The sequence below is a fragment of the Kribbella sp. NPDC058245 genome (assembly GCF_042882005.1).
In the GTDB taxonomy this organism is placed as follows: Bacteria; Actinomycetota; Actinomycetes; order Propionibacteriales; family Kribbellaceae; genus Kribbella.
The window spans coordinates 268,042-360,142 of record NZ_JBHVWY010000005.1 but is presented as its reverse complement, the minus strand read 5'-3'; the positions used below and the strand labels follow the sequence as shown (position 1 = coordinate 360,142).

At 67.5% G+C, this 92,101-nt stretch carries 79 protein-coding genes; 35 read left to right on the top strand and 44 right to left on the bottom strand.

Features of this window, described 5'->3' with window-relative positions:
* Positions 1-167: 167 nt before the first annotated feature.
* The gene (locus ACFVWG_RS13915) at positions 168-1,172 is read left to right on the top strand and encodes a D-alanyl-D-alanine carboxypeptidase family protein (RefSeq protein ID WP_391543604.1); all 1,005 of its coding nucleotides are present in this window, start codon (positions 168-170) and stop codon (positions 1,170-1,172) included.
* 237 nt (positions 1,173-1,409) lie between these two features.
* Here the strand turns inward: ACFVWG_RS13915 and ACFVWG_RS13910 are convergent, their stop codons facing one another.
* From ACFVWG_RS13910 to ACFVWG_RS13865, 10 genes are all read right to left on the bottom strand, one after another.
* Complete coding sequence (locus tag ACFVWG_RS13910) at positions 1,410-2,480, bottom strand: YihY/virulence factor BrkB family protein (protein WP_391543603.1); 1,071 nt, start codon at positions 2,478-2,480, stop codon at positions 1,410-1,412.
* A gap of 44 nt (positions 2,481-2,524) precedes the next feature.
* Positions 2,525-3,037 carry a 2'-5' RNA ligase family protein gene (locus ACFVWG_RS13905; protein ID WP_391543602.1) on the bottom strand — a complete coding sequence of 171 codons (513 nt, stop codon included), beginning with the start codon at positions 3,035-3,037 and terminating at the stop codon, positions 2,525-2,527.
* Positions 3,037-4,086 (bottom strand): tryptophan--tRNA ligase, encoded by a 1,050-nt coding sequence (trpS, locus tag ACFVWG_RS13900; RefSeq protein WP_391543601.1) that lies wholly within the window; start codon positions 4,084-4,086, stop codon positions 3,037-3,039. Before trpS ends, ACFVWG_RS13905 begins: the two co-directional genes overlap by 1 nt.
* Before the next feature lie 79 nt (positions 4,087-4,165).
* On the bottom strand, positions 4,166-5,197 hold the full coding sequence (locus ACFVWG_RS13895; protein ID WP_391543600.1) for an iron-siderophore ABC transporter substrate-binding protein: 1,032 nt from the start codon (positions 5,195-5,197) through the stop codon (positions 4,166-4,168).
* Between the two features lie 48 nt (positions 5,198-5,245).
* Positions 5,246-6,577, bottom strand: a complete 1,332-nt coding sequence (ngcE, locus tag ACFVWG_RS13890; RefSeq protein WP_391543599.1) for an N-acetylglucosamine/diacetylchitobiose ABC transporter substrate-binding protein — start codon at positions 6,575-6,577, stop codon at positions 5,246-5,248.
* A gap of 9 nt (positions 6,578-6,586) precedes the next feature.
* Complete coding sequence (locus ACFVWG_RS13885; RefSeq protein WP_391543598.1) at positions 6,587-7,840, bottom strand: peptidoglycan-binding protein; 1,254 nt, start codon at positions 7,838-7,840, stop codon at positions 6,587-6,589.
* A gap of 71 nt (positions 7,841-7,911) precedes the next feature.
* On the bottom strand, positions 7,912-8,799 hold the full coding sequence (locus ACFVWG_RS13880; protein WP_391543597.1) for a carbohydrate ABC transporter permease: 888 nt from the start codon (positions 8,797-8,799) through the stop codon (positions 7,912-7,914).
* Positions 8,796-9,794 carry a carbohydrate ABC transporter permease gene (locus tag ACFVWG_RS13875; RefSeq protein WP_391543596.1) on the bottom strand — a complete coding sequence of 333 codons (999 nt, stop codon included), beginning with the start codon at positions 9,792-9,794 and terminating at the stop codon, positions 8,796-8,798. The genes ACFVWG_RS13880 and ACFVWG_RS13875 overlap by 4 nt, the downstream gene beginning before the upstream one ends.
* A gap of 2 nt (positions 9,795-9,796) precedes the next feature.
* Positions 9,797-11,215: an N-acetylglucosamine/diacetylchitobiose ABC transporter substrate-binding protein gene (ngcE, locus tag ACFVWG_RS13870; protein WP_391543595.1), complete on the bottom strand. Its 1,419-nt coding sequence runs from the start codon at positions 11,213-11,215 to the stop codon at positions 9,797-9,799.
* A gap of 23 nt (positions 11,216-11,238) precedes the next feature.
* Entirely contained in the window at positions 11,239-12,027 is a 789-nt protein-coding gene (locus ACFVWG_RS13865) for a sugar isomerase domain-containing protein (RefSeq protein WP_391543594.1), read from the bottom strand.
* Positions 12,028-12,294: 267 nt separating this feature from the next.
* Between ACFVWG_RS13865 and ACFVWG_RS13860 the strand changes: the two genes are divergently transcribed.
* The 4 genes from ACFVWG_RS13860 (at position 12,295) to ACFVWG_RS13845 (ending at position 15,771) form a co-directional block, all read left to right on the top strand.
* Entirely contained in the window at positions 12,295-13,284 is a 990-nt protein-coding gene (locus ACFVWG_RS13860) for an N-acetylglucosamine kinase (protein WP_391543593.1), read from the top strand.
* Positions 13,285-13,363: 79 nt separating this feature from the next.
* The gene (locus ACFVWG_RS13855; protein ID WP_391543592.1) at positions 13,364-13,894 is read left to right on the top strand and encodes an alpha/beta fold hydrolase; all 531 of its coding nucleotides are present in this window, start codon (positions 13,364-13,366) and stop codon (positions 13,892-13,894) included.
* 51 nt (positions 13,895-13,945) lie between these two features.
* A complete protein-coding gene (locus ACFVWG_RS13850) occupies positions 13,946-14,518 on the top strand; it encodes an ArsR/SmtB family transcription factor (protein ID WP_391543591.1) in 573 nt (190 codons plus the stop codon).
* A complete protein-coding gene (locus ACFVWG_RS13845; RefSeq protein WP_391543590.1) occupies positions 14,515-15,771 on the top strand; it encodes an MFS transporter in 1,257 nt (418 codons plus the stop codon). Before ACFVWG_RS13850 ends, ACFVWG_RS13845 begins: the two co-directional genes overlap by 4 nt.
* Here the strand turns inward: ACFVWG_RS13845 and ACFVWG_RS13840 are convergent.
* Positions 15,719-17,041: a hemolysin family protein gene (locus ACFVWG_RS13840; protein WP_391543588.1), complete on the bottom strand. Its 1,323-nt coding sequence runs from the start codon at positions 17,039-17,041 to the stop codon at positions 15,719-15,721. The two genes, ACFVWG_RS13845 and ACFVWG_RS13840, sit on opposite strands and share 53 nt — an antisense overlap.
* 167 nt (positions 17,042-17,208) lie before the next feature.
* Between ACFVWG_RS13840 and galT the strand changes: the two genes are divergently transcribed.
* From galT to ACFVWG_RS13815, 5 genes are all read left to right on the top strand, one after another.
* Positions 17,209-18,258, top strand: a complete 1,050-nt coding sequence (galT, locus tag ACFVWG_RS13835) for a galactose-1-phosphate uridylyltransferase (RefSeq protein ID WP_391543586.1) — start codon at positions 17,209-17,211, stop codon at positions 18,256-18,258.
* Positions 18,255-19,382 carry a galactokinase gene (gene galK / locus ACFVWG_RS13830; protein ID WP_391543585.1) on the top strand — a complete coding sequence of 376 codons (1,128 nt, stop codon included), beginning with the start codon at positions 18,255-18,257 and terminating at the stop codon, positions 19,380-19,382. Before galT ends, galK begins: the two co-directional genes overlap by 4 nt.
* A 113-nt stretch (positions 19,383-19,495) precedes the next feature.
* Positions 19,496-20,296: a M23 family metallopeptidase gene (locus ACFVWG_RS13825; RefSeq protein WP_391543584.1), complete on the top strand. Its 801-nt coding sequence runs from the start codon at positions 19,496-19,498 to the stop codon at positions 20,294-20,296.
* 94 nt (positions 20,297-20,390) lie between these two features.
* Positions 20,391-21,887: an IMP dehydrogenase gene (locus ACFVWG_RS13820; protein WP_391543583.1), complete on the top strand. Its 1,497-nt coding sequence runs from the start codon at positions 20,391-20,393 to the stop codon at positions 21,885-21,887.
* Entirely contained in the window at positions 21,887-22,441 is a 555-nt protein-coding gene (locus ACFVWG_RS13815) for a hypothetical protein (RefSeq protein WP_391543582.1), read from the top strand. The genes ACFVWG_RS13820 and ACFVWG_RS13815 overlap by 1 nt, the downstream gene beginning before the upstream one ends.
* A gap of 1,203 nt (positions 22,442-23,644) precedes the next feature.
* Here ACFVWG_RS13815 and ACFVWG_RS13810 read toward each other — a convergent pair.
* The gene (locus ACFVWG_RS13810; protein WP_391543581.1) at positions 23,645-24,457 is read right to left on the bottom strand and encodes a DeoR/GlpR family DNA-binding transcription regulator; all 813 of its coding nucleotides are present in this window, start codon (positions 24,455-24,457) and stop codon (positions 23,645-23,647) included.
* 78 nt (positions 24,458-24,535) lie between these two features.
* On the opposite strand from ACFVWG_RS13810, the gene ACFVWG_RS13805 reads away from it, so the two are divergent.
* The 6 genes from ACFVWG_RS13805 to ACFVWG_RS13780 all read left to right on the top strand — a co-directional run bounded on the left by ACFVWG_RS13805 (position 24,536) and on the right by ACFVWG_RS13780 (position 30,714).
* Positions 24,536-25,651, top strand: coding sequence for a GNAT family N-acetyltransferase (locus ACFVWG_RS13805; RefSeq protein ID WP_391543580.1), 1,116 nt, complete (start codon positions 24,536-24,538; stop codon positions 25,649-25,651).
* 78 nt (positions 25,652-25,729) lie between these two features.
* Positions 25,730-26,389 carry a GNAT family N-acetyltransferase gene (locus tag ACFVWG_RS13800; protein WP_391543579.1) on the top strand — a complete coding sequence of 220 codons (660 nt, stop codon included), beginning with the start codon at positions 25,730-25,732 and terminating at the stop codon, positions 26,387-26,389.
* A gap of 71 nt (positions 26,390-26,460) precedes the next feature.
* Complete coding sequence (locus tag ACFVWG_RS13795) at positions 26,461-27,255, top strand: CAP domain-containing protein (protein ID WP_391543578.1); 795 nt, start codon at positions 26,461-26,463, stop codon at positions 27,253-27,255.
* Positions 27,256-27,458: 203 nt separating this feature from the next.
* Positions 27,459-28,424 (top strand): CAP domain-containing protein, encoded by a 966-nt coding sequence (locus ACFVWG_RS13790; protein WP_391543577.1) that lies wholly within the window; start codon positions 27,459-27,461, stop codon positions 28,422-28,424.
* A gap of 205 nt (positions 28,425-28,629) precedes the next feature.
* Positions 28,630-30,216 (top strand): hypothetical protein, encoded by a 1,587-nt coding sequence (locus ACFVWG_RS13785; protein ID WP_391543576.1) that lies wholly within the window; start codon positions 28,630-28,632, stop codon positions 30,214-30,216.
* Between the two features lie 231 nt (positions 30,217-30,447).
* Positions 30,448-30,714, top strand: coding sequence for a hypothetical protein (locus ACFVWG_RS13780; RefSeq protein ID WP_391543575.1), 267 nt, complete (start codon positions 30,448-30,450; stop codon positions 30,712-30,714).
* On the opposite strand, the gene ACFVWG_RS13775 is transcribed toward ACFVWG_RS13780, so the two are convergent.
* Positions 30,711-31,652, bottom strand: coding sequence for a GlxA family transcriptional regulator (locus ACFVWG_RS13775; RefSeq protein ID WP_391543574.1), 942 nt, complete (start codon positions 31,650-31,652; stop codon positions 30,711-30,713). The genes ACFVWG_RS13780 and ACFVWG_RS13775 overlap by 4 nt on opposite strands.
* A gap of 70 nt (positions 31,653-31,722) precedes the next feature.
* Between ACFVWG_RS13775 and ACFVWG_RS13770 the strand changes: the two genes are divergently transcribed.
* Positions 31,723-32,472, top strand: coding sequence for an MBL fold metallo-hydrolase (locus ACFVWG_RS13770; protein WP_391543573.1), 750 nt, complete (start codon positions 31,723-31,725; stop codon positions 32,470-32,472).
* Between the two features lie 85 nt (positions 32,473-32,557).
* Positions 32,558-33,016: a lamin tail domain-containing protein gene (locus tag ACFVWG_RS13765; protein WP_391543572.1), complete on the top strand. Its 459-nt coding sequence runs from the start codon at positions 32,558-32,560 to the stop codon at positions 33,014-33,016.
* On the opposite strand, the gene ACFVWG_RS13760 is transcribed toward ACFVWG_RS13765, so the two are convergent.
* The gene (locus ACFVWG_RS13760) at positions 33,013-34,254 is read right to left on the bottom strand and encodes a M1 family metallopeptidase (protein WP_391543571.1); all 1,242 of its coding nucleotides are present in this window, start codon (positions 34,252-34,254) and stop codon (positions 33,013-33,015) included. The two genes, ACFVWG_RS13765 and ACFVWG_RS13760, sit on opposite strands and share 4 nt — an antisense overlap.
* A gap of 11 nt (positions 34,255-34,265) precedes the next feature.
* Complete coding sequence (locus tag ACFVWG_RS13755; RefSeq protein WP_391543570.1) at positions 34,266-35,123, bottom strand: MOSC domain-containing protein; 858 nt, start codon at positions 35,121-35,123, stop codon at positions 34,266-34,268.
* 75 nt (positions 35,124-35,198) lie between these two features.
* On the opposite strand from ACFVWG_RS13755, the gene ACFVWG_RS13750 reads away from it, so the two are divergent.
* Positions 35,199-35,687: a helix-turn-helix transcriptional regulator gene (locus ACFVWG_RS13750; protein WP_391543569.1), complete on the top strand. Its 489-nt coding sequence runs from the start codon at positions 35,199-35,201 to the stop codon at positions 35,685-35,687.
* Here the strand turns inward: ACFVWG_RS13750 and ACFVWG_RS13745 are convergent.
* From ACFVWG_RS13745 to ACFVWG_RS13735, 3 genes are all read right to left on the bottom strand, one after another.
* A complete protein-coding gene (locus ACFVWG_RS13745) occupies positions 35,656-41,415 on the bottom strand; it encodes a hypothetical protein (RefSeq protein ID WP_391543568.1) in 5,760 nt (1,919 codons plus the stop codon). The two genes, ACFVWG_RS13750 and ACFVWG_RS13745, sit on opposite strands and share 32 nt — an antisense overlap.
* 87 nt (positions 41,416-41,502) lie before the next feature.
* Complete coding sequence (locus ACFVWG_RS13740; RefSeq protein ID WP_391543567.1) at positions 41,503-42,309, bottom strand: spermidine synthase; 807 nt, start codon at positions 42,307-42,309, stop codon at positions 41,503-41,505.
* Between the two features lie 16 nt (positions 42,310-42,325).
* Entirely contained in the window at positions 42,326-43,462 is a 1,137-nt protein-coding gene (locus tag ACFVWG_RS13735) for a glycerophosphodiester phosphodiesterase (RefSeq protein ID WP_391543566.1), read from the bottom strand.
* 182 nt (positions 43,463-43,644) lie between these two features.
* Between ACFVWG_RS13735 and ACFVWG_RS13730 the strand changes: the two genes are divergently transcribed.
* Positions 43,645-44,637 (top strand): malate dehydrogenase, encoded by a 993-nt coding sequence (locus tag ACFVWG_RS13730; protein ID WP_391543565.1) that lies wholly within the window; start codon positions 43,645-43,647, stop codon positions 44,635-44,637.
* Between the two features lie 49 nt (positions 44,638-44,686).
* On the opposite strand, the gene ACFVWG_RS13725 is transcribed toward ACFVWG_RS13730, so the two are convergent.
* A complete protein-coding gene (locus tag ACFVWG_RS13725) occupies positions 44,687-45,448 on the bottom strand; it encodes a class I SAM-dependent methyltransferase (RefSeq protein ID WP_391543564.1) in 762 nt (253 codons plus the stop codon).
* A gap of 113 nt (positions 45,449-45,561) precedes the next feature.
* Positions 45,562-46,458, bottom strand: coding sequence for a phosphotransferase (locus ACFVWG_RS13720; protein WP_391543563.1), 897 nt, complete (start codon positions 46,456-46,458; stop codon positions 45,562-45,564).
* A gap of 458 nt (positions 46,459-46,916) precedes the next feature.
* Here ACFVWG_RS13720 and ACFVWG_RS13715 point away from each other — a divergent pair, with 458 nt between their 5' ends.
* Positions 46,917-47,321, top strand: coding sequence for a hypothetical protein (locus ACFVWG_RS13715; RefSeq protein ID WP_132408929.1), 405 nt, complete (start codon positions 46,917-46,919; stop codon positions 47,319-47,321).
* A 117-nt stretch (positions 47,322-47,438) separates the two neighbouring features.
* Here ACFVWG_RS13715 and ACFVWG_RS13710 read toward each other — a convergent pair whose 3' ends face one another.
* Entirely contained in the window at positions 47,439-47,561 is a 123-nt protein-coding gene (locus ACFVWG_RS13710) for a hypothetical protein (protein WP_391543562.1), read from the bottom strand.
* Positions 47,562-48,042: 481 nt separating this feature from the next.
* On the opposite strand from ACFVWG_RS13710, the gene ACFVWG_RS13705 reads away from it, so the two are divergent.
* A complete protein-coding gene (locus ACFVWG_RS13705; RefSeq protein WP_391543561.1) occupies positions 48,043-50,334 on the top strand; it encodes a DUF222 domain-containing protein in 2,292 nt (763 codons plus the stop codon).
* A 678-nt stretch (positions 50,335-51,012) separates the two neighbouring features.
* Here the strand turns inward: ACFVWG_RS13705 and ACFVWG_RS13700 are convergent.
* From ACFVWG_RS13700 to ACFVWG_RS13685, 4 genes are all read right to left on the bottom strand, one after another.
* Positions 51,013-54,240 (bottom strand): S8 family serine peptidase, encoded by a 3,228-nt coding sequence (locus ACFVWG_RS13700; protein WP_391543560.1) that lies wholly within the window; start codon positions 54,238-54,240, stop codon positions 51,013-51,015.
* A 70-nt stretch (positions 54,241-54,310) separates the two neighbouring features.
* A complete protein-coding gene (locus ACFVWG_RS13695) occupies positions 54,311-57,586 on the bottom strand; it encodes a S8 family serine peptidase (RefSeq protein ID WP_391543559.1) in 3,276 nt (1,091 codons plus the stop codon).
* Positions 57,587-57,698: 112 nt separating this feature from the next.
* Positions 57,699-61,007 carry a S8 family serine peptidase gene (locus ACFVWG_RS13690; protein WP_391543558.1) on the bottom strand — a complete coding sequence of 1,103 codons (3,309 nt, stop codon included), beginning with the start codon at positions 61,005-61,007 and terminating at the stop codon, positions 57,699-57,701.
* A gap of 79 nt (positions 61,008-61,086) precedes the next feature.
* Positions 61,087-61,797, bottom strand: a complete 711-nt coding sequence (locus tag ACFVWG_RS13685; RefSeq protein WP_391543557.1) for a transporter substrate-binding domain-containing protein — start codon at positions 61,795-61,797, stop codon at positions 61,087-61,089.
* A gap of 165 nt (positions 61,798-61,962) precedes the next feature.
* On the opposite strand from ACFVWG_RS13685, the gene ACFVWG_RS13680 reads away from it, so the two are divergent.
* Positions 61,963-63,234 (top strand): glycoside hydrolase family 18 protein, encoded by a 1,272-nt coding sequence (locus tag ACFVWG_RS13680; RefSeq protein ID WP_391543556.1) that lies wholly within the window; start codon positions 61,963-61,965, stop codon positions 63,232-63,234.
* Positions 63,235-63,897: a phosphotransferase gene (locus tag ACFVWG_RS13675; RefSeq protein ID WP_391543555.1), complete on the top strand. Its 663-nt coding sequence runs from the start codon at positions 63,235-63,237 to the stop codon at positions 63,895-63,897.
* On the opposite strand, the gene ACFVWG_RS13670 is transcribed toward ACFVWG_RS13675, so the two are convergent.
* Complete coding sequence (locus ACFVWG_RS13670) at positions 63,894-64,478, bottom strand: hypothetical protein (protein WP_391543554.1); 585 nt, start codon at positions 64,476-64,478, stop codon at positions 63,894-63,896. The two genes, ACFVWG_RS13675 and ACFVWG_RS13670, sit on opposite strands and share 4 nt — an antisense overlap.
* A gap of 14 nt (positions 64,479-64,492) precedes the next feature.
* Positions 64,493-65,479 carry a pirin family protein gene (locus ACFVWG_RS13665; protein ID WP_391543553.1) on the bottom strand — a complete coding sequence of 329 codons (987 nt, stop codon included), beginning with the start codon at positions 65,477-65,479 and terminating at the stop codon, positions 64,493-64,495.
* Between the two features lie 103 nt (positions 65,480-65,582).
* On the opposite strand from ACFVWG_RS13665, the gene ACFVWG_RS13660 reads away from it, so the two are divergent.
* From ACFVWG_RS13660 to ACFVWG_RS13645, 4 genes are read left to right on the top strand one after another with little or no spacing between them, the layout of a single operon-like run.
* Positions 65,583-66,443 carry a bifunctional methylenetetrahydrofolate dehydrogenase/methenyltetrahydrofolate cyclohydrolase gene (locus ACFVWG_RS13660; protein WP_391543552.1) on the top strand — a complete coding sequence of 287 codons (861 nt, stop codon included), beginning with the start codon at positions 65,583-65,585 and terminating at the stop codon, positions 66,441-66,443.
* A gap of 7 nt (positions 66,444-66,450) precedes the next feature.
* On the top strand, positions 66,451-66,723 hold the full coding sequence (locus tag ACFVWG_RS13655) for a DUF3017 domain-containing protein (protein ID WP_391543551.1): 273 nt from the start codon (positions 66,451-66,453) through the stop codon (positions 66,721-66,723).
* 56 nt (positions 66,724-66,779) lie between these two features.
* Complete coding sequence (locus tag ACFVWG_RS13650; RefSeq protein ID WP_391543550.1) at positions 66,780-66,995, top strand: type II toxin-antitoxin system RelE/ParE family toxin; 216 nt, start codon at positions 66,780-66,782, stop codon at positions 66,993-66,995.
* Positions 66,992-67,309: a helix-turn-helix domain-containing protein gene (locus tag ACFVWG_RS13645; RefSeq protein ID WP_391543549.1), complete on the top strand. Its 318-nt coding sequence runs from the start codon at positions 66,992-66,994 to the stop codon at positions 67,307-67,309. The genes ACFVWG_RS13650 and ACFVWG_RS13645 overlap by 4 nt, the downstream gene beginning before the upstream one ends.
* Before the next feature lie 12 nt (positions 67,310-67,321).
* Here the strand turns inward: ACFVWG_RS13645 and ACFVWG_RS13640 are convergent, their stop codons facing one another.
* The 7 genes from ACFVWG_RS13640 to ACFVWG_RS13610 form a co-directional block, all read right to left on the bottom strand.
* Positions 67,322-67,618 (bottom strand): chorismate mutase, encoded by a 297-nt coding sequence (locus ACFVWG_RS13640; protein WP_391543548.1) that lies wholly within the window; start codon positions 67,616-67,618, stop codon positions 67,322-67,324.
* 4 nt (positions 67,619-67,622) lie between these two features.
* A complete protein-coding gene (locus tag ACFVWG_RS13635; RefSeq protein ID WP_391543547.1) occupies positions 67,623-68,015 on the bottom strand; it encodes a hypothetical protein in 393 nt (130 codons plus the stop codon).
* A 76-nt stretch (positions 68,016-68,091) separates the two neighbouring features.
* Positions 68,092-68,454, bottom strand: a complete 363-nt coding sequence (locus tag ACFVWG_RS13630; protein ID WP_391543546.1) for an RNHCP domain-containing protein — start codon at positions 68,452-68,454, stop codon at positions 68,092-68,094.
* Positions 68,455-69,192: 738 nt separating this feature from the next.
* A complete protein-coding gene (locus ACFVWG_RS13625; RefSeq protein ID WP_391543545.1) occupies positions 69,193-69,582 on the bottom strand; it encodes a hypothetical protein in 390 nt (129 codons plus the stop codon).
* 54 nt (positions 69,583-69,636) lie between these two features.
* A complete protein-coding gene (gene purH / locus ACFVWG_RS13620; protein ID WP_391543544.1) occupies positions 69,637-71,196 on the bottom strand; it encodes a bifunctional phosphoribosylaminoimidazolecarboxamide formyltransferase/IMP cyclohydrolase in 1,560 nt (519 codons plus the stop codon).
* Entirely contained in the window at positions 71,193-71,825 is a 633-nt protein-coding gene (gene purN, locus ACFVWG_RS13615; protein ID WP_391543543.1) for a phosphoribosylglycinamide formyltransferase, read from the bottom strand. The genes purH and purN overlap by 4 nt, the downstream gene beginning before the upstream one ends.
* A gap of 10 nt (positions 71,826-71,835) precedes the next feature.
* Complete coding sequence (locus ACFVWG_RS13610; protein ID WP_391543542.1) at positions 71,836-73,086, bottom strand: DUF6350 family protein; 1,251 nt, start codon at positions 73,084-73,086, stop codon at positions 71,836-71,838.
* Positions 73,087-73,261: 175 nt separating this feature from the next.
* Here ACFVWG_RS13610 and ACFVWG_RS13605 point away from each other — a divergent pair, with 175 nt between their 5' ends.
* A complete protein-coding gene (locus tag ACFVWG_RS13605; RefSeq protein ID WP_391543541.1) occupies positions 73,262-74,599 on the top strand; it encodes a hypothetical protein in 1,338 nt (445 codons plus the stop codon).
* 55 nt (positions 74,600-74,654) lie between these two features.
* On the opposite strand, the gene sucD is transcribed toward ACFVWG_RS13605, so the two are convergent.
* Entirely contained in the window at positions 74,655-75,545 is an 891-nt protein-coding gene (gene sucD, locus ACFVWG_RS13600; protein ID WP_391543540.1) for a succinate--CoA ligase subunit alpha, read from the bottom strand.
* Positions 75,546-75,557: 12 nt separating this feature from the next.
* Entirely contained in the window at positions 75,558-76,733 is a 1,176-nt protein-coding gene (gene sucC, locus ACFVWG_RS13595) for an ADP-forming succinate--CoA ligase subunit beta (RefSeq protein ID WP_391543539.1), read from the bottom strand.
* 196 nt (positions 76,734-76,929) lie between these two features.
* Between sucC and ACFVWG_RS13590 the strand changes: the two genes are divergently transcribed.
* Entirely contained in the window at positions 76,930-78,564 is a 1,635-nt protein-coding gene (locus ACFVWG_RS13590; RefSeq protein ID WP_391543538.1) for a glycoside hydrolase family 13 protein, read from the top strand.
* A gap of 42 nt (positions 78,565-78,606) precedes the next feature.
* Here the strand turns inward: ACFVWG_RS13590 and ACFVWG_RS13585 are convergent, their stop codons facing one another.
* The 5 genes from ACFVWG_RS13585 to ACFVWG_RS13565 all read right to left on the bottom strand — a co-directional run bounded on the left by ACFVWG_RS13585 (position 78,607) and on the right by ACFVWG_RS13565 (position 83,623).
* Complete coding sequence (locus tag ACFVWG_RS13585; protein WP_391543537.1) at positions 78,607-79,332, bottom strand: polysaccharide deacetylase family protein; 726 nt, start codon at positions 79,330-79,332, stop codon at positions 78,607-78,609.
* A gap of 316 nt (positions 79,333-79,648) precedes the next feature.
* Complete coding sequence (locus ACFVWG_RS13580; RefSeq protein ID WP_391543536.1) at positions 79,649-80,494, bottom strand: carbohydrate ABC transporter permease; 846 nt, start codon at positions 80,492-80,494, stop codon at positions 79,649-79,651.
* Positions 80,494-81,543 (bottom strand): carbohydrate ABC transporter permease, encoded by a 1,050-nt coding sequence (locus ACFVWG_RS13575; protein WP_391543535.1) that lies wholly within the window; start codon positions 81,541-81,543, stop codon positions 80,494-80,496. The genes ACFVWG_RS13580 and ACFVWG_RS13575 overlap by 1 nt, the downstream gene beginning before the upstream one ends.
* Positions 81,544-81,640: 97 nt before the next feature.
* Entirely contained in the window at positions 81,641-82,963 is a 1,323-nt protein-coding gene (locus ACFVWG_RS13570; RefSeq protein WP_391543534.1) for an ABC transporter substrate-binding protein, read from the bottom strand.
* 240 nt (positions 82,964-83,203) lie between these two features.
* The gene (locus ACFVWG_RS13565) at positions 83,204-83,623 is read right to left on the bottom strand and encodes a cobalamin B12-binding domain-containing protein (RefSeq protein ID WP_132409647.1); all 420 of its coding nucleotides are present in this window, start codon (positions 83,621-83,623) and stop codon (positions 83,204-83,206) included.
* A gap of 178 nt (positions 83,624-83,801) precedes the next feature.
* On the opposite strand from ACFVWG_RS13565, the gene ACFVWG_RS13560 reads away from it, so the two are divergent.
* The 3 genes from ACFVWG_RS13560 to ACFVWG_RS13550 all read left to right on the top strand — a co-directional run bounded on the left by ACFVWG_RS13560 (position 83,802) and on the right by ACFVWG_RS13550 (position 87,043).
* On the top strand, positions 83,802-84,653 hold the full coding sequence (locus ACFVWG_RS13560) for an esterase/lipase family protein (RefSeq protein WP_391543533.1): 852 nt from the start codon (positions 83,802-83,804) through the stop codon (positions 84,651-84,653).
* Between the two features lie 220 nt (positions 84,654-84,873).
* Positions 84,874-85,755: a M23 family metallopeptidase gene (locus tag ACFVWG_RS13555; protein ID WP_391543532.1), complete on the top strand. Its 882-nt coding sequence runs from the start codon at positions 84,874-84,876 to the stop codon at positions 85,753-85,755.
* A gap of 16 nt (positions 85,756-85,771) precedes the next feature.
* The gene (locus ACFVWG_RS13550; protein ID WP_391543531.1) at positions 85,772-87,043 is read left to right on the top strand and encodes a lanthionine synthetase LanC family protein; all 1,272 of its coding nucleotides are present in this window, start codon (positions 85,772-85,774) and stop codon (positions 87,041-87,043) included.
* A gap of 4 nt (positions 87,044-87,047) precedes the next feature.
* On the opposite strand, the gene ACFVWG_RS13545 is transcribed toward ACFVWG_RS13550, so the two are convergent.
* The 3 genes from ACFVWG_RS13545 to ACFVWG_RS13535 all read right to left on the bottom strand — a co-directional run bounded on the left by ACFVWG_RS13545 (position 87,048) and on the right by ACFVWG_RS13535 (position 90,631).
* Complete coding sequence (locus ACFVWG_RS13545; protein WP_391543530.1) at positions 87,048-87,611, bottom strand: hypothetical protein; 564 nt, start codon at positions 87,609-87,611, stop codon at positions 87,048-87,050.
* Positions 87,612-87,864: 253 nt separating this feature from the next.
* A complete protein-coding gene (gene pcrA / locus ACFVWG_RS13540; protein ID WP_391543529.1) occupies positions 87,865-90,192 on the bottom strand; it encodes a DNA helicase PcrA in 2,328 nt (775 codons plus the stop codon).
* Between the two features lie 61 nt (positions 90,193-90,253).
* Positions 90,254-90,631, bottom strand: coding sequence for a hypothetical protein (locus tag ACFVWG_RS13535; protein ID WP_391543528.1), 378 nt, complete (start codon positions 90,629-90,631; stop codon positions 90,254-90,256).
* Positions 90,632-90,729: 98 nt separating this feature from the next.
* Between ACFVWG_RS13535 and ACFVWG_RS13530 the strand changes: the two genes are divergently transcribed.
* Entirely contained in the window at positions 90,730-91,326 is a 597-nt protein-coding gene (locus tag ACFVWG_RS13530) for a ClpP family protease (protein ID WP_391543527.1), read from the top strand.
* On the top strand, positions 91,323-91,931 hold the full coding sequence (locus ACFVWG_RS13525) for a ClpP family protease (protein WP_391543526.1): 609 nt from the start codon (positions 91,323-91,325) through the stop codon (positions 91,929-91,931). Before ACFVWG_RS13530 ends, ACFVWG_RS13525 begins: the two co-directional genes overlap by 4 nt.
* The last annotated feature ends 170 nt before the right edge of the window (positions 91,932-92,101 follow it).

The window sequence follows — 92,101 nt, the reverse complement described above, 5'->3', positions numbered from 1 at the left end:
GAAGTGGGCCGGGGAGGAACGGCCCGGGAGGTATTTTTTTTTTTTTGGGTGTTTGTGGTTTCCCACTGGTTTTTTTTTCTCCGCCCTCTGTCACCCCCCCGGCGTTGTTGTCCCCGCAGCCGCTGACAGCGACCGCCGCCGAGCAAGGACCGGTCGGGGGCGCGCTGATGACGGCAAAGCCGACGGTAGTCGCCACGGGGGCGACGCCGCCGGCCGTCCAGGCGTCCTCGTACGTCGTCGCCGACCTCGAGACCGGCGAGGTACTCGCCGCGAAGGCGCCGCACGCGAAGCTGCGGCCGGCCAGCACGCTCAAGACGCTGACCGCGCTCGTGCTGCTCCCCCGGCTGAAGAAGACCGACCAGGTGATCGGGACCGACGGCGACGCCCAGATCATCGGCAGCAAGGTCGGTGTGTCCCCCGGGCTCAAGTACACGGTCAACCTGCTGTTCGAAGGCATGTTCCTGGCGTCCGGGAACGACGCCGTCCACGCGCTCTGCATGCATGACGAAGGCGGCGTCGACGCGACCATCCAGCGGATGAACGCGAAGGCCAAGGAGATCGGCGCGCTCGACACGCACGTCACCGACCCGACCGGCCTCGACGCGGACGGGCAGTTCTCCAGCGCCTACGACCTGGCGCTCTTCGCCCAGTCCGGGCTCGCGCGAGCAGACTTCGCGAAGTACGCGTCGACGAAGTTCACGAACTTTCCGATGACCACCAAGGGCACCTATCAGGTGGCGAACCAGAACAAACTGCTCTTCAAGTACGACGGCGCGCTGGGCGTGAAGACCGGGTACACCACGCTCGCCCGGAACACGTTCATCGGAGCGGCGAAGCGGAACGGCCACACCCTGGTCGTGACGATGATGAACGCCCCGCACGGCATCACCGAGGACGCCAGCAATCTGCTCACCTGGTCGTTCCAGAACTACGACAAGCTCAGCCCGGTCGGCACCCTGGTCAAGCCGGCGGACCCGCCGAAGGAAGCCAGCGGTACGTCGGACGGCAAGCCGCAGGCGGCCGGTGCGATTCCACCCGCCCGCCGTACGGCGGCACCTGAGCTCCACACGGTCAACTCGCTCTTCGTGAGCACGCCGGTCTGGTTCTGGGCCGCGCCCCCGGTCCTCCTCCTCGGCCTGTTCCTCCGCCGCCCCCGCCGACGCCGCCACTAACGTCCGAAAACACGCCAACCACATACTGCGGACCTTCGGACGTTAATCCGTCTCCTCGCTAACGTCCGAAAACACGCCGACCACGCACTGCGGACCTTCGGACGCTAACCCCACCACCTCGCTAACGTCCGAAAGACCGGAGAGCCCGTCTCCGGACCTTCGGACGTTAACCCCGCCACCTCGCTAACGTCCGAAAGACCGGAGAGCCCGTCTCCGGGTTTTCGGACGTTAGCGGGGTTAGCGGCGGGTGGAGCGGAGGGCTTTGGTGAGTTGTACGGCGATTGTCGTGGCGGCGACTCCTAGTACGGCGCCGGCGGTGACGGCTACTGTGTCGGCCTTCTTCTGCGGGATGGGGACGACCTTGTAGCGCTTGCCGGGTGGACCGAGCAGGAGCGGCTCCTCGACCGACATGCCAGCCGGGAGCGGGGCCTCGGCGATGCGGAGACGGGCGGTGTCGTCGGCCTCGCGAGCCATCGCGTCCAGGGTGGCTTCCTTGGTCCAGGCGGCGATCAGCATGATGACCCGGGTCATCAGGTAGATCCAGACCAGCAACGCGAGCGGAAGGGCCAGAGCGCCGTACGCCGCATTGGAACCGAGCACGTGGGTCACGTACACGTTGCCGAGCTTCTGGGCCAGGTAGAACACGATGCCACCGGCAACGGCCGCGATCAGCATCACCTTGCGGGGCAGGATGATCCGCGGCAGCGCGGTCTGCAGGTAGAGGAAGAGCAGCGCACCGGCCGAGATTCCGAGGACGAGACTGATCAGGTCGAGACCCCAGTTCGCCAGCCAGGTGCCGTCCAGGTCGGCCGCGGCGACGATCCGCTTCGACAGGCCGGTGAGGATCGAGGACGCACCGGTGCCGACGGCACCGATCACGCCGAGGCCGATCAGCGCGCCGAGGTCGGCGAGCTTGAGCTGGATCGCGTTCCCCGGCTGGTCGTCGAGCTCGTGCATGGACCGGATCGAGGCGCGCAGGGAGTCGATCCAGCCGAGACCGGTGAACAGCAGCGAGATCCCGGAGATCAGCCCGATCGTGCCCGCGTTGGCGATCAGCGCATCGATGTCGATCTTGTCGCCGACACCCGGGAGGTTCTTCTTCAAGCCGTCCTTGAGCGCCTGCACCGCCGAATGACCGAGCAGCGGGCCGGTGACGGCGGCGGCCAGCACGATCAGCGGGAACAACGACAGGAAGCCGAAGAAACTCGTTGCCCCGGCCAACCGGTTACCCCGGCGATCGCCGTACCGCTGCCAGGCGCGCCAGAGCTGCGTCCGCGCGAACCGCGCCCAGATCGCCTTGATGTTCATGAAGCTCCCGTACCCAAAAGTATTCAGCCCCAGGGGAAGGAGTCTCAGCCTGCCAGGGGGAACGAGCGCTGCGGCCGCCACACGCCGTCCGCGCCGTGCTCGTAACGGTCGAACGCTGTCACGTCGAACGCGCAGTCGTACTCCGACAACGTGTCGTACGCGCGGTCGAGCGCGTCCTTGTCGAGGTCGTGAGCGACCGTGACGTGCGGGTGGTACGGGAAGCGCAGATCCACCGCTAGCGGCCCTGACCGGACCTGCGACTGCAGCACCTCACACGACGAGATGCCCTCGGCCAGCGGCACGAACACCACCGGCGAGATCGGCCGGAAGGTCGCCGTACCGCGGAGCCGGATCCGGAAGCTCGGGAACCGCGCGGCCACCGCGAGCAGGTGCTCGTCGATCGCCGCCAATGCGTCGTCGTCGATCTCGGTCGGCGGCAGCAGCGTCACGTGGGTCGGGATCGAGGCGGCCATCGGGTCGCCGAACTCGGCGCGGTGCTTCTGCAGCTCCGAGCCGAAGGGTTCCGCGATCGGGATCGCGACCCCGATGGTCGCCACTATCGAACCGCCGCAGGAACGAAGCCGAGCCTGTCGTAGACGCGGGTCAGCGTCCGCGAGGTGACCTCCCGCGCCCGCTCGGCGCCGGCGCCCAGGATCGCGTCCAGCTGCGCCTTGTCGTCGAGATAGGCCAGCGTCTTCTCACGGAACGGCGTGACGAACTCGACCACGACCTCGGCCAGGTCCTTCTTGAAGTCGCCGTACCCACGACCGGCGTACTCGTCCTCGAGCTCGCTGATCTTCTTGCCGGTCAGCGCCGAGTAGATGGTCAGCAGGTTGGCGACCCCGGCCTTGTTCTCCGGGTCGAAGATCACGTCGCGACCGGAGTCGGTGACCGCGGAGCGGATCTTCTTCGCGCTCACCTTCGGGTCGTCGAGCAGGTCGATGATGCCGGCCGGCGAGGACGACGACTTGCTCATCTTCGCGGTCGGGTCCTGCAGGTCGGAGATCTTCGCGGTCTCCTTGACGATGTACGGCTCGGGCAGCCGGAAGGTCTTGCCGAACCGGTGGTTGAAGCGCCCGGCCAGGTCGCGGGTCAGCTCCAGGTGCTGGCGCTGGTCCTCGCCGACCGGAACGCGGTCGGCCTGGTAGATCAGGATGTCCGCGGCCTGCAGGATCGGGTAGGTGAACAGGCCGACCGTCGCGCGCTCGGCGCCACCCTTGGCGGACTTGTCCTTGAACTGCGTCATCCGGCTCGCTTCACCGAACCCCGTGATGCACCCCAGCACCCAGCCCAGCTGCGCGTGCTCCGGCACGTGCGACTGGACGAACAGCGTCGACCGCTCCGGGTCGATCCCGGCCGCCAGCAGCTGCGCGACCGAACGCCGGGTCCGCTCCCGCAGCGCCTTCGGCTCGTACTCCACGGTGATCGCGTGCAGATCGACCACGCAGTAGAACGCCTCGTGGTCGTCCTGCAGCGCCACCCACTGCCGCACCGCCCCGAGGTAGTTGCCGAAGTGGAAGGAGTCCGCCGTCGGCTGGATCCCGGACAGCACCCGGGGGCGCCGCTCGGTTCCGGCTGCGGAGGGGTCAGGCGCAGCGAGGGACATACCCCCGATTCTGCCAGCGTCCCGGTCCTTGTTCACACCGGGTCACCTCCGGGGGTCATAACCCATGAATGATGTTTGATCAGGCGTTGGTGGCGGGGTTGCCGTCGACGGCGGCGGCGAGCTTGGGGACGAGCTTGTCGAGGACGATCGGCAGGCTCAGCACCGAGACGAAGCTGGTCGCGCCGTACAGGTCGTCGTCGTAGTTCTCCTCGATGAAGATGTCGCGCGCCTCGGTGCGGACCTTGAGGTTCTTCAGCAGCGGATCGGCCTTCAGCTTGGCCGTGCCGTCCTTGGGCGGGAACCAGACCACGACCTGCTGGTCGAGCAGCGAGATCTTCTCGGCACTGATGTTGGCGCCGAACTTGTCACCGATCACCTTGCCCACCTCGGGCGGCAGCACGAACCCGAGGTCGGTGAGCACCTTCTCGCGCGGGTCCTGCGGCCCGTAGACGAAGTAGCCCTCGTACGGCGAGGCCATCAGCGCGGTTTTGCCCTTGAACTCGGGGTGTGCGGCGCGCGCGGCCTCGAACTGCTTCTCGACACCGGCGACGAGCTCATCGGCGGCCTTCGGCTTGCCGACCGCCTGCCCGACCGTCTTCGTGACGGTCTGCCAGGTGACGCTGTAGTCCGCGCCGCCGTCGGCCGGCTGCGCCACGGTCGGAGCGATCGCGGTGAGCTTCTTGTAGTCGTCGGCCGTGATCCCGGAGTACAGGCCGATGATCAGGTCCGGCGCGAGCGCCGCGACCTTCTCGAACTGGATGCCGTCCTTGTCACTCAGCACCGTCGGCAACGCGCCGCTGCCGAGCTTCGCCTTCGCCCATGGGAACAGCGCCCCCGGCTTGTCGCCGAACCACTCGGTGGTTCCAACCGGTACGACGCCCAACGCGAGCAGCGCGTCCTGCTCGACCAGGCCAACCGCCACGACGCGCTTCGGCGCCTCCTTGATGACCGCGTCGCCCCACTTGTTCTTGATCGTGACGGGGAACGCACCGGCCTCCGCCGAGCCCTGGGACTGCCCAGCGGCCGGGGCGTCCTTGGTGTCGGCACCACAGGCGGACAAGGCGAGCAGGGGGACGACGAGCAGCACGAGCGGACGCAGCAGGTTGCGCATCGGGGCCTCACAGGGGTGAATGTTTTAGGTTGCCCTAACCTAACCTACTCACGCACGGTGATATTTGGTGACTGCCTTGTCCTTCTTCAGCTCATCGGCCGCCGCCTGGATCCTGCCGGTCCAGTCGCTCACCGGTACGCCGCCGGCCAGGAACTCGGCCGTCGCCTCCGCCGCGGCGGTCGCGAACGCGGGATACCAGCTGTCGAAGTACCACGTGATCGCCTGATCGCCCGCTGCACCAAGGAGATCGCGAGCGGAGCGCAACGCCGTACCGACCTCGAGGCCATCGGCCGCACCCCGCACGATCGTGAGCTGGTTGGCCTCCGTGGTGACCTGCGCGGCGACATCCGTCGACAACGCGGCCCGCAGAAATTCCAGCCCACCAGCCTTGTTCTTGCCCTTCTCAGCCACCAGGTACGGCGAGGTCGCGGCCACATGCAGCCCGCGCGGCAACGCGGCCGAGCCGTCCAGCGCCGGTACGCCGAACATGGTCAGCGCGAAGGTCTTCGGCACCAACGGCTTCATCTCGTTCTCGAGCCAGTTGCCGCACGGCAGCATCCCGGCTTTGCTTGCCAGGAAGCGTTTCTGGGCAGTGATGTGGTCGTACTTCGCGCTGCCGGGCGCGATCAGCCCGCGCTTGACCAGGTCCCCGATCGCCGAGATCGCCCGGACCAGACTGCTGTCCCGCCAGGCGCCGTCCTCGAGATTGTCGATCCGCTTCACCACGTCGTGCCCGCCGGTCTTCGCGGCCAGCGTGAGGATCAGCTCGAGCAGGTAGTACGGATGCGTGCCGGGGTGCACCAACGCACCTAACCCGGCACCCTTCATTTCGGTGCCGAGGGCAACCAACTCCGGCCACGTCCGCGGCACATCCCAACCATGCCGCTGGAACAGCGTCGCCGAATACCACAGCCCGTAAACAGTCGCGACGTAGTTGATCGTCCGCTGCGTCCCGTCGTACCGGCCGAAGTCCAGCATCCCGGGCAGGATCGAGTCCGCGACCTTCGCCTTCGGGTTGTCCCACGCCGGCCCGTCCAGCACAGCCCGCAGGTCCGCGACCTGCCCCTGTGCCACCAACCGCCCGACATCCAGCGTCTTGTCGCCGACATTCAGTACGACGTCCGGCGGCCCACCGGCCTGGAACCGCGGCAGCACCTTGTCCCGCAACTGCGGCACCACCGCCGACGAGACCATCGACCCCGGATACTTCTTCCGGTACGCCGCCGCCGCGAACCCGCCGTACTCGGCCCCGGCCACCACCTCGAGCGGCAACGCCCCCGGGCTGGCAGCAGTAGGAGCGCTCTCCGGCGTACCCGTCGAGCATCCGCTCAATACGGCGCCGGCGAGCGCTCCCTGAAGAACCGTCCGCCGTTTCAGCACCCCGGCAGACTAATGCTTCAACCGGTCGGAGAGGTCGGTCACCACCAGCTTGCCGTCGTCGTACTGCATGAACTCTTTGGCGCCGTGCTGCTTCATCACCTCCAGCGCCAGGTGGATCGGCACCGAGACCCGCAGCTCGTCCGGGTGCCACTGGTACGGATCGTTGAGGGTGACCCGCACCTTCGCTCGGGCCGGATCGCTCTTGTCGACCAACTGGATACAGAGGTAGTCGATCTCACCGAAGGTGTACTCCCAGTCGGCACCGCCACCTTTGGCGTTGTAGGTGGTGATGTAGGGCGTGCCGTCCAGCGGCGTGTAGTCGTGCACCACCGACTTGAACGACGACTGGTCGTGGAATTCCTGCATCGAGTAGGTCTTCGGTGTGCCGCTTCCCGCCAAGTAGTGCTCGAAAGTCGGCCCCGCGTGCGGATAGTTCGCCAGGACGCGGCGCGCCAGGTCCGTGATCTCCGGCGCCAGGAGGTCGGACAGCGCCGGTACCGGGGTCGCGTTCAATCCGCATCTCAGCGCCCAGGTCAGGTACGGCGGCTTGCCGGCAGCCTTGAGAGCGTCCCACTCCCCCGACTCGACCATCTCGTTGGCCAGCGCGACCGCCTGCACCGTCAGGCCGACCACATTGCCGTTGGCCAGAATCCGTAACACGTACCTTGGCAACGCCATCACGGCGGCCCCCGCCCAGGCCGGCCAGGTTCCTACGTGCTCCTCCACCCAGCGCGTCTCGACCTGGAGTATCAGGTTGGACGACGTTGTGACGCCGGGTGGATTGATCGTCGACGGGCGCGTGGCGGGCGCACCCGGATCGGTCAGCGGCGCGCCCTCGGCAGGCCGGCCATCGACGGCCGCCGGCGTCGCTGCGGGTTCGACGGCTGCTGGAGCTTGGGCGACACCCTGGTCGAGGGCGGCCCACGTGCCGGCTCCTACGCCGCCGGTGGCGGCTCCCAGTTCGGGGTGGCGCATCTGGAAGGCGATGACGGCTGCTTCGGTGGTGGCGTTGAAGTCGCCGTCGACGGGCAGCGGGACGCCCTGGCTGCTCAGCAGTTGCTGCAGGACCATCACGGCAGCACCTTTGTCGCCCAGGCCCAGGTTCGGGCGACGGCCGGGCCGGCCGGCGTCGTTCTCCAAGGTGCTGACAGCGCGGTTGCCGGCCTTGCGTTGGAGGTCGAGCATCGGGTGATCGGGGCCACCGTCGTCAGGACGGCGGGCCGCAGGTGTCGGCTGGGCGCGTAGATCGCGTTCGTAGTCCACCGGAACCCCCGTTCGGTCAGGCACACCAGTCTTGTGCCTGACCGTTTCACCGGGATCTCACCGCGGTATTACTACTTCACGCCGCCCTGGGTGACGGAGACCTGCAGCTGACGCTGGAAGATGATGTAGACCACCAGGACCGGCGCCACCGTGATGATCACGGCCGCGAACAGGGCACCGAAGTCGACCGCGTAACCGGCCTGCGACGCGAACGAGGCCATGCCCTGGGAGAGCACGTAGTTGTTCGAGTCGGTGTTCAGGGCCACCGGGAGCAGGAACTGGTTCCACAGACCCAGGAAGTTGAAGATGGCGACCGAGGCCATGCCCGGGCGCGCCATCGGCAGCATCACCGAGAAGAACGTGCGCCACTCGCCGGCGCCGTCGATCTGCGCCGCTTCGTAGATCTCGCCCGGCAGCGCCTTGAAGAAGCTGTGCAGGAAGAACACGGTGAACGGCAGCGCGAACGCGACGTAGGTGATGATCAGCCCGGGCAGGGTGTTCAGCAGCGAGAGGTTCTTCAGCACGAAGAACAGCGGCACGATCGCCAGGAAGACCGGGAAGGTCAGACCGGCCAGCATGGAGTAGTAGATCAGCCGGTTGCCGGGGAACGTGAACCTGGCCAGCACGTAGGCGCACATGGCGCCCAGGACCATGACCAGCACCAGTGCGGTACCGACGACGATCACCGTGTTGAAGAAGTAGCGGCCGATCCCGGCCGTCGTCCAGGCGTTGGAGTAGTTCTCGAAGTGCAGCTTGGACGGTAGTGCCAGCGGGTTGCCCAGCACCTCCTGCGTCGACTTGAACGAGGACAGCAGCGTCCACACCAGCGGCAGGATGACCAGCAGCGACCACAGGATCAGCGCGATGTGGGCGGTGGTCGCCACCCCGCGGCCTTCCTTGGGCCGCCGGGAGGGGACCCGGGCCACGACGTCGGCCCGTTCGGCGGTGGTTGTCGTCATGGTCGTACCTTTACTTTCCGCTGGTCACGTCCGCCGGTCAGGGCGTTCACCGTGAAGACCACGAGCGCGAACAGCATCGTCACCGCGGCCAGGACCACGCCCATCGCCGTCGAGTAACCGAACTGTCCCTTGCTGAAGGCCGTGGTGAACAGCTGCTGGGGCATGACCAGGGTCGAGTTCTGCGGCCCACCGCCGGGGTTCAGCGCCTGCATGTAGACGAAGGCGTCGAGGGCGGCGATGCCGAGGTAGACGTACGCCGTCTGCACGTTGTCGCGGATCAGCGGCACGGTCAGCGAGATCGCGGTCCGGAACCGGCCGGCCCCGTCGATCCGGGCTGCCTCGAACACCTCGGGGTCGATGCCCCGGATGGCGGCGATGAACAGCACCATGTAGAAACCGACGGCACCCCAGATCATCACGAACATCGAGGCCGGCATCGCGGTCCGGGCATCCCCGAGCCAGGCGTAGTTCTCGAACCCGTGCAGCCCGATCTTCGACAGCACCGCGTCCAGGATGCCCGAGCTGGGGGTGAACACCTGGGCCCAGATCAGACCGATCACGATCGCCGGGATCACGTACGGGAAGAACGAGATGATCCGGTAGAAGCCCGCGTTCCGCAGCCCGCGGATGGTGCCCGTCCCCGAGCCGCCGATCGTGACGAGGGTCGCCAGGGTCAGCGACAGCACGATCGTGACGATCGGTACGACGATCGCCAGCAGCACGTTGTTGCGAACGGCCTTGAGGAAGATGTCGTCGTGGAACAGCTTCACGTAGTTGTCGAAGCCGACGAAGTTCATCCCCGAGGAGAAGCCGGACCAGTCGGTCAGCGAGTACCACAGGGCCTGCACGAACGGCGAGACCACGAAGATCACGAAGACCGCCAGCGGCAGGCCGAGGAACACGACCATGAAGCTGACGCGGTCGAAGGTCAACGGCCGGCGACGCCGGGGGACGGACCTTTTCGGTCCGCCTCCCGGCACGGCCTCTTGCGTCATGGTCACTTGGTGACCGGGATCTTCTTGACGGAGCTGTCGTTACGCACCTTGTCGGTGATCTGCTGCAGGCCCTTGGTGAGGGCCGCCGCGTCCGCCTGGCCGGACAGGAACGAGTTCCAGACCACGAGCTGGTCGGTGTTCATGCCGTACAGGCCGAAGACCTGGTAGTCGAAGATGTTGGTGCCGGCGGCATCCAGCATCGCGGACTGCGACTGCAGCGCGGTCGAACCGAAACCGTCGGCGGGCACCAGGCCCTTGACGATCGTCGGCGCCAGCCGCGTCTTGGCGAAGTTGGTCGCCGCCTCCTTGGACAGCATCGCCCGCAGGAGTTCCTTGCCGCCGGCAACGTTCTTGCCCTTGGCCGGGATGATGAACGGCTCGCCGGCCGCGCTGCGCAGCGCCTCGTACGGCAGCTTCGGGCTCTCGGTGAGCGTCGGCTCCGGGATGCCCTTCATGTTGAAGCCGTCCTTGGTGGCCTTCTTCATCTCGTTCTCGATCCACGAGCCCGAGGGGTAGAGGATGGCCTGCTGGTCGTTGCTCCACTTCGCCTGCGCGGCGGTGAACTGGGTACCGGCGCCGCCCGGAACGAAGTAGCCGTTCTTGACCATCGTCTCCAGGGCCTTGAAGATGCCCTGGAACTGCGGCATCGACCAGCAGTTCTCCTTGAGGTTCTCCAGCGCCAGCCGGACCTCGTCACCACCCTCCTTGATGGCGCCGTCGACGGCCATCGTGTGGTAGTAGGTCGCGGCTTCCTTGCCCCAGACGAACAGGTACTTGCCCTTGGCCTTGGCCTTGGCGCCCAGGTCGAGCAGGGCGTCGTAGGTCTTCGGCGGCTCCCAGCCGTTCTCCTTGAACAGGCTGTCGGAGTACCACAGGCCGTAGAGGGTGAGCACGTAGTTCATCGCGACGAACTTGCCGTCGAAGGTGCCCGGGATCTTGGCACCCGGGTACAGGGTGTCGGCGATCTTCGTGCCCTCGTAGTTGTTCGCCTCGAAGACGTCGTCCAGCGGGGCCAGCTGGTCCAGGATCGTGTTGAAGCCGATCTGGTTCGCGCCGGAGTTGTCGATCAGGTCCGGCGGGTTGCCACCGACGAAGCGCGGCTGCAGCTGCTGGGCGATCTGGGTCGACGGGGCGACCTTGAACGCCGAGCCGGCCCACTTCTTCTGCGCGATGTCGGCCGCGAACTGCACGTAGTCGTAGCCGTAGCCACCGTTGAAGATGATGGCCTCGACGGTCGCCTTGTCGGCCAGGCCGAACGGGTTGTCGGCCGACTTGTCGGCGCCACTACTGGTGCCGGTCTTGTCGTCGCCACCACCGGCGGCACATGCGGCCAGCAGCGTGCTGCCGCCAGTGGCCAGCAGGGTGCCGACCGCCGCGCGCTGCAGGAACAGCCGCCGCGACAGGGGGTTGGGAGTGGTCATGGGTCCCGCCTTCCGAGAGTGTTTCAGGCAGTACGCCGGATCCGGCCGGCGTACTGTGCTTCGAGGGCGTGATTGTGCTCGTCGCCGCCCGGGATGTTTGCCGACAGGTAGACCGGAGGGGTCTGGCCTGCCTCGGTGAGCCGGCGCAAGGTTTCTGCGACCAGCATCTGCGCAATCAGCGCCGCCGTGATGGAAGACACGGCACAGACCTTGCCACCCCCGGGCAGGTCCAGCACGGAATCGCCGTACGGAGCCTGGTTGTCCAGGACGACGTCCGCGAAGTCGATGAGTTTCTTGCCGGACGGGTGCCGCGAGTCCACGCCGGCGGTGTGCTGCAGCGAGGTGATCGCGATCAGCGGGTGACCGTGCTCCTTGACCACCCTGGCGAGCTCGACGATCGAGCCGTTCACGCCGGAGTTGGAGGCGATCACGAACAGGTCGCCCGCGCGGGCGGCGGAGAGTTCGTAGAGCTTGCGGCTGTACGACGGGTCGCGCTCCAGCTCGGCGCTGCGCAGTAGCTCGGCCGGTTCGCCGCCCAGCAGGACAAGGTCCCGCAGCGCGATCCGGTTGGTCGCGATCAGCCCACCGGCGCGGCCCGCGATCTCCATCGCGAGGGCCTCGGAGTGACCGGACCCGAAGGCCTGGATGACGCCGTTCGCCCGCAGGGAGGTGGCGAACAGATCGGCCGCCTGCTGGATCGGGCCGTCGATCTGCGCGGTCACGGCGGCGAGGATCGGGGTCAGGGCGTGAACAAAGTTCTGCGCGCTGACGCCGGTGTTCTCCCCGGACCCGGCCTGGTCACTGCTGGCCATGTTCGGCCCCACCCCTCGGTTCTCTCTGTGCCGCGACACGCTGTGATGCTCTTTTCATGCCGACAACTGCGCAAGTTTGCGGTTTGCTGGACAGAACTTTTCTCAAGTGGCAGCTAAAGTCAAGGCGCATCCCGCTACGACCCCCAGATCGGGACCGTTGTGTGACCTTGTCCATAGGTGTTCATTACGATCCCTTTTGAGCAGTTTGGAGCATTGCGTATGTCGGTAGAACGCCCGCTGCCGGAACCTGCGGACTCAGTGGTCTTGATGCCAGCGTCGACCCTGGTCCTGGGTGGTGACCTCGGCGGTACCTCCACCCGGATCGTGATCGCCGACTCTGAGGGCAACGTAGTCGGCCGCGGGGCCGCTGCCGGCGGAAACCCGACCAGCCACCCGACGACCGCCGCGGCCAACTTCGGCCAGGCCCTTCACACCGCGCTGACCGGGGTCGACCCGGCCCGCGTCGAGGCCGCCGTGATCGGGGCCGCGGGCGGCTCGGCCCTCGCCATACCGGAGGTGAAGGCGCAGTTCGACGCGGCCTGGTCCGGTGCCGGACTGTCGGTCGAGGCGGAGTTCATCGGCGATCTGGAGGTCGCTTTCGCATCCGGTACGCCGGAACCGGACGGACATGTGCTGATTTCGGGCACGGGCAGCAACGCTGGGTTAGTCCAGGAGCACCGGCTGGTCCGGACCGCGGGCGGCCACGGCTGGCTGCTCGGCGACGAGGGCTCCGGGTTCTGGCTCGGTCGCGAGGCCGTGCGCAGCGTGCTGCTCGCCTTCGATCTGGAGGAGCCGCTCGGCCTGCTCGGCGAATCCGTCCTGCAGGCTTTGCTGCCGGACCACGATCCGGGCGTTTTCGCGCAGCGTGACGGCTTCGAAATCGTGCGTAACGACGTCATCCGGGTGGTGAACAACCGCCCACCGGTCCTGATGGCCGAACTGGCCCGCACGGTGGTCTCGTCGTCCGAACAAGGTGACCGGACCGCCCAGGCCCTGGTGAAACGCGCAGCCGAATTGCTCATTGAGACGGTCGGCCGGATCAGGACAACGAAGGACACGACCCCGCTGATCCTCGCGGGCAGTGTCGCCGGTGAACAATCTCCGGTCGGACGCCTGCTGCGGGAGGCCTTTCACGAGCAGTTCGCCGGGGAGATCCTGACCGCCCGCGACGGCGTCAGCGGTGCCACCTGGCTCGCCCTCGGCGCGCTCGATCCTGCCCTGGCGACCCAGGAGAACCACACCCGGTTGGTCAGTTAGGGCCGGACAGTCGATCCGAAAGGGTCGGGTCCGACGTATCTCTCACCTGGGCAGGTTCCTCCTTCTTAGTGTGAAAGACATGTTCGAGACCGACGTACGGCTGGAGAGCGGGCGCGCGCTGCATGTATATGACAGCGCGCCCTGTGACGATGCCCGGCTCGCGGTCGTGACCCTCGGTGTCCCGACGGACACCCTGTACGACGCCGGCGAGTGGCTGGGTATCCGCTGGATCTCCTGCGACCTGCCGTCGACGACCGCGGCCGATGTGACCGCGGTCGTCGACGCGGCCGGGGTCGGCACCTTCGCCGTGATGGGCCACGCCGAGGGCGGCGCGCTCGCTCTCCGTACGGCGGCCCTCCTGGGCGACCGCGTTGAAGCCGCAGTCACCTTCGGCAGCACGCTCCCCGCGGACTTCATCCTGATCGCGATCCAGACCCCGGTCCTGCTCTGCCACGGCCTCGACGACCGCGTCGCCCCGGCTGACAACAGCCGCTGGCTCGCCAGCCAGATCGAACTGGCCACCCTCGACCTGCATCCCGGCGCCGACCACACCTCGATCCTCGACCAGGCCGAGCCCGCCCTCGAGTGGATCCGCGACCACACCGGCTGACATTCCAAGCAACAGCTTGACATTGGATTCAGTGCGGCGCATATTCCAAGCATGTCTTTGGAGAAGCGGACGCGGCTGCTGGATGATCCGTTGGCGATCCGGGCAATGGCGCATCCGGTGCGGCTGGATCTGCAGAACCTGCTCGGGCGCGAAGGCCCGATGACCGCGGCCGACGCGGCGCGACACCTGGGGATCAGTCAGGCACTGGCCTCGCATCACCTGCGCCAGTTGGCGAAGTACGACTTCGTCGAGCCCGCGCCGGGAAAGGACAACCGGGAGCGGCCCTGGCGGTTGGTGTCCACGTCGACATCCTGGCGGGATGCGACCAGCACTCCCGAGGGGGCCGCAGCGGCCGACGTACTGGAGCAGTTGCTGGCCGAGCGGGCTTTGGAGTCGCTCGCGGAGTGGCAGCGGCAGCGGCCGCACGAGGAGCCGATCTGGCGTGACCACGCGGGGATCGGCCGCAGTGGGATCTATCTGACCGGCGACGAACTGGCTGAACTGATGCAACAGATCAACAGTCTGGTCGAGCGGTACGTCGAGGAGCGCCCGATCGACGATCAGTCGACCCGCCCCGAAGGCAGCCGCTACGTCTCCATCACCCAGATCGTCACCGTGCAATGAAGAACTTGTGGGGCGTCCTCGCGCGGCAGCGCGACTACCGGCTGGTGCTCAGCGCCGGCCTGATCTCTCTCACCGGCGACTGGCTACTCCGCACCGGCCTCGCCTTCCAGATCTACGTGCTGACCGGATCGACACTGGCCTCCGGCGGCCTGTTGCTGGCCTCATTCGCCCCGACTGTCCTGCTCGGCTCACTGGCCGGCGTCTTCGTTGACCGCTGGGACCAGCGCAAGACGATGATCGTGACGAACGTGCTGAATGCGGCCGTTCTCCTTCCCCTGCTAGCGGTTCGCGGTGCTAGCACCATCTGGATCGTGTACGGCGTTGTGCTGCTGCAGGCGTGTTTGCAACAGTTCTTCCAACCGGCCGAACAATCGCTGATCCCGGTCCTGGTTGAGCCGAAGCAGCTCGTCACGGCGAATGCCTTGAACAGTCAGATCCGCGATCTCGCGCGATTGATCGGTGCCGCGATCGGTGGTGTGCTCACCGCGGCCGGTGGGCTGACGCTGCTGGCGATCGCCGATGCCGTGACGTTCCTGCTCGCGGTTGCCCTGCTGTCCGCCGTACGGCATCGGACCGAGCGGATCCGCGAGGTTGTCGAGGCGGCCGGTGGCGCGATCCGGCGGCTGCGCGCCGAGTGGACCGACGGGCTGAAGCTGTGCGTCGGCAGCCCGGGGATGCGGCTGCTTTTCGTGTACTGCTTGGTGACCGGGCTCGGCGAAGGCATCATGAGCACGCTCTTCGCGCCGTTCGTCGCCACCGAACTGGGCGGTGACGGCAAGGCCTACGGCCTGATCGTTTCGTCCCAGGCGATCGGCGGGATCGTCGGCGGCCTGGTCGCCGCCGCGATCGGCTCACGGTTGCCTGCGGCAACCATGTGGGGTGTCGGCGCCTTCTTCTTCGGCGTGATCGACCTGGCGATGTTCTGCTCACCGCTCGTCTCGGACAGCCTGATCCCGGCGTTCGTCTGCATGATCCTGGTCGGCCTGCCCGGTGCCTTCTCGGTCGCCGGACTGATGACCACGCTGCAGCAACTCACCACCGACGGCACCCGCGGCCGCATCTTCGGCGCCATCATGGCCGCCGAAGGTGGCACGGTGCTGATCGGCATCGCCGCCGCCGGCCTGCTCGGCGAGACGGTCGGCATCATCCCGATCCTGGTCTTCCAGGGCCTTGGATACGTCGTCGGTGGTGTCGTGATCCTCAGTCGGCGACGGGTTCTCCGTCCGGAACCGGCTGCCCCTCTGCCTGCGTGACCTGGTGCAGGCGGACCCGGGCGACCCGGCGGCCGTCCATCTCGGTCACCGTCAGCGTGTGATGGTCGACCTGGGCCGACTCACCGACCGCGGGGACCTTGCCGAGCTGGGCTGCGAGGAACCCGCCGACCGTCTCGTACGGACCGTCGGGCAGCTCGAGACCGGTCTCATCCGCGAAGTCGTCCAGGTTCAGCAGGCCGTCGACCTCCATGTCGCCGCTGCGGAACCGCGTGGTCTCGGGTGACTCCTCGTCGTACTCGTCCCTGATGTCGCCGATCAGCTCCTCGACCAGGTCCTCGAGGGTGACGATGCCCGCCGTACCGCCGTACTCGTCGAGGACGATCGCGAGGTGGGTGCTGCGGCGGCGCATCTCGGTCAGCGTCGGTAGCAGCTTCGCGGTGTCCGGCAGCATCAGCACCTCACGCGCCAGGTCGCCGACCCGGACCGAGCGCGAGGCGACCGCCGGGTCGAACAGGTCCCGGACGTGCACGAACCCGACGATGTCGTCGGCCGAACCGTTCATCACCGGGTAGCGCGAGTGCGGGCGCTCGGCCGCGAACTTCACTGCCTTGTACGCCGGCATCTCCGCGTCCACGAAGTCGACCTCGGTCCGGGGCAGCATCAGCTCGCGCAACTGGCGGCTGCCCGCCTCGAACACGTCGTCGACGATCCGTCGCTCCTCCTCACCGAGCGACTCGTGCGCGGAGATCACGTCGCGCAGCTCCTCGTCGGACATCACCTCACGGTTCGCGTTCGGGTCGCCGCCGAGCGCCCGGACCACCAGGTCCGTGGACTTCGACAGCAGCCAGATCACCGGGCGGGCGCCGGAGGCGATCCGGTCCACCAGCGGCGCCAGGCCGAGCGCGAACGTCTCGGCCCGCTGCAGCGCGAGTCGCTTGGCCGCGAGCTCACCGAGCACGATCGACACGTAAGAGATCAGCACAGTGATGAGGATCAGGGCGACCGTGGCGGAGACGCCTTCGGGCAGACCGAGATCCTGGAGGTGCGGAGCGAGGGCGTCAGCCAGGGTCGCGCCACCGAAGGCGGCGGACAGGAAGCCCATCAGGGTCACGCCGATCTGTACGGCGGACAGGAACCGGTTCGGGTTGGCGGCCACCCGGGCCACCGTCTCGCCGCGCTTGCCGCGGTGCGAAAGGGCCTTGACCTGGGACTCGCGGAGCGAGACCAGCGCCATCTCGGCGGCGGCGAACACCCCGCCGATCAGCACGAACACCAGGATCAGGACGATATTGAGAACTGTCTCGTTCATGAGTGCGGGTTCCTAAAGCCCTCTCGGTGTATGTCGAGAGGGCGGGCGTTGGGCGTCGTCGTCCATATCATCAGGGTAGCGGTGGGCGGTCCCACGATGCATGTTCGACTTTGTTGGTTTACGATGATTCCTGGCCGTCCGTGTGCTGCGGCCGGGAAGGTCACACGATGAAGACACCGCGTGGTGTACGCCGTACGGACGCTCGACTGTCCGACGGCCGAGAGCTGATCTACTACGACCCGGCCGACGCGCCGGCCCGGGTTCCGCTCGAGGACACCCGCGGCCTGCCCGCGCCGCAGCCCCAGGTCGACCTGCGGACCGATCCGCTGACCGGTGACGTGATCACCTTCGCGACGCACCGCAACACCCGGACCTACCTGCCGCCGGCCGACCAGTGCCCGCTCTGTGCGAGCAAGCCGGGCAACCCGACCGAGATCCCCGACCACGACTACAACGTGGCCGTGTTCGAGAACCGGTTCCCGTCCTTCGCCGGTCCCGGCCGGACCGAGGTGCTCTGCTTCACCAGCGATCACAACAGCTCGTTCACCCAGCTCTCCCAGGGCCAGGCCCGGCTGGTCGTCGACGCCTGGGCCGACCGGAACGCCGACCTCAGCGCCCGCGACGACATCGAGTACGTCTTCCCGTTCGAGAACCGCGGCCGCGAGATCGGCGTCACGCTCAGCCACCCGCACGGCCAGATCTACGGCTACCCGTTCATCCCGCCGCGGATGCGCACCCTGATGACGCAGGCCCGCAAGCACCAGGAGGTTGCCGGCAGCAACCTGTTCGCCGACGTCCTGGCCGCCGAGCGCAAGGAGGGCACCCGGGTCGTCGCCGAGAACGGCAACTGGACCGCGTTCGTCCCCGAGGCCGCCCGCTGGCCGGTCGAGGTGCACCTGTACCCGCACCGCCAGGTGGCCGGCATCGACGACCTCTCGATCGGTGAGCGCGACGACTTCGCCCAGCTCTACCTCGACGTACTGAACCGCTTCGACAGCCTGTACGGCGATCCGCTCCCCTACATCGCCGCCTGGCACCAGGCCCCGGTCCGGATCGACCGCGAGCTCGGCTACCTTCACCTCGAGGTGCTGTCCATCCGCCGGGCAGCCGACAAGATCAAGTACCTGGCCGGTTCGGAGTCCGGGATGGGCGCCTTCATCAGCGACACCCGCCCGGAGGACGTGGCCGAGACCCTGCGGAAGGTGGCTCGCTCGTGAGCTTCGAAGACGTCTTCGGTACGGCGCCCGACGGCAGCTGGCGCGCTCCCGGGCGAGTGAACCTGATCGGCGAGCACACCGACTACAACGACGGTGTCGTGCTCCCGATCGCCCTGCCCGTCGAGGTCAAGGTGCATGCCTCGGCCCGCGATGACGGCCGGTTCGCGGTGTCATCCGTCGGGCACGACTCGGTCGTCGAGTTCGCCCTCGACGAACTGGCCCCGGACTCGGTCGACGGCTGGGCGGCGTACCCGGCCGGTGCGGCCTGGATCCTGCGCGAGTCCGGCTACCCGATCGGTGGCGCGAACCTGCTCTTCGATTCCGACGTCCCGACCGGGGCAGGTCTGTCGTCGTCGGCCGCGCTGCTGTGCGCCACCTTTGTTGCTGTGCTGGGTCTGTCCGACATCGAGGTCGAGCCGGCCGAGGTGGCCCGGCTCGCCCAGCGCGCCGAGAACCAGTACGTCGGCGCCCCGGTCGGCCTGATGGACCAGACCGCCTCGATGTGCTGCACGGCCGGTCACGCGCTGGCCTTCGACATCCGTTCGGGTTCGCTCGACCAGATCCCGTTCGATCCCGAGGCCGACGGTCTCAGCTTGCTGGTGGTCGATGTGAAGGCACCGCACCGGCACGCGGACGGCGAGTACGCGGCACGCCGTCGTAGCTGTGAACACGCCGCGGCCCAACTCGGCGTACCGGCTCTGCGTTCAGTTGCTTTTGAAGATCTGGACGACGCGCTGGCGCGGCTCGACGACGAGGTCGACCGGCGCCGGGCGCGGCACGTCGTCACCGAGATCAAGCGCACCGAAGACGCGATCGCGTTGATGAAGGCCGGACGGCTGCGCGAGGTCGGCCCGTTGTTCACCGCCTCGCACGCATCAATGCGCGACGACTTCGAGATCACCGTGCCGGAGCTCGACGTGGCGGTCGACACCGCGCTCGCCGCAGGTGCTCTCGGCGCGCGGATGACCGGTGGCGGTTTCGGCGGTTGCATCATCGCGCTGACCGCCTCGGATTCGGCCGACGCCGTACTGGCCGCGATCGAGAAAGCCTTTGCGGAGAAGGGTTTCACGGCACCCACCGCAATCGCGGCAACACCCTCCGCAGGCGCTTCGCGAATCAACTGATTGACCTCTTGCCCGTTCGTGCAAGAGTGCTGTACCAGCTCTGGGCACACCTCGCATCCCGGCGTACTTTCCCTTTAAGGGGAAGAACAATTGGGGGAAGTGGGGTGGGGGCAATGGTGCAGCCTTTGCCTGCCGGAAAACTCGCGGTGGGAACCGGTTGGCGCTATTCCAAGGGCGGCAAGCACGCCGCCTTCGACTACCCGGTCGGGATCGGTACGCCGGTCTTCGCGGTCCAGGACGGCGTCGTACTGGACTGTCACGACGGGGTGTCCAACAAGCCGCAGCCGGACGTCGTCGGCGCACCTTCGAACTGGGTGCTGCTCGGGATCACGCACGCCGGCCGCGAAGCATCCGTGCTCTATCAGCACCTGTCGCCGAAGCTGCTGGTGAAGAAAGGCCAGAAGGTCAAGGCCGGCGACCAGCTCGCGGAGTCCGGCTCCTCGGGTCACGCAACCGGCCCGCACCTGCACATGGCTGCGATGTGGGGCCACCGAACCGCGGCCACCCGCTACGACTATCTGGCGAACATCAGCGACCGCGAGAAGGCCCCGAACGGAACAGCAGCGAACGACATCTGCATCTTCCCGCCGGACCAGGTCTGCACAACAAAGAAGTCCGGCCTCGTGCCGCCGTTCTCGTCCGGCGAGGTGTTCCTCGACAAACTGTCCTTCGGTGTCACGAACTCCGACAGCGTGAAGCGCCTGCAATTCGCGCTGAACACCGTCAAGCTCGTCCACGGCCGCGAACTGAAGCTGAGCGGCAACTACGACATCGACACCAAGAACGAAGCCACGAAGTGGCAGATCCAGATCGACCACTGCGTACCGAACACGCGAGCCGCCGACGGAAACATCGGCCCCAAACAGGCTCAGAAACTCTTCGGCCCGAAATACACCCTGAAAGCCCACTCGTAGCCTCCGCAGGAGCGGATTGGCGGGTGGGTGTGGGCGATCGATAGGGTGCCGGTCACGACCGCACCCTGTTCGATCGACGGGTCAGGAGAAACAAGTGGCACAGATCGTCGCCGAGGTATCCAGGACGTTCAACGAATTCCTGCTGCTGCCGAACCGGACCCGCACCGACTGCTCGCCGGCCACGGTTGATCTGCGCACGCCGCTGGTGCGGCACCGCGCGGGAGACGCCTCGGCGATCGAGCTGCAGTCCCCGTTCACGTCCGCGATCATGCAGGCTGTCAGCACGCCCGAGCTCGCGATCGCGTTGGCGCGCAACGGCGGCCTGAGCTTCCTGCACCACAACCAGTCGATCGAGGACCAGACCGCCGCGATCCGCCAGGTGAAGAACTTCAAGGCCGGCTTCGTCACCAGCGACACGAACGTCCGCCCTGACGACACCCTGGGCCTCCTCGCAGACCTCATGCGCCGTACCGGCCACAGCACCGCCGCGGTCACCGAAGACGGTACGGCGACCGGCCGCCTGCTCGGACTGGTCACCTCCCGCGACTTCCACCCGGAACGTCACGGGCTCGACGGACCGGTCAGCGGCCGGATGACCGCCATCGCCGACCTGCCCCATGGCCGGCCCGACATCACGCTCTCCGAGGCCAACGCCCGTCTGTGGGACGAGCGGCTCGACTGCCTCCCGGTGCTGAGCGCTGACGGTCACCTGCAGCATCTGGTGTTCCGATCCGACTACACCGACAACAAGCGCTTCCCGAACCAGGTCGTGGACACCGCCAAGCGCCTCCGCGTGGGCGCAGGCATCAACACCCACGACTACCAAGAGCGTGTCCCGGCCTTGCTGGAAGCTGGCGCCGACGTGCTGTGCTTCGACTCCTCCGACGGGTACAGCGACTGGCAGGCCCAAGCACTGAGCTGGGTGAAGAAGCACTACCCGGAGATCCCGGTCGGCGGCGGAAACGTCGTCGACAGCGACGCGTTCACCTTCCTCGCCGAGGCGGGAGCCGACTTCGTCAAGGTCGGCGTGGGCGGCGGCTCCATCTGCATCACCCGCGATCAGAAGGGCATCGGCCGCGGCCAAGCCAGCGCCGTACTGGACGTCGCCGCAGCTCGGGACGCCTTCCGCGACCGCACCGGCGACTACGTACCGATCTGCTCCGATGGCGGACTCGTCCACGACTACCACGTTGCTCTGGCACTGGCGATGGGCGCCGACTTCGTCATGATGGGCCGCTACTTCGCCCGCTTCGACCAGGCGGCAGGTGCGAAGTTGCCCACCCGCGACGGCTTCGTCAAGGAGTACTGGGGCGAAGGCTCCAACCGCGCCCGCAACTGGCAACGCTACGGCCAGGGCGGCCAAGGCCTCATCTTCGAAGAAGGCGTCGACGGCTACGTCCCCTACGCCGGCGACCTCAACGAGGGACTCGCCCTCACCATCGCCAAACTCAAGACCACCATGGTCTCCTGCGGCTCCACCACTCTGTCGGAGTTCCAGTCCACCGCCCGCATCACGCTCGTCTCGGATCAAAGCTTCCAGGAAAGCCACGCCAACGTAACCCTCCGAGAAGCCCCACCAACCCTGACCTAATGCCCCGTCGAACCGTGTTCCTGTCCGGACCGGCCGGCTCGGGCAAGACGACCGTGCTCCGGCTGAGCCACGCCGAAAAGCTCGCGGTGTGGGGACGGACAGCCGCGATCGACTGCGACCAACTGTTCCTGATGGTCGACCCACACTGGGACCTCCCGTACGACGACGCCCGGACCGCGCTGGTGCTGCGCCAATGTGTGCAGTTGGCGGAGACGTTCTTCGGAGCGGACTACGAGAACGTCCTCATCGCGGGCAACGCCATCCACGACGCCGTCGACCTGAATCCGGTCCTCCCCGACCTCCTCCGACTCAGCCGGGTCTTCCACCTCTCGTTGGATCCTTCAGAGGAAGCAGTACTCCGGCGAACGGCCGCCGACCCCGATCGCTCACCGGCCCACCTGATGAACGACCTCCGCCTGCTGCGCACTAAACGCTCCCCGTGGTCTGTTCCTCTGGACAACTCAGCCCTCAGCCCACTGGAAACGCTCCAAAAGATCGCCCACCTGATCCGGTCAGGTGCGGGAGAGATCCACGGCCCGCTGCCGGACTCCTAGGCCGGCGAGAACCCTCCCTGCCTTTGTGGATGATCACTGCCGCTAGGTGGCAGTAGACATCCACTGATCTCCCCCTGGCGTGGTCAACCACTGCGGCCGACGGCGTACCCGGTGGTTGCTCGCCGCTGCGGCCGCTTTACTGAGAAGCAGGGTGGCCGGGCAGGTCTGTGGCTGAGGGGGATGGTGCGCTCGGCGACCGCGTGCCCGTTGCCTGGGCTTCCGGGCTGTGGCTGGGCATTGGTGCGGTCGGCGACCACGTGCCCGTTGCCTGGGCTTCCGGGCTGTGGCTGGGGCAGTTCGTGCAGGCGGCGACCAGAGGTGAACGTTGCCTGGGCTTCCGGGCCGCGGCTGAGGCAGGTGGTACAGGCGGCGCGCAGAGGTGAACGTTGCCGGGGGTTCGGGTCGTCGGCGCCGCACGGAAAATGAGGGGATCTCCCCTCAAATTTCGACGGGCTGAGGGAGTTCGAGCACCGCCAGGACCGCGACTCGTCACCTCGGTCGGGCTGCCCCGTCAACCGCCCACCCAACCCGGGTGCAGCAAGCCGCGTGCATGCGACGAAGGAGCGCGCGGGCGCGGAGCGGGGGAACTCGCGCGGCGCCTTTGTGGATGATCACTGCCGCTAGGTGGCAGTAGACATCCACTGATCTCCCCCTGGCGCGGTCAACCACTGCGGCCGACGGCGTACCCGATGGTTGCTCGCCGCTGCGGCCGCTTTACTGAGAAGCAGGGTGGCTGGCCAGGTCTGAGGCTGAGGGGGATGGTGCGCTCGGCGACCACGTGCCCGTTGCCTGGGCTTCCGGGCTGTGGCTGAGGCAGTTGGTGCGGATGGCGACCAGAGGTGACCGTTGCCTGGGCTTACAGGCTGCGGCTGCGGCAGTTGGTTCAGGCGGCGACCAGAGGTGAACGTTGCCTGGGCTGCGGCGGTTGGTGCAGGCGGCGACCAGAGGTGACCCGTTGCTTGGGTTCGGGTCGTGGGGCCGCGCGGAAAATGAGGGGATCTCCGCTCAAGTTGACGGTTCTCCCCTCAAAATTTGAGGGGAGAACCAGCACGTTGAGGGGAGATCCCCTCAAATTTCCGCAGCCAGCCGTCAACTAGCGTCTCCGCGGTCGACAGGTGGAGCAGGCGGGAGCGTGGGAGCAGGCGGGAGCGTGGGAGGGGGCGGCAGCGCGGGGGCGGGCGGGGGCGCGGGAGCGGGGCGGGGTCAGGGGGTGATGATTAGTTGGCAGCCGGTGTCTCGCATGGCTTTGCGGGCGGCGGTGGAGAGGCCGTTGTCGGTGACGATGACGTCCAGGTCGGCCCAGGTGGCGAAGGTGCTGAGGCCTACGGTGCCCCACTTGGTGTGGTCGGCGACTACAACTACCTCGCGGCTGGCGGCGATGAAGGAGCGGTTGGTTTCGGCTTCCATCAGGTTGGGGGTGCTGAGGCCGTGTTCGGCGTCTACGCCGTGGGCGCCCAGGAACAGCAGGTCCAGGTGGAGGGAGCCGAGGGCGGCGGTGGCGATCGGGCCGACGAGGGCGTCGGAGGGGGTGCGGATGCCGCCGATCAGTACGACGGTGCGGTCGGAGCGTGAGTTGCCGTGGAAGACGTCAGCGATGCGGGCCGAGTTCGTGACAACTGTCAAGTTCTCCACGCGCAGGAGCTGCCGCGCGAGCGCGTAGGTCGTCGTACCGGCGCCGATGCCGATCGCGCTGTCGGGCTGGACGCGGGCGGCGGCTTCGGCGGCGATGGCTTGTTTGGCGGCGGACTCTTGGGTGAGCTTGGCGTCGAAGCCTGGTTCGTGGGCGCTGCGGAGGCCGACGGAGGTCGCTCCACCGTGCACTTTGTGCAGCAGGCCGCTGGAGTCCAGGGCGTCCAGGTCACGCCGGATCGTCATGTCCGACACGCCGAATCGCTCGACCAGCTCGGCCACGGTGATCGCGCCGCGACTGTTGACCTCGGCAACGATTGTGGCCTGTCGCTGCGCGGCCAGCTGCCCACCCCGGCCGCGTGGCGGCTCTGCTCCGGCTGCATTCACGGTGTCAGCCTAAACGGAGTTCGCCGCCCTGTCAGGAAATGCCGTTGCCGAGGTGGTGACGGCTTGTCACTCTGGAGCATGCGATTCCCCGAGGATGTGCCGGAACTGACCGACGATGTGGTGACGCTGCGCGCCCACACTCCCGCCGATGTCGACGCGGTCTACGAGATGTGCCAGGACCCGGCGATGCAGCGCTGGACCACCATCCCGGTGCCGTACACCCGGGAGGATGCGGTCTCCTTCATCACCGAGATGGTGCCGGAAGGTTGGCGCACTCTGAACTACGGCGCCTGGGCGATCGAGGTGGAGGGCCGCTTCGCCGGCTCGGTCAGCCTGCACGACGGTGAGGGCGGCGTCGGCGAGATCGGGTTCTCGGTCGCTCCGTGGGCGCGTGGCCGCGGGGTCATGACGCGCGCTGCGAAACTCGCCACGAGATACGCGTTCGACGAGCTCGACTGGCACCGGATGATCTGGCGCGCGTTCGTCGGCAACTGGGGTTCACGCCGGGTCGCCTGGAAGGCCGGGTTCCGCGGCCTTGTCGTCGTACCGGGTGGTGGTCGTGCGCGTGGCGTCCGGTACGACGAATGGGTGGCGACCGTCGGTCGGGACGAGGAGCTGGAGCCACAGGGAAACTGGTGGACGGCGGCGGAGCTGGATGGAGACGGCATTCGCCTGCGTCCGTTTCGAGCCGACGACGCGCAGCGGGTGATGGAGGCCTGCAGCGACGAGCGGACGCAGTACTGGCTGCCCGGGTTGCCGTCGCCGTACGAGCTACACCACGCGGAGGACTTCATCGAGAGCCGGAAGGACCTCATGGCCGCGGGCAAAGCCGTCGCCTGGGTGATCGCCGATCCGGTCACCGACGAGCTGCTCGGAAACGTCACCATTTTTGCCATGGCCAACGGATACGGCGAGATCGGGTACTGGATGCACCCGGTCGGACGCGGCAAGAACGCGATGACGAACGCCGTGCGGCTGCTGGCCGAGCATGCCTTCACACCGGTCGACAAGGGTGGGCTTGGATGCCGCCGGCTGGTGCTGCAAGCCGCGGTGGGGAACACCGCGTCGGCGCACGTTGCCGAGGCCAACGGCTTCACCAAGGTCGGGATCGGGCGGGCCGCGGCACCCGGTCGCGAGGGGCGCTGGGACGACGACTACATCTTCGAATTGCTTGCCACCGACCCCCGTCCGTGACCACATCGAGACGGCGAGTTGGTGACAGGCGACATCCTTCCCCTCGCCGTCTCGGCATTCGACTGGTTGAATCGACTGGTGAGAGATCGTGAGGAACTCGTCCGCCGCTGGCAGGCCGGGTGGTCCGTCTCGAGGGGCTGGACGACGGTTGAGGACGACCACGACGGGATACTGACCGTCCGCGCGGGTGAGGACAACCGCGCGATGGAGTACGTCGTCCTGGACGCGGATGACAAACCGGAACGGGTCGAGCGGGCCGCCGAGCTGGCGCTGGCCGCCCCCGGAGGTCGCGGGGCGGGCTACATCACGCTGGCGACCGACGACAAGGAAGCCCGGGTCGAGCAGCTCGAGGATCTCGGCCTGGAGGTGCAGCGCGACCAGGACTGGCTGATGACGATCCAGTTGTCGGAGCAGCCCGCGCTCAAGCTGCACGAGCGCTACGCCCTGCACACCGAGCTCGAGGGCGACCTCATCATCACTCGTGCAACGTTGCACGGCGGTGTCGTGTCGAGCGGCCGGATGGCGGTCGTCGGACCGGACGCGGTGGCGGACCGGATCGAGACCGACCCGGCGCACCGGCGGCGCGGTCTGGGCAGCGCGGTGATGGCCTCGCTGGTCGAGACGGCGGCGGCTCAGGGCGCCAAGCGCGGCATCCTGATCGCGTCGATCGACGGTCTCCGGCTGTACCGCAGCCTGGGCTGGAAGGTCGTCGCCGACGTGGTGACCGCTCGCTGTTGATTGTGAGAGATCTGTAAAGGCAGGCTCCCGAAGGGAGTCAGCTCGCCACCGGGTGGGCAAGGCTGCTCACCATGACGAACCCTGAACGGTCACCGCGCTCCCGTGTGGCCGGTCCGCTGCTCGCTGCTCTCACAGCTTTGGTTCTCCTGACGGGCATCGGGTGGTTCGTTCTGCGTGACCTCGGGGATCAGAAGGTGACTGGTCAGGAGGAGCCGCTGACGGCGATCCCGACCCCGACCGACGACGCCTCGAGCGCCCCGGTCGAGGTGCGTCCGACGAGTCCGTCGGTGACACCACGCCGTACGACGCCTACTCCTACCGCGACGAAGGCCGTCACCAAGACGCCGACGCCGACCCCGACTCGATCGAGTACGGCGCCGAGTCGCGAAGGCACCCGGAAGCCGACCACCTCGCCGAGCCGCACCGCGACGCCGAGGGCCTCGAAGCCGACGAAGACGACCACCGCCGCCTCGGGCAGTCCGGAGGCTCAGGTCCTCACGCTGACCAACGCCGAGCGGAAGAAGGCCGGCTGTGGCGCACTGCGGACCAACAGCGCGCTGGCCAAGGCAGCCGAGGCGCACGCGTCGGACATGGTGAACAAGCACTACTTCGCCCACGACAGTCAGGACGGGCGTTCACCGTTCGACCGGATGAAGGCGGCCGGCTTCAAGGGCGGCGCGATGGCCGAGAACATCGCTGTCGGTTACACCAGCCCGGCAGCCGTGGTGACGGGCTGGATGAACAGCCCCGGTCACCGGGCCAACATCCTCAACTGCAGCTACACGATGCTCGGTGTCGGCTACGACTCCGGCCAGGTGAAACCCGAATGGGGCAAGGGTTCCTGGGTCCAGGACTTCGGTGGCTGAGGGCATGCGTCGTACCAGCAGAGCGCTATCTTCAGAAAGCGTGCTGCGCAATCTTCAGAAAGCGTTAAGCCGAGTCGCGAAATTGTAACGGTGACCCGTCGTGTCGGTTAAGGTCGCTTTTCGGTGACCAGGGGGGACCTGGAAGGACCGCGGGGAGACACGCAGTACTCGGAACGACGCACACGAAGAGGATTCGCCCACTCATGACGGATGCGCCAACCCCCCGGCGGCACCGCGGTACCCGACGCGCCCAGAAGAACAAGCGTGGCCTGGTCGGCCCGATCGCGAGCGCGTTGTCGGTCCTCGTTGCCATCGGCCCGGTGATCTATCTGATGTCACGGGACAACTCGACGGTCGACGACGCGACGAAGGTGCTGAACGTCTCCGAGGACACCCGGGACAACTCCGGTGGTTCACTCGTCGACGGCGCGCACACCGGCCCGCTGAAGACCGTCACCCAGACCCTGCCGAACGGCAAGGTCACCACCGCCGTGATCGGCACCGGCGCGAACGGTACGTCGACGACCTCGACCCCCGGCACGCCCGGAGTCACCCCCAGCGGTTCGCCGGCGAGTGCGCTGACCACCCCGACCGCGCCGACCAAAGGCGTGACCACCGTGATCGTCACCCCGGGTGCGCCCCGGACGATCGAGGGCAGGCCGGGGAAGCCCGGCAAGCCGAGTCAGCCGACGCGTCCGACGCCGACCAAGACCGAGACGAGCGAGCCGCCGAGCAACACGCCCGAGCCGCCGCCGTCCGACGGTGGCGGGACCAACGCGCAGGAGCGCGAGGTCCTCGACCTCACCAACCAGGTCCGGGAGCAGAACGGCTGCGGCCCGCTGCGGCTGAACAGCGCCCTCGTCGAGGCCGCCGGCAAGCACGCCTCCGACATGGTCCGCCGCAAGTACATGGACCACACCAACCCCGACGGCCAGGACCCGGGCGACCGCATGCGCGCCGCCGGGTACAACGGGAGCAGCTGGGGCGAAAACATCGCCGCCGGCTACTCGACCGCCCAGAAGGTGGTCAACGCCTGGATGAACAGCGACGGTCACCGCGCCAACATCCTCAACTGCAAGTACAACCTGATCGGCGTCGGCTACGACTCCGGGCAAGTGAGCTCGAACGTGGGCCACGGGAGCTGGGTGCAGGACTTCGGCCGCAGCTAGGCCGTCGTACCGGGTTGTCATTGTGTCGACGACACCGACAGTGGCGCAGACGTTGTTCGAATGCCACAACGTCCGGCCGATTTCCGGCCGGTCACCGCGGGTAGATCCGTCCTTGTCGAAGTGTTCGGTCCGCTGTTCGGGGCCGGGCGAGACGGTTGATGAGGCACGTCTTGGGGGCGAGACAGTGAAGGGAACAACGACGTAAATGTCGTCCGACTCCGGTAGTGGCCGGCACAAACCACGCAGGAAGGCGACCCGCGCCCGGGGCACCCGGCCCGTCGAGGAATCCGCCCCACCGCCCCCGCCCGAGCCACCCCGCTACGCGCCCCGCGGCGGGGAGTCCCCCTTCTGGGCCAACGCCCAGCCGCGTGCCGACAGCCAGGCCTGGGCCGACACCCAAGCCCGCCTCGAGGCCCGCAACCGCGCCGACTCCACCCCGCAGTACGCACCCCGCCCGACGGTCGACAGCACCGTGCCCCTCAGCACGAGCTCGTCAGGCGGATGGGTCACGCAGACACCTGCGCCCGCTCCGACGCCTGCCCCGACCCGTCGATCCCGCCAATCGACGCCGGCCGAGGACCTCGCCGGACTCGGCGCCTGGGCCACCACTCCCCCAGAGCGCCCAGCCAAACGTCCGCCGGTCACCCCTGCGCCAGTCGAGACCGCCCGGTACCAGCCGACCGCACCCGAGACGAGCCGGTACGACGCGAAGCCTGCCGAAACCGGTCGACTCGACTCCACGCCGACCAGCCGGCTCGACGCTGCTCCGGCCGTGTCCGACCGCTTCGAGTCCACGCCGGTCGCGCCCAACCCGTCGTACACGCAACCGCCGGTGAGTGCGGTCGCGGACCCGCGGACCGCCCGAGGCACCAGCGAGCTGTCCGGCCCGCGAACCGCCGCGATCCGCGAGACCGCCGAGCGGGCGAACCGCCCCGCCCGGCAGGCAGCAGACAGTACGGCGGTCGACGCCGACGGGCGACCGATCTCCCGAGCCGCGAGGGGCGAAGGCGGCAAGCGCCGCCCGTTCGTCGCGGTCGCGGCAGTGCTGCTCGTCATCACCCCGATCTCGTGGATCCTCCTCCACCAGCCGCAAAACCAAGAGGCCGACGCCTCGCTCCCGATCAGCCGCGACGACTCCTACGTCACTCCGACCACCAAGCCGGTCGACGCGCCCACCACCCCGCCGAAGTCCCCCAAGACACCTCCGGTCACCCCCACCGCCCCGCCGACGGGTACGCCGACAAGCTCCGTCACCCCCACAACACCCCCGACCAGCGGCCCGACGGACACCCCCACCACCGTCCCCACCACCGGTACGTCGACCACCCCGTCGCCCCCCACCACCACCGACGGCCCGCAGCCGACCACCACCGCAACCAGAACTCCACCACCTCCGCCGCCCCCGCCCACGGACGACGGCAGTATGAACGGGGACGAGCTGCAGCTGTTCAACAGCATCAACCAGGCACGCAAAAACAAGGGGTGCGCGGAGCTCAAGCGCGACAGCAGCATGACCAGCAGCGCACGCGTGGACGCCCAGAACCGGGCCGACAGCAACACGGCCAACGACGGCGACACGGGCTCGAAGGCAACCGTTGGTGGTGACAGCATGTCCGCCGCCAAGGCCTACGACCAGATGCTGTCGGAGAACAAGGCCACCGTGCTCAACTGCGGATTCACCACCATGGCGGTCGGCAGAGGCACGAAGGGTTACAAAACCGGTCCCCTCTGTGGGTTGCTGGGGGTCTGCGAGAACAAGACCCGCGTCGCCTGGGTAGCCATCTTCCGCTGACCCAGCGCCCCTCCTCCCCGCCCGCACGGTGGGTTCGGTCGTGGGGGTGTACCGACGGACGGGTAGTGGTGGGCGCGCGGCTGGCGGTTGCCGCGGTGGGGGCGGGCGCGAGGGGTGGTTTGGGGGACGACTACCCGTTGGTCGGTACGGCGGGGGTGGGAGAACGCTCGGATCGCGGGTGTTGGGGGGTGGTTGGTGGGACGATGGGGGGAGGCGACGGCGGGAGGGTGCATGTTCGGGGATCGTGAACGTGGGGACCTGGATCCGGAGCGGCCGGCGCATTTCGGGATTCCACCGGATGCGCTGGCGGACGAGCGGCCCGATCGGCGGCCTGAGGAGGCCAAGCGGATGGGGTTGAGCCGGCATACCGAGGAGGGGGCTGTGCTGTCCTTCGCCTCGGGGCTGGATCGGGAGAAGACCGGGCATCGGCTGATGGCCTGGATTCTGCTGGTGACGTTCGCGGCACCGGCGATCTACGTGCTGTTCGCGCTGCTCTAGGCGAGGGCGAACTCCTGGCGGTGGCGTTGCGGCGTCGTACCCAGGACGGCATGGAAGTGGTGTCTCAACGCCGCGCTGCTGCCGAAGCCGCTGGCGGTGGCGACTCGCTCGACCGGATGGTCGGTGGTCTCCAACAACAGGCGGGCGCGGTCGAGGCGTTGCTGCAGGAGCCACGCCTGACCTGAGCTGCCCGTGCGCGCCCGGAACTGCCGTGTGAAGGTACGGCGTGACAGCGCGACCGCGGCCGCCCACTCATCCAGCGAGACCGGCTGATCGAGCCGCGCCCGCGCCCACACCATCGCCTTCTCGATCACGTCGTCCCCCGGATCCGGCGGCACCGGCACTGGGATGTACTGCGCCTGCGACCCACTCCGATGCGGTGCGATCACGATGCTGCGGGCCAACTCCTCAGCCGCCTCCACGCCGTACTGACGCCGTACCAAATGCAGGCAGCAGTCCAGCGACGCCGCCGTGCCGGCCGACGTCATCACGTCCCCCAGGTCCGACCACAAGACATCAGCCCGTACGACGACGTCCGGCTGCTGTGATTGCAGCTCCGCCGCCCAGCGCCAGTGTGTGACCACCTCACGCCCCGAAGCGATCCCACTCGCGGCAACGAGGAACGAGCCGACGCACAGGCCGAGCACAACAGCACCACGTGCGTGCGCGGTCCGGATCGCGGTCAGCAGCGTCTCGGACGGTACCCGGAACGGCTCCCAGCTCGGCAGGATCACCACGTCGGCGGTGTCCATGATCGACAGGTCATGCTCGACCGTGATCCCGAATCCGGCGTTGGTCCGGAGTGAACCCGGTTCCTCGGCGCACACGCGGACGTCGTACCGGCGCACCTCACCGCAGGGATCGCCCAGCACCAGCGACGGCACGGAGAGATGGAACGGGCTCATCCCGTCGAAGGCGAGGACGGCGACTGTGTGCATGGCCCGATCTTAAGCAACTATGGCTCCCGGGCCAATGGTCGACCGGGACGAGAACGCTCAGGATTGAGCCATGAAGATCACGCATATCGGTGGCCCGACCGCTCTGTTCACCTACGGCGGTCGCACGTTCCTGACCGATCCCGCCTTCGACCCGCCGCGCGAGTACGCGATGCCGGGCGGCCGGGTGATGACCAAGCTGATCGGCCCGGCGATCCCGGTGGCCGACCTCGGCCCGGTCGACGTCGTACTGCTGTCGCACGACGAGCACTACGACAACCTCGATGAGTCCGGCCGCGCACTGCTGCCGTCCGTCCCCACCGTCCTGTCGACGCCCGGCGCTGCGACCCGGATCGCGAATGTCCACGGCCTCGACGAGTGGGAGGCGTACGACGTCGACGGCATCACGGTGACCGCCGTACCGGCTCTGCATGGTCCGGAAGGCGCGGACGCCGTACTGGGTGTCGTCACCGGCTTCGTCCTGCAGGGCGCGGACCTGCCAACCGTCTACGTCTCCGGCGACAACGCGTCGGTCGACCTGGTCAAGCAGATCGCCGACCGGTTCGGTCCGTTCGACGTCGCCGTCCTGTTCGCCGGTGGCGCCCGGACCGTGCTGATGGACGGCGCCAACCTCACCCTGACCTCCGCCGAGGCCGTCGAGGCCGCTCACCTGCTCGCACCGGCCACGATCGTCCCCGTCCACACCGAGGGCTGGGCGCACTTCACCGAAGGCCCCGATCAGTTCGCAGCGACCTTCGCCGAAGCCGGCCTCAACGATCGACTGCAGCTTCTGGAACACGGAGTAGCCACCGAGGTTCGTTGACCCCTTGACGAACACGGAGCGTCACTCCTAGGTTGAGGGGCATCGGGCCGGGGGGAATCTGGCCCACTGTCACAAGGGGAACTCCGTGTTCGCACGACGCTTCGTCCTGCCCATTGCCGCGATCGCCGCGCTGGTGACGGCGACCACCACGCTCCCGGCCTCGGCCGCGGCACCGATCTTCCTGGTCGCCGGGATCCAGTACGACCCGGTCGGCCCGGATACCCGCACCAACGCGCATATCAACCTCGAATACATCAGCATCCGCAACAACACCACGCGTCCGCTGAGCCTGAAGGGCTACCGGATCCGGGACGCGGCCAGCCATGTCTACTACTTCCCGCCGACCTTCACCCTGAAGGCCCGCAGCACCGTCCTGGTCCACACCGGCAAGGGCCGCAACAGCGCGAACCACCTCTACTGGGGTTCCGGCAACTACATCTGGAACAACGACGGCGACACCGCGCGACTGCAGAACTCGCTGAACAAGGTCATCGATTTCTGCACCTACAAGGCCGTCGCCGGCCGGGCCGGACTCGCCTGCTAACCAATCCCGTGCCCGCGCCAGAACGACGTCAGGTCAACGGAACTGGCACCCTGCGCGGCGGCCTTGAAGCCGGCCGGGGTGGACACCCCGTGCCAATGGGCCTTCGCGTAGGACGCCAGCAGGCGCTCCATCGCCGGCGTACCGATCACGCGCTCCAACTCATGCAGCATGCACGAACCGTAGACATAGACGAACGTCCCGTACGACGTCTGGTGCGCACCCCAGTAGCCCATGTCCCGAGTGATTGCTACAGGCAACGTTCCGGGCCAGCATCCGACTCGGGCATCCTTCAGGAAGACATCGGTCGCGTACGTCGCGAACGCCTCGTCCAGCCAGGGATCGGCGTACTCGTTGTTGCCGACGATCCCGTACCACCACTGATGCGCGACCTCGTGCACCACCGGACTCTCCGGTGAGATGAGCAGCACGAACCCCGGATACTCCATGCCGCTGAAGGTGGCCCACTGGTCGTTCATGACGAGGTCGAGTTCATGATCAGGATAGGCGCCGAAGCGGCGACCGAATTCGTCGATCGAGGCAGAGGCCTCGGCCCTGGCGTCGTCCACCGCAGCCGCCGTAACAGTCGGCGTGGCCCAGGTGCGGATGATGACGCCACCAGAAGACTTGGCCTCCGAACTCCGGAAGGGCCCAGCCGCCCAGGCGAAATCCCTTACCTGCTTGGCGATCGCGACCCCATCGGACGTCACCCCAGTCGACGGTACGGCGATATTCCCGGTATGCGTCAACCGTACGGCGAAGTCCGCGGCAACCGTGTAGAAGCTCTCCCCGAACCCCTGATCGGACTCGAGATGCCACCCGGCCGCATCTCGCACAGCCAGCACCGGAAGCGCGTTCCCGAAGAAGCTGAACTCCCCCGAACGCCCGAACCGATCCTCGCGATCCGGCGCAGTGAGCTTCACGTCAAAGCTGATCGACGTCCGCTTCCCCGGTTCCAGCGGCTTCGGCAACGGAAACTTGACCACCGTGCAGTCACGCATGGCCGTGCCACCGGTGACGACCACTGAGCCGCAACCACGCGAGTTGCCCCACAACCGCACGTAGATCTCGGGCAGCGACTGCGCAGACGTGTTCGTGAAGCTGATCCGCTCCTGACCCGACCACGTCCGGCCGTCCGGCGTACCGGTCAATTGCACGTCGTACGACGGCACTCCCGGCGCCGGCGGTGTTGCCACCAGCAACGAGATAGGGGCTAGCAGCAACAACAGGAGCCGGGGCACAGCTCCGGACGTTACCCCTCAGGTTTGGCCGGATCGGTTCCGGCCGGGATCCATTCCTGTACCAAAATCTCATCACCGACAGCGATCGTCCCGCCGGTCAGCACGGCGCCCTTGATGCCGAAGCTGACGCCACCGCCGTACGCCGGTTCACGCCGATAGGACGCCAGCGTCCGGGTCGGCTCCGGCCCGGACTTCCGGCCGGTCTCCTGCTCGACGGTCGGCACCGCGCAGCGGATCCCGCGGGCCGAGTATCCGATCTCGACCGCACCGATCGACATCCGCAGTACGCGGTCCTCGGTATGCGGTTCGGACCAGCCGGAGACGACGATGTTCGGCCGGAAGCGGTTCATCGGGATCGCCTCGGCACCGCGCTCGACCATCCGCTCGTTCAGCCCGTCGAGCGACGACAGCGAGGTGATCATCAGCGCGTGCGCATCACCGAACCCGGTCTCGCCGCGATGCACACCCCACCCCGGCCGCTCGTGCTCCGGAGTGACCCGGACCAGCCCCACCGGCTGCCCTAGTCGCTCCGAGAACCACTCGTCCGCCGCCGGGTCCTGAGCCACTGCCCGCCCGAACCACGACTTGAACAGACTGACGTCGCGCCGCTTCCCGTCGTACCGGATCGGTACGGCGAGATCCGGGGCGCCCGGCGCGGAGAGCCGGATGACGTCGCCGGCGAGCTCGGCCCGGAGCGTCGCCATGGCCGGCAGCGTCCGCTGACTCTGGAAGGTCCCGTCGGTGTCGACCACCATGAAACCGCGGTCGCCGAGCAGCCCGCGCGGGCCAAGTTCGGCCTGCTCGACCGGCACTGCCGCCAGACCTTTGACCGGGTAGTAGACGAGGGCGGCGACGCGTGCGGCAGACATGCCTCCATCCTACGGCCTCATGTCACTTGAATTGTTCGTTCATGTTGACTTATGTTTGATCGCGAGGAGGTTGCCATGCAGCTCGAAGCGTTCGCCGGCGCCCTGCAGCGGGTTCGCCAGGATGCCGGTCTCACCTATCGCGAACTCGCCGATCACGCCCACTACTCGCACGCACACCTGGTCCGCGCGACCAGCGGGAAGCAGCTGCCGAGCTGGCCGGTGACTGTCGCGTTCCTGACCGGATGCGACGTACCGGCCGAGCTGCTGCCGATCTGGCGGCGGCACTGGGAGACGGCCGCTCGCGGCCCTCAGGACGTCAACGAACTACTGCGCGCGGCCGCCACCCCGCAGGACCTCGGAGCGGCGCTCACCGCGCTCACAGCGCCGCGTTCACTCCGGTCGCTGGAACGCCTCACCGGCATCCCCCGAGCCACCCTGCAGAGCTGGCTGCGGGGTGGCCGGGTGCCGCGACCGGACCGGCTCGATCAGTTCATCCTGGCGCTCGGCGCGAGCCGCACCGAGCGCCTCGCCTTCAGTGACTGCGTCGACCGGCTCGTCGGCTGACCGCGATCAGCACAGTCCCGGCCGCCACCAGGATCAACGCCATCGCGGCCACCCAGAACCCGAACGGGCTCCCGGTCTCCGGCAACTCGCCACCCGGCCTCGGCTTCGGCTTGCCTGGCTGATTCACCGTGGTCGTCACCGTGCTGCTGTTGTCCTTCGGATCCGGATCGGGCGTCACCGAGGTCGCGGTCGCCGTGTTCGTCACCGACTTGCTCGCGTACTTCGGATCCACCACGACATCGAGCACGATCACCGCCGTCTTGCCGGGATCGATCCGATCGATCGCGCACGTCAGCAGCTGCCCGGTCGCCTTGCACCGCGCCGGTGTCGACCGCAACCTCAGACCGCTCGCCAACTCATCAGTGATCGACACCTTGAGCGCCGCCGACGGGCCGTCATTGTGAATCGCGATCCGATACCGCAGTGACCCCCCGGCAACCACATCCGGACTGGACGCCGTCTTGTAGACCGCAAGATTCGCCGACCGCCCCGGACGCCCGCTGACCTTCGCCTCGTTGTTCGTGGTCACCGGGTCCGGCGTGGCCGACCCCACCCGTGCCACGTTCGCCAGCTCGCCACTGAACCCCGGTACGACGGTCGCCGTGATCGTGATGACGATCGTGGCCCCTTCCGCGAGGGACGCCGTACTGCATTGGACCGTCCCAGCCTCCGGAGCATCCGGCGCCCCTTGCGTTGCCGGTGGCAACAGAATGCACGGACCCTTCGCCGACACCTTGGTCAGACCGCGCGGCAGCTCATCGGTGACGACAACCTTGTGCGCATCGGACGGCCCGTTGTTCTTCACCGTTAGCGTGTAGGTCACCTGCTGCCCGGCGACCGGATTCGCCGGGACCATGGTCTTGGTGATGGCCAGATCCGCCAGCGCCGCGACCGGCGAGACACTCGTCCCGGTGTTGTTGTCCTTGTCCGGATCAGGTGTCGGTGAGGTCGCCGTCGCCGTGTTGGTCAGCGATGCACCGTCGTACCCGGCCGCGAGTTTGACCTTGATCGAGAGGATCACCTGCCCGATCGGTACGTCGCCCAGTGCGCAACGGACCGTGGACCCGTCGACCTGGCACGGCTTGACGGCCGACATGATGGTCAGCCCGGCCGGAATCGTGTCGGTGACGACCACTGACCGCGCGACCGACGGGCCGGTGTTCGTGACCACGATCGCGTAGTCGAACGTGCTGCCCGGTGTGACGGTCCCCGGCTCGGACTGCTTGGTCACCTGGACATCCGCGCTGGTCCCGACCGGGATCGTGACGGTCGAACTGTTGTTGGTGTCATCGGGATCCGGTACCGGCGAAGTCACCGCCGCCGTGTTCCCCAACGTCGTACCGGTGTAGGCGGAGTCGAGGGCCGCCGTGACCGCGATCGTCACCGAGTCTCCGGCAACGAGGCTGCCGAGTGCGCACTCGATCTTCGGTCCGGTGATCTTGCAGTCGGGCTCGACCTTGACGATGGTCAGCCCGGTCGGCAGCGTGTCGGTCAAGGCGACCGAGGTCGCGTCCGACGGCCCGTGGTTCACGACGGTGAGGCGATAGGTGACGCCGCCACCGGCAGTCGCCGACTTCTCGTCGCTGGTCTTGATCACCTCGAGATCGGCCGCCTGGTCGACCTTGGTGATGATCTTGCTCGTATTGTCCGAGTCGTTCGGGTCCGGCGTCGTACTGGTGACGCCGGCCGCGTTGGTGATCGGAGCGGTCTGACCTGAGTCGACCTTGACCCGGATCTGTACGACGGCATCCGCGCCCGGCCCCATCGCCCCGAGCGTGCAGCTCACCGCAGTGGTGCAGTCGCCGTTCGCACTGGTTGCCTCCAGCACCGATACGCCGGCCGGGAGGGTGTCGGTCACCGTGACGGCCTGCGCGGTCGACGGGCCGGCGTTGTGCACGGTGAGCGTGTACAGACCCTCACCGCCCGCGACCAGCGGTGACGGCGTCACCGACTTGGTGATCGACAGGTCGGCCGAGGCCGTGACCGTGGTGTCAGCCGTATCGCGGTTGTTGCCGTCGTTCGGATCCGGCGTCTGCGAACTGACCGTCGCGGCGTTGGTTAGCTTGCCCGGGGCAACAGCCGAGTCCACCTTGACGGTCACCGTGATGACCAGCGAAGCACCGGGCTTCAGGCGACCGGCCGGGCAGATGACCACTGGCTCCGCGACCGACGGGTCCTGCATGCAGTCGCCGACTGAACTGGATCCACGGACGTACGTCGTACCGGCGGGCAACGTGTCGGTGACCACAGCACCGATCGCGTCGGACGGGCCGGCGTTGCGAACCGTCAGCGTGTAGACGAGTTCGTTGCCTGCGACAACAGTCGCCGGAGCGGACTTGGTGATCGAGAGATCGGCCTGCGCCTGGACAGTCGTCGTACTGGTGGCCGTGTTGTCCGAGTCGGTCGGGTCCTCCGGCGTCTTTGCGCCGGCCGAGGCCGTGTTCGTCAACGCACCCGACGCTGTCGCGGGCGCAACCGTGCCGGTGACGGTGACCACGAAGCTGTCCCCCGCGGCCAACGTCGCCAACTCGCAGGTGACGCGCCCGTCGCTGACCTTGCAGGTCGCCCCACCGGTCGCCTCAGCACTCACATCCGTCACCGCAGCCGGTACGTCGTCGTCCAGGCTGATGCCTTGGGCATCGGACGGGCCGGCATTGGCAACGGTCAGTTTGTAGGTGATCGCCTCACCGGCCACGACCGGGTCGGGGCTGACAGTCTTGGTCAGCGTGATGTTCGCCTGCGCACCGGTGAGCAGCGTGTACGTCGCACTGTTGTTGTCGGCAACGGGATCCGGGGTCGGCGACGAGACCTTGGCCGTGTTGGCGAGTTCGTTCGGCGGGGTGCCGGAGGGGACGTTCGCCACCACGGTCACGGTGATTTTGTCGCCTGGGGCAACTGTTCCAACTGCGCAGGTGACCGTGCCGCTGGCTTCGTCGCAGGAACCCTGTGACGACGTGGCCGAGACGTACTTCAACGGAGCCGGAACCGGGTCGGTCACCGTGACCGACTGCGCGGCCGAGGGGCCGTTGTTGGTGACCGTCAGCGTGTAGGTGACGGGCCGACCGGCCTGGACCGGCGCCGGTTGGGCGGTCTTGGTGATCGCCAGGTCGGCACTCGGCTTGAGGTCGTCGGACGTGCGGCCGGTGTTGTTCGACTTCTCCGGATCCGGCGTCGACGAGGTCGCCGTGGCGCTGTTGGTCAGCGTGCCGGTTGCGGTCGTCGCCACTTGCGCGGTGACCGTGATGGTTGCCGTCGAACCATTACCAAGATCGCCGAGCGCGCAGCGAACCTGGCCGGACGGCACCGTGCAGGACCCCGCGGTCGAGTCGGCCGTTGCCTCGCTCAAGCCAGTTGGCAAGTCATCGGCAATCTGAACCGCACGGGCGTCGGACGGGCCGTCGTTGTGCACGGTGATCTGGTAGGTGACTGGCTTCCCCGGGACCACCGGCGAAGTCACCGTCTGCTTGCCAACCACCAGATCGGCCTTCGGATCACCAGGCGTGATGGTCGCCGTACCGGTGTTGTTGGAGGGATCAGGATCGGGCGTCGCACTGGAGACTGCGGCGCTGTTGGCCAGCGGACCACCCTGGTACGACGAGTCGAGGGTGGCCGTCACCTCGATCGTCAACGTGGCCTTGCCGGCCAGGGTCTCGACGAGACAGGTGATGTCTTGACCGGCCGCTGAACATCCGGCTGGGGCCGGTGCCTGGGCGTCGATGATCGTCAGACCGGCCGGGAGCGAGTCGGCGACGCGGACCTGCTGGGCCACGGATGGACCGTTGTTGGTGATCTTCAGCGTGTACTTGACCCGCTCGCCCGGAGCAGGGTTGCTCGGGGCAACCGTCTTCTCCAGTGCGAGGTCGGCGACGCGTGTCACCGGAGTGGTCACCGAGGCGGTGTTGTTGGAGGGGTTCGGGTCGGAGGTCGACGTGGTCGCGGTGGCGACGTTCGTCAATCCTGTTGCAGTGCTGGCGGCTGGGACCTTCACCACGACTGTGATCGAGACGCTTGAGCCGGAGGGGATCTCGCCGAGCGCGCACTCGAGTTTGTTGGTGCACGTACCTTGCGCGGGTTTGACCGAGACCAGCTCAACGCCGTCCGGCAGGGTGTCGGCGACCGCGACATCCTTCGCCGTACTCGGACCGTTGTTCCGGGCAACGAGTGTGTAGGTCAGCTCGGCACCGGCCGCGACCGGATCCGGCGTACCGGTCTTGGAGAGCTGCAGATCGGCCGACTCGGCGACCGGCGTACGGACCTCGTCGGCGCGGTAGGTGTACGGCTTGTTGAGGGTCTCGGCCGTGTAGTCGAGGTAGCCGGTGTTCACCACGGTGGTCCCGGCCGAGGGGCCGTCGAGGGTGACGCGGAAGCGGACCGTCGCGCTCTCGTTAGCGCCAAGACGGCCGCCGGTGGTCGCATTCGCTCCCTTGCCGACCCGGAAACGCACGGTTCGCGAGGAGCCGTCGTACTCGGCCTGGTCGTCTCCGGCCTGATCGGTCTTGGTGGTGGTTCCGACAGCGAGCGAGCCCGGCACGTACGTCGTATTCGGCGGCAACGCATCGCGGATCGTCGACTTGAGCGCGTCGTCGTCACCGGTGTTGCCGTAGCTGAGTGTGTACTCGAGGGTGTCCCCGACCTTCGCCGGGGCGTTGCCGGCTAGGTTGCGGACAGTCTTGGTGCCCTTGATCTTCGGTGCGTAGAGGTCGATCTGCGTGGTGAGCGCGGCCGGGTAGTAGAAGTCGCCGGTGCTGGCGAAGGTGAGCTCGGCACTGGTTGCGCTGTTGGCGAGGATGCCGGCGCCATCCACCACCTTCGCGTCCAGGCCGAGGTTGTTCACCGCGGACGGCGTGCGATCGTTGAGGTTCTTGCCGCCGTCGGTGACCCGGCTGCCGAAGAAGTTGGCCGACGGGTTCTGCACATCCGCGAGCCGGGTGCCGTTCACAGCGAAGTAGTCGCCGCTGATGCCGGCGTCGCCTTCATAGGTGACGCTGCCGAAGCGCGCGTTCACCGCGCCGCTCGGCGGAGCCAGGAAGCCCGAGATGCTGGTCTTGATCACGTCGCCGGTGGTCACGCGCGCGTAGCCGTTGAAGACGGTCAGGTCGCGCAGCGGCTCGCTCGAGTCCTCATAGGCGATCACCAGGCTCCAACCGGCATACCGATCGGCACCGGTGCCTGCGGCAACATCCGCACCCCAATATTCGCCGCTCCCAGCCTTCTCCACCACGTCAGTGACGTCGAGGTAGGACGAGTAGTCCTGGGTCGCGGCGCTGAGATAGTCGGTCCGCCCGGCGGTCATCGTCTGGTACGACGTGCCGCCCGGAACCTTGAGCTTGATCGTCTTGCCGTCACCACTGCTCGCCGTACCGCCGGTTCCCGCCGCGCGACTGGCTCCCCAGAACAGACCGGCGTACAGGACCTTCGCACCGTCGGGCACGCTGACTGTTGCCGCGGACGACGACTTCGTCGCGGCGTCGGAGTCCGCGTCGAGCAAGCGCATCGCCCACTCGTTGTTCGAGGCCCCTGTATTCCCGCCCGCGAGCGCGGCCTTGCAGGTCGGCGCCGAGGTGTCGCAGGTCTCCAACGCATTGCCGGTGATCCGGATCGCGCCGTTCGTCTGCGCACCGAACACCTTGCCGAAGGCGCGGATGGTCTCCGCCTGAGCTGTTGCCGTCGGCACCAGACCGAGTCCGGCCACGAGCAGCAGTGCAACCCCCAGGCGTAGCCGACCCATCCCAGATCCCCGTTCGTCGGTGGCGGGCGGACGCCGTCACCTACATATCACAGTCTGTAGTCTGTCAGCTACCTGCCGTGCAGGTGGTCAGGGACGAAATGTCCCCGGCGGCGCAGCGGGCGGGGTGAAGGCCTCGGCGTCGGTCAAGGCGGCTGCCTTCCCGGCGAGTTCGGCCAGCGGAGTCACGTCGTACGGCGGCTGTGCCTTCCGACCGGTCGCCGTCAGGTCGGGCACGGCATTCGGAGAGGCGACCAGGATGACGTTCCCGAAGCCCTTGCCGCGGAGGATCTTGCGCTCGGCCAGTACGACGCCGTCGCCCAACGCCGCTCGCACGGTGGCCGCCGTACGGCGAATGAAGGGGAGGCCGGCCGATCCGTCGATCAGGTTCGCGATCAGCAGGCCGGTCGGCCGCAGAACGCGGGCACAGTCGGCGAAGAACTCGGTGGTGACGAGGTTGGCCGGGACGGCTTCCCGCTCGAACGCGTCCAGGATCACGACGTCCATCGAATCGTCGTACAGGTCCTTGATCCCGGCCCGGCCAGTGGCGCCGCGGACCTTGATCCCGGAGCGCTTCGGCAGCGGCAGGCTCTCCCGGACGAACTCGGTCAGATCCTCGTCGGGTTCGAGCACGATCTGCCGGGACCGCGGTCGCGTCGTCGCGACGTACCGCGGCAGGCTGAGCGCGGCACCCCCGATATGGGTCACCGCGATCGGCTGCCGGCGGGACGCCATCGCGTCGAGTACGTCGGCGATCCGCCGCATGTACTCGAAGGAGAGGTGGGTGGGATCCGCCAGGTCGACCTGCGACTGCAGCGAGCCGTCGACGGCCAGGACATAGGTGCCGTCGGCCGCTGCTTCTACCGTCGCTGTCCCCGTGCCGACCTTGCGTTCCACCCACCCATCTTGTCAGTTACTTCGCCTCGGCCCGCTGAGCGACCGCGATGTCGGTGTTGTCGGTGAAGAGGCCGTCGATGCCGGTCGCCCGGTACGCCGCGATCTCGCCGAACAGGTTGCCCGAGTCCGACGGGACGGCGTCGCTGTCGAAGTTGGCCGGAAGGAAGTTGTTCTCGACCCGGAAGGTGTACGGGTGCACGACCAGACCGGCCCGGTGCGCGTCGGCGACCAGCGTGGTCGGCTTGCCGAGCTTGCCGTCGGCGGTGAACGGGATGATCTGCTCCTTGTACGGACCGACGCCGGCCGCGTACTTCGCCACGTCCTTCAGCCCGCTCGCAGAGGTGATGTCGGCGTACGTGCGCTTGTCACCGGCGACCGTGAAGTCGTACGGCCGGCCGACGGCGTCGGTGAGCTGGACCAGCGGGACCCGGAGCTGCTTGTGCAGGGCGATCAGGTTCGAGACCTCGAAGGACTGCACGAACACCTTGGCGTCCGGACGGTTCAGGCCGTTGCGGTTCAGCGTCTTGACCAGCTCGGGCTCGAGCGGGAGGCCCTGACTGCGGAAGTACGTCGGGTGCTTGGTCTCGGGGTAGATGCCGATCGGCCGGCCGAGCTCCCTGGACAGCCGCTTGGTCAGGTCGATGACCTCCTGGAAGGTCGGGATCTGGTAGCGGTCGTTGAACGCGGTGTTGTGCTGCCGGATCGCCGGGATGCGCTCCTCGGCGCGCAGCGTCTTCAGCTCCTTGAGGGTGAAGTCCTCGGTGAACCAACCGGTCAGCGAGACCCCGTCGAGCACCTTGGTCTTCTTGCGGTTCGCGAACTCGGGGTGCTTCGCGACATCCGTCGTACCGCCGATCTCCGGCTCGTGCCGGGTGACCAGGACGTGGTCCTTGGTGCTCACCAGGTCGGGCTCGATGTAGTCGGCGCCCATCCGGGCGGCCAGCTCGTACGACGCCAGCGTGTGCTCGGGCCGATACCCCGAGGCACCGCGGTGGCCGATGATGACGAAGTCGTCGCGGTGCTGGTAGGCGGAGCCTGCGACCTGAGCCTGGTCGCCGTTCTGCTGCTGGCCGGCGTGCTGGACCGCTTGGGGAGCCAGCAGGGTGGCGCCGACCGCGAGGGCCGAGACGGCTGCGGGGAGGAACCGCTTCATGGGACTTGCTCCTTACATGTCAGGGACTGTCGAGTACGGTGCGCCCCCACTGCGTCCGGCAGATGACGGCCCGGTGAACGAACCGCCGGGGATGTGAGCAAGTCGGTGGTGACCCAGGGTTGGGCGCGCCTGAGGATGTTGCTAGCGTCCGAAGGACAAAGAATGCACAGATTGGAGCTGTCGTGAGCATTACACCGGTAAAGGTGGCCGTCACCGGAGCCGCCGGGAACATCGGCTACAGCCTGCTGTTCCGGATCGCGAGCGGTGCCCTGCTCGGCCCGGACACCCCGGTGGAGCTGCGGCTGCTCGAGATCACCCCGGCGCTGAAGGCCGTCGAGGGTGTCGTCATGGAACTCGAGGACTCCGCCTTCCCGACGCTGGCCGGGGTCGAGATCGGCGACGACCCGAACGTCATCTTCGACGGCGCCAACGTCGCCCTGCTGGTCGGCGCCCGGCCGCGGACCAAGGGCATGGAGCGCGGCGACCTGCTCGAGGCCAACGGTGCGATCTTCACCGGCCAGGGCAAGGCGCTGAACGACCACGCCGCCGACGACATCCGGATCACCGTCACCGGCAACCCGGCCAACACGAACGCGCTGATCGCTCGCAGCAACGCGCCGGACATTCCCGCCGAGCGTTTCTCCGCGCTGACCCGGCTCGACCACAACCGCGCCCTGGCGCAGCTCGCCCGCAAGGCCGGCGTGCACGTGACCGATCTGAAGAAGCTGACCATCTGGGGCAACCACTCGGCCACCCAGTACCCGGACATCTTCCACGCAGAGGTCGCCGGCAAGGGCACCGCCGACTTCACCGGTGACACCGACTGGCTCGAGAACGACTTCATCCCGACCGTCCAGAAGCGCGGCGCCGCCATCATCGAGGCCCGCGGCGCCTCCTCGGCCGCCTCGGCCGCCGCCGCCACCATCGACCACACCCGCGACTGGCTGCGCGGCTCCGCCGACGGCGACTGGCTGTCCATGGCGGTTGTCTCCGACGGCTCCTACGGCGTACCGGAAGGCCTGATCTCGTCCTTCCCGGTCACCACCAAGGACGGCAACTGGGAGATCGTCCAGGGCCTGGAGATCAACGACTTCTCCCGCGCCCGCATCGACGCCTCCACCGCCGAGCTCGCCGAAGAGCGCGACGCCGTCAAGGCCCTCAACCTGATCGGCTGACACTGCTGTTCAAAGGCCCTCGCTTCCACTCGGGAGCGAGGGCCTTGTGCTACCTGCGGCGGGCGAGGTGAGCAGTGACCTCCGCGTCGATCTCCACGGTTTCGGGCAGCACCTCGAGGACCAGGCGGAACACCTCGTCCCGGACGGCGGGCTCCAGCAGCACGTAGGCCGACACCGTCGAGAGATGCCCGATGTAGTCCTGAGCACTCAGCAGCAGCCGCCGCTCGACCACCGTCTGCCGGACATCGGTGAACCACTCCGACTGCTCGAGCTCCGAACCGGGCCAATCCATCGAGCGCTCCGCAGGCGGGCGCGGGTCGGGCGACGGCACATCGTCAGTCTCCAGGTACGGCGCACGCGCCACGCGCACCGCCTCCCTGAGATCCAGGTCGGCCAGCTGGATCGGCGACGCGAACGAGGTAAACACCCCACCCGGCCGCACGAGCGCAGCCATCCGCTCCCACCGGCCCTCCGGGTTGGTCCAATGAAGCGCGGCCGCCGAGTACACCAAGTCGTACGACGTATCGAGCGGCAGATCCTCGAACGCACCCTGTACGGCGGTCACGGTCGCCGGAAGGTGCTTACGCAGTTCGGCGAGCATCGCCGCGTCCGGCTCAGTCGCCGTGACCGCGATCCCTCCCCCCGCAAACACGCGCGTCGCCTTGCCGGTCCCAGCGCCGATCTCGAGAGCAGTCCGAATCGGCCCACCCGCGTACGCCGTCACCACCTCGAGCAGTTCGTCGGGATACCCAGGACGGAACTGTTCATACGTCTCCGCCACAGCCCCGAAACTCAACGCACGCTCAACCATGCCCAGCATCCTGACACCTCGCCCCTCCCCACCGCCTGCCATTTGTTTGGCTAGCGCGAGGCGGTGCCGTCGGTTGTTTGGGCTAGCGCGGGGCGGTGCCGTCGGTTGTTTGGCTAGCGCGGGGCGGTGCCGTCGGGCTGCGGAAGCCCCAGCGATGACGCTGCCCACGACAGGTCGATCTCGATCAGCCGGATCATCACCGGGACCAGCCAGTTCGGCAGGGACTCGTGGAGAACGCGATAGGCGAGTGTGGCGGCACCAGCGGCAGCCCAGGGTGCGCCGCCCGGCATGACGTCGTACGGAAGGGCCCCGCCTTCGAGGTACAGAGTCGGAAGCAATCCGGCCAGATCATGGTCGGCGCTGCCGCGTGAGGTGTGGCTCCAGTCGACGAAAACCACCCGCTCGCCGTCGATACAGATGTTGTCGCTGCGCATATCCCCGTGCACGAGGCTCTCTCCGTCCTCATCGCAGCGGGATTCGGCGGCGATGAGCTGCGGCGCCGCGTTGTCGAGCCACTCCGCTGAGCACAGCTGCAGTTCGAGGAAGGCCGGTCGGTCCGGGCCGGACAGTAGACCGGGCCAGCGAGCGTGCGTTCGCGGTGTGGGTGAGAAAACGTCCGGCGCCTCGATCCGGGAGAGATCGGCGACAGCGGTGAGCAGGAGATCGATATCGCCGGGGCGCCAATTCACACCCTGATGGCCGGCCGGCCAGTGCGCCCGGCTGAGATCTTCAGTGACGAGAATCGGGCGGCCAGGCTCGTCGAGCCACGCGATGATCGTTGGCGCGAACCGCTCGGGAACGTGCTGCAGGGAAAGGTGTTCGGTACGGAGCCAGCGCTCGGTATCGTCATCGGTGGCCGCTTTGACGAAGACGCGCGTACCGTCCGCCAACCCGACCGAGTACCGACTCGCCCCCGACCAACCAGTGTCGGGGACAGCCCACGTCGTGGTCGCCCGACCCAGTGCCTGTTCGACCCGGCGTCGGATCTCGGCATCGGGTTCCTCCGGCATCAGTTCCTCCCAGGGTCCACACATCTACGCCGTCAGGGTCCAGGCGTCTACGCCGTTGCAGATTGCGATTCTGGCAGAGAATGCGTGGCTACGAACCCTTTCCGCGCTTGGTCGGCTGAGCCTGCTTCAGGTGTCGCCTCCACGACCCACGCAACTATCACCGATGTCCTGAGACATCACGCCGCTCCGATTGGGCTCTGTGCTACCTCAAGACAGAACCATCACCGCGGTCCTGACACATCACACCTCCGATCAGCCTGTTCCGATCAGCCTGTTATGTCTCAAGACATAGGTGACAGTTCTGGATCAGGACATCGGTGACACTTCCGGGGCGCTTGGTGGTGACACTTCGGCACGGCCTGCAGGAGCATGTCCTTCCGGATCTGCCGAATTGAGTGTGTTGGCCGTGCATGGCTGGTAGAACTTCTGTGGGTGGCTTGGATGGAGGGTGACAGAACATGACAGTGGACGGCGCGGACCTCCCGAGCAGTTCTCGTACGGCCCCTGCTCGACGGACGACGCCTGCACCCGTCACGGCACTGTTCCTCGCGCTATTGCCGGTGACGTGGGTCGCGTTTGACGTGCTTGCGCTTGAACTGTTCGGTGCGAGCGACTCAGCCATGGGGTCACTCCTGTTCGCAACGCTCTTGAGCTGGGCAGTGGTCGGCGCAGACTCTGCGGCGCTACGCAGGGCGGGCGTACAGGTCTCGGCGTGGTGGGGCATCCTGCTTCTCCCCGTCTATTTGATCCTGCGTACGAGGCGTGCGCGCAGTTCGCTAGCAGTCCCTGCTGTGTTCTTTGCTCTCGCGGTGGCATACCTGGTCTCCGCCGATCTCATCCTGGACCGGCTCGACCTACCCTGACCTCGGTCGCAAGCGCAACGAACGCTGCAAAGAGTCCCCCCGACCGCGACTCCGGTTGCGTCCAGGAACGTCCGGATCTAGCCGCGATCCGCGCGGCCTGCCGATGTCCGGGAACCATCAAGCCCGGAAGGTCTCGCCCTTCGTCGGCCATGCCGGATCTGTCGAGACCAAGGGGTCGTCGGAGTAGTCGTCGAACGCGTATCCGCCCTCGGCTAGGAGACGATCAACAAGGTCACGCATCTCGGCTTGGTAGTCCCCGCGACCGGAAACACGAACCTCGACCCAGCTCCCCGCGAGTTCATTCCTCACCTGCCGCAGGGAGTCCACATCGGACGCGGAGAACGAGTTCCTCGTCCTCCAACACGTGGATTAGGTCTTGCGCAGATTCGTTGTGGGTCAAACTGATCTCAAGGCGTCGATCGGCAACCCGAACCATTCCGACCCTGCGCGGTCGCCAACGTTATCGAGCAGGACGTCAGCCGACGCAGATCCATGCCTGGGAACACCTGCACTGACCTCATGCGACAGTGTCTCAGCGGCGCACCCAGGCGTCCGCACATGCCGCCGAGCGAGCGCGTCCGGTCGGCCCGAGCACATGCCTTGGTTGGCCATCAGTGTCACCGATGTGTTGAGACAGAACTGTCACCAATGTCCTGAGGCATCACACTGTTCCGATCAGCCTCGATTTGGGGTATTCGAACACTTGTTCTACTGTTGGCGTATGACCAGTCGATCGATCTGCGCCACCGACGAGGAGCTGTACGCCGGCTATCTCGCCGCGCAGCCCGATCTGGACCCGCCCCTCGAGCAATGGCACGACTACCCCGACTCCTCGCCCCCGTACGACCCCGATGACCCGGACGCGATCGTGGCTCTCAGCGCCGACGACCTGTTCGGCGAGCCCTACCAGGCCAACAAGGTCGACGATCTCGAATGGGAACTGTGGTCCGGCGTCGACCAGGACGAGGCCGAACGCGAGATGCTGCGCCGGTCCGCGCCGGCCTGGGTGTTCCTGCCCCCAGGCGGCGAACTCGCCACCGCACTCGAACCGGTACGCCCACAGACCGAGTCCCCGATCGTGCTGATCGAGTTGATGAAAGCAGCAGCACGACTCGCCTCCTGGGCCGAATCGATGAAGGCAGGAGCGATGGCCACGTTCTTCCGCCAGCGCAAAGCCCAGTACGCCGACAACCCGCGACCCGCCCAGACCGATTCCTCCGGCCGGCCCGTCGACCCCGAACGGTCCTGGGCCGCCGAGGTCGGCGCAGCCCTGCACCTGTCCGCAGACACCGCCGTCCACCACATCGAGACCGCACTCCACCTGACCGGACCACTGTCAGCCACCAACACCGCACTCCGATCCGGCGCCCTGTCCTGGTCCAAGGCCCTGTCGATCTCAGAAGCCACCCGCAACCTGCCCGACGAATCAGCACAAGCAGTCGAAGCACACGTACTGCGGCGCGCGCCATCCCAGACCCACGCCAACCTGCGCAAATCCCTACGCCGCCAAGTCGCCAAACACACCGCCGCCGAACAAGCCGACGAACACCGCGAAGCCCTCCGCGAACGCACCTGCAAAATCGTCCCCCTGGCAGGCGGCATGGCCGGCCTCTGGATCGTCCACACCGCCGACAAGATCCAGCAAATATGGGTCGCCGTCCAAGCCATCGCAGACCTCTCCAAACGCCCCACCAACCCAACCACCACCAGCAGCACCGCTCCCAGCACCGGCTTCAACCCCAGCAGCACCGGCCCCAGCACCGACGCCGGGCCCACTACCGACGCCAACCCCACCAGCAACCCCGGCCCCGCCACCGACGTCGAACCCACCACCGACGCCAGCCCCACCACCGACGTCAGCCCCACCGCCGACTTCGAGCACGCTACGAACCCCGCCACCCCGAACGAGGCCGACACCAACGCTGCGACAAACGTCAACACCAGCGCGACCCCCGATCGCGAGCCCAGCCCGGCGACCGAGACACCTGGCGTCAACACAACACCTGACACCGGCAACTGCACCGGTAGCGGCACCAGCACCGGTAGCGCCATGGGTAGCGGTAGCGGCAGCGGGAGTGCCATGGGCACGGGCACGGGCACGGGCACGGGCACGGGCACCGGCACCGGCACCGGCACCGGCACCGGTAGCGGCGGCAGCGGCAGCGGCAGCGGCACAGACGCCGACACACTGGCCGATGAGGCCCTGGGCAACCATTCTGATCCCGCCACCACGAACACCGAGCCCGGACAGCAACCACGCCCACGCGACGAACGCACCGCACCACAACGCCGAGCCGACGCCGTGACCGACCTGTTCGAGCACATCCTCCACAACGGACTCGACTGGCTCGGACGCCGACTACCCGACCAGCACAAAAGACGCCCACACATCGAAGTAGTCATCCCAGCCAGCACCCTGCTCGGCCTGGACAACGACCCCTGCGAACTCACCGGCTACGGACCCATCCCCGCCGACCTCGGCCGCCGCATCGCCGCCAACGGCACCTGGCGCCGCCTCCTGACCGACCCCATCAACGGCACCGTCCTGGAAGCCTCAACCACCCGCCACGACCCCGGCACACTCGTCAGCGAAACCCTCCTCGCCCGACACCCCGTCTGCGCCTGGCCCGGCTGCAACCGCACCTCCCGCGAATGCGACCGCGACCACGGCACCCGCTTCGCCATCTCCGGAACCACCAGCCTGGCCGGACTCGCCCCCTACTGCCAATACCACCACCTCATCAAAGACACCCCCGCCTGGGGCTGGCACACCCAAAACCACCCCGACGGATCAATCACCCTCACCACACCCACCGGCCACCGCTACACCACCGTCCCACCCGCCCGCGGCCCGATCCAACACCACCAACACCAAGCGGCACAGACACGGCGATCCCCCACTGACCCACCCAGCTCCGCAACGCATCCACCGACCGGCGGCCGGATGCAGGGATCGCCAAGCACTCCAGAACCCGCAGCCGACACCAACTCATCGGACCCGCCACCATTCTGACGAGTAACGCCCCCACCCGAGCCACCGCGCAAAGAAGTACCCCCACGCCAACCAGTACCGCCACGACCGGACTCGACGCCTTGCGTACAACCCGACCTGTGCGCGTGAACCTGTGGTGCGCCCGACCCTGGGGCGCCCGACCTCGCGATGCGTCTGACCCCCTGGTGCGCGCGAACCTGTGGTGCGCCTGGCCCCGCGATGCGCCCGACCCCTGGTGTCCCTGTCCCGCGATGCGCACGAACGCGCGATGCACTGCCCGCCAGCACGACAACCAGTGCCGCGGCCCGGTCATCACTCGCCTATGAGCCAGCCAAGTCTCCGGCGGCCCTGGGACCGGCCGTTGGCCTTGCAGGTTGCTCTCCGCCTTCCACAACAGGCGGGAAATGTTCACCCTGCCTGTTCGGGTCTGGAGGTGCGTTACTGCCAGCCGCAGGGGGCGGAGAGGCCACCGAGGATGCGGGTCCGCTCCGGGCGCTGCCAGGTACCAACGATGATGTTGGCCGTGAAGGTGTGGCCTGGCGGGTAGGACTGGCAGTCACCTAGCCCCGCAACACCGACCTGAGACTCGCACAGGTCTTCGGGCCACACCCGAGTCTTGGCGGCGCCGGCAGTCGTGCGTCCGGAGGAAACTGTCGCCCCGCGGGCAGCCGCCGCCGGAAAGGCGGCGGCTGCGTTGGGTTACTTCAGGTGATAGGCGGAGATGACCGATTGGTCGGTGGTGTTGCCGGCTTGGTCGGTGAGGTGGGCTCGGAGAGAGACCGTGGGCCCGGCCGGCGTAGTGAAGGTGGCCGTGTAGCCCGTTGGGGTCCTGCGGATCTTGGCGGCCGCCCAGGTGGCGCCGTTGTCACCGGAGACCTCGACCTTGAGGCACTTGAGAGTCTTGGCGCCGTCGACCACGACCGGGAGTTCGGTGACCGCTGTTCTGGGGGTCTGGTTCTCTCGGTCGACCTTCGGCTGGAAACGCACGGTGCTGATCGGCAGGTCCGTTCGGGTCGTGGTGGCGGCCGAGGTGAAGGTTGCCGTCACGTCGACCTTGGTGGCGAAGCCGGTGGACGACTTGGTGCCTGAGGTCACGAACTTGTACGTCGACTTCTCCGCCGGCAGCCCGTCGACGATGATCGAGCCGAAGGATTCACCACCGGACGCAATCTGCACCCCGTTGCGGTAGAGGGTGTTGGTGAAGGAGTCCGAGCCACTGAAGTCGGCGTGGCCGTCGGCGTCGCCGTGGTTCATGATGAACACGCCGAGATGTCCGCCTTCACATGTTGCCTGGAAGACGCGCGGCCCGAACGCCGCCGCGTTCCAGCGCACGTGGTAGGTCCGGCCGGCCCGGTAGCGCACCGGCCTGGCATCCTGCAGGGCGGCGATCCCGTCCATCGGCTGTTCTACTCCAGACAACCAGCCGCTGGGCAGATCGTCGTAGTAGTAGCGGATCGGTCGTGTGTTGTCGAAGCTGGTCACCCGCGACATGCTGACTCCGCCGGTCTCCGCCCAGGCCACGACGCCGATCTTGTGTCCGGCCGGTCCGTTCACTGTCGTGTTGACGACGGCCAGGTCGCTCTTCCGTACGGTGCGTTGGTAACCGGTGACGAACTCGCCGGGCTGGGTCTGCGCCAGCGCGTACATGTAAGGCGAGTTCTCGAAGGGAACCGGGCCGTCGCCCCGGACACCCCACAGCGAGGTCACGTGTCCCGTCATCTCGGCAGCAGTCAGCTTCGGACCGGTGCTGAGCGTGTAGAGACCGTTCGCGTTACTCGCCGAGGAGAACCCCTCTACGGCAGGGTTTTTCGACCGACGGAAGTAGCCGGCCTGTGAGTCGGCCTCGCTCGCCCCGCTCTCGGGCGCGGTCAAGGTGATCGGTTCGGCCTTGCGGGCATCGAGAACCACGGTCCGGTCCGCGTCGGTCTTGACGCTGGGCGCGACGAGCTTGAGACCGATCCAATCATCGGGCGCCTGCTCGAACTCCTGGTAATCGTCGATCAGGTACTCGCCCTTCGGCAGCCTGAGCTTCAGGGTTCCGTCGGTCTCATGCCACGTCAGCTTGCCGGTGCCGATGTCGAAGAGCGCGACGGTGTAGTCGGACGGTGCGCCGTCCCGGGCAATCGTCTGCACAGTCACGGTGTGCGACTCGATCTCCTTCTCGGCACCGACCGGTACGACGACGGTCTGCCCGCCGCCGGTCGCGGTGATCCAGCCGGAGTAGAAGCCGTCCGCACCGTCGTGCTTGGTGTTGGAGGTCACCTGCACCGACGCGGTACCGCCAGCCGGCACTGTGATCGTGCTGGCATTCAAAACCAAGGCATCCGCCGGCGCCGGGCTACCGCTCGGAGCGTTGTACGACGTCGCGAGGTCCAACGTGACAGGCGCGTCGCCAAGGTTGCGGAAGGTCAGCGGCTTCGTGACCGGCTCATCGTCGGTGTGCGGGTACGACGCCAACCCGAACGACAAGCTGCTTTCCGAAGCGATCACGTTCAGCTTGATCGCCGTCGTCAGGTTGATCCGGCCAGCACCCTGCTCGAACGCGGTCTGATCCGCAGCAACCTTCGCCGAACCCATCAACGCGCTCTTCAGCTCACCCGCCTTCCACGACGGATGCTCCTGCGCCAGCACCGCAGCAGCACCAGCCGTGTGCGGCGTCGCCATCGACGTACCAGACAACCGCAGGTACTTATCGCCGACCGGCTCGCCGATGCTCGAGTCCTTCGACTTCGCCGCGACAATGCCCACACCCGGCGCGGTGACGTCCGGCTTCAGCGCGCTGTCACCGATCCGCGGCCCGCGGCTGGAGAAGTCGGCCAAGTGGTCCTGCCTGTCGACCGCACCGACGGTCAGCGCAGCATCCGCACTGCCCGGGGACTCAACCGTTCGGTCGCCGTCCCCGCTGTTGCCGGCGGCAACGACAAACAGCGCGCCCGTCTCCGCGGTCAGCCGGTTCACGGCCTCCTCGATCGGATCGATCTCAGGAGTGTCCGGACCGCCGATGCTGAAGTTGACGACGTTGGCCTTGACCTCTTTGGTCGCCCACTCCATCCCGGCCAGCAGGTCGGACTCGTAGCAGCCCACAACCCCGCAGACCTTGCCGTCGTACAGCTTGGCGTCCGGCGCGACACCCTTGTACTTCCCGCCCGACGCGGCACCGGTGCCGGCGATCGTCGACGCGACATGAGTGCCGTGCCCTACGAGATCCTCAGCAGCCTCGGTGGTGAAGTTCTTCTCCCCGGCAACCTGCGTCGCCAGATCCGGATGCGTCGCATCGATCCCGGAATCCAGTACGGCGACCGACACGCCCTTACCCGTATACCCCGCGGCCCACGCGTCCGGACCACCGATCTGCGGCACCGACTGATCGAGCGTCACCTGACGCTTGCCGTCCAGCCAGATCTTGCCCGAAGCCGTAGCCAGGAACGAACCCGCCTTGGCCTTGTCCACCTCGACGGCTGCGCCGTTGATCGACGACAACTGCCGCGTCACCTTCGCACCAGCCGGTACGACGCGCTTCGCCCTCCCCTGATACGTCGCCAGCACCGGGATCACCTTCGACGAGGCATCGTCGTACCCGGCCTTCATCAGTCCGGCCACGTCGAACAGTCGGTCGTCCAGTTGCCCGTCGCCGACGGCCTTGATCGCATCGGACGGGATCACGTACGAGTGACCCTTGGTTTGGTAGGTCTGGAAGCGGACGCGCTCTCGCCCTGCACCACGCGCTATGGACAGCTTCGTCGGGTCGCCACCGTGCAGTACTACGCGGTCACCGGTGATCAGCGTGACCTGGACGTCTCTTCCAGCAGGTATTGCTTTCCCAGCAGGGGCTGACGATTCAGCTGCCCGTGCATGCGCCGCGGACAAAGCGAGACCCGCGATCACCAGTGCGGCAATCGCGGGTCTCGTTCTCGAACTTCGAGCCATGGAAGGCCCTCCCAGGTCTAGGTCAGGTGACGAACCGAAGACGGATCGACCCAGACCTGGGGTTGCATGCTCAGCGAATCTTGTAGGCGTTCACCACCGACTGCGTGGTGTTGTTGCCGGCCTTGTCCGTCACCGACGCCCGCAGCGAAACCCCAGCACCAGCGGGCGTTTCGAACACCGCGACGAAGCCCTTGCCGGCGCGATGCACCTTCGCGGCCTTCCACGTCGTACCGCCGTCACCCGACACCTCGACCGTCAAAGCCTTGACCTGCGAGGCTTTCACGCCGTCGACGACGACCGGCAGGGCCGTCACCTTGGTCCGGGTGGCGAGGTTGTGATCGTCGACCTTCGGCTGGAAGCGGACCGTGTTGATCGGGGCGAGGGTGAAGTCGGGGGTGGCCGCCGAGGTGAAGGTGGCGGTCACGTCGACCTTGGTGGCGAACGGCGAGGCCGACTGGGTGCCGGTGGTGACGACCTTGTACGCCGTCTTCTCCGCCGGCTGCCCGCCCGCATCGACGGATCCGAAGCGGTTCGAGGTCGCGATCTGCTCGCCGTTGCGGGTGAGGACGGTGCTCGCCGAATCGGTCTTGATGTATCCGGCGGCACCGCTCGCATCACCGAAGTTGCCGAGGGAGACCCCGACGCCGTCCTGGTACCGCAGCACGTCGCCCTCGGGACCGAACGCCGCCGCGTTCCACAGCTCGTGATAGGTCCGGCCGGCGCGGTAGGACTTGAGGTCACCGTTGAGCTCCCACCTGCCCCGGAAGTCCTCGTCGGTACCCGCTTCCTGGAGGCTCGAGGACCACCCGGCCGCCGCGTCGACGTAGTACTGGATCGATCGTGGCGTGTCGAGGTAGATCGCGCGGGCGGAGGACCAGCCGACCCCTTCGAGGGTCGGGAACATGAAGGCGATCGCCTGCCGGTCGGAGCTGGTGTTCACCTGGGTGTCGATCACGGCCAGGTCCTTCGGCCGCACCGTTCGGTGGTACCCGGTCGGGAACTCGCCCGGGGTGCGCTGCGCCAGTGTGTACAGGTACGGCGTGTTGATGAAGAAATCTTCCGCGCCCGGGACACCCCACTGCGACGCGAAGTGCCCGACCATCTCGGTCTCCGGCAGCTTGGGACCGGCGCTCCAGGTGTACACGTCACCGTTGCCGAAACCTCCCAGCTCCGAGCTGTACCTTGCGTTCGTCCCCGGCTTGGTCCGGTCGAACCCGATGGCTGAGGTCGCCTGCTCGGCGCCGGCCCTCGGCGCGTCCGTCTCGACCACCTTGGCCTTGCGGGCGTCGAGGACGACGGTCTGGTCGGCGTCGATCTGCACCTGCGGATCGACCAGTTCGAAGAAGATCCAGTCCTCCTCGCCCCGCTCGAACTCCGAGAACTGGCTGACCAGGTACTCGCCCTTCGGCAGCTTGGCCTTGACCTGGCCGTCCGCGTCCGGGTCGTAGTACTCGGCCTCGCCCGTGTCGACGTTGTAGACGGCGACCTGGTACGTGTACTCGGACGGCTTGCCGTTGTAGGAGATCGTCTGCACGGTCAGCGTGTGCGACTCGACCTCCTTCTCGACACCGACCGGTACGACGACCGTCTGGCCACCGCCCGTGGCCGTGATGCGGCCGGAGTACAGGCCATCGGGCCCGCTGTTCTTGGTGTTCGAGGTGACCTGAACGGCAGCGGTCCCACCCGCAGGCACCGTCACCGTGTTGGCGCCCAGAACCAGCGCGTCCGCCGGAGCCGCGGCACCAGTGCCGTCGTTGAAGGTCGTCGCGAGGTTCAGCGTGACGGGAGCGTCGCCGAGGTTGCGGAAGGTCAGCGGCTTGGTGACGGGCTCATCGTCGGTGTGCGGGTACGACGCCAACCCGAACGACAAGCTGCTTTCCGAAGCGATCACGTTCTGCTTGATCGCCGTCGTCAGGTTGATCCGGCCGGCACCCTGCTGGAACGTCGTCTGGTCCGCAGCCACCTTCGCCGAACCCATCAACGCGCTCTTCAGCTCACCCGCCTTCCACGACGGATGCTCCTGCGCCAGTACCGCGGCAGCGCCAGCCGTGTGCGGCGTGGCCATCGACGTACCGGATAGGCGCAGGTACTTGTCGCCGACCGGTTCACCGATGCTCGAGTCCTTCGACTTCGCCGCGACGATGTCCACACCAGGCGCAGTCACGTCAGGCTTCACCGCGCTGTCGCCGATGCGGGGACCGGCGCTGGAGAAGTAGGCGAGCGCGTCCTGCTTGTCGACGGCGCCGACGGTCAGGGCCGCGTCCGCACTGCCGGGCGACTCGATCGTCCGGTCGCCGGTCCCGCTGTTGCCGGCCGCGATCACGAACAGGGCGCCGGTCTCCGCGGTCAGCCGGTTCACGGCCTCCTCGATCGGATCGATCTCAGGAGTGTCCGGACCGCCGATGCTGAAGTTGATGACCTTGGCCTTGACGTCCTTGGCCGCCCACTCCATCCCGGCCAGCATGTCGGACTCGTAGCAGCCCTCCTCGACGCAGATCTTGCCGTCGTAGAGCTTCGCGTCCGGCGCCACGCCCTTGTACTTCCCGCCCGACGCGGCACCCGTGCCGGCGATCGTCGAGGCCACGTGCGTGCCATGGCCGATCACGTCATCGGCCGACTCGGTGGTGAAGTTCTTCTCGCCCGCAACTTGCGTCGCCAGATCCGGATGGGTCGCATCGATACCGGTGTCCAGTACGGCGACCGATACGCCCTTACCCGTATACCCAGCGGCCCACGCGTCCGGACCGCCGATCTGCGGCACCGACTGGTCGAGCGTCACCTGACGCTTGCCGTCCAGCCAGATCTTGCCGGAAGCCGTAGCCAGGAACGAACCCGCCTTGGCCTTGTCCACCTCGACGGCTGCGCCGTTGATCGACGACAACTGCCGCGTCACCTTCGCACCAGCCGGTACGACGCGCTTCGCCCTCCCCTGATACGTCGCCAGCACCGGGATCACCTTCGACGAGGCATCGTCGTACCCGGCCTTGATCAGTCCGGTGACGTCGAACAGCCGCCGGTCGAGCCGCCCCGAGGAGACGTCCTTGACGACGTCGGCCGGGATCACGTACGAGTGGTCCTTGGTCCGCTGGGACTGGAAGCCGATGCCTTCGCGGCCGGGGCCTGCCTGGACGGTCTGCTTGGCCGGGTCGCCGCCGCGCAGGAGCACCCGGTCGCCGGTGATGAGGGTGACCTGGACGTCTTTTCCAGCAAGCGCCGGCTTGGCGGTCGGCTTCGCGGCCGATGGAGCCGGCGGCGCAGCCACAGCCTGGCCGCTCAAACCTGTCAACGCAAGACCCGCCACCGCCAGTACGGCGATCGCAGGTCTCGTTCTCGAACTCTGAGTCACGACGGGATCCTCCCCAGAAGTCTGATGATTCTGCTGCACAGAAACGCACTGAACCGCGGCCGAGGTTGCATGCCCGGAGCTATTCGATGGGGATCGAACAGCTCCGGACCAGTTACCTCAGCGGATAGGCACCGATCGTGGTCTGGTCAGTACTGTTGCCTTGGGCATCTACTACGTGGGCCTTCAGCGAGATCGTCCTCGCCCCCTTCGGGGTGGCGAAGATGGCCCGGTACGAACCGCCGGACCGCACGACCGACGCCCGCTGCCAGGTCTTGCCGTCGTCGCCGGACACCTTGAGCTCGACCTTCTTGACCGCAGGCACGGCACTGCTCGGCTGCGCGACCAGGGAGAACGGCAGGACGGTCACCGGCGTACGGTCGACGACATTGAACTTGTCGACCTTCGGCTGGTAGCTCACGCCGACCAGCGGCAGTAGTGTCTGCCGGATGGTCGCTGCCGACGAGAACGTCCAGCTCAGGTCGGTCCTGGTTGTGAACGCCGCCACCGACGGCCGCGTCATCGAGGTCTGGAACGTGTACTTCGCCTTGCCGGGCGGTAGGTCCGTGGCGGAGACCTCACCGAAGAACGGGCTCTCGGCGATCACCTTGCCGTCGCGCAGCAGCTTGCTCGACGCGCTGTCGGTCTTGGTCGAGCCCTGGTTGCCGTCGGCGTCCCGCAGGTTGTCGACGAGGAGCGTCAGTTCGTTCCCGGTCCGGACGGCGGACCTCGGTCCCGGGGTGAAGACGGCCGCGTTGAACCGCTCCTGGTACTTCTGACCGGCCCGGTACTGCCTGACCGGAGACAGCAGCGTGGTGAAGATCTGCGGGAACGGGTTGTCCGGGTCCGGATTCGGTAGCACCTCGCGGATCATGCTGCTCCACTGGGCCGTCCGGGCGTCGACCAGCACCTTGATCACGGCCGGCTGGTCGTACTGCAGGCCGATCGCCGAGTCGGCGACCGAGGAGAACACGGCCCGATCGAGGGGTCGGTCACTGGCCGCGTTGATCCGGAAGCTGATCTCGGCCAGATCCTTCGGCTGCACGTTCCGGGTGAATCCGGTCGGGACGAACCCCGGGAAACTGTTCGCCTGCGCATACAGGTACGGCGAGTTGGTGAAGAACCCGTCCGCACCCGGCTCGCCCCACTGGGACTCCACGAACCCGGTCAGTTCGTCCGGCGACACCGCCGGCCCGATCTGCGCACTGAACATGCCGTCGAAGCTGAACGCCAGGGCCGAATAGTTGAAGGGCTCGTCCTGTCCCGGCAGGGTCCGCAGGTAGCCGACCAGGCCGATGGCGACCTTCGCCTCGGGCTTCGGCACGGTCACCTTGACCGGCTTGGCGATCCTGGTGTCGAAGTTGACGCTGGTGTCCTTGGTCAGCTGCAGCTTCGGCTGCACCAGCAAGTACGACAGGTAGTTCTCCGGGTCGTTCGGGTCGTTCAGGTACAGCTCACCCTGCAGGTGGTAACCACCCTTGGGCAGCCGCAGCGTCACCTGGTTCTCGTCGTTCCCGAAGAATTCGAACGCAGTGCCGTCGAGGCCGAGGTACATCCCGTACGGCGCGGTGGGCTGACCGTCCGGACCGGTCGCGGTGATCGTGAGCGCATAGCTCTCGACCTCCTTGATGAGGCCGATTCCGGTGACCACCGATGCGTCGCCCGCGGTCGCGACGACGCGGCCGGAGTAGGCACCGTCCGGCCCGGCGTTCCTGGTGTTCGAGGTCGCCTGCACCGATGCCGAACCGCCGGCCGGAACCGTGACGGTGTTCGCGCTCAGCTGCAGCGCGCCGGCCGGAGCCGCGTTCCCGGCCGGGTCGGTCAGTGTCGCTGCCAGGTTGAGCGTGACGGGCTGGTCGCCCAGGTTCCGGTACGTGAGCGTCTTGGTCACCGGCTCGTCATCGTTGTGCGGCCAGAGTGCGGTCCCGAACGACAGGTTGCCCGGGTCGCTGACCACGGTCTGCTTGATGCCCTTGGCCACGTCAATGCGGCCGGCACCCTGCTGGAACGTGGTCTGGCCGGCAGCCGGCTTCGCGGAGCCGGTGATCGCCGCCTTCAGCTCGGGAGCCTTCCAGCCCGGGTGTTCCTGCGCCAGGATCGCGACGGCGCCGGCGGTGTGTGGCGTGGCCATCGACGTACCGCTGAGCTGTAGGTACTTGTCGCCGACCGGTATCCCGATCGAGGCGTCCTTGGAACGCGCGGCGACGATGTCGACGCCGGGTGCCGTGACGTCCGGCTTGACCGCGCCGTCACCGACGCGTGGTCCGACGCTGGAGAAGCCGGCCAGCTGGTCCTGCTTGTCGACCGCACCGACGGTCAGTGCGGCATCCGCACTCCCCGGTGAGTCGACGGTACCGGCCCGGGGCCCTTCGTTGCCTGCGGCAATGACAAAGAGGGTGCCGGTCTCGGCCGTCAGCCGGTTGACGGCTTCTTCGATCGGGTCGATCTCCGGGGTGTCGGTGCCGCCGATGCTGAGGTTGACGACGGTCGCCTTGACCTCGGTCGCTGCCCACTCCAGGCCGGCGATCATGTCCGAATAGGCGCAGCCGAACACCTCGCACACCTTGCCGTCGTACAGCTTGGCGTCCGGTGCGACCCCCTTGTACTTGCCGCCCGAAGCCGCCCCGGTACCCGCAATGGTCGAGGCCACGTGGGTGCCGTGCCCGACGATGTCCTCGGGTGGCTCGGAGGTGAAGTTCTTCGCGTCCACGACCTGGGTCGCCAGGTCGGGGTGGGTCGCGTCGATGCCGGTGTCCAGTACGGCGACCTTGATGCCCTTGCCGGTGTAGCCGGCCTTCCAGGCTTCCGGTGCACCGATCTGCGGCACCGACTTGTCCAGCAAGACCTCGCGCTTGCCGTCCAGCCAGATCTTCTCGATGGCTGTCGCGGACCGCGCCGTACCGGCAGCCGCCAGGAAGTCATGACCCTTGGGGATGCTGAGCGCCGCACCGTTGACGACCGGCAGCTGACGGGTGACTGTCGCCCCCGGTACGGCGGCCCGCGTCCTGGCTTTGGCTGTATACGTGACGATCAGGGGGATCGCGTTGGTCGACTTGTCGTCGTACTTGGCCTTGATCAGCCCGGTCACGTCGAACAGCCCGCGGTCCAGCCGACCACTGGTCAACTGCTCGCGGACGTCGGACGGAACGACGTACAAGTGTTCCTTCACCCGGTAGATACTGAAGGCGATACCGCGGCGATTCGCCCGCGGCTCGACGGTGGTCTTGCCGTCGCTGTGGACGGTGACGCGATCACCGGTGACCAGCGTGACCTGTACGTCGTTCGGGTGATTGGTGGTGATCGAGCCTGGGCGGATCTGAGCTGCCGAAGCCTGGGACAGGCCGGCCAGGCCGATTCCCAGGGCTGCGATCGAAGCGACGGCGGCAACGCCAAGACGCCTCGATCGCGGTGCGGATGCAACCACGATGAGTCCCCTCCCTCTAGGGTTGCCCACACCCTGCCTGCCGGTCGCAGAAATCCCCCGCGATGGCAGGAACCTGCAATCAGGCCGGCGGCGCCACCTGGGCATCGCCTTGGCCGGCCGCCTGCAGCGAGTCGGCGATGAAGCCTGAGGCCTTGAGGTCCTCGACGAGCGCGTGCAGGTAGGCGACGGTCTCGGGCTGCCGGGTCTTGGTGGTGCCGACAGCCTGCTGGATCTGCATGAACCGCTCGTCGATGAGCCGTGTCTCCGGGTGCTCGGCGACGAAGACGGTGATCGGCTGGCGGATACCGGCCGCGACCTCGAGCTTCTCAGCTTCGAAGACGGCTGTTCCTTCGTCGCCGCGAACCACGGTCGCGTGCTGCAGGGTGCGGGTCAGGTAGAGGTCGTACGCCGAACCCTGCTTCACGCCGATCCGCACACCCGGCTGGTCGACGTCCTCGACGGTGTGGAGCTGCGACTCGGCCGGTACGGCGAAGACGCCCTCGATCACCACGTACGGCGCGGTGAACGCGACCTCGTCCGCGCGGGCCGGGTCGATCGCGAGGAAGCAGAGATCGGCCTGGCCGGTCGTCATCGCCTCGAAGGACTTCCGGGCCGCGTCGAAGCAGACCAGCTCCAGCGGTACGTCGAGGCGCCGGGCGAGCTCGCGCGCGATGTCGACGGTCACCCCGGACGGTTCGTCGGGAGTGCCCTGCGCGAGGACGGGGTTCCCGAGGTTGATCGAGGCTCGCAGTACGCCGGTCGGCGCGAGGTCGGCACGCACATTCGTCATACCGGCGACCTTAGCGACGTACCGGCTGTTCGTCCGACGACTGCGGGATCTCGTCAGCCGTCGCCCCGGATCCGGGTCACTACTTTTCATAGGGACATTGTGTAAATCGATGGACGCGTCCTACTGTGAGCCAACTTGTCCCTTGACCGCCCGTTGGGGAGTCAGATGAAGCGTCGAAGTATTGGACTGTTGGTGGCTGCGGCCACCGTGCTGGCGGGAAGTACCGCCGTACCGGCCGAAGCGCATGGCGACAGTCAGCGTGTGGTGGGGTATTACACGCAATGGAGTGGTTACGACCGGAACTTCCTGGTCAGTGACCTGGTGAAGAACGGGGCGGCCGCGCGGCTGACCCAGATCAACTACGCGTTCGGGTTCGTCGACGAGCAGGGCAACTGCTACAGCAGCGACCCGTGGGCCGATTTCCAGCGGCCGTTCAGCGCCGAGCAGAGCGTCAGCGGCGTCGCCGACCAGCCCGGTCAGGTGCTGAACGGCAACCTGAACCAGCTCAAGGAGCTGAAGAAGAAGTTCCCGAAGCTGCGGATCAGCATCTCGCTCGGCGGCTGGACGGGTTCGAAGTACTTCTCGAACGCGGCCCTGCCGGCCGTTCGGGCCGCGCACGTGAAGTCCTGCACGGACCTGTGGATCAAGGGCAACCTGCCCGGTCTGCCGGCCGGTGCCGCGAAGGGCATCTTCGACGGCATCGACCTGGACTGGGAGTGGCCGTCCAGCCCCGGTAACGACGGCAACGTGATCCGGCCGGAAGACAAGGTGAACTTCACCGGGCTCGTGCACGAGTACCGCACGCAGCTCGACAAGTTGTCGTGGCCGTTCAAGGGCCGCTACAACCTGACCGCATTCCTCCCGGCGGACCCGGCTCAGGTCGACCGGGGGTTCGAGGTCAAGAAGATCTTCAAGGACCTCACGTTCGGCACCCTCCAGGGGTACGACTACCACGGCTCCTGGGACCCGCAGACCAACCAGCAGTCCTCGGTCGACGGGCCGAAGGGTGACCCGACGGCGACCGAGTTCAGCTCCCAGGTGACGGTGGACGCCTACCTGGCCCGGAACGCGCCGCGGAGCAAGCTGGTGCTGGGCGTGCCGTTCTACTCGCGCGGCTGGACCGGCGTGACGAACGCCAACAACGGCCTCTTCCAGAACGCCACCGGCCCCGCGCCGGCGACGTACGAGGCCGGCTACGAGGACTACCGGATCCTGAAGACGAAGCTCGCGTCGTACACGGTCCACCGGGACAACAAGGCCGGCTTCGCCTGGCTGTTCGACGGGACCACGTTCTGGACCTGGGACGACCCGATCGAGATGAAGCGCAAGGCCCAGTACATCTCGCAGCGCAACCTCGGCGGCGCGATGATCTGGTCGCTCGACGGTGACACCGCAAATGGGGAGCTCATTTCGGCGTTGCACCGTAACCTTCGCTGAGTGGATCTTCGGAGTGTGATGGACCGGTTCGGCGCCTCGAGCGCCGAGCCGGTTCTCGCCGGTATGTCGGGAGCGACCGTCGTCCAGCTCGAGCGGGCCGGCGAACGGCTGTACTACAAGACCGGCGAGGGCCCGATCGCCGCCGCGATCAGCGACGAGGCGGATCGGCTGGAGTGGCTCGGTTCGACCGGCTTCCCGTGCCCGGAGGTCGTTGACCGAGGCAACAATTGGCTGCTGACCGCCGAGCTCCCCGGCCGCGACGTCTCTGACGACTGGCCGCCGGCCGATCGGCCGGCCGTGATCGCCGCCCTCGCTGAAGGCCTGCGGCTGATGGACTCACTATCGGCCTGCCCCTTCACCTCGCCCTTCCCCGGTTCGCAGACTGCCGTCACGCATGGCGACTACTGCGCCCCGAACGTCTTCGTCGACCCCGAGACCCTGCAGTTCTGCGGCGTCCTCGACCTCGGCCGCCTCGGCACCGGCGATCGCTATCTCGACCTCGCCCTGATGGTCAAAAGCCTCACCGGCCGCAATCCCCAGTACGGCGGACTGCCGGCCGCGCGCGCGTTCGTCGCGGCGTACGGCGGCGACTACGACGACCCGCGAATCCAGTCCTACATCGACCTGGACAACTCCGGCGCCTTCGATCCGAACACCGCCTAGCTGGGTGGGCCGGTGAAGATCGGCAGCAGGGTCGGCACCCAGATCGCATGCAGGGTGAGTACGGCGGCCACCCAGAGCACGACCGGGGTCAGGGCGCGGATCCACCACGGCACCCAGAGCACCAGGCAGGCCATCACGAACATGGCGAGTGCTCCGATCAGGCCGGGTGCCGCCCAGGCGTACAGCTCCGGTTGATGCGGCCAGCAGCTACCGGCATAGCGGCACGGAAAGTCCTCGGTGTCGAGCGGCATGATGTTGAACCACGCCGAGGCCAGCCCCACACCGCCCGCGGCGATCAGGCCGCTCAGGCCTTGGACGACCGCCGGTCCCTCTTTGCCTTTCGCCGACCAGAACGAGGCACGACCATCTCGGCGCGGCAAGCCTGCGCACACGATCATCACGACCGACCAGGCTGCGAGCAGCACGAACCAGGTGGCGTCTTTCGGTTGCCCCCACCGCACGTCCTGATCGACGACATCGACGTACGGCAGGTAGGTGTTCAGCCCGGAGTTGACGTAGCCGAAGCCGAGCATCACGAGAGCGGCGACCGCTATCAGGAGACGCTCGGCGACGACCTTCACCGCCGCAGGGTACGTCAGTTGGACTGGTGCAGCTCCGTGCCGAGACCGTGCACGGCCGGGATCGAGCCGAGCTTGCCCGCCTGGAAGTCCTCGAACGCCTGGATCACCTCGGCGCGGGTGTTCATCACGAACGGACCGGCCATCGCGATCGGCTCGCGGATCGGACGACCGCCGATGATCAGTACGTCGAGGTTCGGCTCCGCCTGCGGTTGCGTCGTCGCGGCCGCCGTACGGATGGTGTCACCGGGACCGAAGACCGCCAACTGTCCCTTGCGGAACGGACGACGCTCGGCGCCGACTGTGCCCTGACCGGCGAGCACGTACACGAGCGCGTTGTAGTCCGGCTGCCACGGGATCACGAGCTCGGCGCCCGGGCTGACGGTCGCGTGCACCAGGGTGATCGGCGTATGCGTCGAGCCAGGGCCATCGTGGCCGTCGACCGAGCCCGCGATCACTCGGATCAGCGCACCACCGTCATCAGTGGAGAGAAGCGCGGAGTCGCCGCCCCGGATGTCCTGATAGTGCGGCGGTAGCCACTTCTTGGCCTTCGGCAGGTTCACCCAGAGTTGAACGCCGTGGAACAAACCGCCGCTCATGACCAGGTGCTCCGGCGGAGTCTCGATGTGGAGCAAGCCACTCGCTGCTGTCATCCACTGGGTGTCGCCGTTGGAGATGACACCGCCGCCGCCCTGGGAATCCTGGTGCTCCATGATCCCGTCGAGCATGTAGGTGACCGTCTCGAAGCCGCGGTGCGGGTGCCACGGGGTGCCCTTGGGCTCACCCGGTGCGTACTCGACCTCGCCCATCTGGTCCATGTGGATGAACGGGTCCAGATCCTTCAGATCGACGCCCGCGAAGGCACGCCGTACCGGGAAGCCCTCACCCTCGTAACCGCTCGGCGCGGTGGTCACAGACTTGACCGCCCGCTCCCGCGCCACGGCCGGGTCCGGCTGGTGAATGCGGGGCAGCACGGTGATGTCGCTGACGGTCACGGCGGGCATGGCGTTCTCCTCCTGGCTGGATAGTTCAAGAATAAACTACCTGGCTGAACCACGGCAAGGGCGGGCGGTATTCCCGAACCGCCGCATGGCAGACTCTTGCCTCGTGACCGCGCAGATTCTGGATGGCAAGGCAACGGCGGCAGCGATCAAGGACGAGCTCAAGGTCCGGGTCGCGAAGCTGGCGGAGCAGGGTGTGGTTCCCGGCCTGGGCACGATCCTGGTCGGCGACGACCCGGGCAGCCGCGCCTACGTCGCCGGCAAGCACCGCGACTGCGCGGCCGTCGGCATCGCCTCGATCCAGGTCGAGCTGCCCGAGACGACCACTCAGGAAGAGATCGCGGCCGAGGTCAAGAAGCTCAACGAGGACCCGGCCTGTACCGGGTTCATCGTCCAGCTCCCGCTGCCCAAGCACGTCGACACCAACACCATCCTCGGCCTGATCGACCCCTTGAAGGACGCCGACGGCCTGCACCCGGTCAGCCTCGGCAAGCTCGTCCTCGGCCAGGACGGCCCGCTCCCCTGCACCCCCAAGGGCTGCGTCGAACTGCTCCGCCGGTACGACGTACCGATCGCCGGCGCCCACGTGGTCGTCATCGGCCGCGGCGTCACCGCCGGCCGCCCGATGGGCCTGCTCTTCACCCGCCGCTCCGAGAACGCCACCGTCACCCAGTGCCACACCGGCACCACCGACCTGGCCGCCGTCGTCCGCACCGCCGACATCGTCATCGCCGCCGCCGGCTCCGCCGGCCTGGTCACCGCCGACATGATCAAGCCCGGCGCCGTCCTCCTCGACGTCGGCACCAGCCGCTCCGCCGAAGGCAAGATCGTCGGCGACATCGCCCCCGAGGCCCGCGAAGCCGCCGCCTGGATCGCCCCCATGCCCGGCGGCATCGGCCCGATGACCCGCGCCATGCTCCTCACCAACGTCGTCGAGGCCGCCGAGTCCGCCCCGAAGCGAGCGTGACGTGCTGATGGCGGGCGAGGCTCAGCGCCGTACCACCGAATGGCCCCTGGTCCTCTCCCTCCTGGTAGGCGCCACCGGCCTCGTCATCCTCACCTTCTACAACTGGCGCAACGGCGTCCTCACCTTCGCCGCCGCCCCCGGCCTGGCCGCCCTCCTCCGCGCCACCCTCTCCGACCGAGCCGCCGGCCTCCTCCACGTCCGCGGCCGCATGTTCGACACCGCCTTCCTCTTCCTCGCCGCCATCGCCATCGCCACCCTCGGCCTCATAGTCCCCAACTGAGGTTGACGAGATTAGTACTTTTGGGTTCTAGAACCTGAGGGCACTAATCTGCTTTAATGACGTACACGGTCGCCTATACCGAGGCCTACTCGAAGTGGTTGGACGAGCTGTCGACACCGGATCGCGACAGGCTTCGCGCCCGGGTCAGCCTGATCGCCGTGCTGGGACCAGGGCTCGGCAGACCGGTGGTGGAGACGATCAAGTCGTCACGTCACCCGAACATGAAGGAGTTGCGGCCAGGGCCGATGAACGGGCGGAGGAAATACGAATGAAGTACCACACGCATGAAGAAGAGCTGGCGAAGTACGTCAAGACGCCGGAGGACAAGGCCAGGCATGAGGCCTACAAGGAAGAGGCGCTCGCCGAGATTCGGGCGTATCGGCTTGCTGAGGTGCGGCGAGAGCAAGGAGTGACCCAGACCGATCTCGCCGAGCGGCTGCACATCACGCAGACTGCGGTGTCGAAGATCGAGCGTGGGGAGCTGGCTCGGTCTGAGCTGAGCACTATTCGCAAGTATGTCGAGGCGCTTGGTGGGCGGCTTGAGGTGGTTGCGAGCTTTGGGGACGAGCGGCTCGTGCTCAGCTGATCAGGCCGCCGGTCACTTGCCTTCCGCTATGCGTTCGTGGTGGTGGATGACCTCGGCGATGATGAAGTTGAGGAACTTCTCCGCGAAGACCGGGTCCAGGCCGGCGTCGACGGCAAGGGAGCGGAGGCGGGTGATCTGCCGCTCTTCGCGGTCCTTGTCGGCCGGCGGCAGGCTGCTGCGCGCTTTGAGCTCACCCACCTGCTGCGTGCACTTGAACCGCTCGGCGAGCAGGTGCACGAGGGCGGCGTCGATGTTGTCGATCGTGCCGCGCAGGCGGGTGAGTTCGGTCTGGGCGTCCTGGTCAGTCACGTCTCTACTGTGGCGCATCCCCCGCCGGTACGTCGAAGTGCCGCGCAGCCACTTGGCAGAACTGCTCCACCTCGCGCGGGTCCGGTTCGTTGCCTGATCGCAGCATCAGCGCCTGGAGTTGCTCCGACCGCTCTCCGCCGTACTCGGCAACCACAGCGCTCGTCACCGGCTGTACGACGATGTGCAGGTGCTTACGACCGTTGTCGCCGTGAGCCCATGAGCTGACGTAGGTCTGCTCGGGTTCGAGGATGGATTCCACGACTTGCGCCGTACGACGAAGTAGTGGGCCGAGCTCGTTCGCAGCCTCAATCGTCAACTGGGCAACGGCAACCACGTGATCGCGCGGGCTCAGTACCAGTGTGCCGAGGTTCATCGGACCGACCACGTGGTTGACCACCCATGACTCCGTTTGATGAAGGAGTCCGCCCGGAACCGGCAGGCGTCCGGAGACGACATCGCAGCCGAGACAACCTTCAACGTCCACGTGGGCTCCAGACAGGTATGAGGGTGAGGAGTTGGTCGAGGTTATCGGGTTGGTGGGGATCTTGGGCTACTCGGTTGCGACGGCGAAAACCGCAGTACAGGCATTGATGGACGAGCATGTAGCCCTTGGCGGGATGGTGCTCGAGCGCGACGGGGCGCATGCGAGCGCCACAAGGGTTTGCGCGGTCTCCCGGGGTGATATCCACGTGCAGGGAGTACAGGCATTCGGGGCAGTGGTTGCGGTAGCTGCCGTTGGCCAGCGGGCTGACCTCGGCGCCGCAATGGGCACAGGTGAACCCGGTGTTCTCGGTGGATCTGCTGATGGTGCTGCTCCTCGCGAGTCGAAAGTCCATGACTCGGAGGTGCAGGGTTCCGTTGGTTCCCCTCCTTGCGGAGCAAGGCATGATGCTGCCTTGTAAGCAAGGAGTCTCAGGCTTGAACTGGGGAGGGACGCGATTCACCGCCTGCCTCTGGGGCGAGCGATTACTTCCGGTTCCTGCTTCATCAGGGCGTCTTCCATCCCTGAATCCGGACCACTGCCGGGGTTGTGTTCTTTGTCCCGGCCACTGTCACGCAGGTTCCCCCACGTGCCACCGGTAGGTGTCGTCCAGTCTCACTGACGTCGGCGTCGTCCCCTGTCAGACAGCGTCAGCCGCAGTACGGCGACAAGGGGTCACGTCACCTCCTCGGCAGCTCCGGAACGGAGCCTTCAACGTAGGAGGCAGTCCGTCGGCGGTCAACGGAGTTAACGAATACCGGCCCGCGCTGGACCGGACCTGCGTCACCCCACCCGCTCCTGAGCCGTCCGGTCGCGTCCACCGGGCTGCGGAATTTGGCTGGCTATCCGCTCAAGTTGACGGTTCTCCCCTCAAATATTGAAGGGAGAACCAGCACATTGAACGGAGATCCCCTCAAAATTTCCGTGCCCCAGCCATTCCCCCACACCGGCGCCTGATCGCGAACGGGGCGCGACCGCGGACCTGCATCACCCACCAACCCGCTCGTGAGCCGTCCGGGAACGGCGTGGTGAGCGTGAGGCCGGGAGTCGGCGCAGAGTTGGTGGGTGATGGCGGTCCGCCGCCGGCCCTCGGCTACGGGACGTAGATGAGACCGGGGTGGATGCGGAAGCCGGCTTCGGGGTCCTCGAAGACCGTGGCGTGCAGGACGAGGTCGCTGCGGCCTTCCTCGGCGGTCCAGAGGTCGACCAGACAGTCCCAGCGGTTGCCATCCCACCAGCTCGCGACCGACGTGTCCCACGATCCCTCGGGCAGTGGGATGAGCGTGACGGAGCCGTAGGCCTCGACGTTCTCACGGCAGGCGGTCGAATCGTCTTCGGACAAAGGCTCGACATTGTCGATGCCCTGGCCGATACGGGTGTCGCCGCGGATGAGGGAGTCGACGATCGCGACCAGAGTCCCCCGCCAGACGTGCGGGATCGGAGTCTCGTCCTCGACCTTCAGCGGGACTACCTCGGTGCCCATGCGAAAAGACTAGTGCGCGGGGGCTGATGCAGTCCCCCGCGCACTGACGACGTACTAGTGGAAGAAGTGGCGGGTGCCGGTGAAGTACATGGTGAGGCCGGCCTTGGTGGCGGCTTCGATCGCGGCGTCGTCGCGGATGGAACCACCCGGCTGTACGACGGCCTTCACGCCACCCTCGATGAGGACCTCGAGGCCGTCGGGGAAGGGGAAGAAGGCGTCGGAAGCGGCGACTGAACCGACTGCGCGGTCACCGGCTCGGGAGACGGCGAGGCGGCAGGAGTCGACGCGGTTGACCTGGCCCATGCCGACGCCGACCGAGGCGCCGTCGGCGGCCAACAAGATCGCGTTGGACTTGACCGCGCGACACGCCTTCCAGGCGAAGGCGAGGTCGGCCAGGAGTTCAGGGGAAGCCGGTGAGCCGGCTGCCAGCGTCCAGGCGGACGGGTCGTCTCCCGGAGCCTGGAAGCGGTCTTTGTGCTGCAACAGCAGGCCGCCGCTGATGGCGCGCATCTCGACGTCGTCGAAGGCGGAGACCTTATCGGCGACCAGGAGCCGGATGTTCTTCTTGGCCTGCAGCACCTCGACGGCGCCGTCCTCGAACCCCGGAGCGACCAGCACCTCGGTGAAGATCTCGGCGACCTGCTTGGCGAGTTCGACGGTGACCGGACGGTTGGTGGCGATGACGCCGCCGTACGCCGAGACCGGGTCGCACTCGTGGGCGCGGCGGTGGGCTTCGGCGATGTCGGTACCGATCGCGATACCGCAGGGGTTCGCGTGTTTGATGATGGCGACGGCCGGCTCGGCGAAGTCATACGCCGTACGGAGCGCAGCGTCCGCGTCGACGTAGTTGTTGTACGACATCTCCTTGCCGTGCAGCTGCTCGGCGGCGGCCAGCCCACCGCGGCCGTTGACGTAGAGCGCGGCCGGCTGGTGCGGGTTCTCGCCGTAGCGCAGAACGGCCTTCTTGTCCCAGGCCGAGCCGACCCAGCCCGGGAAGCCCGAGCCTTCGCTCGTGTCGGTCAGCACGTTGCCCATCCAGGACGCGACCGCGACGTCGTACTCGGCCGTGTGGATGAAGGCGGCCGCGGCGAGCTTCTTGCGCTCCTCGAGCGAGAAGCCGCCCTCGTCCAGCACGCTGTAGATCAGGTCGTACTGCGCGGGGGACGTCACGATCGCGACGCTCGGGTGGTTCTTCGCGGCGGCGCGGACCATCGACGGACCGCCAATGTCGATCTGCTCGACGCACTCGTCGGGCGACGCGCCGGAGGCGACCGTCTCGGTGAACGGGTACAGGTTGCTGACGACCAGGTCGAAGGGCTCGACCCGCATCTCCTTCAGCTGCTCGATGTGCTCCGGCTTGCGCAGGTCGGCCAGGATGCCGGCGTGCACCATCGGGTGCAGCGTCTTCACGCGACCGTCGAGGCACTCCGGGAACCCGGTCAGCTCCTCGACCTTGGTCACTGGTACTCCCGCCGCGGCAATGCGAGCGGCAGTGGAACCGGTCGACACCAGCTGGACACCGGCAGTGTGCAACGCGGCAGCGAGCTCCTCCAGACCGGTCTTGTCGTAGACGCTGATCAGCGCCCGGCGAATCGGCCTGCGGTCGGTGCTCACTTCAGTCGAACCTTTCGTCCGGTGATGGTCCAGCCCTGACGGACGAGGCGGCCGACCCACTCGACCAGCTGGCGGCGTTCGACCTCCTTGATCCGCTCGGTGAGGGTTTCCTCGGTGTCGTCGTCCTCGACCGGTACGACGACCTGCCCGATGATCGGGCCGGTGTCGACGCCGCCGTCGACGAAGAACAGGGTGGCGCCGGCGACCTTGACGCCGTACGCGAGCGCGTCCCGCGGCCCGTGGATCCCGGGGAACGCGGGCAGCAGCGCGTTGTGGGTGTTGATGTAGCGGTCGCCGAACGCGGCCAGGAAGTCGTCCCCGACCAGCTTCAGGAACCCGGCCGACACGACCAGGTCAGGCTTGTACTGCGCCACCGACGCGGTGAGCGCCTTGTCCCAGTCGGCCCGCTCGGCGTGGTCCTTGACCTTGTGCACGAACGTCGGCACTCCGGCGGCCTCGGCGCGCTCCAGCCCGACGGTGCCGTCGCGGTCAGCGCCGACAGCCACCACCTGAGCGCCGTACGCCGGGTCAGCGGAGGCGTCCAGCAGAGCCTGCAGGTTCGACCCAGAGCCGGACACGAGCACTACGAGCCGAGCTGGCTCAGGGGTGGGGGCAACCGGGTCTGTCACGCCGGGAAGCCTATCGCTCGGGTTCAGGCTCCGGTTCAGCCGGTCTGCGGGCAGCCACCACGGCCGCGGTGATCGCGGCGCCGATGGCCATCCCAGCTGTCAGTACGCCGGCCGCCGGCAGCGCAGCCGGGATCCCGACCGCCGCCATCCGCCCCGGCCCGGCAGCACCACCGGACAGCGCCATCAGGATGTAGAACGCCACTCCGGCGAGCAGTGCGGCGATTGCGCCGCGTAGCGCGAACGCATCCCAGCCGAGCGCGTCTGCGTGCTGCTCCGCACGCCCACGCCGTACGACGACCAGTCCGGCCACCGCACCGGCTCCCAGCGGCACGAGAGCCGTCAGCGCGAGCAGATAGGTCGGAGTGGACCCGTCTGCCGGTACGGCGGCCAGGAGCGGGAGCGCGGGCAGGTTACCGACGTCAACGCCGGTCGGGGCGATCGTCGTCCCGGTGCCGAGCTGGAATCCCGGTCCGGCGAGGAAGGAGACGACGTACAGGATCATGTTCGGCACCAGCATCAGGCAGAGCGCGAACAGCACGATCGACCCGATCACGCCGGCGTCCAGCAGCTCCAGCATCGCAGTGGCGCGAGAGAAGTGGATGGCGAGCAGGACGCCGTACAGGACCGAGGCGACGGCGAGGACGGACAGTACGGCGGCAGCAGCAGCCGGTACGGCGTCGCGCAGCCCAGGTGGAGTCGCATCCGCGATGTCGTGCGCGGCACCGGACTCGACCAGTACTCCGATCGTTCCGGCGACCAGAGCGAGTGAGGCGGTGCCGAGGAACGCGGAGAGCGGTGAGACGTGCAGTGCGCCGTCGCTCGTGAGCAGGGCCACGATCAGACCGCCTAGGCCGTAGACACCGGCGTACACACCGGACAGCAGGATCAGGTCCTTGGTCTGGTCCGCCGCACTGCTGCGGGCCGCGGACTTGCCGCCGCGGTAGAGGCACCACGCGAAGAACAGGGTCAGACCGAGCGGTGCGATCGTGATGCTGCCGGTGCCGAGCGTCACACCGGCCTTGTGCGCCACCAGCCAGGCGGAGGCGCCGGCGCGGATCGCTCCGGAGGCACCACCGAAGGTCGCGGCCAACCAGCCGATCACGGCGACCGCCGTACAGGTGAGCAGTCCGGTGAGCAGGCATGCTCCCGCCGAGAGCACTGCGGACACGACCACCGGCTTCGTCGGTACGGCGTCCACAGGGCCGGGCGGAGGGGCAGAATCGCCGCCGGGGGCGCCCGGGCGGCTGAGCATGTCGGTCATCTGACTCCCATCGTCGCTCTGCTACTGGACACCGCTTCGCCAGACACGCCGGATATGGGAGACTTCAGCGCGCTTGCTAACGCTCGGTCCCCGGCCTGGTACCTGGGGGTAGCTGAGTGTGGGCGAACAGGGTCCACCCAGTACTGTCGGGTGGAATCACTCAGGAGGTCGAGCTTTGGCCGGTTCCCACCGCGCACAACGTGGCGGCGGTCGCGCCGCTGCCCGGGAAGCACGCCGGGAGAAGGCGCGCAAGCGGAACCAGACGATCGCTGCCGGTGTGGCGGTGGTGGTGCTGGTCGGCGGCGGCGGTATCGCCGCGCTCAACGCGTTCGGCGGCGACGACTCGTCCGGCGACCCGAAGAACAGCAAGGGCCCGGGCGACGACAAGTCGGCCGACTCCAAGGTGCTCGCCGACGACACCGGTCTGCTCGACGTGGCCGGCGCGAAGGCGCTCGGCTCGACCGGTACTTGGTCAGTCACCAAGACCGCTGACGGCGCCGCCGCCGAGGACCACGAGTTCGTCTGCCAGTCGCAACGCTTCGCCGACCCGTCCGGTCTGCGCACCTGGGTGCGCAAGTTCGCCAACGCGAGCACCAAGGACTCGGCGGTCCAGTTCGTCGAGGTGTCGAACGACGCGGCCGCCGCGGAGAAGTCGTACGCCACGATCGTCGGCTGGTTCAGCCAGTGCGCCTCCGAGAAGCGGACCCGGCTGAGCACGAGCTACCTGCTGAGCGGGATGGGCGACAAGGGCTGGATCGCGGTCTACGGGCAGGCGACCGGCCCCAAGACGCGCTGGCGGTCCGTCTCGGTCACGCTGGCCGGCCAGGCCACCCTGGTGGTCGAGCACGACACCAACGGCACCACACCGCCGCAGCCGGACGCCGTCCTGGCCGCATCCGCCGCGGCGCTGCAGAAGATCTGCCCGCAGACCGGCGGCTGCGGCTCCGGCACTCCGGCCGCCAAGATCAGCCTGCTGCCCACCTCCGAGCCGGCCGGCTTCATGGCGCCTGCCGAGCTGCCGATCATCGCCGCCGTCGACAAGCCGTGGGTCAGCACGCCAGGCAAGGTCGGCAACACCACCCAGTGCGAGCTGACCGACCCGAAGAAGGCCAAGGCGGCCAAGTTCACCACCCAGACCTACCTGGCCCCCGAAGCCAAGACACCCACCGAATTCGGCCTCGACGACACCGTCGCCCGCTTCTCCTCCGCCAATGCAGCCACCGCCTACGTCAACCTGGTCCGCAAGAACGTCGACGGCTGCCAGAAGCGCGTAGTCACCGCCAAGGTCAGCTCCTCCGGCATCCTCACCAAGAACGGGATCAAGGGCGAGGCCTGGGAAGCCACCTTCGACACCGGCAGCGGCAAGAAGGCCAAGTACCGGATGGGCATCGCCGCCGTCGAAAACCGCGCCGTCTACCTCTACTTCCCCGTCCTCCCCAACCTCGACGTCTCCGACTCGGCCTTCCTGGACACCCTCCGCCGAGCCGCCGAACGCTCCCAGTCCTACAAGTAGGCCGAACGCACGAAGGCCCCGGAAACCATCGGTTTCCGGGGCCCTTGCGTTAGTACTACTTCGTCAGGTCCTTCATGATTTCGCGCATCAGGTTGGCGGTTTCGGTCGGGGTCTTGCCGACCTTGACGCCGACGGCCTCGAGGGCCTCCTTCTTGGCGGCCGCGGTGCCGGAGGAGCCGGAGACGATGGCGCCGGCGTGGCCCATGGTCTTGCCCTCGGGCGCGGTGAAGCCGGCCACGTAGCCGACGACCGGCTTGGTGACGTTCTCCTTGATGAAGGCGGCGGCGCGCTCTTCGGCGTCACCACCGATCTCGCCGATCATCACGATGGCGTCGGTGTCCGGGTCGTCCTGGAACGCCTGCAGGGCGTCGATGTGCGTCGTACCGACGATGGGGTCGCCGCCGATGCCGATGGCGGTGGAGAAGCCGAAGTCGCTCAGCTCGTACATCATCTGGTAGGTCAGCGTGCCCGACTTGGAGACCAGACCGATCCTCCCCGGCCCGGCGATGCTCGCCGGGATGATGCCGGCGTTGGACTCGCCCGGCGTGATGATGCCGGGGCAGTTCGGGCCGATGATCCGGGTCGTGCCGGAGGCCTGCGCGGCGGCGAAGAAGGCGGCGGTGTCGTGCACCGGGACGCCCTCGGTGATCACCACGACGAGCGGTACCTCGGCCGCGACGGCCTCCAGTACGGCGTCCTTGGTGAACTTCGGCGGCACGAAGATGACCGAGACGTTCGCCCCGGTCTCCTTGACGGCATCCGCGACGGTGCCGAACACGGCGACCGACGTACCGTCGAAGTCGACGTTCGTGCCCGCCTTGCGCGGGTTCACGCCGCCGACGATGTTCGTGCCCGACGCCAGCATCCGCGTGGTGTGCTTGGTGCCTTCCGAGCCGGTCATGCCCTGGACGATGACCTTGCTGTCCTTGGTCAGGAAGATAGACATTTCAGCGATCCCTTACTTCGCAGCCAGCTCGGCGGCACGCTTGGCGGCGCCGTCCATCGTGTCGACCCGCTCCAGACCGGCGAGGCCTGCCTCGTCGAGAATGCGGCGGCCCTCCTCGGCGTTGTTGCCGTCCAGCCGGACGACCAGCGGCTTGCTGACGGCCTCGCCGCGGGCGGCGAGCAGCTCGAAGGCCTGCACGATGCCGTTCGCGACCGCGTCACAGGCGGTGATGCCGCCGAAGACGTTGACGAAGACGCTCTTCACCTGGGCGTCGGAGATGATGATCTCCAGGCCGTTCGCCATCACCTCGGCGGACGCGCCGCCACCGATGTCGAGGAAGTTGGCCGGCTTGACGCCGCCGAACTCCTCACCGGCGTAAGCCACGACGTCGAGGGTCGACATGACCAGACCGGCGCCGTTACCGATGATGCCGACGGAGCCGTCGAGCTTCACGTAGTTGAGGCCCTTGGCCTTGGCCGCGGCCTCCAGCGGGTCGGACGCCGCGGTGTCGACGTAGTCGGCGAACTCCGGGTGCCGGAACTCCGCGTTCTCGTCCAGGGAGACCTTGCCGTCGAGTGCCTCGACGCGGCCGTCCTTCAGCTTGACCAGCGGGTTGACCTCGACCAGCGTCGCGTCCTCGCTCAGGAAGACCTCGTACAGCTTGACGATCTCCGGCGCGACCGCGTCGATGATGTCGGCCGGATAGCCGGCCTCGGTCGCGATCTCGGTGGCCTTGGCCAGGTCGACACCGGTGGCCGGGTCGATCGAGATCTTGGCGACCGCGTCCGGGTTGGTGTGCGCGACCTCTTCGATCTCCATGCCGCCGGCGGCGGAGGCGATGCAGAGGTAGTTACGGTTGGCGCGGTCGATCAGGAAGGAGAAGTAGTACTCCTCGGCGATCGCCGCGGCCGGGACGATGTTCAGGATCTTGACGACGTGACCCTTGATGTCCAGACCAAGGATCTCCCGGGCGCGCTCTTCGGCCTCGTCCGGGTTGGCGGCCAGCTTGACGCCGCCGGCCTTGCCGCGGCCGCCGGTCAGCACCTGGGCCTTCACGACCACCGTGCCGCCGCCGAGCTTCTCGGCCGCCGCGCGGGCTTCCTCGGGCGTGGTGACGACTTCACCCACCGTCGTCCCTACACCGTGCTTGGCGAAGACAGTCTTCGCCTGGTACTCCATCAAGTCCACGACTGTGGTCCCTCTCTCGCCTGTTCGAGTCCCGCGTTGTCCAGATTAGGCACGGCAGGCTGCGGTGCAGAGGGCACGGTCGCCGGCGCGTTCCGTCGGCCTGAGACTAGCCACCTTCTGACCTGGTGCGACAGCCGGGGTACACGCTGAGACGACCGTCACAGCCGACGTGCGCCCACGTGCGAGGGTGGGTGTCATGACTGAACAAGCGACCAGACCAGCTGACGACTGGTGGCGTAGTGCCGTCGTCTACCAGGTTTACCCTCGGTCGTTCGCGGATGCGGACGGTGACGGGACCGGTGACCTGAACGGCATCCGCGCCCGCCTGCCCTATCTCGCGGACCTCGGCGTGGACGCGATCTGGATCAGCCCCTGGTACCCCTCCCCACTGCTCGACGGCGGGTACGACGTCTCCGACTACCGCGACATCAATCCCGATTTCGGCACGCTTGCCGACGCCGATGCCCTGATCACCGAGGCGCACGCGCTCGGCCTGCGGATCCTGATCGACCTGGTCCCGAACCACTGCTCGTGGGAGCACCCATGGTTCAAGGCGGCGCTCGCGGCCGGCAAGGGCTCCCCGGAGCGGGATCTGTTCTGGTTCCGCGACGGTGTCGACGGCCAGCCGCCGACCAACTGGCCGGCCGCTTTCGGCGGCGGCGCGTGGCAGCAGATTGACGATGGTCAGTGGTACCTGCACATGTTCGACATCTCGCAGCCCGACTGGAACTGGGACCACCCGAAGGTGATCGAGGAGTTCGACTCGATCCTGCGGTTCTGGTTCGACCGCGGCATCGACGGCTTCCGGATCGACGTGGCCGATTCGATGGCCAAGGACGCGACCCTGCCCGACGTACCGCTGAAGGACGGTCAGCCGACCCACGACAAGTACGTCGGCAACCCGTTCTACGACCAGCCCGGCGTGCACACGATCCACGAGCGTTGGCGCGCGATCGCCGACGAGTACGCCGGTACGGCGCAAGGCCCGCGCGTGTTCGTCGCCGAGGCGTGGCTCTCGCCGCCGGAGCGGCTCGCGCAGTACGTGCGACCACATGAGCTGCACTCCGCCTTCAACTTCGACGCCCTGCGAGCTGCGTGGGACGCGAAGGACCTGCGTGAAGTGATCGACCGGTCGACCGGCAGCCTGTGGGCCGTCGGTGCGCCCGCCACCTGGGTCCTGAGCAACCACGACACCATCCGCCACCGCACCCGCTACGGCCGCGCCCTACAAGACGCGCTGGCGGGGGCAGGCGTCGTACCGACTGATCTGGCGCTCGGTCTGCGCCGGGCCCGCGCTGCGGCGCTGCTGGAGCTCGCACTGCCGGGTGGTGCGTACATCTACCAGGGTGACGAGCTCGGACTGCCTGAGGTCGAGGACCTGCCGGAGGAGGTGCTCGACGACCCGGTTTGGGAGCGCTCCGGTCACACCGCACGCGGGCGTGACGGCTGCCGCGTGCCCATCCCGTGGGCCGGTACAGAACCGCCGTACGGGTTCGGGCCGGGCACCGGACAGCCCTGGCTCCCGCAGCCGGCCGACTGGGCAGCTCTGACGGCAGAAGCCCAGACGGGCGACCCGGACAGCCACCTGGCTCTCTACAAGGCCGCTCTGAGCATCCGCCGCACTCACCCAGACCTGGGCGAAGGCCGCCTCACCTGGGACGCAGACTCACCTGCTGACGTCCTCTCCTTCACCCGTGGCGCCTTCCGCTGCGTCACCAACCTCGGTACGGCGCCCGCCACGCTCCCGCCGTACAAGGAGCTCCTGCTCACCAGTGCTCCGCTGATCGACAACACCCTGCCGACCGACGCCACCGCCTGGCTGACCAGCTGAGCGGAGGAAGAGTACGCATCCACGCCAGCCTCTGCTGCTCGGTCAGCAGTCGAGGGTGGCGTAGGTGTAGCCGCGGGCGGTCAAGGTTGTCAGGACCTGGTCGAGTGCCTCGACCGTTTGGGCGCGGTTGCCGCCGCCGTCGTGCATCAGGATGATCGCGCCCGGCTTCGCGCCGGCCAGGACGCGCTGGACGATGGTCGCCGTACCGGGGCGCGCCCAGTCCTCGGGATCCACGTCCCACAGGACCTGCTGCATGCCGTCCTTGCGGATCTCGGCGTGGACGCGGGCGTTGGTCGCGCCGTACGGCGGCCGGAAGCACTTCGACTGCACACCGTCGGCCACTTGGTGGTGCAACTGGGCAGGCGACGCCTTGGTCAGTTGCAGGTGCGAGACCGAGTGGTTGCCGATGTTGTTGCCTGCGGCACGTACCTGGCCGACGAGGTCCGGACGGGGGTTCGCGTTCTGCGCGAGCATGAAGAACGTTCCGTGCGCGTTGTGCTTCGCCAGGACCGCGAGCACCTCCGGCGTCCAGCGCGGATCCGGTCCGTCGTCGAACGTCAGGTAGACAACCTTGCCGCGACCGTCCTTGACCGGCGAGGTCGAGGTCGAGGTCGATGCCGACGTCGGCTTGGACTCGGGCGGGACCGGCTTGGACTCGGGCGGGACCGGCTTGGCGGCGGTCGAGGCCGGGACGCTTACCGGCGGCTGCGACTGAGCCGCAGTGGCCGCCTCGACCTGTCCGGAGAAGTGCAGACACACGATCGCCACCGCAGCACCCACCGCGAGCCCCAGCGGAAGCCCAACCCTGCCCCTCATTGCCGTCCCCGATCCGTTGTCCGACCGGCGTTTCCGGTCGCCACTATCGACGCCGCCACCCACGAGAAAGTTCACTGAGACGAGCGACTGAGGCACAGGGGAACAGCGAGGGCCGGAACCCTGGCTGGGTTCCGGCCCTTGCTGTGCTAGCGATCGCGGCGGTCGCGATCCTCCCGGTCCCGGCGGTCACGCTCTTCGCGGTCGCGCCGGTCCTGGTCCTCCCGGTCGCGCCGGTCCCGCTCTTCGCGGTCCCGGTCGCGGTCCGGGCTCACTTCACGCCGCCTGCTGTCAGGCCGGCGACGATGCGGCGCTGGAAGATCAGTACGGCGATCACCAGCGGAATCGTGACGACGACGCCGGCGGCCATCTGACTGCCGAACGGTTGGTCACGGCCCGACGTACCGGTGAAGGCGGCGATGACGACGTTCGCGGTCTGGATCTCCTTGCGGTTCACCATGCTGACCGCGATCAGGAACTCGTTCCAGGCCGCGATGAACGTGATGATCGCGGTCGTGAACACACCAGGAGCCGCCAGCGGGATGATCACCTTGCGGAAGGCCTGAGCCGGCGTACAGCCGTCGACCATCGCCGCCTGCTCCAGTTCGCGCGGCATCTGGCGGAAGAACGCCGTCAGGTTCCACACGGCCAGGGGCAGGGCGAACGACAGGCTGGGCACGATCATCGCCTGGTAGGTGTTGATCCACGAGATGTCGCTGAACAGCTTCTTCAGCGGGATCACCAGCGAGATCCCGGGGAACATCGAGGTGGTGATGATGATCGCCAGCACGAAGTTCTTGAACTTGAAGTCGAGCCGGGCCAGCGTGTACGCCGCGACCATCCCGATGACCAGCGTCAGGATCGTCACGGTGCCGGCCACGATCAGGCTGTTCAGCAGCGCCCGGCCGAATCCCGTGCCGGGCTTGAACACATCGGTGAAGTTCTCGATCGACCAGCGCGACGGAATGATCGAGTTGTCGAACTGGTCGCTCGGCCGGCGGAACGCCGACACGATCATCCAGTAGAACGGCACCAGGCAGTACAAGACGATCAGGCCGACGCCGACCAGCGGCAACCACCGCCGGTACCACGGTGCTTCGGCTGCGATGACTGCCATCAGATACCTCCCGATCCGGCCGTCGCGCTGGCGGTCGCCGTACCGGCCGCAACGCCTGCGCCGACCTTGTTGCGCCGGCCGCCCTTGCCGTTCTTCCCTGGCTTGTTCACGCGGGCATCACCGATCACGTCGGCGCCGAGCAGCCGCACGAACACGTAGGCGACCACCACGATGTAGATGAACAGCAACGTCGCGTACGCGGCCGCCGGCCCGTACCGCGTCTGGTTCGCCTCGAGGAATGCGAGGATCGACAACGTCTCGACCGACTGCTTGTTCGGGCCGACCAGCACGTACGGCAGGTCGAAGATGCGGAGCGTGTCGAGGATGCGGAACAGCACTGCCACCAGCAGTGCCGGTTTCACCAGCGGCAACGTGATCCGGGTGAAGGTCTTCCACGGGCTCGCCCCGTCGACCTTCGCTGCCTCGTAGACCTCGTCGGGAATGGTCTGCAGACCGGCCAGCACCAGCAGCCCGATGAACGGCGCGGTCTTCCAGGTGTCGGCGATGATCACCGACAGCACCGACTGCCAGCCCTCGGTGGACCACAGGATCTGCGTACCGAGGACCGTGTTCGCAATACCGTCGGCCTGGAAGATCCACTTCCACAGCAACGCCGACACCACGGTCGGGATCGCCCACGGAATCAGGATGCTGGCCCGGACGATCGCCCGGCCCTTGAACGCCTTGTGCATCACCATGGCCATCAGGACACCGAGCAGTGTCTCGAGGACCACGCAGGTGACGGTGAAGAACGTGGTGTTGTAGAACGCGTTCCAGAACCGGTCGCCGGTCTCGCCGGAGAAGATCGCGGCGAAGTTGTCCAGCCCGACGAACTGCGACCCTTCGATGACGAAACCGTCGGCGTCGATCCGCTGGCCGCTGGTGTACAGCGACTCGCGCAGCGCCGAGATGATCGGGTAGACGATGACCAGGACCAGAACGATCAGGGTCGGTGACAACAGCAGCGCGGCCAGCCGGCCGGTGCCCTCGTTGAACGACGTGCGTCGTTTCGAGGCCGGCGGCGGAACAGCCGAGGCGGATTCACTCACCTCATGCCTCCTACTCTCTCCGCCCACGATCCGTGGGCGGTGACAGGGCGGGGCCGGTCCGTGGCGATCGACGCCACGCACCGGCCCCGCACTCGGGTCACTGAGTGATGAGCGAACTCAACTTGGTCTGCAGATCCTTCAGGGTGGTCTTCGGATCCGGGCCGTTCGGCTTCAGCGCGTTGTACGCCGCATCCTGGATCGCCGTTGTCACGTCGCCGTACTTGACCACCTGCGGCCGCGACTTCGCCGAACCGATCGAGGCCTTCAGCGGGGCCAGGTACGGGAACTGCTTGTTCAGCGCCGGGTCGTCGTACAGCGACGCCCAGGTCGGGGCCTGCGACGTCTTCTCGACGTTGGCCTTCTGGCGCTCCTCGCTCGACATGAACTTGATGAAGTCGGCCGCGGTCGCCTTGTTCGGGGTGAACTCGGAGATCGCGTAGTTGTGGCCACCGAGCGTCGAGACGCCCGGACCGTTCAGACCGGGCAGCGGCGCGACACCGAACTTGCCGGCGATCTTCGACGAACCGTCGGTCTTGTTCGCCAGCGCGTACACATACGGCCAGTTGCGCAGGAAGAGCAGGTTGCCTTCCTGGAACGCGCGCCGGCTCGGCTCCTCCTGGTAAGTAATCGCGGCCTTCGGGATGAAGCCCGTCTTGAAGCCCTCGACCAGTGCGGTCAGACCGGCCAGCGCCTCCGGGGTGTCCACGTTCGGCTTGCCGTCGTCACCGACGACGACACCACCGGCACCGTTGACAGCCTCGGAGAAGTTCACCGTCAGGCCTTCGTACTTCTCGAACTGGCCCGCGTAGCAGTTGATGGCCTTGCCCTCCGGCAGCGCCTTCACCTTCGCGCAGGCAGCGACCATCTCGGGCCACGTCGTCGGCGGCTTCACGCCGGCCTTGTCCAGCAGGTCCTTGCGGTAGTAGAGCAATCCGCCGTCCGACGTCACCGGTACGGCGTACAGCTTGTCGCGGTACTTGCCGGTCGCAACCGTTGACGGCAGCAACTTGCCCAGGTCCGGGAACTGGTCCTCGGGCAGCTGGGTGATCCAGCGGTTCGCCGCGAACTCGGCCGTCCAGACGACGTCCAGGTTCAGCACGCTGAACTCGGTCGACTTGATCTGGGCGTTCGAGATCATCTGCTGGCGCTGCTGGTCGGCCGACTCCGGCAGCTCGGTGACCGTGACCTGCTCGTCCGGGTGCTGCGCGTTCCACGCCTTCACCTGGTTGCCGAGGTTGCCGGACGTGTCCTTGCCGGTGGCAAACTTGATCGGCCCGCGGCCCTCGAGCGCACCCCCGGCCGATGGCTTGGTGCCACTGCTCCCGTCATCTCCGCCGCCACACGCCGCCGTGAACAACACCAGGCTGCTCACCACGGCCAGAGCGACCGCCTTGCGGGTGTGTGATCGTTCAAACCTCATCGTTACCTGCCCTCTCCCGATGGGAATCGCATCGTCCCTGCGCAAGCGACGCCCAGGCCCCCACCGCACTGTGCCGCCGCCCTTCCGGACAGTAACCGAAGACGGGGGTGACCGTGTGTCCTGAGCCACACCTACCGCTCGGCGCCGTTGTCCGGACTTATCGCATGCCTGTATGCGACCGCGATTCGGAAGCCCGCACAACCAGGTGTTTCTTAACGATTCGGTATTACCGATTAGTAACTAGGCCGGTGAGGCTGACGCGTCACCCACATGACCGCGCACCCACTCGACGATCTCGGTGGTGGTGGCGCCCGGGGTGAAGATCTTGTGGACGCCGAGCTCGGCCAGCGGCTGCAGGTCCGCGTCCGGGATGATGCCGCCGCCGAAGACCACGATGTCGTCGGCCTCGCGCTCGGTGAGCAGCTCGCGGACCCGCTTGAACAGGGTCATGTGCGCGCCGGACAGGACGGACAGGCCGATCGCGTCGGCGTCCTCGGCGATCGCGGTCTCGACGATCTGCTCCGGGGTCTGGTGCAGGCCGGTGTAGATGACCTCCATGCCGGCATCCCGCAGCGCGCGGGCGACCACCTTCGCGCCCCGGTCATGGCCGTCCAGGCCGGGCTTGGCGACGACGACACGCAGGGTCGAGGTGGAGGGCATGCTCAGGCGCCTTTCAGTACTGGAGCGCAGCGTTGCGTCCAGATTTGCAGGCTACCCGGCGGCGATCTCACGGATAAGACACGGAACCGTGTGTTCCCCGACACGGTGACGGGGAACCGGTTACCGTGAAAGAGAGATCGGACCACCGGGGGGTCTGGTTTGCTGTGAGGAGCCGCAGATGACTTCTTGGCAGGACGAAGTACGAGGCGCACTGGACGGTCTCCGGTACGGCGCGCGCTCCGCGATCTCGCCACGGGTTCTGCAGGGTGCAGCCGTGGAGATCGGATGGATGACCACCCATCTCGCGATGTATCCACTCGGCCTGCTCGGCGGCTCCGGTTCGAGCGCCCAGCGGCTCTCCCTGACCGGGCTGACCCCGGCTCAGCGCAGTCTGCTGGTCAACGACGTCCGCGCGGCCGGTACGCCGATCCTGCTGGCCCACGGGATCATCGACAACCACACGATCTTCGCGTTGATGCGCCGGCAGCTCGCGCGCCGCGGGTTCAGCAGCATCCACACGTTCTCGTACTCACCACTGACGCTGGACGTCCGTCGTACGGCGGAACGGATGGGAGCCGAGATCGAGGCGATCTGCGAGTCGTCAGGCTCAGATCAGATCCACGTGGTCGGCCACAGCCTGGGCGGACTGATCGCTCGGTACTACATCCAGAAGCTCGGTGGGCACGAGCGCGTCCACACCTGCGTGACGCTGGGGACACCACACCAGGGGACGGTCGCGGCTCGGCTGCTGCCGTGGCCGCTGGTGAAGCAGCTGCGGCCGGAGAGCGATCTGATGGAAGAGCTCGCCGAGCCGGCTCCCGGCGTACCGACGCGGTTCGTGGCGTTCTACAGCGACGTCGACCAGCTGATCGTGCCGCAGCGCCGGGCCCGGCTCCAGCATCCCGACCTGACCGCGCGCAACATCCGGGTCAACGGTGTCGGTCACCTCTCGCTGCCGTTCCACGGAGAAACAGTTCGGGAGATCACCGGAGTGCTCGCCCACCTCGACGATCAACCGCAAACTGCCTGATCAGGCAGCCTTTCGGCGCTCACGCGGCTGATGCACGTGCAGCGGCTCATGCAAAAGTTTCGTGAAGGTGGTGCCGAAAACCGGGTGGCAGGGTTTGTCGGCTCGTGACTCTTCCGTTATCGTGCTCAAGTCCTCACCGGGAATAAACCCCCGAGGAGGGCGAAAGGTTGCAGAGCCAAGTACCACCCCAACCCCTCCCCTGTGACCGGAAGGCCACGTTGTGTCCCAGCATCGTGCCGCGGGCAACCGCGTCACGCCCGGCAACGCTGCGCGCAAGACCGGCGCAAGTCGTCACAGCGCCAAACATCGTGTTGCCAGGCGTAACACCCCCAGCAGTACCCAGATCGTCGGATTGACCGCAGCGCTCGCTGCGGCGGCCGGAGCCGTAGGCTTCAGCCACAGCGCCCTGTCGTCCCCCACGCAGGCCAACACCGCGGTGAACCTTGCCGCGGCGAGCCTCGACGGCGGTCAGCTGTCCGGCATCACCACTGCCCGCATCCAGGCACGTCAGCTCGCCACCCGTGACTCCTCCCGGGTCGTCCTGGCCGGCCAGGACACGAACAAGAAGCAAGCAGCCGCCGCCGCGCTGGCCAAGGCCCGCGCCGCGAAGCTGACCGCGACCAACGCCCTCACCGTCAGCCGTGCCAGTGCCCTGGCCAAGGCGAAGGCCGCCGAAGAGCAGAAGCAGCGTGAGTCCGCGAACCGCTGCGAGATGATGATCTCCGGCTACCACATCACCGCGACCTTCGGTCAGGGTGGCAGCCGCTGGGCCCGCAACCACACCGGCACCGACTTCGCCGCCCCGGTCGGTACGCCGATCCGCTCGGTGATGCGCGGCGTCGTGATCTTCGCCGACTGGGCCGGCCCCTACGGCCGTCAGGTCCAGGTCCGGCATGCCGACGGCACCGTCACCTGGTACAACCACATGTCCGCGTTCCTGGTCTCGGTCGGCGAGACCGTGATGGCCGGCGATCTGGTCGGCAAGGTCGGCGCGACCGGTAACGTCACCGGCCCGCACCTGCACTTCGAAGTCCGTCCCGACGGCGGCGACCCGATCGACCCGATGCCGTGGCTCCGCAGCCACTGCGGCCTGAACCCGTAATTGGCCTGAACCGGAATTGGAATACGGCGACCTCGCGGAGGCTTCCTGGGCCTGGGTGCTCGGGCAAGTGCAGTGGGACGACGACGGCCCCTGGATCCCTGAGTCTGCCGGTGGCGAGAAGCCGGCTGAATATCTCGACGGCAGTCATAGCGGCATCGGTGGGTTGGCCTATGCGCTGGCCGAGATCGAGCTGACCCGGCCGTGGACGGCTCCCGAGCGTGAACTCGCCGCCGGGATCGCCGAGCGGATCCGGACCGCGATCCCCACCGAAACCTCGATCACCTTCTTCGACGGGCTCGTCAGCTCGATCGGCGTCCTGACTGCTCTGCACGAGCCCGGCACGGACGCGGCCGTCGCGCGTGCCCTGGAGCTCGCCACTCCTGACGGCTGGCACGAGTCCTTCCTGGACGACGAGGACACGTACCGTCCAGGCGCCGTCTGCAACGACCTCACCCTGGGTACCGGCGGAGTCCTCCTGGCGGCGCTCTGGGCCCAGCAGAACGGCGTACCGGCGCTTCCGTTGGCGGAGTTGGCCATCGAGCATCTCCTGGCCGAGCAGGAGAAGACCGAGGCTGGGCTGAACTGGCTGTTCATCCCCCGCCGCTTCCTGCTCAAGCCGCCGCTGGAGATGCCGAACTTGAGCCACGGCCTGGCCGGCATCGCCGCCGTACTCGCACTGGCCGGCGCCGAGCTCGGCCGGCCCGAGCTGGTCGAGGCCGGTCAGCTGGGCGCCGAGCACCTGGTCACGCTCGGCATCAACGGCGACCGGGGCTTCCGCCTCCCTCGCGTCATCCCGTGGGCCGAGCGCCACGGCGACGAGTACACCTACAACTGGTGCCACGGCGGCCCCGGTACGGCGCTCCTCTTCGACGCGCTCGAGTACGCCGGAGTGGATGCCGTGGCTGGTGTCTCGTCGGCCACCTGGCGCCGTCGCCTCCTAGACGCTGTTCAGCACTCCGGCATCCCGAACCGACTTCACCCCGGCTTCTGGGACAACGACGGCCGCTGCTGCGGCACCGCCGGCGTCGCCGACGCGTTCCTCACGAGCTACCAACGCACCGGCAACCCGACCGACCTCGAGTTCGCCACTCACCTGGCCGACACCTTGGTCACCAACGCCGGCAGCTCGCCGTACTGGCGCTTCTTGGAGCACAAGAACGACGACCCGCTGCTCCCACCCGGCGTCGGCTGGATGCAAGGCGCGGCCGGCATCGCCACGTTCCTCTTCCGCTTCAACAACCCCGGCGCCACCGTCGCCCGGATGGACAACTGGTGGGCCCTGCCGTGACGCGTTAGCGGCGCCAGACCTCGGCGGTGGTGAGGAAGGCGGAGGAGCCGGGCTTCTCGGGAGAGCCGTCGACCTGGACGAAGCCGGGGACGGAGGCGCCGCCGATGGAGACGGTGGCCGAGCGGACCGGGGCGATCACCAGGCTGAGACTGTGGTTGCCTTCGGCAAGCTGAAAGTTGTCGGTGGCAAAGAGGCGGCGATCGAGAACGCCGCCCATTTCGATCTGAATATCGGCCGCCTTGGCGCTCAGGCCGTCGGCGAGATTCATCGAGACCTGGACCAGATCACGCTCGATCGCGGGCTCGTGCCAGGGCAGACCTTGCACCTCGAGAAACGAGCGGACGAAGTACCGCTCCAGCCAGGCGGCGAGATCGACGTCCTCCGAGACCACCCGGACAATGCCGTCGAACCACAGCACCACAGCCGTTCCGGCGCCGCGGATCGACCAGTCCACCATCCAGATCGACGCGTACGCCGTCACCTTGCCGGCCTCGTCGAACAGCCGCAGCCCAGGATTCGCCCCGGCCAGAATGATCCGGCGGTGGCTCGCTGCGGCAGGCTTGGGCATCAGGTGGGCGCTTTCGGAGGTGGACCGAAGATTCTCGATTGTCTCAATCTCCGGCCCAGATACAAGGTGATTACGGAACTTCTTGGTTCAAGAGGGGGTGCGGCGCCTCCACGCCGTAGCGAGCAGGTGCTCGGTGCGGTGCATCGCTGTGCTGGAGCGGAGGGCACGATGCGGAGCATCTTGTCCTTCGTGCCAGTGCGGCGAGGTGCCGTGCTGAGTGCCGCGCAGTAGGCGTGGGGGCGTCGCATCCCCTCTAGATCTTTTCTACCGGTGCATACCGCAGCAGGAGGCGCTTCACGCCTTCGGAGCCGAAATCGATATCGGCCTGCGCCTGCTGACCCTCGCCACGGACGACCACGACGGTACCCATTCCGAAGCTGTCGTGGACGACGCGATCGCCCGGGTTGAGGTTGATCACCGGCTTGTCCGACGAGCTCCGGCGTGACGTCTCGTAGCGGCTCGGAATGCCGCCGCCGCCACCGCCGGACGACGTACCGGTGCCGGACCAGCGGGTGATCGCGGACTCGTCCCGGCGCCAGTCGAGCAGCTCGGACGGGATCTCCTCGAGGAACCGGGACGGCGGGTTGTGCTGCGGGGCGCCGAACGCAGACCGCACCGCGGCCCGCGAGATCGCCAGCCGCTGCCGGGCCCGGGTGATGCCGACATAGGCGAGCCGGCGCTCCTCCTCGAGCTCCTTCAGATCGGTCAGCGACCGCGAGTGCGGGAAGACGCCGTCCTCCATGCCGGTCAGGAACACGACCGGGAACTCCAGGCCCTTCGCGGTGTGCAGCGTCATCAGCGTGACCACGCCACCGTCGTCGGCCGCATCCGGGATCTGGTCCGCGTCGGCGACCAGCGCGACCCGCTCCAGGAACGCCTGCAGATCGGCCGGCTCACCGGCCGCGGTCCGCTCCTCGACGAACTCCCGCGCCACCGCGATGAACTCGTCCAGGTTCTCCAGCCGGGTCTCGTCCTGCGGATCCGGCGACTTCTGCAACGTCTCGTAGTACGACGACCGGTGCAGTGCGCTGTCCAGGATGTCGTCCGGCGGCGCACCCGAGTCGACCATCGCGGTCAGGTCGTCGAGGATGTCCACAAACCCCTGTACGGCGTTCGCCGAGCGCGACGCCATCGCCGGTGCGTCGCCCGCCCGGCGCATCGCGGCCGCGAACGAGATCCGGTCCCGCTGGGCCAGCGCCTCGATCGCGGCCTCGGCCCGCTCGCCGATCCCGCGCTTGGGCTCGTTCATGATCCGGCGCAGCGAGACGGTGTCCTCCGGGTTCACCAGCACCCGCAGGTACGCGAGCGCGTCGCGGACCTCCTTGCGCTCGTAGAACCGGACGCCACCGACCACCTTGTACGGATGGCCGGTCCGGATGAAGACCTCTTCGAAGACCCGCGACTGCGCGTTGGTCCGGTAGAAGACCGCGACGTCGGACGGCTTCACCTTGTCCGCGTCCGCGAGCCGGTCGATCTCGTCGGCGACGAACTGGGCCTCGTCGTGCTCGTTGTCCGCGACGTAGACCGCGATCTGCTCGCCCTGCCCCTGGTCGGACCAGAGGTTCTTCGCCATCCGGCCCTCGTTGCGGCTGATCACCGCGTTCGCCGCGCTCAGGATGGTCTGGGTGGAGCGGTAGTTCTGCTCGAGCAGGATCGTCTCGGCGCCGGCGAAGTCCTCCTCGAAGGCGAGGATGTTGCGGATCGTCGCCCCACGGAACGCGTAGATCGACTGGTCGGAGTCGCCCACGACCATCAGCTCGGCCGGCGGGCTGGTCGGCCCGCTCGCGCCCGGCGAGTCCTCACCGCAGAGCTCACGGATCAGGGTGTACTGCGCGTGGTTGGTGTCCTGGTACTCGTCGACCATCACGTGGCGGAAGCGGCGGCGGTAGTACTCCCGGACCTCGGGGAACGCCTGCAGCAGGTTGACCGTGGTCATCAGCAGGTCGTCGAAGTCCAGCGCGTTCGCCTGGGCCAGCCGCTCCTGGTAGACCCGGTAGCACTCGGCGTAGGTCTCCTCGAGATGGTTCTCGGTCTTCGCCGCGGCCGTCTCGTGATCGACCAGCTCGTTCTTCTGGGTGCTGATCCAGTTCAGCACCGCGCGCGGGTTGTAGCGCTTGACGTCCAGGTCGAGCTCGCGGCAGACCAGCGTCATCAGCCGGCGCGAGTCGGTGGCGTCGTAGATCGAGAAGGTCGGGTTGATCCCGAACTTCTTGATGTCGCGGCGCAGGATCCGCACACACGACGAGTGGAAGGTCGAGACCCACATCAGCTTCGCCCGCGGACCGACCAGGTCGACGACCCGCTCGCGCATCTCGGCCGCCGCCTTGTTGGTGAACGTGATCGCCAGGATCGACCCCGGGTGCGCGTCCCGCGCCCCCAGCAGGTACGCGATCCGCCGGGTCAGCACGCGTGTCTTCCCCGACCCGGCACCGGCCACCACGAGCAGCGGTTTACCCGCGTGCACGACGGCAGCCCGCTGCTGCGGGTTGAGCCCGTCCAGCAACGCGTCGGGGTCGGTCCGGTGCTTCTTCGGCTCCTCGAGCGGCACCGGCAGTTCGTCAGGCGAGAAGAGCGTAGTCATCACCGAACACCATAGGCGCACCCGCCGACAGTTACCGAAAACAGGTTCGATCGCGCCCTGGCTAGGACAGCTGGCGGGTGAGCTGGAGCTCGACCGGTACGGCGGAACCCAGCCAGTGCATCTTGGCGGTGTGGTCGTTGCAGGAGCCGATGCGGAGGCCGGGGACGCCTTCGATCTGGCCCTCGTAGTCCTTGGCGACCAGCAGGGCGACGACGTCGGCCAGCTCGGGGCCGTCGAGCCACTCGATCCGGGCGAAGTCCGGGCGGGCCTGCCACATGTCGACCCAGGCGGCCGGGTCCTCGGCGAAGAGCGTCGTACGGAGGATCATCGAGACCGCGCCGAGCAGGGTGGCGGCCGGGGTGGCCGTGCGCTCCAGCAGGGTGCGTTCGGAGTCGGACAGATCGTCCGCGACCAGGATTGCGGTATCGCTCAGATTCACAGTCGAGGAGCCTGCCACAGCATCTTGTCGGCTCTCAGCAGACTTGCCGTCAGCAGAAAAACTGGGGAACGGCGGTGTCGCGCGCCCACAGTGGAGACATGGCAGATGACACCAAACCACCGCTGTTCAATCCGTCCGCCCGGCAGCGGCTCCTGGACCGCCGCGTCGTCGTACTCGACGGAGTCCTCGACGACGACAACGGGACGTTGCTCGTCACCCAGATCCTGACGCTGGCGGCCGACGACCCCGACCGCGACATCGCACTGTGGATCCACTCACCCGGTGGGTCGGTGCCGTCCATGCTGGCCATCCGGGACGTGATGCGGCTGGTGCCGTGTGACGTGTCCACGCTGGCGATCGGACTGGCCTGTAGTGCCGGCCAGTTCCTGCTGTCGGCCGGTACGCCGGGCAAACGGTTCGCACTGCGCAATGCGCGGATCCTGATGCACCAGGGCTCGGCCGGCATCGGTGGGTCCGCGGTGGAGATCGAGATCCAGGCCAACGACCTGCGGCAGCTTCGCGACACCTTCCTGACGGCCATCGCCGAGGACACCGGTCAGCCCCTCGAGACCGTGCACGAGGACTCGCTGCACGACCACTGGTACACCGCGGACGAGGCCCGCGAGTACGGCTTCATCGACCACATCGTCTCGTCGTTCGACCAGGTGATGCCGCTAGAGAAGGCAGCAGCATGAGCTCTTACATGATTCCCAATGTCATTGCCCAGTCTCCGCGCGGTGAGCGCGTCATGGACGTGTACTCGCACCTGCTGTCCGAGCGGATCATCTACCTCGGTACGGCGATCGACGCCGGCGTGGCCAACGCGTTGATCGCACAGTTGCTGCACCTCGAGTACGACAACAACGAGCGGGAGATCAACCTCTACATCAACTGCGAGGGTGGCGACACCACGGCCGCTCTGGCGATCTACGACACCATGCGGCTCATCTCGGCACCCGTGGCGACCTTCTGTGTCGGACAGGCGATTGCGGCCGGTGCGGTTCTCCTGGCGGCCGGTGCGCCCGGACGGCGTTCGGTGCTGCCGCACGCACGCGTCGTACTGCACCAGCCGGCGGCGAGCGGTCGGGGCACCATTCCCGATCTGATCCTGCAGGCGGACGAGGTGGTCCGCGTCCGTGCGCAGGTCGAGTCGATCCTGGCGGAGCACACCGGGCAGTCCATTGAGCAGCTGCGGCACGACACCGACCGGGACCACGTGCTGACGGCTGAGGAGGCTCGTGAGTACGGCATCGTCGACCGCGTGGTGCAGGAGCGCGTGGCCGTGCCGGTGCTGAGCTAGCCAGCCGCAGCAAGACTAGCCTGCTGCAGCGAGGATGCGGTCAGCCACCGCGGCGTGGTGGGGGTGGTCCGCCCCCCCCCCCCCCCACCCCCCCCCCCCCCCCCCCCCCCCCAACCCCCCCCCCCCCCCCCCCCCCCCCCCCCCCCCCCTCCCTCCCTCTTTTCCCCCCC

What these genes read in the sequence shown, in the direction of transcription:
- ACFVWG_RS13915 (WP_391543604.1), top strand. Translation starts at nt 168, where the DNA reads ATGACGGCAAAGCCGACGGTAGTCGCCACGGGGGCGACGCCGCCGGCC.
- ACFVWG_RS13910 (WP_391543603.1), bottom strand. Translation starts at nt 2,480, where the DNA reads ATGAACATCAAGGCGATCTGGGCGCGGTTCGCGCGGACGCAGCTCTGG.
- trpS (WP_391543601.1), bottom strand. Translation starts at nt 4,086, where the DNA reads ATGTCCCTCGCTGCGCCTGACCCCTCCGCAGCCGGAACCGAGCGGCGC.
- ACFVWG_RS13895 (WP_391543600.1), bottom strand. Translation starts at nt 5,197, where the DNA reads ATGCGCAACCTGCTGCGTCCGCTCGTGCTGCTCGTCGTCCCCCTGCTC.
- ACFVWG_RS13880 (WP_391543597.1), bottom strand. Translation starts at nt 8,799, where the DNA reads ATGACGACAACCACCGCCGAACGGGCCGACGTCGTGGCCCGGGTCCCC.
- ACFVWG_RS13875 (WP_391543596.1), bottom strand. Translation starts at nt 9,794, where the DNA reads ATGACGCAAGAGGCCGTGCCGGGAGGCGGACCGAAAAGGTCCGTCCCC.
- ngcE (WP_391543595.1), bottom strand. Translation starts at nt 11,215, where the DNA reads ATGACCACTCCCAACCCCCTGTCGCGGCGGCTGTTCCTGCAGCGCGCG.
- ACFVWG_RS13865 (WP_391543594.1), bottom strand. Translation starts at nt 12,027, where the DNA reads ATGGCCAGCAGTGACCAGGCCGGGTCCGGGGAGAACACCGGCGTCAGC.
- ACFVWG_RS13860 (WP_391543593.1), top strand. Translation starts at nt 12,295, where the DNA reads ATGCCAGCGTCGACCCTGGTCCTGGGTGGTGACCTCGGCGGTACCTCC.
- ACFVWG_RS13855 (WP_391543592.1), top strand. Translation starts at nt 13,364, where the DNA reads ATGTTCGAGACCGACGTACGGCTGGAGAGCGGGCGCGCGCTGCATGTA.
- ACFVWG_RS13850 (WP_391543591.1), top strand. Translation starts at nt 13,946, where the DNA reads ATGTCTTTGGAGAAGCGGACGCGGCTGCTGGATGATCCGTTGGCGATC.
- ACFVWG_RS13845 (WP_391543590.1), top strand. Translation starts at nt 14,515, where the DNA reads ATGAAGAACTTGTGGGGCGTCCTCGCGCGGCAGCGCGACTACCGGCTG.
- ACFVWG_RS13840 (WP_391543588.1), bottom strand. Translation starts at nt 17,041, where the DNA reads ATGAACGAGACAGTTCTCAATATCGTCCTGATCCTGGTGTTCGTGCTG.
- galT (WP_391543586.1), top strand. Translation starts at nt 17,209, where the DNA reads ATGAAGACACCGCGTGGTGTACGCCGTACGGACGCTCGACTGTCCGAC.
- ACFVWG_RS13825 (WP_391543584.1), top strand. Translation starts at nt 19,496, where the DNA reads ATGGTGCAGCCTTTGCCTGCCGGAAAACTCGCGGTGGGAACCGGTTGG.
- ACFVWG_RS13815 (WP_391543582.1), top strand. Translation starts at nt 21,887, where the DNA reads ATGCCCCGTCGAACCGTGTTCCTGTCCGGACCGGCCGGCTCGGGCAAG.
- ACFVWG_RS13805 (WP_391543580.1), top strand. Translation starts at nt 24,536, where the DNA reads ATGCGATTCCCCGAGGATGTGCCGGAACTGACCGACGATGTGGTGACG.
- ACFVWG_RS13795 (WP_391543578.1), top strand. Translation starts at nt 26,461, where the DNA reads ATGACGAACCCTGAACGGTCACCGCGCTCCCGTGTGGCCGGTCCGCTG.
- ACFVWG_RS13790 (WP_391543577.1), top strand. Translation starts at nt 27,459, where the DNA reads ATGACGGATGCGCCAACCCCCCGGCGGCACCGCGGTACCCGACGCGCC.
- ACFVWG_RS13785 (WP_391543576.1), top strand. Translation starts at nt 28,630, where the DNA reads ATGTCGTCCGACTCCGGTAGTGGCCGGCACAAACCACGCAGGAAGGCG.
- ACFVWG_RS13780 (WP_391543575.1), top strand. Translation starts at nt 30,448, where the DNA reads ATGTTCGGGGATCGTGAACGTGGGGACCTGGATCCGGAGCGGCCGGCG.
- ACFVWG_RS13775 (WP_391543574.1), bottom strand. Translation starts at nt 31,652, where the DNA reads ATGCACACAGTCGCCGTCCTCGCCTTCGACGGGATGAGCCCGTTCCAT.
- ACFVWG_RS13770 (WP_391543573.1), top strand. Translation starts at nt 31,723, where the DNA reads ATGAAGATCACGCATATCGGTGGCCCGACCGCTCTGTTCACCTACGGC.
- ACFVWG_RS13755 (WP_391543570.1), bottom strand. Translation starts at nt 35,123, where the DNA reads ATGTCTGCCGCACGCGTCGCCGCCCTCGTCTACTACCCGGTCAAAGGT.
- ACFVWG_RS13750 (WP_391543569.1), top strand. Translation starts at nt 35,199, where the DNA reads ATGCAGCTCGAAGCGTTCGCCGGCGCCCTGCAGCGGGTTCGCCAGGAT.
- ACFVWG_RS13745 (WP_391543568.1), bottom strand. Translation starts at nt 41,415, where the DNA reads ATGGGTCGGCTACGCCTGGGGGTTGCACTGCTGCTCGTGGCCGGACTC.
- ACFVWG_RS13735 (WP_391543566.1), bottom strand. Translation starts at nt 43,462, where the DNA reads ATGAAGCGGTTCCTCCCCGCAGCCGTCTCGGCCCTCGCGGTCGGCGCC.
- ACFVWG_RS13725 (WP_391543564.1), bottom strand. Translation starts at nt 45,448, where the DNA reads ATGGTTGAGCGTGCGTTGAGTTTCGGGGCTGTGGCGGAGACGTATGAA.
- ACFVWG_RS13720 (WP_391543563.1), bottom strand. Translation starts at nt 46,458, where the DNA reads ATGCCGGAGGAACCCGATGCCGAGATCCGACGCCGGGTCGAACAGGCA.
- ACFVWG_RS13715 (WP_132408929.1), top strand. Translation starts at nt 46,917, where the DNA reads ATGACAGTGGACGGCGCGGACCTCCCGAGCAGTTCTCGTACGGCCCCT.
- ACFVWG_RS13710 (WP_391543562.1), bottom strand. Translation starts at nt 47,561, where the DNA reads ATGCGTGACCTTGTTGATCGTCTCCTAGCCGAGGGCGGATACGCGTTC.
- ACFVWG_RS13705 (WP_391543561.1), top strand. Translation starts at nt 48,043, where the DNA reads ATGACCAGTCGATCGATCTGCGCCACCGACGAGGAGCTGTACGCCGGC.
- ACFVWG_RS13700 (WP_391543560.1), bottom strand. Translation starts at nt 54,240, where the DNA reads ATGGCTCGAAGTTCGAGAACGAGACCCGCGATTGCCGCACTGGTGATC.
- ACFVWG_RS13685 (WP_391543557.1), bottom strand. Translation starts at nt 61,797, where the DNA reads ATGACGAATGTGCGTGCCGACCTCGCGCCGACCGGCGTACTGCGAGCC.
- ACFVWG_RS13680 (WP_391543556.1), top strand. Translation starts at nt 61,963, where the DNA reads ATGAAGCGTCGAAGTATTGGACTGTTGGTGGCTGCGGCCACCGTGCTG.
- ACFVWG_RS13665 (WP_391543553.1), bottom strand. Translation starts at nt 65,479, where the DNA reads ATGCCCGCCGTGACCGTCAGCGACATCACCGTGCTGCCCCGCATTCAC.
- ACFVWG_RS13655 (WP_391543551.1), top strand. Translation starts at nt 66,451, where the DNA reads ATGGCGGGCGAGGCTCAGCGCCGTACCACCGAATGGCCCCTGGTCCTC.
- ACFVWG_RS13650 (WP_391543550.1), top strand. Translation starts at nt 66,780, where the DNA reads ATGACGTACACGGTCGCCTATACCGAGGCCTACTCGAAGTGGTTGGAC.
- ACFVWG_RS13645 (WP_391543549.1), top strand. Translation starts at nt 66,992, where the DNA reads ATGAAGTACCACACGCATGAAGAAGAGCTGGCGAAGTACGTCAAGACG.
- ACFVWG_RS13630 (WP_391543546.1), bottom strand. Translation starts at nt 68,454, where the DNA reads ATGGACTTTCGACTCGCGAGGAGCAGCACCATCAGCAGATCCACCGAG.
- ACFVWG_RS13625 (WP_391543545.1), bottom strand. Translation starts at nt 69,582, where the DNA reads ATGGGCACCGAGGTAGTCCCGCTGAAGGTCGAGGACGAGACTCCGATC.
- ACFVWG_RS13610 (WP_391543542.1), bottom strand. Translation starts at nt 73,086, where the DNA reads ATGACCGACATGCTCAGCCGCCCGGGCGCCCCCGGCGGCGATTCTGCC.
- sucD (WP_391543540.1), bottom strand. Translation starts at nt 75,545, where the DNA reads ATGTCTATCTTCCTGACCAAGGACAGCAAGGTCATCGTCCAGGGCATG.
- ACFVWG_RS13590 (WP_391543538.1), top strand. Translation starts at nt 76,930, where the DNA reads ATGACTGAACAAGCGACCAGACCAGCTGACGACTGGTGGCGTAGTGCC.
- ACFVWG_RS13580 (WP_391543536.1), bottom strand. Translation starts at nt 80,494, where the DNA reads ATGGCAGTCATCGCAGCCGAAGCACCGTGGTACCGGCGGTGGTTGCCG.
- ACFVWG_RS13570 (WP_391543534.1), bottom strand. Translation starts at nt 82,963, where the DNA reads ATGAGGTTTGAACGATCACACACCCGCAAGGCGGTCGCTCTGGCCGTG.
- ACFVWG_RS13565 (WP_132409647.1), bottom strand. Translation starts at nt 83,623, where the DNA reads ATGCCCTCCACCTCGACCCTGCGTGTCGTCGTCGCCAAGCCCGGCCTG.
- ACFVWG_RS13560 (WP_391543533.1), top strand. Translation starts at nt 83,802, where the DNA reads ATGACTTCTTGGCAGGACGAAGTACGAGGCGCACTGGACGGTCTCCGG.
- ACFVWG_RS13545 (WP_391543530.1), bottom strand. Translation starts at nt 87,611, where the DNA reads ATGCCCAAGCCTGCCGCAGCGAGCCACCGCCGGATCATTCTGGCCGGG.
- pcrA (WP_391543529.1), bottom strand. Translation starts at nt 90,192, where the DNA reads ATGACTACGCTCTTCTCGCCTGACGAACTGCCGGTGCCGCTCGAGGAG.
- ACFVWG_RS13530 (WP_391543527.1), top strand. Translation starts at nt 90,730, where the DNA reads ATGGCAGATGACACCAAACCACCGCTGTTCAATCCGTCCGCCCGGCAG.
- ACFVWG_RS13525 (WP_391543526.1), top strand. Translation starts at nt 91,323, where the DNA reads ATGAGCTCTTACATGATTCCCAATGTCATTGCCCAGTCTCCGCGCGGT.